This window comes from Corynebacterium accolens (assembly GCF_023520795.1).
Lineage (GTDB): Bacteria > Actinomycetota > Actinomycetes > Mycobacteriales > Mycobacteriaceae > Corynebacterium > Corynebacterium accolens.
Genome location: NZ_CP046605.1, coordinates 114,857 through 230,199, shown reverse-complemented (window position 1 = coordinate 230,199; position 115,343 = coordinate 114,857). Strand labels below are relative to the sequence as shown.

The 115,343-nt window shown below is 59.2% G+C and carries 100 protein-coding genes, 6 tRNA genes, 1 other RNA gene and 7 pseudogenes (2 of these 114 running past the window's edge); 43 read left to right on the top strand and 71 right to left on the bottom strand.

All coding sequences use genetic code 11. The features are described from left to right. Window positions 1–619 carry the 3' portion of a CRP-like cAMP-activated global transcriptional regulator GlxR gene (gene glxR, locus CACC_RS01105; protein WP_005276495.1) on the top strand. Its footprint begins 65 nt before the window's first position, so only the last 619 of its 684 coding nucleotides appear in the window; its start codon lies off the left edge, out of view; it ends in the stop codon at window positions 617–619. Between the two features lie 81 nt (window positions 620–700). Here the strand turns inward: glxR and CACC_RS01100 are convergent, their stop codons facing one another. From CACC_RS01100 to CACC_RS01085, 4 genes are all read right to left on the bottom strand, one after another. Next, window positions 701–1,534, bottom strand: a complete 834-nt coding sequence (locus CACC_RS01100; protein WP_005276494.1) for an MBL fold metallo-hydrolase — start codon at window positions 1,532–1,534, stop codon at window positions 701–703. 18 nt (window positions 1,535–1,552) lie between these two features. Continuing rightward, a complete protein-coding gene (locus tag CACC_RS01095; RefSeq protein WP_005276493.1) occupies window positions 1,553–2,011 on the bottom strand; it encodes a RidA family protein in 459 nt (152 codons plus the stop codon). After that, on the bottom strand, window positions 2,012–2,170 hold the full coding sequence (gene sp36 / locus CACC_RS01090) for a Sp36 family protein (protein WP_126318073.1): 159 nt from the start codon (window positions 2,168–2,170) through the stop codon (window positions 2,012–2,014). Between the two features lie 90 nt (window positions 2,171–2,260). Beyond that, complete coding sequence (locus CACC_RS01085) at window positions 2,261–2,584, bottom strand: WhiB family transcriptional regulator (RefSeq protein ID WP_005276491.1); 324 nt, start codon at window positions 2,582–2,584, stop codon at window positions 2,261–2,263. Window positions 2,585–2,729: 145 nt separating this feature from the next. Between CACC_RS01085 and CACC_RS01080 the strand changes: the two genes are divergently transcribed. After that, window positions 2,730–5,201, top strand: a complete 2,472-nt coding sequence (locus CACC_RS01080) for a transglycosylase domain-containing protein (protein WP_035108259.1) — start codon at window positions 2,730–2,732, stop codon at window positions 5,199–5,201. Window positions 5,202–5,204: 3 nt separating this feature from the next. Here the strand turns inward: CACC_RS01080 and CACC_RS01075 are convergent, their stop codons facing one another. Beyond that, on the bottom strand, window positions 5,205–5,669 hold the full coding sequence (locus CACC_RS01075; RefSeq protein ID WP_005276488.1) for a GatB/YqeY domain-containing protein: 465 nt from the start codon (window positions 5,667–5,669) through the stop codon (window positions 5,205–5,207). A gap of 43 nt (window positions 5,670–5,712) precedes the next feature. Here CACC_RS01075 and CACC_RS01070 point away from each other — a divergent pair, with 43 nt between their 5' ends. Then, window positions 5,713–6,600 (top strand): metallophosphoesterase, encoded by an 888-nt coding sequence (locus CACC_RS01070; protein ID WP_005276486.1) that lies wholly within the window; start codon window positions 5,713–5,715, stop codon window positions 6,598–6,600. 67 nt (window positions 6,601–6,667) lie between these two features. Next, window positions 6,668–6,741, top strand: a tRNA-Pro gene (locus tag CACC_RS01065). Window positions 6,742–6,809: 68 nt separating this feature from the next. Here the strand turns inward: CACC_RS01065 and CACC_RS01060 are convergent. Next, window positions 6,810–8,174 carry a CitMHS family transporter gene (locus CACC_RS01060; protein ID WP_005276483.1) on the bottom strand — a complete coding sequence of 455 codons (1,365 nt, stop codon included), beginning with the start codon at window positions 8,172–8,174 and terminating at the stop codon, window positions 6,810–6,812. 353 nt (window positions 8,175–8,527) lie between these two features. After that, window positions 8,528–9,991: a YhgE/Pip domain-containing protein gene (locus tag CACC_RS01055; RefSeq protein ID WP_005276482.1), complete on the bottom strand. Its 1,464-nt coding sequence runs from the start codon at window positions 9,989–9,991 to the stop codon at window positions 8,528–8,530. Window positions 9,992–10,075: 84 nt separating this feature from the next. Between CACC_RS01055 and CACC_RS01050 the strand changes: the two genes are divergently transcribed. Further along, the gene (locus tag CACC_RS01050; RefSeq protein ID WP_005276480.1) at window positions 10,076–10,633 is read left to right on the top strand and encodes a hypothetical protein; all 558 of its coding nucleotides are present in this window, start codon (window positions 10,076–10,078) and stop codon (window positions 10,631–10,633) included. 117 nt (window positions 10,634–10,750) lie between these two features. Here CACC_RS01050 and CACC_RS01045 read toward each other — a convergent pair whose 3' ends face one another. Further along, on the bottom strand, window positions 10,751–12,301 hold the full coding sequence (locus CACC_RS01045) for a catalase (protein WP_005276478.1): 1,551 nt from the start codon (window positions 12,299–12,301) through the stop codon (window positions 10,751–10,753). Window positions 12,302–12,484: 183 nt separating this feature from the next. On the opposite strand from CACC_RS01045, the gene CACC_RS01040 reads away from it, so the two are divergent. Together CACC_RS01040 and CACC_RS01035 are read left to right on the top strand one after the other, a co-directional pair. Continuing rightward, window positions 12,485–13,027, top strand: coding sequence for an RNA polymerase sigma factor (locus CACC_RS01040; protein ID WP_005276476.1), 543 nt, complete (start codon window positions 12,485–12,487; stop codon window positions 13,025–13,027). Window positions 13,028–13,287: 260 nt separating this feature from the next. After that, window positions 13,288–14,646: a YkvI family membrane protein gene (locus CACC_RS01035; RefSeq protein WP_005276474.1), complete on the top strand. Its 1,359-nt coding sequence runs from the start codon at window positions 13,288–13,290 to the stop codon at window positions 14,644–14,646. 127 nt (window positions 14,647–14,773) lie between these two features. Here CACC_RS01035 and CACC_RS01030 read toward each other — a convergent pair whose 3' ends face one another. Further along, entirely contained in the window at window positions 14,774–15,805 is a 1,032-nt protein-coding gene (locus CACC_RS01030; RefSeq protein ID WP_035108257.1) for an aspartate-semialdehyde dehydrogenase, read from the bottom strand. A gap of 34 nt (window positions 15,806–15,839) precedes the next feature. After that, entirely contained in the window at window positions 15,840–17,105 is a 1,266-nt protein-coding gene (locus CACC_RS01025) for an aspartate kinase (RefSeq protein WP_023029986.1), read from the bottom strand. Between the two features lie 240 nt (window positions 17,106–17,345). Between CACC_RS01025 and CACC_RS01020 the strand changes: the two genes are divergently transcribed. Further along, on the top strand, window positions 17,346–18,188 hold the full coding sequence (locus tag CACC_RS01020; protein WP_034653341.1) for a DMT family transporter: 843 nt from the start codon (window positions 17,346–17,348) through the stop codon (window positions 18,186–18,188). Here the strand turns inward: CACC_RS01020 and CACC_RS01015 are convergent. Further along, window positions 18,185–19,276, bottom strand: coding sequence for a hypothetical protein (locus CACC_RS01015; RefSeq protein WP_244262124.1), 1,092 nt, complete (start codon window positions 19,274–19,276; stop codon window positions 18,185–18,187). The two genes, CACC_RS01020 and CACC_RS01015, sit on opposite strands and share 4 nt — an antisense overlap. A gap of 234 nt (window positions 19,277–19,510) precedes the next feature. Here CACC_RS01015 and leuA point away from each other — a divergent pair, with 234 nt between their 5' ends. The 6 genes from leuA to CACC_RS00985 all read left to right on the top strand — a co-directional run bounded on the left by leuA (window position 19,511) and on the right by CACC_RS00985 (window position 26,965). Then, complete coding sequence (gene leuA, locus CACC_RS01010) at window positions 19,511–21,328, top strand: 2-isopropylmalate synthase (RefSeq protein WP_005276465.1); 1,818 nt, start codon at window positions 19,511–19,513, stop codon at window positions 21,326–21,328. A gap of 34 nt (window positions 21,329–21,362) precedes the next feature. Next, entirely contained in the window at window positions 21,363–22,145 is a 783-nt protein-coding gene (locus tag CACC_RS01005; RefSeq protein ID WP_005276464.1) for a hypothetical protein, read from the top strand. 375 nt (window positions 22,146–22,520) lie between these two features. Next, window positions 22,521–23,669, top strand: a complete 1,149-nt coding sequence (locus CACC_RS01000; RefSeq protein WP_341864577.1) for an exonuclease domain-containing protein — start codon at window positions 22,521–22,523, stop codon at window positions 23,667–23,669. Between the two features lie 27 nt (window positions 23,670–23,696). Beyond that, window positions 23,697–24,974, top strand: coding sequence for a Mur ligase family protein (locus CACC_RS00995; RefSeq protein ID WP_005276460.1), 1,278 nt, complete (start codon window positions 23,697–23,699; stop codon window positions 24,972–24,974). Further along, window positions 24,967–25,740 (top strand): type 1 glutamine amidotransferase, encoded by a 774-nt coding sequence (locus CACC_RS00990; protein ID WP_005276458.1) that lies wholly within the window; start codon window positions 24,967–24,969, stop codon window positions 25,738–25,740. Before CACC_RS00995 ends, CACC_RS00990 begins: the two co-directional genes overlap by 8 nt. A gap of 124 nt (window positions 25,741–25,864) precedes the next feature. Then, window positions 25,865–26,965: an HNH endonuclease signature motif containing protein gene (locus tag CACC_RS00985; protein WP_005276455.1), complete on the top strand. Its 1,101-nt coding sequence runs from the start codon at window positions 25,865–25,867 to the stop codon at window positions 26,963–26,965. 63 nt (window positions 26,966–27,028) lie between these two features. Here the strand turns inward: CACC_RS00985 and CACC_RS00980 are convergent, their stop codons facing one another. From CACC_RS00980 to ffs, 6 genes are all read right to left on the bottom strand, one after another. Beyond that, window positions 27,029–27,685 (bottom strand): recombination mediator RecR, encoded by a 657-nt coding sequence (locus CACC_RS00980; RefSeq protein ID WP_023016568.1) that lies wholly within the window; start codon window positions 27,683–27,685, stop codon window positions 27,029–27,031. A 72-nt stretch (window positions 27,686–27,757) separates the two neighbouring features. After that, entirely contained in the window at window positions 27,758–28,126 is a 369-nt protein-coding gene (locus CACC_RS00975) for a YbaB/EbfC family nucleoid-associated protein (RefSeq protein ID WP_005276451.1), read from the bottom strand. Window positions 28,127–28,182: 56 nt separating this feature from the next. Continuing rightward, a complete protein-coding gene (locus CACC_RS00970; protein ID WP_035108253.1) occupies window positions 28,183–30,942 on the bottom strand; it encodes a DNA polymerase III subunit gamma and tau in 2,760 nt (919 codons plus the stop codon). A gap of 18 nt (window positions 30,943–30,960) precedes the next feature. Further along, window positions 30,961–31,485 (bottom strand): suppressor of fused domain protein, encoded by a 525-nt coding sequence (locus CACC_RS00965; RefSeq protein WP_005276448.1) that lies wholly within the window; start codon window positions 31,483–31,485, stop codon window positions 30,961–30,963. Window positions 31,486–31,507: 22 nt separating this feature from the next. Further along, window positions 31,508–32,779, bottom strand: coding sequence for an aspartate aminotransferase type Ic (locus CACC_RS00960; protein WP_005276446.1), 1,272 nt, complete (start codon window positions 32,777–32,779; stop codon window positions 31,508–31,510). 65 nt (window positions 32,780–32,844) lie between these two features. Continuing rightward, window positions 32,845–32,941, bottom strand: an RNA gene (ffs, locus tag CACC_RS00955) — signal recognition particle sRNA small type. Window positions 32,942–33,150: 209 nt separating this feature from the next. Between ffs and CACC_RS00950 the strand changes: the two genes are divergently transcribed. From CACC_RS00950 to CACC_RS00940, 3 genes are all read left to right on the top strand, one after another. Next, window positions 33,151–33,239 (top strand) — tRNA-Ser (locus CACC_RS00950). Between the two features lie 129 nt (window positions 33,240–33,368). Beyond that, window positions 33,369–34,910 carry a molybdopterin-dependent oxidoreductase gene (locus tag CACC_RS00945; RefSeq protein ID WP_005276444.1) on the top strand — a complete coding sequence of 514 codons (1,542 nt, stop codon included), beginning with the start codon at window positions 33,369–33,371 and terminating at the stop codon, window positions 34,908–34,910. 25 nt (window positions 34,911–34,935) lie between these two features. Then, window positions 34,936–35,184 (top strand): hypothetical protein, encoded by a 249-nt coding sequence (locus tag CACC_RS00940; RefSeq protein ID WP_005276443.1) that lies wholly within the window; start codon window positions 34,936–34,938, stop codon window positions 35,182–35,184. On the opposite strand, the gene CACC_RS00935 is transcribed toward CACC_RS00940, so the two are convergent. Genes CACC_RS00935 through gluQRS form a run of 3 tightly spaced genes read right to left on the bottom strand, consistent with a single transcriptional unit; the run spans window position 35,181 to window position 38,019 of the window. Next, window positions 35,181–35,516, bottom strand: a complete 336-nt coding sequence (locus CACC_RS00935; protein WP_005276440.1) for a hypothetical protein — start codon at window positions 35,514–35,516, stop codon at window positions 35,181–35,183. The genes CACC_RS00940 and CACC_RS00935 overlap by 4 nt on opposite strands. Window positions 35,517–35,519: 3 nt before the next feature. Further along, a complete protein-coding gene (locus CACC_RS00930) occupies window positions 35,520–37,112 on the bottom strand; it encodes a cation:proton antiporter (RefSeq protein ID WP_005276438.1) in 1,593 nt (530 codons plus the stop codon). Window positions 37,113–37,125: 13 nt separating this feature from the next. Beyond that, the gene (gene gluQRS, locus CACC_RS00925; protein WP_005276435.1) at window positions 37,126–38,019 is read right to left on the bottom strand and encodes a tRNA glutamyl-Q(34) synthetase GluQRS; all 894 of its coding nucleotides are present in this window, start codon (window positions 38,017–38,019) and stop codon (window positions 37,126–37,128) included. 33 nt (window positions 38,020–38,052) lie between these two features. On the opposite strand from gluQRS, the gene CACC_RS00920 reads away from it, so the two are divergent. Further along, window positions 38,053–38,736, top strand: coding sequence for a queuosine precursor transporter (locus CACC_RS00920; RefSeq protein WP_023028148.1), 684 nt, complete (start codon window positions 38,053–38,055; stop codon window positions 38,734–38,736). On the opposite strand, the gene tgt is transcribed toward CACC_RS00920, so the two are convergent. The 9 genes from tgt to CACC_RS00875 all read right to left on the bottom strand — a co-directional run bounded on the left by tgt (window position 38,712) and on the right by CACC_RS00875 (window position 50,607). Next, a complete protein-coding gene (gene tgt / locus CACC_RS00915; RefSeq protein ID WP_005276430.1) occupies window positions 38,712–39,968 on the bottom strand; it encodes a tRNA guanosine(34) transglycosylase Tgt in 1,257 nt (418 codons plus the stop codon). The genes CACC_RS00920 and tgt overlap by 25 nt on opposite strands. Beyond that, window positions 39,965–42,619 (bottom strand): MMPL family transporter, encoded by a 2,655-nt coding sequence (locus CACC_RS00910; RefSeq protein ID WP_005276429.1) that lies wholly within the window; start codon window positions 42,617–42,619, stop codon window positions 39,965–39,967. Before CACC_RS00910 ends, tgt begins: the two co-directional genes overlap by 4 nt. A 238-nt stretch (window positions 42,620–42,857) precedes the next feature. Beyond that, the gene (locus CACC_RS00905) at window positions 42,858–43,727 is read right to left on the bottom strand and encodes an HtaA domain-containing protein (protein WP_005276427.1); all 870 of its coding nucleotides are present in this window, start codon (window positions 43,725–43,727) and stop codon (window positions 42,858–42,860) included. A gap of 87 nt (window positions 43,728–43,814) precedes the next feature. After that, window positions 43,815–44,456, bottom strand: coding sequence for a biliverdin-producing heme oxygenase (locus CACC_RS00900; protein ID WP_023028146.1), 642 nt, complete (start codon window positions 44,454–44,456; stop codon window positions 43,815–43,817). Window positions 44,457–44,674: 218 nt separating this feature from the next. Next, the gene (locus CACC_RS00895; RefSeq protein ID WP_005276424.1) at window positions 44,675–45,862 is read right to left on the bottom strand and encodes an HtaA domain-containing protein; all 1,188 of its coding nucleotides are present in this window, start codon (window positions 45,860–45,862) and stop codon (window positions 44,675–44,677) included. Then, window positions 45,855–46,649, bottom strand: a complete 795-nt coding sequence (locus tag CACC_RS00890; protein WP_005276423.1) for a heme ABC transporter ATP-binding protein — start codon at window positions 46,647–46,649, stop codon at window positions 45,855–45,857. Before CACC_RS00890 ends, CACC_RS00895 begins: the two co-directional genes overlap by 8 nt. Next, on the bottom strand, window positions 46,649–47,698 hold the full coding sequence (locus CACC_RS00885) for a FecCD family ABC transporter permease (RefSeq protein WP_023016553.1): 1,050 nt from the start codon (window positions 47,696–47,698) through the stop codon (window positions 46,649–46,651). Before CACC_RS00885 ends, CACC_RS00890 begins: the two co-directional genes overlap by 1 nt. After that, a complete protein-coding gene (locus CACC_RS00880) occupies window positions 47,679–48,725 on the bottom strand; it encodes a heme/hemin ABC transporter substrate-binding protein (RefSeq protein WP_035108251.1) in 1,047 nt (348 codons plus the stop codon). The genes CACC_RS00885 and CACC_RS00880 overlap by 20 nt, the downstream gene beginning before the upstream one ends. Before the next feature lie 10 nt (window positions 48,726–48,735). Beyond that, window positions 48,736–50,607 carry an HtaA domain-containing protein gene (locus CACC_RS00875; protein ID WP_005276420.1) on the bottom strand — a complete coding sequence of 624 codons (1,872 nt, stop codon included), beginning with the start codon at window positions 50,605–50,607 and terminating at the stop codon, window positions 48,736–48,738. 111 nt (window positions 50,608–50,718) lie between these two features. Here CACC_RS00875 and CACC_RS00870 point away from each other — a divergent pair, with 111 nt between their 5' ends. After that, window positions 50,719–51,180: a hypothetical protein gene (locus CACC_RS00870; RefSeq protein ID WP_005276419.1), complete on the top strand. Its 462-nt coding sequence runs from the start codon at window positions 50,719–50,721 to the stop codon at window positions 51,178–51,180. Window positions 51,181–51,259: 79 nt separating this feature from the next. Here the strand turns inward: CACC_RS00870 and CACC_RS00865 are convergent. From CACC_RS00865 to CACC_RS00850, 4 genes are all read right to left on the bottom strand, one after another. Further along, window positions 51,260–51,347 (bottom strand) — tRNA-Ser (locus CACC_RS00865). Window positions 51,348–51,440: 93 nt separating this feature from the next. After that, window positions 51,441–51,641 carry a CsbD family protein gene (locus tag CACC_RS00860; protein ID WP_005276418.1) on the bottom strand — a complete coding sequence of 67 codons (201 nt, stop codon included), beginning with the start codon at window positions 51,639–51,641 and terminating at the stop codon, window positions 51,441–51,443. 41 nt (window positions 51,642–51,682) lie between these two features. After that, entirely contained in the window at window positions 51,683–52,165 is a 483-nt protein-coding gene (locus CACC_RS00855) for a nucleoside deaminase (protein WP_255343669.1), read from the bottom strand. Beyond that, the gene (locus tag CACC_RS00850; protein ID WP_005276415.1) at window positions 52,152–52,631 is read right to left on the bottom strand and encodes a tRNA adenosine deaminase-associated protein; all 480 of its coding nucleotides are present in this window, start codon (window positions 52,629–52,631) and stop codon (window positions 52,152–52,154) included. The genes CACC_RS00855 and CACC_RS00850 overlap by 14 nt, the downstream gene beginning before the upstream one ends. A gap of 39 nt (window positions 52,632–52,670) precedes the next feature. Here CACC_RS00850 and CACC_RS00845 point away from each other — a divergent pair, with 39 nt between their 5' ends. Then, entirely contained in the window at window positions 52,671–53,699 is a 1,029-nt protein-coding gene (locus CACC_RS00845; protein WP_005276414.1) for a prephenate dehydrogenase, read from the top strand. Here the strand turns inward: CACC_RS00845 and CACC_RS00840 are convergent. The 4 genes from CACC_RS00840 to CACC_RS00825 form a co-directional block, all read right to left on the bottom strand. Continuing rightward, window positions 53,696–54,901: a trypsin-like serine protease gene (locus tag CACC_RS00840; protein ID WP_005276411.1), complete on the bottom strand. Its 1,206-nt coding sequence runs from the start codon at window positions 54,899–54,901 to the stop codon at window positions 53,696–53,698. The two genes, CACC_RS00845 and CACC_RS00840, sit on opposite strands and share 4 nt — an antisense overlap. Before the next feature lies 1 nt (window position 54,902). Further along, window positions 54,903–55,832: a DUF418 domain-containing protein gene (locus CACC_RS00835; protein ID WP_035108246.1), complete on the bottom strand. Its 930-nt coding sequence runs from the start codon at window positions 55,830–55,832 to the stop codon at window positions 54,903–54,905. A 428-nt stretch (window positions 55,833–56,260) separates the two neighbouring features. Then, the gene (locus CACC_RS00830; RefSeq protein WP_005276408.1) at window positions 56,261–57,535 is read right to left on the bottom strand and encodes an MFS transporter; all 1,275 of its coding nucleotides are present in this window, start codon (window positions 57,533–57,535) and stop codon (window positions 56,261–56,263) included. Between the two features lie 542 nt (window positions 57,536–58,077). Further along, window positions 58,078–59,421, bottom strand: a complete 1,344-nt coding sequence (locus CACC_RS00825) for an IS256 family transposase (protein ID WP_249852950.1) — start codon at window positions 59,419–59,421, stop codon at window positions 58,078–58,080. 72 nt (window positions 59,422–59,493) lie between these two features. Here CACC_RS00825 and CACC_RS00820 point away from each other — a divergent pair. From CACC_RS00820 to CACC_RS00810, 3 genes and pseudogenes are all read left to right on the top strand, one after another. Then, window positions 59,494–60,640, top strand: a pseudogene (locus CACC_RS00820) (IS1249 family transposase). A 121-nt stretch (window positions 60,641–60,761) separates the two neighbouring features. Further along, window positions 60,762–61,976: pseudogene (locus CACC_RS00815) on the top strand (IS3 family transposase). Window positions 61,977–62,177: 201 nt separating this feature from the next. Continuing rightward, window positions 62,178–63,068: a cation diffusion facilitator family transporter gene (locus CACC_RS00810; RefSeq protein ID WP_005276393.1), complete on the top strand. Its 891-nt coding sequence runs from the start codon at window positions 62,178–62,180 to the stop codon at window positions 63,066–63,068. Window positions 63,069–63,098: 30 nt separating this feature from the next. On the opposite strand, the pseudogene CACC_RS00805 reads toward CACC_RS00810, so the two are convergent. Together CACC_RS00805 and CACC_RS00800 are read right to left on the bottom strand one after the other, a co-directional pair. Next, window positions 63,099–63,826, bottom strand: a pseudogene (locus tag CACC_RS00805) (IS1634 family transposase); the annotation flags it as partial. A 36-nt stretch (window positions 63,827–63,862) separates the two neighbouring features. After that, a pseudogene (locus tag CACC_RS00800) lies at window positions 63,863–64,516 on the bottom strand (IS256 family transposase); the annotation flags it as partial. 370 nt (window positions 64,517–64,886) lie between these two features. Here CACC_RS00800 and CACC_RS00795 point away from each other — a divergent pair. Beyond that, on the top strand, window positions 64,887–66,380 hold the full coding sequence (locus tag CACC_RS00795; protein WP_005280351.1) for a DDE-type integrase/transposase/recombinase: 1,494 nt from the start codon (window positions 64,887–64,889) through the stop codon (window positions 66,378–66,380). Here the strand turns inward: CACC_RS00795 and CACC_RS11590 are convergent. From CACC_RS11590 to CACC_RS00785, 3 genes are all read right to left on the bottom strand, one after another. Next, window positions 66,377–66,502, bottom strand: a complete 126-nt coding sequence (locus tag CACC_RS11590) for a hypothetical protein (protein WP_005280350.1) — start codon at window positions 66,500–66,502, stop codon at window positions 66,377–66,379. The genes CACC_RS00795 and CACC_RS11590 overlap by 4 nt on opposite strands. 137 nt (window positions 66,503–66,639) lie before the next feature. Continuing rightward, window positions 66,640–66,933, bottom strand: coding sequence for an antibiotic biosynthesis monooxygenase family protein (locus tag CACC_RS00790; RefSeq protein ID WP_005276388.1), 294 nt, complete (start codon window positions 66,931–66,933; stop codon window positions 66,640–66,642). 132 nt (window positions 66,934–67,065) lie between these two features. Continuing rightward, window positions 67,066–67,875, bottom strand: a complete 810-nt coding sequence (locus CACC_RS00785; protein ID WP_005280722.1) for a class I SAM-dependent methyltransferase — start codon at window positions 67,873–67,875, stop codon at window positions 67,066–67,068. Between the two features lie 186 nt (window positions 67,876–68,061). Between CACC_RS00785 and CACC_RS11690 the strand changes: the two are divergent. Next, window positions 68,062–68,196: pseudogene (locus tag CACC_RS11690) on the top strand (IS481 family transposase); the annotation flags it as partial. Window positions 68,197–68,425: 229 nt separating this feature from the next. Further along, window positions 68,426–69,618, top strand: a pseudogene (locus CACC_RS00780) (IS481 family transposase). 98 nt (window positions 69,619–69,716) lie between these two features. Here the strand turns inward: CACC_RS00780 and CACC_RS00775 are convergent. The 6 genes from CACC_RS00775 to CACC_RS00750 form a co-directional block, all read right to left on the bottom strand. Continuing rightward, window positions 69,717–69,789: transfer RNA gene (locus CACC_RS00775), tRNA-Arg, on the bottom strand. 158 nt (window positions 69,790–69,947) lie between these two features. Then, on the bottom strand, window positions 69,948–71,015 hold the full coding sequence (locus CACC_RS00770; protein ID WP_005276381.1) for a GTP-binding protein: 1,068 nt from the start codon (window positions 71,013–71,015) through the stop codon (window positions 69,948–69,950). A 63-nt stretch (window positions 71,016–71,078) separates the two neighbouring features. Next, the gene (locus CACC_RS00765) at window positions 71,079–72,653 is read right to left on the bottom strand and encodes an SLC13 family permease (RefSeq protein ID WP_005276379.1); all 1,575 of its coding nucleotides are present in this window, start codon (window positions 72,651–72,653) and stop codon (window positions 71,079–71,081) included. Window positions 72,654–72,936: 283 nt separating this feature from the next. Then, entirely contained in the window at window positions 72,937–74,301 is a 1,365-nt protein-coding gene (gene mgtE / locus CACC_RS00760; protein WP_035108345.1) for a magnesium transporter, read from the bottom strand. 125 nt (window positions 74,302–74,426) lie between these two features. Further along, a complete protein-coding gene (locus CACC_RS00755) occupies window positions 74,427–74,750 on the bottom strand; it encodes a DUF202 domain-containing protein (RefSeq protein ID WP_005276373.1) in 324 nt (107 codons plus the stop codon). Next, window positions 74,743–75,105: a YidH family protein gene (locus CACC_RS00750; protein ID WP_005276372.1), complete on the bottom strand. Its 363-nt coding sequence runs from the start codon at window positions 75,103–75,105 to the stop codon at window positions 74,743–74,745. The genes CACC_RS00755 and CACC_RS00750 overlap by 8 nt, the downstream gene beginning before the upstream one ends. 85 nt (window positions 75,106–75,190) lie before the next feature. On the opposite strand from CACC_RS00750, the gene CACC_RS00745 reads away from it, so the two are divergent. Further along, on the top strand, window positions 75,191–75,568 hold the full coding sequence (locus CACC_RS00745; RefSeq protein ID WP_035108344.1) for an NUDIX domain-containing protein: 378 nt from the start codon (window positions 75,191–75,193) through the stop codon (window positions 75,566–75,568). Window positions 75,569–75,681: 113 nt separating this feature from the next. Here CACC_RS00745 and CACC_RS00740 read toward each other — a convergent pair whose 3' ends face one another. Both CACC_RS00740 and CACC_RS00735 read right to left on the bottom strand, forming a co-directional pair. Continuing rightward, the gene (locus tag CACC_RS00740) at window positions 75,682–75,870 is read right to left on the bottom strand and encodes a hypothetical protein (protein WP_005276368.1); all 189 of its coding nucleotides are present in this window, start codon (window positions 75,868–75,870) and stop codon (window positions 75,682–75,684) included. A 269-nt stretch (window positions 75,871–76,139) separates the two neighbouring features. Further along, window positions 76,140–76,228, bottom strand: a tRNA-Ser gene (locus CACC_RS00735). Between the two features lie 120 nt (window positions 76,229–76,348). Between CACC_RS00735 and hisC the strand changes: the two genes are divergently transcribed. Both hisC and CACC_RS00725 read left to right on the top strand, forming a co-directional pair. Then, window positions 76,349–77,401: a histidinol-phosphate transaminase gene (gene hisC, locus CACC_RS00730; RefSeq protein WP_005276366.1), complete on the top strand. Its 1,053-nt coding sequence runs from the start codon at window positions 76,349–76,351 to the stop codon at window positions 77,399–77,401. Next, window positions 77,402–77,794 (top strand): phage holin family protein, encoded by a 393-nt coding sequence (locus CACC_RS00725; protein WP_005276365.1) that lies wholly within the window; start codon window positions 77,402–77,404, stop codon window positions 77,792–77,794. A gap of 9 nt (window positions 77,795–77,803) precedes the next feature. On the opposite strand, the gene CACC_RS00720 is transcribed toward CACC_RS00725, so the two are convergent. After that, window positions 77,804–78,064 carry a MoaD/ThiS family protein gene (locus CACC_RS00720; RefSeq protein WP_005276363.1) on the bottom strand — a complete coding sequence of 87 codons (261 nt, stop codon included), beginning with the start codon at window positions 78,062–78,064 and terminating at the stop codon, window positions 77,804–77,806. Between the two features lie 58 nt (window positions 78,065–78,122). Here CACC_RS00720 and CACC_RS00715 point away from each other — a divergent pair, with 58 nt between their 5' ends. Genes CACC_RS00715 through CACC_RS00700 form a run of 4 tightly spaced genes read left to right on the top strand, consistent with a single transcriptional unit; the run spans window position 78,123 to window position 81,190 of the window. Next, window positions 78,123–79,259 carry a molybdopterin molybdotransferase MoeA gene (locus CACC_RS00715; protein ID WP_035108343.1) on the top strand — a complete coding sequence of 379 codons (1,137 nt, stop codon included), beginning with the start codon at window positions 78,123–78,125 and terminating at the stop codon, window positions 79,257–79,259. Continuing rightward, entirely contained in the window at window positions 79,256–79,735 is a 480-nt protein-coding gene (locus tag CACC_RS00710; RefSeq protein WP_005276359.1) for a MogA/MoaB family molybdenum cofactor biosynthesis protein, read from the top strand. Before CACC_RS00715 ends, CACC_RS00710 begins: the two co-directional genes overlap by 4 nt. Beyond that, window positions 79,725–80,186, top strand: a complete 462-nt coding sequence (locus CACC_RS00705) for a molybdenum cofactor biosynthesis protein MoaE (protein ID WP_005276358.1) — start codon at window positions 79,725–79,727, stop codon at window positions 80,184–80,186. The genes CACC_RS00710 and CACC_RS00705 overlap by 11 nt, the downstream gene beginning before the upstream one ends. Then, window positions 80,183–81,190 carry a ThiF family adenylyltransferase gene (locus CACC_RS00700; RefSeq protein WP_005276356.1) on the top strand — a complete coding sequence of 336 codons (1,008 nt, stop codon included), beginning with the start codon at window positions 80,183–80,185 and terminating at the stop codon, window positions 81,188–81,190. The genes CACC_RS00705 and CACC_RS00700 overlap by 4 nt, the downstream gene beginning before the upstream one ends. Before the next feature lie 21 nt (window positions 81,191–81,211). Here CACC_RS00700 and CACC_RS00695 read toward each other — a convergent pair whose 3' ends face one another. From CACC_RS00695 to CACC_RS00640, 12 genes and pseudogenes are all read right to left on the bottom strand, one after another. Then, window positions 81,212–81,463: a hypothetical protein gene (locus tag CACC_RS00695; protein ID WP_005276355.1), complete on the bottom strand. Its 252-nt coding sequence runs from the start codon at window positions 81,461–81,463 to the stop codon at window positions 81,212–81,214. A 239-nt stretch (window positions 81,464–81,702) separates the two neighbouring features. Further along, window positions 81,703–82,898 (bottom strand): annotated as a pseudogene (locus CACC_RS00690) (IS3 family transposase). A 448-nt stretch (window positions 82,899–83,346) separates the two neighbouring features. Continuing rightward, window positions 83,347–83,811 (bottom strand): hypothetical protein, encoded by a 465-nt coding sequence (locus CACC_RS00685; protein WP_035108683.1) that lies wholly within the window; start codon window positions 83,809–83,811, stop codon window positions 83,347–83,349. Between the two features lie 105 nt (window positions 83,812–83,916). Beyond that, a complete protein-coding gene (locus tag CACC_RS00680; RefSeq protein WP_249852949.1) occupies window positions 83,917–84,318 on the bottom strand; it encodes a hypothetical protein in 402 nt (133 codons plus the stop codon). Window positions 84,319–84,616: 298 nt separating this feature from the next. Next, on the bottom strand, window positions 84,617–85,510 hold the full coding sequence (locus CACC_RS00675; protein ID WP_244262123.1) for a hypothetical protein: 894 nt from the start codon (window positions 85,508–85,510) through the stop codon (window positions 84,617–84,619). 83 nt (window positions 85,511–85,593) lie between these two features. After that, window positions 85,594–86,427: a hypothetical protein gene (locus CACC_RS00670; RefSeq protein ID WP_005276341.1), complete on the bottom strand. Its 834-nt coding sequence runs from the start codon at window positions 86,425–86,427 to the stop codon at window positions 85,594–85,596. A 307-nt stretch (window positions 86,428–86,734) separates the two neighbouring features. Continuing rightward, window positions 86,735–87,199: a hypothetical protein gene (locus CACC_RS00665; RefSeq protein ID WP_035108683.1), complete on the bottom strand. Its 465-nt coding sequence runs from the start codon at window positions 87,197–87,199 to the stop codon at window positions 86,735–86,737. A gap of 105 nt (window positions 87,200–87,304) precedes the next feature. Next, a complete protein-coding gene (locus CACC_RS00660) occupies window positions 87,305–87,706 on the bottom strand; it encodes a hypothetical protein (protein WP_249852948.1) in 402 nt (133 codons plus the stop codon). A gap of 88 nt (window positions 87,707–87,794) precedes the next feature. After that, window positions 87,795–91,646, bottom strand: a complete 3,852-nt coding sequence (locus tag CACC_RS00655; RefSeq protein WP_035108241.1) for a coiled-coil domain-containing protein — start codon at window positions 91,644–91,646, stop codon at window positions 87,795–87,797. A gap of 111 nt (window positions 91,647–91,757) precedes the next feature. After that, window positions 91,758–92,651: an AbfB domain-containing protein gene (locus CACC_RS00650; RefSeq protein ID WP_081445466.1), complete on the bottom strand. Its 894-nt coding sequence runs from the start codon at window positions 92,649–92,651 to the stop codon at window positions 91,758–91,760. 41 nt (window positions 92,652–92,692) lie between these two features. Next, entirely contained in the window at window positions 92,693–93,997 is a 1,305-nt protein-coding gene (locus CACC_RS00645) for an LGFP repeat-containing protein (RefSeq protein WP_005276330.1), read from the bottom strand. 769 nt (window positions 93,998–94,766) lie between these two features. After that, window positions 94,767–94,851 (bottom strand) — tRNA-Ser (locus tag CACC_RS00640). 128 nt (window positions 94,852–94,979) lie between these two features. On the opposite strand from CACC_RS00640, the gene CACC_RS00635 reads away from it, so the two are divergent. Then, window positions 94,980–95,936: an NAD(P)H-quinone oxidoreductase gene (locus CACC_RS00635; protein WP_035108239.1), complete on the top strand. Its 957-nt coding sequence runs from the start codon at window positions 94,980–94,982 to the stop codon at window positions 95,934–95,936. Window positions 95,937–95,964: 28 nt separating this feature from the next. Here CACC_RS00635 and CACC_RS00630 read toward each other — a convergent pair whose 3' ends face one another. After that, the gene (locus tag CACC_RS00630; protein ID WP_005276322.1) at window positions 95,965–97,218 is read right to left on the bottom strand and encodes an aminotransferase class V-fold PLP-dependent enzyme; all 1,254 of its coding nucleotides are present in this window, start codon (window positions 97,216–97,218) and stop codon (window positions 95,965–95,967) included. A gap of 214 nt (window positions 97,219–97,432) precedes the next feature. Between CACC_RS00630 and wzm the strand changes: the two genes are divergently transcribed. Continuing rightward, window positions 97,433–98,284 carry a galactan export ABC transporter permease subunit Wzm/RfbD gene (wzm, locus tag CACC_RS00625; protein ID WP_042404151.1) on the top strand — a complete coding sequence of 284 codons (852 nt, stop codon included), beginning with the start codon at window positions 97,433–97,435 and terminating at the stop codon, window positions 98,282–98,284. Between the two features lie 56 nt (window positions 98,285–98,340). Further along, on the top strand, window positions 98,341–99,141 hold the full coding sequence (wzt, locus tag CACC_RS00620; RefSeq protein ID WP_005276318.1) for a galactan export ABC transporter ATP-binding subunit Wzt/RfbE: 801 nt from the start codon (window positions 98,341–98,343) through the stop codon (window positions 99,139–99,141). A 3-nt stretch (window positions 99,142–99,144) separates the two neighbouring features. On the opposite strand, the gene CACC_RS00615 is transcribed toward wzt, so the two are convergent. After that, entirely contained in the window at window positions 99,145–99,810 is a 666-nt protein-coding gene (locus tag CACC_RS00615) for a GNAT family N-acetyltransferase (RefSeq protein WP_005276316.1), read from the bottom strand. Between the two features lie 62 nt (window positions 99,811–99,872). On the opposite strand from CACC_RS00615, the gene glfT1 reads away from it, so the two are divergent. Continuing rightward, window positions 99,873–100,799 carry a galactofuranosyltransferase GlfT1 gene (gene glfT1, locus CACC_RS00610; protein WP_005276314.1) on the top strand — a complete coding sequence of 309 codons (927 nt, stop codon included), beginning with the start codon at window positions 99,873–99,875 and terminating at the stop codon, window positions 100,797–100,799. Between the two features lie 12 nt (window positions 100,800–100,811). Here the strand turns inward: glfT1 and CACC_RS00605 are convergent, their stop codons facing one another. From CACC_RS00605 to CACC_RS00595, 3 genes are read right to left on the bottom strand one after another with little or no spacing between them, the layout of a single operon-like run. After that, window positions 100,812–101,252 carry a GtrA family protein gene (locus CACC_RS00605; RefSeq protein WP_005280656.1) on the bottom strand — a complete coding sequence of 147 codons (441 nt, stop codon included), beginning with the start codon at window positions 101,250–101,252 and terminating at the stop codon, window positions 100,812–100,814. An 11-nt stretch (window positions 101,253–101,263) separates the two neighbouring features. Further along, window positions 101,264–102,172 (bottom strand): plasmid pRiA4b ORF-3 family protein, encoded by a 909-nt coding sequence (locus CACC_RS00600; RefSeq protein ID WP_005276310.1) that lies wholly within the window; start codon window positions 102,170–102,172, stop codon window positions 101,264–101,266. A 9-nt stretch (window positions 102,173–102,181) separates the two neighbouring features. Beyond that, window positions 102,182–102,646: a hypothetical protein gene (locus CACC_RS00595; protein WP_005276308.1), complete on the bottom strand. Its 465-nt coding sequence runs from the start codon at window positions 102,644–102,646 to the stop codon at window positions 102,182–102,184. A gap of 34 nt (window positions 102,647–102,680) precedes the next feature. Between CACC_RS00595 and CACC_RS00590 the strand changes: the two genes are divergently transcribed. The 5 genes from CACC_RS00590 to CACC_RS00570 all read left to right on the top strand — a co-directional run bounded on the left by CACC_RS00590 (window position 102,681) and on the right by CACC_RS00570 (window position 110,958). Further along, window positions 102,681–102,956, top strand: a complete 276-nt coding sequence (locus CACC_RS00590) for a hypothetical protein (RefSeq protein WP_005276306.1) — start codon at window positions 102,681–102,683, stop codon at window positions 102,954–102,956. Between the two features lie 127 nt (window positions 102,957–103,083). Next, on the top strand, window positions 103,084–104,499 hold the full coding sequence (dprE1, locus tag CACC_RS00585; protein WP_005276304.1) for a decaprenylphosphoryl-beta-D-ribose oxidase: 1,416 nt from the start codon (window positions 103,084–103,086) through the stop codon (window positions 104,497–104,499). 43 nt (window positions 104,500–104,542) lie between these two features. Beyond that, a complete protein-coding gene (dprE2, locus tag CACC_RS00580) occupies window positions 104,543–105,301 on the top strand; it encodes a decaprenylphospho-beta-D-erythro-pentofuranosid-2-ulose 2-reductase (protein ID WP_005276301.1) in 759 nt (252 codons plus the stop codon). A gap of 144 nt (window positions 105,302–105,445) precedes the next feature. Then, entirely contained in the window at window positions 105,446–107,422 is a 1,977-nt protein-coding gene (locus CACC_RS00575; protein WP_005276299.1) for a galactan 5-O-arabinofuranosyltransferase, read from the top strand. 74 nt (window positions 107,423–107,496) lie between these two features. Further along, a complete protein-coding gene (locus CACC_RS00570; RefSeq protein ID WP_244262122.1) occupies window positions 107,497–110,958 on the top strand; it encodes an arabinosyltransferase domain-containing protein in 3,462 nt (1,153 codons plus the stop codon). Here the strand turns inward: CACC_RS00570 and CACC_RS00565 are convergent. The 3 genes from CACC_RS00565 to CACC_RS00555 form a co-directional block, all read right to left on the bottom strand. Then, a complete protein-coding gene (locus CACC_RS00565; protein WP_005276295.1) occupies window positions 110,897–112,351 on the bottom strand; it encodes a PepSY-associated TM helix domain-containing protein in 1,455 nt (484 codons plus the stop codon). The genes CACC_RS00570 and CACC_RS00565 overlap by 62 nt on opposite strands. 65 nt (window positions 112,352–112,416) lie before the next feature. After that, window positions 112,417–113,295, bottom strand: coding sequence for an alpha/beta hydrolase (locus tag CACC_RS00560; protein ID WP_005276293.1), 879 nt, complete (start codon window positions 113,293–113,295; stop codon window positions 112,417–112,419). A 58-nt stretch (window positions 113,296–113,353) separates the two neighbouring features. Further along, on the bottom strand, window positions 113,354–115,288 hold the full coding sequence (locus tag CACC_RS00555; protein ID WP_035108341.1) for a M13 family metallopeptidase: 1,935 nt from the start codon (window positions 115,286–115,288) through the stop codon (window positions 113,354–113,356). Between the two features lie 42 nt (window positions 115,289–115,330). Here CACC_RS00555 and CACC_RS00550 point away from each other — a divergent pair, with 42 nt between their 5' ends. Continuing rightward, window positions 115,331–115,343, top strand: the 5' portion of a protein-coding gene (locus tag CACC_RS00550) for a hypothetical protein (protein WP_035108234.1). 569 nt of this gene lie beyond the right edge of the window; 13 of the gene's 582 nt are visible here — the first part of the coding sequence; its start codon is at window positions 115,331–115,333; the stop codon falls past the right edge of the window.

Below are 115,343 nucleotides of genomic sequence, written 5' to 3'. Positions count from 1 at the left end.
GCAGAATCTTCTCGAGCAGATGGAGACAGTGCGCTTCCCGCGCGGTACCACCATCTTCGATGAAGGCGAGCCCGGTGACCGTTTGTATATCATCACCTCCGGCAAGATTAAGCTCGCCCGCCACGCCCCGGATGGCCGCGAAAACCTCCTGACCGTGATGGGCCCGTCCGATATGTTCGGCGAGCTCTCCATCTTCGATCCAGGCCCACGCACCTCGTCCGCCGTCTGCGTGACTGAGGTCCAGGCCGCCACCATGAACTCCGAGCTACTGGATAAGTGGGTTAGCGATCACCCCGCCATCGCCCAGCAGCTGCTGCGCGTGCTGGCCCGCCGCCTGCGCCGCACCAACGCCAACCTGGCGGACCTCATCTTCACCGATGTGCCCGGCCGCGTTGCCAAGACCCTGCTGCAACTGGCTAACCGCTTCGGCGTCCAGGAAGGCAGCGCGCTGCGCGTCAACCACGATCTCACCCAGGAAGAGATTGCCCAGCTGGTCGGCGCTTCCCGCGAGACCGTCAACAAGGCCCTGGCTACCTTCGCCCACCGCGGCTGGATTCGCCTCGAGGGCAAGTCCGTGCTCATCGTCGATACCGAGCACCTCGCCCGCCGCGCGCGCTAAAAAATTCCCTCCGTCCCCCGTGCACAAGCACTAGGGGCGGAGGGAATAAGCGTTTTAGTCGGCTGCCTGCCGCGACGCGCGTTAGTTATCGGTACCGGAACCGGTGCCGGTGCCGTCGAGGTACTTCAACGCGGTGCGCGTGGACTGCTCTGCGGCATGGCGCAGCACCGGATCCACATCGTCATACATTTCATTGACCAGGGTGGTCAGATCCACGTCATCGCCCAGCCGGGAGCGGATTTCCCGGATCTGATCCAGGCGGTAGTGACGGCGGTCAATGTATTTGCGCGCCACCTGCGAGGTATCCTCCAAATCCGGACCATGGCCCGGGAAGAGCGGAACATCCTTGCCGCGGGATTCCAACACGTCCAGAGCATGCAGGTAATCGGCCAAATCGCCGTCGGTTTCAGAAAGCAAAACGGTGTGACGCCCCGCGATGGTATCGCCGGTGATAATGCCTTCTAGCCGGGAATTTTCCACCTCCCCGCTCCACACGAAGAAGGACGTGGAGTCCGCGGTGTGGCCCGGCGTGTGCAGGACCTCCAGCTGCGGGGTGATGCCCTCCAAAGTCAGGATCTCACCCTTCTGTAACGCCTCCGCGCCATTGCAATAGCTGGGATCGAAGGCGCGGATGGGCGCGCCAGTCATCTGCCGGAGCCGCTGCGCGCCCGAAGCGTGATCATCGTGGCGGTGGGTAAGCAGAATTAAAGCCACCTCACCAGCATGACGATGCACAACGTTGAGGTGGCCTTCATCCTCCGGCCCCGGATCTACGACGATCGACCGGGAGTCTTCAGCGGCACTAATAATCCAGGTATTCGTGCCCTCGAGGGCGGTATAGCTGGGATTATCACAAAGAACTACGCCAACGGATTGGCTTACGGGACGCAATTGACTATATGCGGGGTGCTCCATGCCTACCAGCCTATCCGATCACTCAGCGATCTCTACGATCAATTCGATCTCCACCGGGGCGTTCTTTGGCAAGGCCGCAACGCCGACTGCAGAACGAGCGTGCGTGCCAGCTTCGCCGAATACCTCCCCAATGAAATCCGATGCCCCGTTGACCACCGCTGGCTGATCCTCGTAGCCGGGATCCGACGCCACGAAGCCAACGAGCTTGATCACGCGGGAGATATTGTCCAGCCCGATCTCTGCATCGACAGCGGCCAAGGCATTGAGCACGGCGGTGCGGGCCTGTTCTTGGGCCTGTTCCGTGGTGACCTCAGCGCCCACCTTGCCGGTCACCGGCAAGGAGCCTTCCACCAGGGGAAGCTGGCCAGAAGTCCATACCTGATTGCCCACGCGCAGCGCTGGCACATAAGAAGCCAGCGGCTTAGCGACGCCCGGCAGTTCCACCCCTAGCTCTTTCAAGCGAGCGGAAAAGCTCATTTACTCTGCCACCTCGCGCTTGAAGTAGGCCACCACGTTCTCCGGGTTCGGGCCAGGGGTGATGGAGACCAATTCCCATCCGTCTTCGCCCCAAGAGTCAAGAATCTGCTTGGTGGCGTGGGTCAGTACTGGTGCGGTTGCGTATTCCCATTTAGTCATGGGTTTCATTCTAGCGATTTAATACGACTTATGCCGCCCCTATTCCGGAGCGTCACCGCTGGCGGGCGGGCAATTACCCCTCTGAACGCCTTAAATGCCGACGAGTTCGCCGCCCTTAGCCAGGTAATTGGCCCAGTCTGTGATGTGGGGGTTCTTGCGCAGCAGCGCGCGGCGCTGGCGCTCGGTCAACCCGCCCCACACGCCAAATTCCACACGGTTATCAAGGGCATCCGCCCGGCATTCCGTTAATACCGGGCAGTGGCGGCAAATGACGGCGGCTTTGCGCTGTTCAGCGCCGCGCACGAATAATGCATCCGGGTCCTCATTGCGGCACTTTGCTTGAGTGACCCACTCACCACGCTCGGGATTTCGGGCTGTATTGGACATTCCCGCAGTCTTCACTCGAACGGTCATGGGTGAGTGTTCTCCTTCCCAGACGGAATACTATGTACCGAGGCCTGAGTCTATTCACTAGAACGCGGAATTGTCTACGAGGTCACACTTTAGGGGGTGCAGGTCACCTTCCCCATTGCCAGGCAGACCACGTAGGGTATTGGGGGTGACTGTCTTCAAATCTTTGTCCAAGATAGCCCTGTCCACGGTCTTGGTAGCCGCGCTCATCGCGCTCGCGCTCGCCCCCTTTGCGGGCATTTCCGGCGTGGCGATCGCCCGCACCAACCAGACCATGCAATCGGACCTGCAAGACTTAACAGCGGGCAATATCCCCGGCGTCACCACGGTGCAAGACGCCTCGGGCAAAGATATGGCCTATGTCTATAGTCAACGCCGCCACCCCGTAAGTGGCGATGAGATTTCGGACGCGATGAAAAACGCCATCGTCTCCATTGAGGATGAGCGCTTCTACGAACACGGCGGCGTCGATCTCCAAGGCAATTTCCGCGCCCTGTGGACCAACCTCACCTCCGGCGGGGTCTCCCAGGGTGCGTCCACCATTGACCAGCAGTACGTCAAGAACTACCTCCTGCTGGTCTCCGCGCAGACCGATGAAGAACGGGCCGCGGCGACCGAGCAGTCCGCCACCCGCAAGCTGCGCGAAATGCGCATGGCAACCCAGATGAATGAGGAATTGGATAAGAAGGAAATCCTCACCAATTACCTCAACCTGGTCTCCTTTGGTAACCATGCCTACGGCGTGGAGGCCGCCGCGCGGACCTACTTTGATAGCCATGCCGCGGACCTCACGGTGCCGCAGGCGGCGATGCTCGCGGGCATGGTGCAGTCCTCGGAGCGCCTCAACCCCTTTACCAATGAGGAAGAGGTGCTTGACCGCCGCAACGTCGTGCTCCAATCCATGGTGGATAACGGCTACCTGGAGCAGGCGGAAGCGGATGAGTATAAGGGGGAAGAATTGGGCGTCGGCAAGCAGCCCAATACCCTGGACAATGGCTGCATCGGCGCAGGTGATCGCGGCTTTTTCTGCGACTTTGTGCTACAGTACCTCGAAGAAAAGGGCATCGACCAAGACCAGCTCGCCCACGGTGGATACACCGTAAAGACCACGCTGGATCCGCAGGTGCAGGATACGGCGCTATCCGCGGTGCAATCGCATACCAACCCGGATGCCCAGGGTGTGGCCGAGGTCATGGACGTTATTGAGCCGGGCACGTCGGACCGCAAGGTCTTGGCCATGGTCTCCTCCCGCGCGTACGGGCTGGACCAGGACAATAATGAGACCCTCCTGCCCCAGCCCAACTCCTTGGTGGGCAATGGTGCCGGCTCCGTCTTTAAGACCTTTACCGCCGCGGCCGCCATCGAGGCTGGCTACGGCATTAAAAATACGGTGGATGTGCCCACCCGCTACGAGGCCGAAGGCCTTGGCCACGGCGGCGCCGATAACTGCCCCGCCAACCGCTACTGCGTGGAGAACGCGGGCAATTATAAGGCCACAATGTCGCTGCAAGAGGCGCTGGCACACTCGCCCAATACGCCGTTTATCAAGCTCACCGAGCAGGTTGGCGTGGCGCCCATCGTGGATATGGCGGTGCGCCTTGGCCTGCGCTCCTACGGCGACAAGGGCACCTTTGATAAGGACACCTCCATTGCTCAGCGCACGAAGGACGCCAATTCCGGTTCCTTTACCCTGGGCCCCACCCCGGTCAATCCGCTGGAGCTATCCAATGTGGGCGCCACCATTGCCTCCAATGGCCGGTGGTGCGAGCCCAACCCCATTGACAAGGTCCTGGATAAAAACGGCAACGAGGTCTACCTCAAGGAAACCCCGTGCGAGCAGGCAGTAGACCAAGACGTGGCCCACGCCCTGTCCAATGCGCTGTCTGAAGATGCCACGCAGGGCACCGCCAAGGACGCCGCCCAGGCCGCCGGTTTTAGCTCCCCCATCGCCGCCAAGACCGGCACCACCGAGTCCAACCAGTCCTCGGCTTTTTTGGGATTCAACGACGGGCTCGCCGCCGCTCCTTATATTTATAACGACGGCACCGATACCCAGCCGCTGTGTACCTCACCCGTGCGCCAGTGCACCGGCGCCGGCAACCTCTTTGGTGGTTTGGAGCCCGCGCAGACATTTTTCACCATGGCTTCGCAGCTGCCGCGGGCTACCCAGAGCGGGCTGCCCAATTACAATAAGAAATACGATGACGGCACCACCGGGGATAAGCTGCTCGATAGCGTGCGTGGGCAAAGCGAGTCCCAGGCCCGCAGCGCCCTTGAGGCCCGCGGCTACGTGGTAAAGACCTCGCGCGTCGTCGGCGGGGACGTCCCCTACGGCCGCGTGGTGCGCGCGATTACCGGCAAGGACGGCAAGAAGGAAGGTGCGGAGATTACGCTGCAGCTTTCCGATGGCTCCCCTGCCACCCAATCCCCCTCCAGCGGCGTCGGCAGTGCGAATGCCACCGGCGCACAAAATAACACCGGCAGCGCGAACACTACCGGTGTGAGCAACGAGGGAGGACATGGTGCCGGCGATTTCAACCTCAGTCCTGAGGACTTTGGAATCCGCCAAGAAGATATCGATAACTTCCGCAACGATATCCGCAGCCTCCTCGGCCGCTAAAGCTTAATTAAGCTGGCCTTTTACCTCTGCGGAAAGGCGCTTGCCGTCGGCCTGGCCGGCGGCTTTTGCGTTGGCCACCTTCATAACCGCACCCATCTGCTTCATGGTGGGTGCTTCACCGTTTTCCTTTTCTACCTCAGCAATTGCCTCTTCTACCAAGGCCTTAAGCTCCGCGTCATCGAGCTGGCGCGGCTGGTAGGCCTCGAAAAAGGGGACATCGACAAGCTCAGCCTCTGCCAATTCCGGGCGGCCGTTTTCTTCATAGACCTCCGCGGACTCGCGGCGCTTTTTAATCTCGCGCGCGATGACCTTGAGGATGTCTTCATCCTCCAGCTCGTGGCGGGAGCCGGTAGTTTCCTCGGCCTGGATTGCCGCGAGCAGCGCGCGAATGGCGCTGGTGCGCTGCTTTTCCTTGGCCTTCATCGACGTTTTCAGATCTGCTCGGATAGTATCTTTTAGCTCGCTCATGCCTTTCAATATACGTCCATTTAAGGCAGGTAGTGTAGAAGCTGTGAAACTTCAACGGATTCTTGGCGGCGTCGCCGCCGGCCTAGGTGTTGCTGCTTGGGGCTTTAGCGAGCTCAACAAATTCGAGCTCAAGGAATATACTCTTCCGCTCCTGCCCAAAGGCACCCTGCGCGGCGAAGAAGAGTTCCGCCTGCTGCATATTTCTGACCTGCACATGATCCCGGGGCAACAGACCAAGATCGATTGGGTCTCTGCCCTCGATGCGCTGGATCCAGACCTCGTGGTCAATACCGGCGATAATCTTTCCGATAAACAGGCCGTGCCCGATACCCTGCGCGCGCTCGGCCCGCTGCTTGCCCGGCCCGGCGTCTTCGTATTCGGCACCAATGATTATTGGGCACCCCGCCCGGTCAACCCCTTCAAATACCTGCTGGGTAAAAAGCGCGAGCCTTCCTACGTTGACCTGCCCTGGCGCGGCATGCGCGCGGCCTTCGTGGAGCACGGCTGGTACGACGGCAACCAAGCCCGCCACGAGTTCAAGGTGGGCAATGTCCGCCTCGCCGTAGCTGGTGTGGATGATCCGCACCACGACTTGGACGATTATTCCGAAGTCGCCGGCCCGCCGCACGAGGATGCCGATCTCTCGCTCGCGCTCCTCCACGCCCCCGAGCCGCGAGTGCTCGAAAAATTCGCCGCCGATGGGTATCAGCTTTCCCTCTCCGGCCATACCCACGGTGGGCAGGTGTGCCTGCCTGGGTCGCGCGCCATCGTGACCAACTGTGGCATCGACCGCCCGCGCGCACAGGGCCTGCACGATTTCGGCCCGATGAAGATGCACGTCTCCAATGGCTTGGGCACGTCCAAATTCGCCCCTGTGCGTTTATTCTGCCGCCCCTCGGCCACCCTGCTGAGGATCACTGAGGTGGACTAGACCTGCCGTTTTGCCGATCTCATTCACCGTGCGTTAAAGTATCTCAGTACTGCTTTTAAGCAGTGACCGGGATATGGCGCAGGTTGGTAGCGCGCTTCGTTCGGGACGAAGAGGTCGCAGGTTCAAATCCTGTTATCCCGACAGTAGCCCGCAGGAAACTGCGGGCTTTTTCCATGCCTACAGGGCCCTTGGATTCCAGGGCCCGCTACTTAGGTCAGCATTCCGGTAAAGAATGCGATGGCAACGAGGAAGATGGAAAATACCCATGCGATGGGGAAGGCTATCTTGAGGTACTTGCCCATCTGACCGTCCGCCAGTCCCAACGCCAACCACAGCGCCGGCGAAAATGGGGAGACGAAGGTTCCCACCACGTTGCCGATGATAAGTGCGCTCGCAGCGCCCATACCGCTGACGCCGAAGGACTCCACCGTGCCCTGGACAATGGGCAGTACCGAGAAGTAGTACGCATCCGTGGAGGTCAACAGATCCAGCGGAACCCCAAAGAATCCCACGATGACGTGCAAATACGGCGCCACGCTTTCCGGCAGGATATTCACCAGGCTCAGCGCGATTTCTTCTAGCATCTTGGTCTCATTGAGCACGCCCAAGAACATCGCGGCCGCGATGATCACTCCGGCCATGGACAAGGCGTTGGGGGCGTGGCGCCGCAAGGCGTCGCCCTGCTCCATCGCGCCGTCAAAGTTGACCACCAAGGCAATGGTGGTAGCAATGAGGAATGCGGGCGCTGGTGGCAACAAGCCCGAAAGCAGGGCGGCGAGCACGGCCAAGGCGACGACGATATTCGCGATGGTCACCCACCGGGCTTTCCGGTACCTGAACCCAAGTTTCTGCTGTTCTTCGGCCTGCTTGGCGGAAAAATCATCCGCCAACGAATTCACGTCCACTGAAATGGCACCCTTAATCTCGCCGCTTTCCTGCAGCTTGGCCAAGCGGCGCTTTTCGCGCCACCCCAATAGGGCGGCGATGGCGAAGATGAGGACCACCGCCACACCCTGGATGGGCAATAGGTGCAGCCAGATATCGTTGGGGTCTTGCTCAACCACCGCACCGGCGCGCCCCAGCGGCCCGCCCCACGGGACCATATTCATCACTGAAGCGGCCAGGGCCACGATGGTAATCAGGACGTAGCGCGACATGTGCAGCGCCCGGTACAGCGGCAGCAATGCGGGAATCGTAATAAGGAAGGTCGTGGAACCCGATCCATCGAGGTGCGCCACGATGCCGATCGCTGCCGTACCTATGGTCACGGCCATGACATTGCCGCGTGTCGCCTTGATAAGGCTGCGGATTACAGGGGTAAAAAGGCCCACATCCTGCAGGATGCCGAAGAAGATAATGGCGAAGATGAACATCACCACGACGTTGATGACAGAGCTTAAGCCTTCGCCAAAGAAATCCGCGATATCTTCTATGCCGAAACCGGCTATCACAGCGCCGATGACGGGTACCAAGGTCATGGGAATGATGGGATTAACGCGGCCGCGGATGAGGATGCCCACCGTTACAAAGATGATGGCCAGTCCCATCAGGGTCAGCCCGAGGGAGGTCTGCATTGCGCTCCTTTAAATGTCACTGGCGCCCGTATGGCGCACGCCATTAGCCAAAAGACGTATGGCTAATGTTAAACATTACTGTGTGGTAGCGCACATTCCTGCCGGTGGGCGCATAAAACAACCCTCACCCACCGTGGATATATAGCTTTGGGTAAAAAACGGGAAACGACGCGGCGCCCCTACAGCACCGCGTCGTCCCTATTCCCTATCACTCACAACGGCGCAAGCCGCTCGCCTACCCCCTAAGTAGGCGGTGTGAGCACTAGTAAGAATAACACTTATCGTATTCCAGCCATAGCGCTGGCAAATATTGCCAGCTTTATACAAGCTTTTGTCTATTTAAGTATAAATTTTCATACTTTAGCGCCGGATTTTTGACTCTTTTTGACAGGAACGAGCCATTTCACTGCACTCAGGCCCACCAGAGTGATAGCGCCCAAGACGCCAAGGCCCGTCCACAGCACCACGGCCTCCCCGTCGTTGCCAGCCACGGTCACGGCGGCCGTCGTCCAGTTCAGCGGCAAAAGGTTGGCCACTACCTGCCATACCTTGTCCACCCCGGCGATGGCCGCGGATTTCCACAGCCAGCCCACCAACGCGGTCTGCCCAATGCCAAAGAGCGCAGCGAGGATGGACCCCACGGTCATGCCGCACAGTTCGAGCAGGCCGCGCACGATAAGCGCGGAGGACAGGGCACCCAGGAAGAGCGCCCCGCCGGCGGCCACGGCGGCGATGGGGGTAAGGCCGATGGATAGGACGTAAAGCAGGATCTCCCCGATGGCCACCGCTGCCAGCGATCCGCCGAGGACCATCAGCCACGGGCGGAATCCCAGTTTCCACGCCACACCGGCGGCGGATCCGGCCAGCAAGACGAGCGCGGAAATGAGCATGGCGATGACCGGGCTCAGCTGGCGCGCATCCTCGCCCGCCGCCACGTGCGCGGGAGGCAACGAGCGCTGCACCTCGCCCAGGTTCGATTGGTTTTGTTCTGCCATGCCGGTGAGCTTGCCGGCGCCATCGTCAAGCTTGCCCACCCCATCGAGTGCCTCATCCACGCGGCTATTAAGCTCCGCGATGGACTGGTTGAGCTGCTGCGCGCCAGCCACGGCCTGGTTGATGCCATCGTGGTAGGCATAGCCATTTACCGCCAGCTGATTGGAGAGATCGCGCGAGCCATCCTTGAGCTTCTTCAACTCCCCGGTCAGGGATTCATCGAGGCGGAAATTTTCCACCTGCTTGCGCAGATCCCCCAGTTGCGAGCGCACTTGCTTCGCTTCCTTGGAATCATTTCCCTCCAAATCGCGCACCGTGCCATCGATGGCCTCCAGGATTTGGCCTTGGACGGCTCCCAGGCCCACGACCTGGTCGACGGCCCCGCCAACGGTATTGGCCAGCTCCGTCGCCCCTCCGCCGAGGGTATTCGTCCCCGACTGCAGCTGGTTCAGCCCCGCCACCAGCTCTTGCGAACCGCCAGCGAGCTTTTCGACGCCCTCTCCTAGCTCGCCCGCGCCCTTATCCAGCTCGCTGGTGCCCTTGTTCAACCGGTCCGCCCCGGATTTCAAGATGCTGGCCTGCGCCTGGGCGCGGCTGGCGGCCTCGGCAGCTTCCTTGAGCTCTGGCGATGCCGAATTCGCCTGCGGTGCGCCATAAGGCTGCGCGGCGCTCGACCACGCGTGCGCCGGCTCCCACTGCGACCAGGTCGCCACTGCGGTACCAACGATAAGTGGTACGGCGAGCAATACGAGCAATAAGAGCGTGCGCCACCGCGAGGAACTCGCGGACGCAGTAGACGCGGTCGAGGCAAGGCTTTTGGTCATGCTAGTAACCTATCGCTGCAGGTCATTCCCTTTCTGCAGGCGCGCCGATCCCCGCGCATAACAAAGAGAATCTACTATTAAGACATGCCTATCCCCCGAAAATCCGTTCTCTCCCGCACGCTAGCCTGCGCGGCCGCGTTTCCGCTGAGCATGGCACTGGTGTCCCGCGCCGATGATGCCGATAACTCCGCCAACCCCAGTGAGCCCCAGTTTTCTGATGCCGTGGCGCAATCCAGCTCCAGCTCGAGCTCAAGCTCCGCGGAGGAGACGACGGCTACTACATCCGATGCCCCAGCAACCTCGCCCGCACAGACGCACGCGCAGCAGCCCACCCCGCAAGAGGTCACGGTCACCACTACTGCCAAGCAAGCAAAGGGCGATTGCTCACCAGCATCCTTTGCTCCCCTAGCCCCCGATATGAGCAATATTGTGGTGCTCGATTGCGATGGCACTTGGGCACACTTTGGTCAAAACCAAACAGATTGGCTCGTATGGGCCCACTTTGTCGATGACACATGGACGGTCATCCGCCCAATTGGCCAAGCCACCTCGGGGATGAGCGAGCCGTGCTATGACGTGGATAAATGGCTTAACCAGGGCGCGCCTCAATTCGTTGCAGACGATATGCGCCGCTGCAACTAGCCCAGCGTAGAAAAACCACAAAAGCCGCCTCCGACCAACTGCCCCAGCTCACAGCAGATGGTCGAAGGCGGCCTTGTGTTTTATGCACCTAAGAAGCAGTACAACCGCAGCGGCGGGCTACTTCTTTTCAGCGAAGACCTCGCGCACGCGCTGACCCAAGTCCGGGTGGACGTTGGTCCAGTACTGGTACACGCGCTCTTCGGTTTCTTCGGAGACGCCGGCCATCGCGTTGGTGATATTGGTGACCAGGCGCTCCTTGGCGGCGTCGTCGTAGACGTTTTCGTACAGGTCGCGAGCTTGGACGAAGTCATCGTCTTCCGCGTGGCGCACGTACGGCGCGCGGACCAAGTCCTGGCCGTGGGGGTCCGGGTTCACATAGAAGTCTGCCGCAGTGGTGGTCTCGAGGTCCTCGCGGTTGTTTACGGAGGCATCGTCAAGCACGCCCGCGCCCTTCGCATGGCGGTTGGGCGAGTACACCGGATCCTCTGGAGCATTGTAGAAATACTGCATCGGGCCCTCGTGCTCGTAGGTATTGACCTTCGCCGCATTGCGCGGCTGGTTGACCGGCAGCTGCTTGTAATTCGGCCCGATGCGGTAGCGCTGCTGATCCGCGTAGGCAAAGACGCGGGCCTGGAGCATCTTATCCGGGGACAGGCCAACGCCCGGCACGATATTGGAGGGATCGAGTGCAACCTGCTCAATCTGGGCAAAGAAATTGCGCGGGTTGCGGTTGAGCTCGAAGTAGCCCACATCGTGCAATGGGTAATCCTTCTTGGACCAGACCTTGGTCAGATCGAAGGGGTTGAAGCGGTAGTCTTCAGCCTCAGCAAGCGGCATGATCTGCACCTTGACGTCCCAGATGGGGTAGTTGCCCTCTTCGATGGCGTTGTAGAGGTCCGCGCGGTGGCTATCCGGGTTCTTACCGGCTTCCACGGTGGCCTCTTCATCGGTGAAGTTCTCTACGCCCTGGCGGGAGATGAAGTGGTACTTCACCCAGAAGGCCTCGCCGTCTTCGTTGACCCACTGGAAGGTGTGGGACCCGTAGCCGTTTTGGTGGCGGGTGGTCTTCGGGGTGCCGCGGTCACCCATCAGGTAGGTCACCTGGTGGGCGGATTCCGGGTTGCGGGTCCAGAAATCCCACTGCATATCGGCATCGCGCAGGCCATTAGCACCCAGACGCTTTTGGGAGTGGATGAAGTCCGGGAACTTCATGCCATCGCGCAGGAAGAATACCGGGGTGTTATTGCCCACGATGTCGAAGTTGCCGTCTTCGGTGTAGAAGCGCAGGGCAAAGCCGTGCACGTCGCGCCAGGTATCCGGGGAGCCCTGCTCGCCGGCGACGGTGGAAAAACGGCCCATCATCGGGGTGACGGTGCCCTTCTGGAAGACCTTGGCCTTGGTGTAGGCGGACACGTCTTCGGTGATGTGCAGCTCACCGTAGGCGCCGTGGCCCTTGGCGTGCGGGGTACGCTCGGGCACGCGCTCGCGGTTGAAGTGGGCGAGCTTTTCAATGAGGTGAATATCGTTGAGCGCAACTGGGCCCTGGGGGCCGGCGGTCACGGACGTGTTCTCGGACGGCACGGGCTGGCCGGACGGGCGGGTCGTAGTGCCCTTACCTGCGGGACGCTGTCCCTTGTTCAGGATGTCATCAGCAGTGGAATTAGTCATGGTATGTCTTTGCCTCCTGGCAATCAGTCGATAATTTGGGGTCAATTATCAATCACGGACAACCCATAGTTTACTACGTTTAACGGCGCCGCGCTACTTTGCGCGCGCATGTGTTGATTGCTCGTGCCCCAGCCACCGCAACCTTGGATAAGAAATCCAGGAGCTACTGGTAGATTCATTCAGGTGACCCACCACTCCGCAGCAGACGACGCCCGCGTCACCGAGCTCGCCCTCCGGGCTGGGCGCGGCGACCGAGCAGCGCTTACGGAGTTCATCAAGGCCACCCAGGATGACGTCTGGCGCCTGCTCGCCCACCTGGGCGGCCCCGAAATCGCCGACGACCTCACCCAAGAGACCTACCTGCGCGTCATCGGTGCCTTGCCGCGCTTTGCCGCCCGCTCTTCCGCGCGCACGTGGCTGCTCTCGCTGGCCCGGCGCGTGTGGGTGGATAATATCCGCCACGATATGGCCCGGCCCCGCAAATCCGCCACGCAATACGAGGACGCCATGAGCTCCGCCGCGGAAAATTCCGGTTCCTGGAGCGATTGGATCGATGCCCGTGCGCTTATCGATGCCCTGCCAGCCGACCGCCGCGAAGCCCTCATCCTCACCCAGGTGCTGGGCTATACCTATGAGGAAGCGGCCAAGATTGCCGGGGTGCGCGTTGGCACCATCCGCTCCCGCGTGGCGCGCGCCCGCAAGGACCTCATCGAGGGCGCAAATTAATACCCCCGAATGTTCGAGCGCCTAGACGCATACTTTCGCCGCAATACTTATCAAAGTGCAGGTACTTAGGGCAGCGCAGCGGGCGCATGCGGCCTGAGGTCGGGGTAGAAAAATACTAAAGTGACGCGATTTCAGCTGTGAAGTCACGGCTGAAATGTGATTCTATTAGATACACACACGTGATAAATCGACCGTCGATCCGGGCCCGCGCGTTCCCAAAGCCGGGCCCGGCGAGTGTGAGTAAGAGAGTTTCTCCCCTCATGATTAAACGCGCAATCGGAATTTCCATGGCGTTTATTGGCGTCGTGGTGGGCGCAGGCTTTGCCTCGGGCCAAGAAGCCATGCAGTACTTCGTAGCTTTCGGTGAATGGGGCCTGTGGGGCATCGCCCTCGCCGCCGCCCTCATGATGGTCACCGGCGTGTCCATCCTGCAGCTGGGCTCCTATTTCCAGGCGGTGGAACACACCGCTGTCTACAACAAGATCGCTTCACCAGTCACCGCCAAGATCTTGGACTGGTCCACGCTGATTACGCTGTTTTCCATCGGCTTCGTCATGTTCGCCGGTGGTGGCTCCAATATCAACCAGCAATTCCCCAGCATCCCCGTGTGGGTCGGCGGCACCGTCATGCTGATCCTCGTGCTGCTGGTGGGCCTTATGGATGTAGACCGCGTTACCCGCGTCATCGGCACCATCACCCCGTTCATCATCGTCTTCGTGGTGCTGGCCACCGGCTACACCATCCTCACGGCCGATGTGGACTTCGCGTCCCTGAATACCTGGGCCATCGATAACGTCAATACCTCGCTGCCTAACTGGTGGCTTTCCGCCCTGAACTACACCGGCCTGAACGTCATGACGGCCGTGTCCATGTCCATCGTCATCGGCGGTAACTTCCTGGATAACCGCGCCGTGGGCATCGGCGGCCTCATCGGTGGTTTCCTCTACCTCATCCTGCTGGCCCTGCTCGTCTTCGCCCTCTTCTTCGAGGCCAAGGACGTCAACGGCGAGGACATGCCGGTCCTGAAGCTGATTACCGGCATCCACCCGGTTCTCGGCATCTTGATGACCTTCGTCATCTACGGCATGGTCTTTAACACGGCCATCGGTATGTTCTACGCCCTGGGCAAGCGCCTGACCCGCAATAACCCGAAGCGCTTCTACCCCGTATACGCCGCATCCTGCATCATTGGCTTCATCCTGTCCTTCATCGGCTTCCAGTCCCTGGTCAGCAACGTCTACCCCATCCTGGGTTACCTCGGCCTACTGATGATTTTCGTGATGGTTTATAACCGCATTAAAAACCGCGGCATGCTTGCCGATGAATCCGATCGCCGCATGCGTGCCCACGATCTCGTCGCCCGCAAGCTCGACCCTCGCGAGCGCTTTACCAAGAAGAATGAGCGCGAGCTGCGCATGCTAGCCGCAGCATCCAATATGGGGACGCAGGAATTTATCGATCACCTCGCCGAGGATATCCACGAGGAGCTCGAAGAGGACGATGAGCTCGACTACGACCGTTCAGAGCCCGCACCTTCCGTCACCTACGTCCAGCACACGAAGCCGGAAGTACCTTCCGTCGACAGCGACTTGGACTTTGGCAAGAAAGACGAAGACTAAGGTTTAAGCGCCACTAAATACAATTCGGCTCCTCCTTCCCGCGGTGGGAAGCGAGGAGCCGATTTTTCATATTGCAAAGCGCCGGGCAAGGCTTCGCAGCTCTGCCCGGCGCGGTGGTACCTTGCGGCTATACCAACAGTTCTGCGATCTGAATGGTATTAAGCGCAGCGCCCTTGCGCAGGTTATCGCCGGAGACGACGAGGACGAGGCCCTTATTGTCATCTACCGTCTGATCCTGGCGGATGCGCCCGACCAAGGAATCGTCCTTGCCGGCGGCGGCGAGGGGGGTGGGGACATCGGCAAGCGTCACGCCTGGGGCATCGCTTAGAAGCTCGGTTGCTTGCCCCGGGGTGATGGGCTTGTCGAACTCCGCGTGAATGGTCAGGGTGTGGCCGGTGAAGACGGGGATGCGCACGCAGGTGCCGGCGACCTTGAGGTCCGGCAGGCCGAGAATCTTGCGGGATTCGTTGCGCAGCTTCTGCTCTTCGTTGGTCTCGTTGCTGCCGTCATCGACGAGGTTGCCGGCAAAGGGCAGCGCGTTATAAGCGATGGGCGCGACGAAAGGTCCCAGGTCCTCATCATCGAGGGCAGAACCATCGTGGACTAGGTTCACGTTGTGATCGCCCACGCTGTAGACCTGCGCGGCCAGCGTCTGCACGCCCGCCAGGCCGGAACCGGATACCGCCTGATAGGACGATACGTGCAGCTTGTTGAGGCCGGCGGCATCGTGCAGAACCTTCAGCACCGGCATGGCGGCCATGGTGGTGCAGTTCGGATTGGCGATAATGCCCTTCGGCGGGTTCTTCGCCTCCTCAGGGTTTACCTCAGATACCACGAGCGGGACCTCCGAGTCCTTGCGGTAGGCCGAAGAATTATCCACCACGGTAGCGCCCGCAGCGGCGAAGACCGGGGCCCACTTCTCAGAGGTGGAACCGCCCGCGGAAAATACCGCGATATCAACATCGGCCACGGATTCTTCGGTGACCTCGGCCAAGTCCTCCACTTCGATCTGCTCGCCGCGGAATTCCAGCTCGGTTCCTGCGGAGCGGGCGGAGGCGAAAAAGCGCACCTTATCCGCCGGGAAATTACGTTCTTCCAAAATGGAGCGCATCACGCGGCCGACCTGGCCGGTGGCGCCGACGACTGCAACGGTAGTCATTGTCTTCCTTTTTACTGCTCTGTAGTGCTCTGGTTTATCGTCCGGTTCCAGCATAGACGGTGGCTTCTTCCTCGCCGCCGAGCTGGAACTTATCGTGCAGGGCGCGCGCCGCCTTTTCCAAGTCTGCTTCGCGCGTCAGCATGGAAATGCGGATTTCGGAGGTGGAAATAAGCTCCATATTCACTCCCACATCGCGCAGGGCCTCGGTAAAGTCCGCCGTCACGCCGGGGTGGGACTTCATGCCGGCGCCGACGAGGGAGACCTTGCCCACCTGGTCATCGTAAAGCACATTGGACCAGCCGCCCTCAGACTGCAGCTTGCTCAATAGCTCCATCGCGCGGGGGCCATCGGCGCGCGGGCAGGTGAAGGTGATGTCGGTGGTGCCATCCTCCAGGGAGGAGACGTTTTGCAGCACCATATCGATATTGATCTCCGCATCGGCGATGACGCGGAAAAGCTTCGCGGCCTCGCCCGGGCGATCTGGGATGCCCAGCACGGTTACCTTCGCCTCGGATTTATCAGTTGCTACACCAGTAAGTACTGCTTCTTCCACGGGGATATCCTCCATCGAGCCGGTCACCAACGTGCCGGGGTCATTTGAATAAGACGAGCGAACTCGCAACGGAACATTGAAAGCGCGGGCGTATTCCACGCTGCGCAGGACCAGAATCTTGGATCCTACGGCGGCCATTTCCAGCATCTCTTCAAAAGAGAGCTTTTCTAGCTTTTGCGCATCCGGAACAATGCGCGGATCGGCGGTATAGACGCCATCGACATCGGAGTAGATTTCGCACACATCCGCCTTCAGCGCCGCGGCCAGGGCGACCGCAGTGGTATCGGACCCGCCGCGGCCCAGGGTGGTCACATCGCGCGAGTCCTTATTCACACCCTGGAATCCGGCGACGATGCAGATCTGTCCCTCCTCTAGGGCCTCGGTCAGGCGGCCGGGGGTGACGTCAACGATGCGCGCATTGCCGTGGCGCTCGGTCGTCAGCACGCCCGCCTGGGAGCCGGTAAAGGACTGGGCCTTCGCACCCAGGGACTCCACCGCCATGGCCACGAGCGCATTCGAGATGCGCTCGCCCGCGGTAAGGAGCATATCCATTTCGCGTTGCGGGGGAACGGGATTGACTTGCGCTGCAAGGTCAAGCAGCTCATCGGTGGTATCCCCCATAGCGGAGCACACCACGACGACATCATTGCCCTGCTTTTTAGTGGCCACAATCCGCTCCGCTACCGCGCGGATGCGATCTGCGGATTCGAGGGAGGAGCCGCCGTATTTTTGAACGATCAGGGCCACGGTGTGGTTGCCACCTTTCGTTTTAAAAGGCACTCCTGGGCGCAGGCGCGCCACAGAAATACCTGTCGGACACTAGTCAAATTCCTATGCTACCCCGCAAGGCGCTACACCTCATCATAATTCCGAAACAATACTTTTATTTTATTCACACCCACCCCCGTGCACACGCAAGGCGGTGGGCCGGGGGCGGCATCGCCAAGCAAAATGCATCTCCGTCACTTTTTTACTAGCGTTGAGCGGGTGTTAAGCAACTTCCTGGCCGTATTCTTCGCGCTCGCCTCCGCGCTTACGGTTGCTTGGGGCACGGTCGTTCGCCACCGCATCGCCCTTGAAGCAGACGATTCAGTCATGCGCTCCGCCATGACCAACCCACTGTGGTGGGTCGGCACCGGCGCGGCCATCCTCGCCTACGGCCTCCAGGTCGTCGCCCTGGGCTTTGGTACCTTGCTGGTGGTCCAGCCCATTTTGGTGCTCTCGCTCATGTTTACCCTGCCGCTTTCGGCCTGGTATGCCAAGCGCCCCATGCCCGTGCACGAGACCTTCTGGTCCATTGCACTCACGGTAGCGGTCGGCGTGATGGTGGTCTACGGCCGCCCCGTCGCCGGCAATCCCCGGCCAGAGTGGAGCCAGTGGTGGCCCGCGCTGCTATTGGGCCTGGCCACCCTGGTCGCGTTGGGCGTGGCCGGCCATAAATTCCGAGAGCAACGCCCGCTCGCCCTGGGCACCGCCTGCGGCGTCATCTACGGCTTCGTCGCCCTGCTATCGAAGGCCGTGGTGGATATCTTCACCCACGAGGGCCTGAGCGTCCTGGTGGGCAGCTGGCAGTTCTACGGCCTCATCGGCCTCGCCCTGACCGGCACCGTCGTGCAGCAATACTCCTTCAACGCCGGCCCGCTCGCACAGTCGCTGCCGGCCATGACCATCTTCGAGCCCATCGTCGCCTTCGGCTTGGGCTATATGGTCTTGGGCGAGAAATTCCTCATCGATTCCACCGCCGGCTGGCTCGTCATGATGGCCGCGCTCGGCGTCATGATCGCCGCGACCATCATTTTGTCGCGCAACCCGGTCAGCCAGCGCAGCTAGATGGCCCACTCGAATACGGCCAGCATATAGGCCGAAAACCAGGCCCCGAAGAGCACCCAGGCACCCACGCTTGCCGATGCCCCCTTCTTGCCCACCCACGGCACCAAGACCACCGCTGCGGGCAGTAAGAGGCGGGGGCGGGAGTGCATGATGCCATCGGAAAGCAGCACATTAGCCATCAGCACCGCGGCAAAGAGCCAGGCTGGCAGCGGCAGGCGCCCCCAGGCCAGCAGCAGGCAGATGGGGGCGGCGATGATCACCGCGGCGCTGAGCAGATACCCGCCGTTCGTGGCGCTAGACAGCGTCTCCGCCACCCAGGACACCGTCGCCCGGCCACCATCGAAACCGGAATTCCAGTGCTTCTCCTGCAGGCCGAAGTACCCGCCGGCGCCGGATAAATGGCGATTGGCCCACCAGATATAGCCAGCTAGGGGCAGCGCCGATACCGCGACGCTCAGCCAAGCCCACCAGGTGCGCCACGCCTTAAAGAGCACCATAAGCGCGAAAACCACGATGAGATCCACCGCTGTCAGGCGGACGAAAGAGGCAAGAAAAATCAGCGCCCCGGCCGCAATCCAGCGCTGATCGTGCAGCATCACCACTGCCCAGATCGCGAGCGCGCCGAAGAGCGCCTCCGTATAAGGCATGGCAAAAACGATGCTCATGGGCGCGCTGGTAACCACCGTCGCGCCGAGCACCTGGCCGCGCGTGCCCAGCCCCATCTGCCTAGCCAGCGCCATAACGCCCGCCGCCAAGGCGATGGTGAAAAAGAGGTTGAGGACCATCGCCGTGCCCGCAACCTCCGTGCCCAGCAGGTTGCTGACTGCCCGCACCACCAGTGGGAAGCCGGGAAAAAACGCAAGGGTCGTTTCATCAGCCGGGGCATAACCCGCCCGGGCGATGCCCACGTAGTAGTTGGCGTCCCATTTATTCAGCAGCCCCCACAGGGAATCGCCCTGCGCCGCGGCCATCGCCGCGAGCACGCTGAGGCGAATCGCCGTGCCTACAACCGCCACGAGCGTGGCATAAAACCAGCAGCGCAGCGTGGACGTCACCGTGGGGCGGCGGGTGGTAGGAGCGATAGGCACACCAGCATGGTACGCCACGGGCCCGCGCGTCCCGCTGAATGAAATATGTTGCCACACAGTGAGATTCTCTGTAGTGTGACCGGTATGACATTGCGGAACGACCTACTCCTTATCTGCCGCGGCGGGATTTCGGCCTAAACCTACGGCCAGCGCCCCGTCGCGGAGTCTGGCAATCCTTAGCCCAGCTGGCCGTCGCACTTCCCGACACCAAACACATTAAGGACACCGCACCCCATGTCTCCCAACGATTCCTTCATTAGCGCACCCCGCGAAATCACCACCCCTGCAGGCCCTCCCCGCGAGGGACAGCCCGCCTGGAATAAGCAGCGCGGCTCCTCCATGCCGTTCGACCGCTACCAGCCGTTTGCCGTAGAGGTCGAGGACATCGACTTGCCGGACCGCACGTGGCCGGGCAAGAAGATCACCCACGCCCCGCAGTGGTGCGCCGTGGACCTGCGCGATGGCAACCAGGCGCTGATCGATCCCATGAGCCCCGAGCGCAAGCACCGCATGTTCGACCTGCTGGTGCAGATGGGCTACAAGGAAATCGAGGTGGGCTTCCCGTCCGCCTCCCAGACGGACTTCAACTTCGTCCGCGAAATCATCGAGGGCGATAAGATTCCAGAAGATGTCACCATCCAGGTCCTCGTCCAGGCCCGCGAGCACCTGATCCGCCGCACTTTCGAGGCCTGCGCCGGCGCCAAGAACGTCATCGTGCACTTTTATAACTCCACCTCGAAGCTGCAGCGCCGCGTGGTCTTCCGCAAGGACAAGCCGGCCATCAAGAAACTGGCTACCGATGCCGCCGAGCTCATCAAATCCATCGCCGCCGACTACCCCGATACCAACTGGCGCTGGGAGTACTCCCCTGAGTCCTTTACCGGCACCGAGCTGGATTTCGCCCGCGAGGTCTGCGATGACGTGGTCGCCATCATGGATCCGAGCCCCGAGAACCCGATGATCATCAATCTGCCGTCCACGGTGGAGATGATTTCGCCGAATGTCTACGCCGATTCCATCGAGTGGATGGACCGCAACCTGGCCCGGCGCGATTCCATCTTGATTTCGCTGCACCCCCACAATGACCGCGGCGAGGGCGTTGCCGCCGCCGAGCTGGGCTATATGGCCGGCGCCGACCGCATCGAGGGTTGCCTGTTTGGCAATGGCGAGCGCACCGGCAACGTGGACCTGGTGACCTTGGGCCTGAACATGCTCACCCAGGGCGTTGACCCCCAGATCGACTTCACCGATCTGCCCAAGATCCGCGAGACCGTGGAGTATTGCAACCAGCTGCGCGTTCCCGAGCGCCACCCCTACGGCGGTGAACTGGTCTTTACCGCGTTCTCTGGCTCGCACCAGGATGCCATCAATAAGGGCCTGGACGCGCTGGCCGCAACGGTGCGCCCGGAGGCCAATTCCACCGACGTCAGCTGGGAAGAGCTGCGCGATGCCATCTGGGAGGTTCCCTACCTGCCCATCGACCCGAAGGACGTGGGCCGCGATTACCAGGCCGTTATCCGCGTCAACTCCCAGTCCGGCAAGGGTGGCGTCGCCTACATCATGAAGACCGACCACGGCATCAATATGCCGCGCGCCATGCAGGCGGAGTTTTCCACCGTCGTGCAGGAAATCACCGATACCGAAGGCGGCGAGGTCAATTCCAAGAATATGTGGGACATCTTCGCCACCGAATTCCTGGACCGCACCACCCCGCTGCAGCTGGAATCGTTCGAAATCGACAATATTTCCGCCGAAGATACCGATGCCACCGTCACCGCCACCGTGACCTACAACGGCAAGGAATCCGAGGTCACCGGCACCGGCAATGGTCCCATCGCCGCCTACGCCAATGCGCTGGAGTCCTTGGGCATCGATTTCGATGTCATCGATTACTCCCAGCAATCGCGCTCGGCCGGCGATGATGCCGAGGCCGCCTGCTACATTGCCGCCGACGTCAACCAGAACAAGGTCTGGGGTGCGGGCATCGCCGCTTCCACGACCCGCGCCTCCATCAACGCGATTACCTCCGCAGTAAACCGCGCGTTGGCCTAACGCGGGCGCGGGCCGGCATGGTAGAAGATCGACTATGCCTTCTTCTACCTACCTCATCCCCCACCGCGGCCTCGGCGCGGTGCAGGCCTTGCCCATTCACGGTGCATCGGTGAAGGGCACGGAGGAATTCACCGTCACTCTGGCTCCCAGCCAGGAGGGTGGTTTAAGCGTGGAAACCCACGACCAGATCGGCACCATTAGCGCCGCGGACCGCGCGGAATACCCCGAGATCGACCTGCTTTTTCGCGCCGGTCTCACCCCGGCCGCCACGGCCCAGCCGCATGCCGATGGCCACGTCACCCTCCTGCTTCCCCGCCCCGGGCTCTGCCTGCCAGCGAATAATCCGCCCGGCGGGCCCTATACGATGCTCGGCTACGCCCCGCCCATCGATATCACCGATCTCCCTGCGGATCTCGATATCCCCGCCCAGGCTCGGATGCACGTGCTGGTCAACCTCGTGCCCTCCGCCAACGCCGTCGACGTCTTCTTCGGCCCTAAATTCCTCACCACACTGTCCCCGGGTCCCTCGCTGCCCCCGCTTGCCGATGCCCCCATCCTCGCCCACGCCTACCACGCCCCGCGCGGCAACGATCGTGTGCTGAGCATCTACGCCGGCGACCCGCTTCCCGCCTCCAACGAGGACTCGGTGGCCGTGGCCACCCCGACCACGCAGGCGGCGACCGAGACCTTCGAAACCAGCAGCTTTCGCGCCGTCACCGCCACCCCGGAGCCCACGCGCCACACCGGGTGGTGGGTCACGGCCATAGCCCTAGTCGCCGTCGTGGCGCTGGTGACCGTATTCATCGTCGCGGTTTAGTGTCCACTAAACCGGATTAGGCAACGAAAAGGCCCGGCGCGCCCTGTCCCGCCACAGGAATTCCGGGATACTAGACTTAGGTTGATGAATAACACACCTGGCCCCTCCCCACGGTCGCCGCAGGCTCCCTCGCCGGCGACCATGGCGTCCCAGCATGCGGCTAGGACCCACGCCCAGGCGTCCCCTCACTCCGCAGCCGACTCCGCCAATCCTGACGCCGACCCCGCGCAGCCGGGCCCGCGCCGGTCTCGGCCGCGCCGCGCCGTCCGCCCCTCCGGCGGGCCGGCGAAGCCGAAAACTCCGGCCGATACAGCCGCTTCGGCCGCTCCAAGCCCCACAGCATCCGAGTCCTCCGCATCCAGCGCGGACAGCGCGCTGCAAAAGCAGCCGGAAAAAGCCGAGACCGTCACCAAGCACCCCTACGTAGCCCTCACGCTGCAGACCACGGGCATCCACCCCTCGACCGGGCGCATAGTCACCATCGATGCGGTGGCCTTCGATAATGCCGGCGATATTGGCCAGCGCTTCCACGCCGTGCTCAAGCCGGATATCGACGCCGGCCCGCACCACCTCCACGGGCTCACCGTCGCGGATATCGAACAGGCCCCTGCTTTTAGCAGGATCCTCAAATCGCTGGATAAGCTTATCGATGGCCGCACCCTCGTCGTCCACGATATCCCCTATACCTGGGGCTTTATCGTCGCCGAGGCCCGCCGCGCCATGATGACCGCCGCCCGCCAAAATCGCGCGCGCAACCGCGGTCGCAACAAGGGCAAGCGACGCCGCCAAAAGGTGGGCCACATGCCCGCCCCCGTGCGCATCATCGATACCTTGGCCACCTCGTATGCGCAAGGCGTGCGGTCGAATGATGTGCGGCTGAGGGGCGTCGCTAAGCAGAATGGCCTGGATGCCGATCCGAAGGCAACGGTGGAACGCGCCCGGCGCCCGGAGCAGGAAACCTCGCGGGAGGAGACGGAGCTGCTCATCCAGCTCTACCAGCACCAGCAGCGCGGCCCGGTGCGCAGCTATGCCCCGGACGATGTCCGCGCCGACCGCTTTGGCCTGCAGCGCTCGCACGTGCGCGTCGATGCGGCCGAAGCCCCCGTGCAGCACCACAACCCCGGCAAGTACGAGCCCGGCAAGGAGCTGCGCCGCGGCATGGAAATCGTCGTGGCCCCCGAAATCCTGGAGGACCCGGACACGATTATCTCCGCCCTCATGCGCGAAGAGCTGAACTATTCGGAAAAGCTCACCCGCGAGGCATCGCTTGTCGTGTGCAATGTCACCACGGATCTCGTGGGCAAAGCCATGCACGCCCAACGCAAGGGCATCCCGCTGATGTCTGATGCCGCGTTTCTCGATGCCCTCACCCGCATCGAAGAACCCACCACTGCACGGCGCCAGCCCCCGCAAAAAAGCGGTGGAAATAACCAGAGCAAGAGCCAGAAGCGGCGGCGCAGGCGCGGCGGGCGCGGCCGGGGGCGGCGAAATTCTGGCGGCTCGGCGCCCAAGAACAACGCCTAGGCCGCTTCCCCGACTACCCTAGGGGGCATGAGTTTTTCAGTCCCGGGTGCCTTGAAGAAGTTGCGCACCACCGCCGCGACATCCGCCGCGAAGCTGGCCACCACCGCTTCCCGCGCCACCGGCCGGGGCGCCGGCGGAATGATCGGCGGCCTTATCGCCAATGCCATTGACCCCTCCATCATGACCAACCTGGGCGGCGGGCGCCCGGCCGTGCTGGTCACCGGCACCAACGGCAAGTCCACCACCACCCGCATGCTCGCCGCCGCGGTCCGTGCCGAGCACCAGGTCGCCACCAATGACGGCGGCGATAACATGGACGCCGGCATCATCTCCGCGCTCATGGCGGGCAAGGACGCCTCGCACCTCGTCCTCGAGGTCGACGAGCTGCACGTGCCGCACGTCGCCGATAACCTCAACCCGCAGGCGCTCGTCCTGCTCAACCTCACCCGCGATCAGCTCGACCGCGTAGGCGAGATCAACAAGATCGAACGCGCCCTCCGCGGCGCCGTGGAGGCCCACCCGGACATGCTGGTCATCGCCAATTGCGATGACGTGCTCATGACCTCGGTGGCCTATGACGCCAAGAACGTCATTTGGGTCTCCGCCGGCGCCGGCTGGCTCGGCGATTCCGTCACCTGCCCGCGCACCGGCGGCCACGTCGTGCGCACCGAGGATGACTGGTACGCGGTCAAGCCGCTTGCCGATGGCCGCGAGTTCCGCCGCCCGCAGCCGACGTGGGGCATCGATAAGCATGGCGTCATCACCCCCACCGCAAAGCACCCGCTGAACCTCGCGTTGCCGGGCCGCGCCAATCGCGGCAACGCGGCACAGGCCATCGCCGCGGCCGTCGAGGGCTTCGGCGTGGACTTGGACCGCGCAATTGCCGCGGCAGAAAGCATCGATGACGTCGCCGGCCGGTATTCCACCATCCACTGGAAGGGCCGCGAGATTCGCCTGCTGCTGGCCAAGAACCCCGCCGGCTGGCAAGAGGCCCTGTCCATGGTGGACCGCAGCGCCGATGGGCTGGTCATCGCCACGAACGGGCAGGTTGCCGATGGTATCGACATGTCCTGGCTCTGGGACGTAAAATTCGAGGGCTTTAACGGTCTCAGCGTCAAGGCCGCCGGTGAGCGCGGCACCGACCTTGCCGTCCGCCTCGTCTACGCGGATATCACCCACGAGCTCATCCCGGACCCCATGGATGCGCTCGCCGCCTGCCCCGAGGGCCGCATCGAGGTCCTTGCCAATTACACCGCCTTCCGCGATCTGAAAAAGGCCCTGTCCAAGGAGGCTAATAATGCTTAATATCGGCCTAGTGCTTCCCGATGTCCTCGGCACCTACGGCGATGACGGCAACGCCCTCGTGCTGCGCCAACGCGCCCGCATGCGCGGCCTCGACGCCGAGATTCACCCCATCCGGCTTGGCGAACCCGTGCCCGAGACGCTGGATATTTATACCATCGGCGGCGGCGAAGACACCGCGCAGATTCTTGCCGCAGAACACCTCATTGCCGATGGCGGGCTAACCCGCGCCGCCACGTCCGGCCGCCCCATCTTGGCCATTTGCGCCGGCCTGCAGGTCCTGGGCGAGTCCTTCCGCGCCTCCGGCCGCATCATCGATGGCGTCGGGCTTATCGATGCCACCACCGCCGGCATGCAAGACCGCGCCATCGGCGAAGTGTCTTCTACCCCTACCGGCGCCGGCGTGACCGCAGATCTCACCGAGCCGCTCACCGGCTTCGAAAATCACTTGGGCGCGACCATCCTCGGTCCGTCCGCCCGCCCGCTGGGAACCCTCACCCGCGGCAACGGCAACGCCGACCAAGCCGCCACCGCGGATCTCGCCGATGGTTCCACCCAGCGCACCTACGAAGGCGCCGTGCAGGGCAGCGTCATCGCCACCTATATGCACGGCCCCGCCCTGGCCCGGAACCCGCAGCTCGCGGATCTGCTCCTCGCCCAAGCCATGGGCGTCTCGCTCGCTGATCTCGATCCGCTGGACATCCCCGCGGTCGATCGCCTGCGCACCGAGCGCTTCAACGCCGCCGAGCCGCCGCGCTCCCAGCGCTAAACCTGTGGATAACTTCGCCAATTCTCGGCCCTCACGACCCAAAAGGGCCGATTTGAGCCAAGTTATCCACAGGCCGGGCTCGGCCGCCTTGTAGCTCCCAGTCCCCAACCCTAGGCTGCGGGGCATGACGTTATTGGAGCAACTGGGGGACATCGCCAAGCACGGCGTAGACCTGATTGAAGAGGCCTACGCTGCCGCTGACCTGCCCCTGCCTGCGGACCAAGCGAGCGAGCTGCGCCGCACCGCCGAGGCTTTCCTCGCTCCCACCAGCCACTCGCGCTATCAACGCCGCGCCCTAGCCGCCGCGCGCCGCAACCAGCACAGCCTGGACACGCTCGCGCTCATCGCGCGCCGCTCCCGGCGGGTGAAGAATCCCACCGAGCGCTGGCGCTTCCGCGAAACGCTGTGCGCCACCGCCGGGACCACCGCCGAAGTATCCCGCGCCGCCACCCGCCTGCTGCGCGACATCGCCCCGCCACCCGAGCGCGAAGACGGTGGGCGCCGCATCCTGCACGGCGAGAAAACCACGCTGAGCTTTACCGGTCCCGCCGCCGAAATGGCCGATATCTGGGCCACCGCGAAGGGCGATCCCCTCGCCTGGCTCACCGGTTCCCGCGCCGTCGCGCCGGCCAGCGTGACCACCAATGTCATCATCGAGCTGCCGGATTACCTGAAGATCCTGCGCGGCGAGGGCTCCGAAGTCCGCCTCGCCATGACCAACGGCGCCACCATCACCGGCGCCGACCTTATCCGCCGCACGCTCGCCGGCGCCGGGCTTTTCACCCTCATCCACCCCGAGGAAGGCCCCGTCAACCTCTACCGCGCCCGCCACGCCTCCGCCAAACAGCGCCGCATGCTCGAGGCCGAAGGCGCGCGCTGCGCCTGGCCCTCTTGCAGGCGCCCCGCCGCCGAATGCCAAGCCCACCACATCTTCGAATACGCCCGCGGCGGCCACACCCACCCGGCGAATATGTGCCTTTTGTGCCCGTACCACAATTCGATCAACGGCCTTCCGGGGCGCGGGCGGATGGCGCGCGTCAACGGGCGCATCGCCTGGCTGCCGCCGCATCCGCGCCACGCGGGCCGACCAGCCCACCCGCCGGGGTCCGCTGCACCGTCACATTCGGACTCGCCACCTGACTCGGCCTCGCCACCGGAGCCGAATGCGCCTCCCCCAGTCTTCACCGGCCGCGCGCCACGCGGGCCCACCGCCGCCGTGCCTTAAACCGCAAGAAACCAAATGTCCCGGGCCGTTGCCGAACGGCACCGCGGTCGATGCTGCGGACGCCTAAATGGTTAAGCGCCCCGAAAGCGCACGGGACAAGGTTAGCTCGTCCACGAACTCCAAATCGCCTCCGAGCGGCATGCCGGAGGCCAATCTGGTGATCTTTAAATCGGGGAAGTCCCGCAATAACCGCACCAGGTATGCCGCGGTGGCCTCGCCCTCCGTATTTGGATCGGTGGCGAGGATGACCTCGTGGATGGTGGGGGTATCGTCGTAAAGCGGGGCTTCTGGCGTGGAATCCGCCAATTCCCTATCCGGCAGCACCCCACCCAAGCGCTGGAGGAGCGTGGAAATATTCAAATCCTTCGGCCCAACATTGGCCAGCGGGTCCAGCGCACCGCCGAGGACGTGGTAGCGGCCCTCGTACTCACCCGTGCGCTCGATGACCTGGATGTCCTTCGGCTCCTCCACAACACAAATGGTCGAGGCGTCGCGCTGCGAATTGATGCAAATCCGGCACACATCCTCGCGCGAAATATTGCAACAAATGCGGCAGAAAGTAACGCCGTCGCGCACCCCGCCTAAGGCATTTTGCAGGCGCTCGATATCCTCCGGTTCCATGTGCAATACATGAAACGCGATACGCTGCGCCGACTTCGGGCCTATGCCCGGCAAGCGCGAAAACTCATCAATGAGGTCCTGCAGAGGTCCTTCAAACACCACAACTCCCAAAATTACGTCAAGGCCGCGGCCCCACTATCGGGACAACGGCCTTTTTAGAATATCGCCCAGCTAGAAATTGCCGCCGAACATGTCATCCATCGACGGTCCACCCTGGCCGCCCATGCCCTGCGAGAGGGGACCAATCTTTTCCTGTGCCAGCTTGCCCGCAGCGGCGTGGGCATCCTTAAACGCGCCCATCACCAGGTCCTGCAGCGTATCGATGTCCTCCGGGTCAACCACGGACTTATCAATCTGCAGGTCTACTAGCTCGGCGCCGCCGGTCATGGTCACCTTAACCAGGCCATTGCCCGCGCTGCCCTCGACGTTGGTAGCCAGGATTTCTTCTTGCGCCTTCTGCAGCTCGGCCTGCACCTGCGCGGCCTGCGCGATGAGGTCATTCATGTCATTAGGTTGTGGGGTGGAATCTTGTTCAGCCATAGCTTTCGTCCTTTCTCAATAGCTTTGCTACCGCCCGAGTCTACCGTGCCACAGTCCTAGACACGGCGAGCACCTAGTTCCTTTTCCACGAGCTCCATCGCCACCTCGGTGGCGCTGCGGTGGTCCATTTCGCCTGCGGACTGCGCGGCTTCGACCATGTCGCGTTCTTCGTCATCGCGGGTATAGGCCGGCGGTTCTTCCGGCGGCGGCTCGTCCGCGGGGCCCTCCGGCTCAGGCGGCAGCGGCACCCCGTTGCTAAATTGCGGCGTGCGCGCGAATTCCTCATCGCGCTGCTTCGCCACCTCGCTTGCCTTGGCGATGCGCGAGCGCCACCCGGGCTTACTCTCCGCCTCCTTGTCATCGCTGGGCTCGCGTTCGGGCGCGTTGGGGTTCCATTCGGGTTTAGCTTGCGGGGCCCGCGGCGCATCGAAACCGGCGGTCTTCGGGTCCGTGCCCACCACGCAATTGACCTCAATATCGCGTTGGAATTCCTCCCGCAGCACGTCCACAATGACGGAATTATTCGCCGGCGCATTGATGCGTTCTGCCAGCGCACCGGTGGTATGCCCCAGCGTCAGCGTATTATCGCGGAACCCGAGCACGCGGGCTTCGGCAAGCATGATTTCAGCAACCTTATTCCGCTTGCCGACGCTCCCCCTCAGCTCCACCCATTTCCGCTTCACTGCCTCCACGAAGTCACCGTCATCGCCGCTTGCCGATGCCCCCTGGCCCTGCCCCTCCGACTGCACTGTCGCCTGCGCTGCCTGGGCTTGTTGCTGCCCCTCCGACTGTGCTGTCGCCGCTGGCACCGGTTTCTCCAATGGTTCCCCTTGGCCGTTGCCGCGGGCTGGGGCATTCTGCGGAACCTGGCGCTCCTGACCCCATGGATCCGCGCCGACGTCAGTTTTTGCGTCGCCGCTTCCCTCGGTAGCCGAAGCGTCCTTTTCAGGCACATCGCTAGACTGCGAATCCGTGGACTGCTGCTCAGGCCGCCCAGACCCATCAGCTCTTTCTGACTTCTCCACCTGGTCAGACGGCCCAGCCTGGCCAGCCCAATCAGCCTGCGCCGATTGCGCATGCTCCGCGCTCGGTTGTTCTTGGGACAACTCAGATCGTCCCTGATTCTCAGCCCCTGTCGACTCCGTTTGCGCTGGCTGTTCATGTTGCGCCGCCGGTGCTGGCTGCGCAGACTGCTCAGCCGGGGTGGCCTGCGCCGACTGCGCAGGACCCTCATGCTCGCCACGCGATTGCTGCGCCGTTGCCTCCGGTTGAGACGATGGTGACGGTGATGTTGCTTGCCCCGACTGTGCCTCGGTGCCAGCGGCCGCTTGATTTGATTGTTGTGCAGGCACCTCTGAGCCAGTAGGGCCCGTGGCGGCCTGGTTTTGTCGTTGCTGTGGCTCCGCCGGTGCGGTGGAGCCCGGAGCAGGCTGGTTTTGCTGGGCCTGGGACTTTGCGCGGCGCCGCGCGATGATGGCGGCCGCTGCCGACTGCGGGTCTTGGGCCCCCGAAAAGGCGGGGCCGTTTCCCGCAGAGGGTGCCGCCTGGCCCGATTGTCCTGGCTGCCCTGACTGCGCTGCCTGCGCCGATTGTGCCCCTTGGCCGGCCTGGTTGGGCTGGCTTGCCTGTGCGGATTGCGGGGCGCCGCTGGGTTGGGCGGCCTGAGGCAATTGGCCTGGCTGGCTCGCGGCGCCCAGAGCTGCACCCGGCGCCGCGCCGGACGAGGTACCGATGAGCAGGTGTGCGCACATGATTTCGAGCAGCAGACGCGGCGAGGTGGCCCCGGTCAGATCGCTGATGCGGTCATTGACGGTGGAGGCAAGATAAGTCAACTGCGGGCCGGAAAAACGCTGCGCTTGGGCGGTGAGCACCTCGGCGCGGTCGGTAGGCGCGGAAACCAGGCCGGCATCGATGGCGCCCGGCACTGCCTGCAGGATCATCAGGTCGCGCAAGCGGTCGAGCAGATCCACCGCAAAGCGGCGTGGGTCGTGGCCGGCCTCGATGACGTTGTCGATCTGCGCGAAGAGGCCGGCCTTGTCGTTTTCGGCGAGGGTAGCGATGGTGTCATCGAGAAGCGTGACGTCCGTAACCCCCAGCAGCGGGCGCGCGAGGTCATAGGTCAAGCCATCGGGGCCCGCACCGGCCAAAAGCTGGTCCAACAGCGACAAGGTATCGCGCGGGGAGCCACCGCCGGCCTCGATGACCATGGGATAGACGGCGTCTTCGACCTGCACGCCCTCAGAGGCGACGGTCCTTTGCAGCAGCCCCTTCATCGCGGGCGGGGTAAGCAGGCGGAAGGGATAGTGGTGCGTCCGGGAGCGAATGGTGCCGATGATTTTTTCCGGCTCCGTCGTCGCAAAGATGAAAATCACGTGCTCGGGCGGCTCTTCAACCACCTTGAGCAACGCATTGGCGCCGGACGGGGAAATCATGTGCGCCTCGTCGATGATGAAGATGCGATAGCGCGATTCCGCCGGCGCATAGTAGGCGCGGTCGCGCAGCTCGCGCATGTCCTCCACGCCATTGTGCGAGGCGGCGTCGAGCTCCGTCACGTCCAGGTTGCCCGGGCCGCCGGGCGCAAGCGACACGCACGAATCGCACTTGCCGCACGGCGTCGACGTGGGCCCGTGCTCGCAGTTGAGCGAGCGGGCCATAATCCGCGCCGAAGACGTCTTACCGCAGCCGCGCGGGCCGGAAAAGAGGTAGGCGTGGTTGATGCGCCCCGCGTCGAGGGCGGCAGATAGCGGCGTGGTGACCTGCTCTTGCCCCACGACCTCGGCAAACGTTGCTGGACGGTATTTCCGGTATAAAGCCACGGTTAGCCAGTTTACCGGCTAACCCTCGCGCGACCAGTCCAGCAGGTCAATGCCCTGCTCGGCCACTGCCTCCTGCAGCTTGCCGACGCCCTCTTCCACCCCAAACGCATATTCCGCATCCGTCAGCATGACCAGCTGCAGCACGAGCGTCAGGCGGTCATCCTCGCGGTACTGCGGCGTCTGCCCGCCCCAAAGGTACGGGGCGATGAGCAGCCCGTGGTGCACGGACGGCTCGCCGGGGAGATCCAAAAGCGACGGCAGCAAGACGCCGGGCTGCGCGGGCAAGAGGCCGCCCGCCTTCTCCAACTTCGCGGCCGCAGCCCCCACGGCGGCGGCGACTTCGGGCTGGCCCACGCGCGCCACAGTGACGAGTTCGCAGCGCACATCTAGGCCTTCGGCATCGCTGCGCAGGCCGGTATCGACGTCGTTGAAGGTGGTGGTGAGGGCGAGGGATTGGGCATCGGCAAGCCTGGCTAAACCCAGCCTGCGCCCATCAACGTACCGGAACTCCAGCGGAGCCGGGATGACCTCGCTAAGCCACACGGCGGATTCGTCGGCGTTGATTTTAGCCCTCCGCCTTTTCGATGGCTGCCAGGAGCACGCAGGTGGCAACGCCGTCGATGGCTTCCTCGATTTCCTCCTGCGGCGGCAGCGACACCGCAAGGCGGATATTGCGGTCATTCTCATCGCGGCCGTGCGGGTAGGCCGCGCCCGCCTTGGTGAGCACGATGCCGGCGTCCTTGGCCAGTTCCCACACGCGGGTAGCGGTGCCATCGACGACGTCCATGGAAATGAAGTAGCCGCCCGCTGGGTCGGTCCATTCCGCCACGCCGTACTCGCCCAGGCGCTCGTCCAAGATGCGACGCGCGGCGGCAAACTTCGGCGCCAGCAGCTCGGCGTGGCGGCGCATCAGCTCGCGCACGCCGTCCGCGGAGCCGAAGAACTCGGCGTGGGCGAACTGGTTAATCTTGTTGGGCCCAATACCGCGGATGCCCGCGTTCGCCAGGTACCAATCAAGGTTCTCCGCCGAGGACCCGAAAAAGCTCACGCCAGAGCCCGCGAAGGTGACCTTGGAGCTCGAGGACATGGCCCAGAAGCGGTTGGGGTGCCCGCCCTGCTTGGCGATGTCCAGCACCGGCAAGACTTCCGGAAACTCCTCTGTCAGCGTGTGTACTGCATAGGCGTTATCCCACACGATGCGGAAATCGGGCGCCGCGGTGTCCATTTCTGCCAGGCGGCGGGTCTTTTCCTCCGAGATGAGTACGCCGGTGGGGTTGGAGAACATGGGGATGAGCCACATGCCCTTGACCTGTGGGTCCTGGGCGAGCTTAGCGATGGCCTCGACATCTGGGCCGTCGTCTTCCATCGGCACAGTCACCAGCTCAAAGCCGAAGAGCTCCGTGATGGCAAAGTGCCGGTCATAGCCGGGAACCGGGCAGATCCACTTGACGGTTTCTTCCTCGCTCCACGGGTGCGGCGAATCATTGGTGCCGAAGATATAGGACCAAGAAATGAGGTCGAACATGATGTTGAGCGAGGAGCTATCGCCGGCCAGCAAGAGCTCTGGGTCAATATTGATTAACTCGCCCCACAGCTCACGCAGCTTCTTCACGCCCTTCAGGTTGCCGTAGTTGCGCAGGTCAGCGCCTTCAGAATCGGTGTAGTTTCCCTCACCCGGCAGCGATAACAGCGCGTTGGAGAGATCGAGCTGCGCCTTCGATGGCTTGCCACGGGTCAAATCCAGCTTGAGGCCCTTTGCTTTTAGGTCCGCATATTCTTCGCGGACTTTAGTGGCAAGTTCTGCCAAAGCGGACGATTCCAGAGTGAGAAGCGACATTAGTTATGTCTTACCTTCCGTAGTGTGGTGCGACGTTTAGCCACCAATACTAACGCACCCTGCACAAAAAAGGGACCCCGCGCACCCGTCAGAGCCTCCTGACCCTTGCTGCATTCCTGCCCTGGGGGAGTTCAGAGGATGGACGCCACGCGGAATCCTGCCTTTACCTTAACGCCCACGGCCCGCATAAGCCAAATACACCGCCGCCCGACATCGCTTGGGGCGAGGCGGAAGGCTGTGGGGGCATCGGTAAGCGGCAGCAGTTCGGTGAGCGCCGGGTCCTGCCCTACCGAAACCCAATAATTGCCCAAAAATCGGCACTGACCAGGCGATTGGCATTCTAATTGCCACGGCTGCTAATGTTTCTTCTCGGAGGATTCGACTAGCGGCCTATGTCACACGCCTGGAACGCGTGCGGGGTTCACGCCCCTCGTGGGTTCAAATCCCACATCCTCCGCCACTGGAAATCCCGGCTCGAAAGAGTCGGGATTTTCGCGTATCTACAGCCTGCTTGTTTAATCCGTGAAAACCCGTCAAAATAGAGATAGCCCCCTTTTCCCCATAAACTATCTCACTAGGACCCTCCCCCATGGACTATGTCTTGGCTCTCGGCGAAAACCCCGATTTTCCTTTGTGGCTTCGCGCGACACACCTCATCAACTTTGTACTCATCGGCATGCTCTTGCGCTCCGGGCTGGAAATGCTTTCTTCCATGCCGCGCCTGTGGTGGCGCAATGACTGCGCCCCTGGCACCGAATGGCTGCGATTTACCAAGCGCAAGCTGCCCAAGAAAGAGGGCGTATATACCTCTTTGATGGATGAGCTTTCGTGGTCGCCGCTCGTGACTCTGCCGGGCCGCGAAAACGTTGGCCTGGGCCGCCACTGGCACGGCCTATCGGTCATGTTGTGGGTCCTCAATGGCCTGGTATATGTCGTGCTGCTCTTTGCCACTGGCCTGTGGCAGCGCCTCATCCCCACGTCCTGGGATATTTTCCCGGAGGCTTGGGATACCTTCAAGGTCTATATCAGCCTCAGCGCGCCCGGCATCGAACACTTCACGCCATACGATGCCCTCCAGCAGCTCGCCTACGCCTTCGTCATCTTCATCGTCGCGCCCTTCATGATGGTGACTGGCCTGGGCATGTCGCCGGCCATCCGCGTGCGCTTCCCGTGGTTCGTGAAGATGCTGGGCGGGCACCAGGGCGCGCGGTCGCTGCACTTTATCGGCATGGTGTTGATGTCCGCATTCATCTTGGTCCACGTAGTGCTGGTATTCGTCGTACACCGCGAGCACAACATGGTCCACATCGTCTTCGGTGACGTCTCCACCGAGCGCTATATGCAGGCCTTTACCACCGTGATCATCACCATCGTGGCGGTCATCATTTTCTGGGTTGCCCTGTCTTATTGGACCTTGGCGGACCGCGCCCGGGCACATAACTTCTTGGTCTCGTTCACCGAAATTGGCCGCAAGCTTTCGCTGAACCACTTCCACCCGCGCAAGCCCAAGGAAACCAAGGACTCGCCGCTGCCCATTTCCTCCTTCCACTGGACCAACGGCCTGCCGCCAACGGAAAAGGAGTCCCCGGAGTGGACTGAGTACAAGCGCAATGGGTGGCAGAACTACGCCATTACCGTGGCTGATGATGTCAACGGCACTGAAAAGACCGTCACCCTCGAAGAATTGCGGGAGCTACCTCAGACGTCCTACATCGCCACGCATACCTGTATGCAGGGGTGGTCGGCGACCTCGAAATGGGGAGGTCCCAAGCTTGTCGATGTCCTCGAGCTACTCTGCCCCCGCCCCGAAGGCGCCAACTACGTGCTTATCGAGTCCTATGGTTTGGCGCAGAAGATGTACGATAACCGCCCGCGCGAGCCTTTCTACGCGGCCTTCGATATCGAGACCGCCATGGAGGATCAGTCGATCTTGGCAATCTCTCGCAATGACCAGGACATCGATCTGCACTTGGGCGCCCCAGTGCGCGCCCGCGTGGAGTCGAACCACGGGTATAAGGCCGTGAAGTGGGTATCGCGGATTGCCTGGATTGGTGATTACGCCGACTACGGCGATGGCCGCGGCGGCACCCGCGAGGATTCCGCGCTCCAGGCCTTCAACGGCCGCATCTAGCACCGAAGGATTAGAATCTGTTTCTATGACTGATAAATCTTCCGTCACCGAAACCCGCATCGCCATCGAAGGCGTCCGCAACGACAACGACGTGCGCAAGTGCCTGCAAAAGCTCTACGGCATCTTTGCCGATACGGGAATGGGCCAAGCCACCTTCGAGATGACCGGGGAGGCCACTGCGGATGTCGTCATCAAGCACTCCGAGTCCGTCACGGTGGATCCGGAGGTCATCGATGCGGCGGTGCGCAAGGCGGGGCCGTACCGCCTGGCCTAATCGATGCGCGGCGGCTCGTAGCCGTCCTCTTTAAGCCACGCGATATGCGGTGGGGTATTCATGCCCCACTCGCTGCGCGCCCAGGCAAAGGTCTGGCGCACCTCGGCCTCGGAATAACCGCCATCGCGCAGGTACTGCCGGAAGCCATTCGGCCCGGAATCCTTGATCCAGAGCCAGACGTAGTCGTCGAGGGAGTCATCGGCAAGCAAGCTTTCTAAGCCCGCCGGAACGAACTCGCGCTCGGCGCGCACGCGGTCCGCTAAGTCCTCATCGAGGAAATCGTAGAGGTAATCCATCGCGTCCTCGAGCTCGGCATAGTGTTGTGGGTCCATGAGCTAAATCTCCCGGTGATTGGTGCCGATGACCATGCGGTCGATCTCTTCCAGTATCTCATCCACGATGGCCGGATTGAAGGCCCGATCCTTGCGCAGGGCTAGGAGCTCGCTCTGGGCGGCGTTGAGCGCGGTGCGGCGGGCCTCCAGCGCGACGCGGCGGGCCTCCTCGGCGCGCTGCTTGCGCTCGTCGTTATTCTCGGCGGGGTTTTCGCCATCGCCCAGGCGGTCCTCGAACCACTGGATGACGTTGGCGGAAATTTCCGGATCGACCGTTTCGGCCTCGCCGGTGGCATCGTCCTCGGGGCGGAATTGCGATAGCGCATCGATGCTGGCGGCGCGCGCCCGCGAAACCACCGCGGCGCGCATCTTATCGTTGGCGGCCTGCGAGGCCTCGGTGAGATCGAGCTGCCGCATCAACCACGGCAGCAGCAGGCCGGGCAGCACCATGGTGACCAGCAGGACGGTCAGGGCGATAACGGCCAGCTCGTGGTGGAAGGCGAAGACGCCGGTGGGAATGGACAAAACCAGCGCCAAGGTCACCAGGCCGCGCATGCCGGACCAGGTCATCAGCAGCACCTCCTGCATCCGCAGCGGGGCAACGTGCGGGCGCCCGCGCGAGACGTTGAGGCGGTAGTAGAAGAACATCCACACAAAACGCACCACGAAGGCCACCAGCGAAAGGATCACGCCGACCATGACGGAGTGCCACAAATCCGAGCCGACCTCCGCGATGGCGGTATTAACCGTCAGCCCGATAAGGCCAAAGGCGACACCGGTAAACAGCAGCTCCATGGTCTCCCAGAAAGACTGGCCGGAAAGCCGGTCCTCGGCCTGGATATCAGCGCGCGAGTTGAGCTCGACGGCGGCGATGACCACGGCGATAACGCCAGAGGCCTCCAGCTCCTCGGCCACGAGGAAGGTGGCAAAAGGAACCACCCAGGTTAGGGCGTTGCGCGCGACCACATCGTGGACGTGGGTAATAAACAGCGCCGTCAGCCGCCCGATGAGCCAGCCAATGGCAAGCGCGACGACGGACGAATAAAGGAAGCTCAGCACGCCGCTGCCAAAGGAAATATCCCCGCCCTGGGTCACGGCGGCGAGCGCAAGGTGGAAGGCGACGATGGAGGCGGCATCGTTAAACAGCCCCTCCGTTTGCAGGGTGGTGATGATGCGGCGCGGGATGCCGGCGGGCTCGGCCACCGCATCCACGGCCACGGGGTCCGGCGGGGCGATGGCCGCGCCGATGAGGATGGCGGCGGCGATGCTAATTCCCGGCAGGAATGCGTAGGCGGTCGCGCCCACGGCGAGGGTGGTGGCGACGACAAGCAGCACGGACAGGCTCAGGATGGTCACCCACTGCCCGCGAATCACGCCCCAGGACGTGCGCCGCGCCAGCGCCCACAACAGCGGCGGCAAGAAGATGGGAAGGATGAGCTCGGTAGGGATGTCGAATTGCGGCAGCCCCGGTACGAAAACGGCGCAGGCGGTAATAATCGTCAGCAGCGCGGGCCACGGCAGCCCAACCCTATCGCCGATCGCAACGACGAAGACGGTCAGCAGCATGAGCCCGATGAGAACCAGTAAAACTTCCATGGGCTCGATAGTATTACGCGCGCCAAATATACGGCTCGCGGCTCAATTCCTCCGGCCGGAATTGCGCCAAGAGCTCGGCGGCGGTCTCCGCCTCATAGCCCAAAGACTGCGCCAGCTGCTTGACGATGCCCCTCTGCTCCCCCATATCCCGCATCGTCACCGCACCATCGCGCTTGGCCAAGCGCTTGCCCGCGGAATTCAGGACCAGCGGCACGTGCACGTAGGTAGGCGGCGCAATCCCCAATAAGGAAGCAAGATAAGCCTGGCGCGGGGCGGAGGATAAGAGATCGTCGCCGCGGACCACCTGGTCGATGCCCTGGTAGGCATCATCCACAACCACCGCCAGGTTATAGGCCCAACCGCCGTCCTGCCCGCCGCGGCGCAGGATGAAGTCATCGACGTCACCGGTGTAGTCGCCGTGCAGCGCGTCGTGGATGGTGAAGGTGGAGACATCGGCGCGCAGGCGCAGCGCCGGCTGGCGGTTTTGGGCGGCGAGCTGGGCGCGTTTGGTGGCACGTTGGGCATCGGAAAGCGCACGGCAGGTGCCCGGGTACTGGCCCGGAATGGCGTGCGGAGCGCGGGAGGCTTCGCGGATATCCTTGCGCGAGCAGTAGCACTCGTAGACCGGCAGCTTCTGGAGCGCCGCGGCATAAGAGGCCTCGCGATCCTGCTGGTAGATGACCTCGCCATCCCACTCCAGCCCTAGGGCCGCAAGGTCCGCGAGCTGGCGCTCGGCCGCCGCGCGGGAGGAGCGCTGCTTGTCGATGTCCTCCACCCGCACCACAAACCTGCGCCCCGTCGAGCGCGCGTAGAGCCACGCGAGAAGCGCCGTGCGGAGGTTGCCAAAGTGGAGATCGCCAGAAGGGCTCGGGGCATAGCGGCCCGCCCCGGTGGTCGCGGAATTCATAGTCCCAGCATACGGTTTGGCACAATAGTGGGCATGGAAAAATCCCCCTCCTCTCAAGTGCGCTTCATCCCTGTTCATTCCACTCTCTACCCCTGGCTCGTCACGATCTTCGTCGTGACGTTTTTGATTTCTAATATCAACGCCACCAAGGGCGTCCAGCTTGGGCCGCTCGTGACCGACGGCGCCTTCTTCCTCTTCCCGCTGGCCTATATCGTGGGCGACGTTTTATCCGAGTGCTACGGATTCAAGTCCACCCGGCGCGCCATCTACATCGGCTTTGCGATGGCCCTGCTCGCCGTGGTGTGTTTCTACATCGCCATCTGGCTGCCCGCGGCGGATTTCTATGAGGGCCAGGAGGCCTTTGCCGCCACGCTGGGCTTGGTGCCGCGCATCGTTTTGGCCTCCCTGGCCGGCTACCTGGTGGGCCAGCTGCTCAACGCATGGACGCTGACCGCGATGAAGAAGCGCACCGGCGAAAAGGGCCTTTTCTCCCGGCTGATTGCCTCCACCGTGGTGGGCGAGTTTGGCGATACTTTGCTGTTTTGCGCCATCGCCGCGCCCGTCATCGGCATCGACACCACGAGCGGTTTCATCAACTACGTGGTGGTGGGCTTTGTGTGGAAGACGCTGATTGAGGTCGTCCTCTTGCCCATTACCTCCACGGTTATCAAGCTGGTGAAAAAGCGCGAGGATTACCGCGCCTTCGACGCCGCGTAGTAGCGGCCTAGGAACTCATCGCGGTAGTCCTCGTAGTAGCCGCCGTTGATCGCTGCGCGGATATTGTCCACTAACCGCACCATGAATTCCACGTTGTGGATGGTGCACAACGTACCGGCCAAAAATTCCTTCGCCTTGAGCAGGTGGTGCAGGTAGGCGCGCGAGTAATTCTCCGTGACGTAGCCGCCGAACTCCTCGTCTACACCCTTAAAGTCCCGCTTGAACCGCGCATTGGTGAGGTTGAGGCGGCCATCGAGCGTGTAGACGCCGCCGCGGCGGGCCAAGCGAGTCGGCGCGACGCAGTCGAAGGTATCGGCGCCGGCTTCGACTGCGGTGAAGATGTCATCGGGCTCGGAGATGCCGAGAAGGTGGCGCGGTTTATCGTCCGGCAGTTCATCGCAGACCCAGCCCACGATGGTGCCGAGGTTCTGCTTTTCCAGCGCGCCGCCGATGCCGAAACCGCCGAAACCGCGCTGGCCCTTCTCCCGCGCGGCGCGGTCCAGCTCCAAGAGGCCGCGAGTGGCCTGGCGGCGCAGGTCCTCGTATTGCGCTCCCTGCACCACGCCCCACAGCGATTGCTTCGGGCGGTGGTAGCGCTCGCGGGTAAGGCGGTCGTGTTCTTCCAGGCAGCGCTGTGCCCACCGGTGCGTGCGGGCGACGGATTCCTCCTGGTAGGTGCGCGAATCAATGAGCGTGGTCAGCTCGTCGAAGGCGAACATGATATCCGCGCCCAGCCCGTGCTGAATCTGCATGGACTTTTCGGGCGTAAAGCGGTGCTTGGAGCCATCGATAATCGAGCGGAAATCCACGCCTTCCTCATCCACCTTGGCCATGCGCTCCCTTTTCGCGGCGCGAATATCCTTTTCGGTGAGATCCGCCAAGTCCATGGCGATGACCTTTTTAAAGCCCACGCCCAAAGACATCACCTGGAATCCGCCGGAATCGGTGTAGGTCGGCCCGTGCCAGTTCTCGAATTTCGCCACGCCGCCGGCCTCGTCCACGATGTCGTGGCCCGGCTGCAGGTAGAGGTGATAGGCATTGGACAAAATGGCCTGCGTTCCGGTGGCGCGAATCTGCTCCGGCGTCAGTGTCTTTACCGTGGCCTTGGTCGCCACTGGGATAAACGCCGGGGTGGCGATATCGCCGTGCGGGGTGTGGATAACACCACTGCGGCCATGCTTGCCGGGGCCTTCGGGCAGGCGCTTATCGATGTCGAAACTTAAGTCCTTCATTCCTTTTCTTCCTCTTCTTCCCTGGCTTTCTGGCCGTGTTGTGCTTCCCATTCTTCCTCAAGCGCGGTGCCTTCGATGTCTACGGTGGGCAGGATCTTATCCAGCCACTTGGGCATCCACCACGTAGCGCGGCCCATGAGGAACATGGAGGCAGGGACGAGGGTCATGCGGACAAAGAAGGCATCGAAAAGCACGCCCGCCGCCAAGGCAAAGCCAAAGATCTGGATGAACGGCAGCGGCTGGTTGATAAAGGCCACGAAGACCGAAATCATGATGATCGCCGCGGCCGTCACCACGCGCGCGCCCTGGGTAAAGCCGGTGATGGTGGCCTCGTCGACGGCATTGTAGGGCCCCGACGTGCCCTTCGGGTGCCGCGCGATGTGCTCGCGCATGCGCGTGACCAGGAAGACCTGGTAGTCCATGGCCAGGCCGAAGGTCACGCCGATAAGGAAGATCGGCATGAACGATAGCAGCGGGCCGGGGCCCGGGACGAGGCCCCACAGGCCGTCTTGCCATACCAGCACCGTCAGGCCGAACGCGCCGCCAACCGAAAGCAGGAAGCCCAAGCCCGCCACCAGCGGCACCAGGAGGGAGCGGAAGACGACGAGCAGCAGCACGATCGCAAGCCCCACCACGATGCTGAGGTACGGTGCCATCGCATCGCGCAGGCGCTCGGTGATGTCCAGCTGCACGGCGGTCAGGCCCGTCAGGCCAACTTCGGTGCCGGTGGTGCCTTCGATCTGCTTCGTGGCAGAGCGCAGGGCGTGCGCGACATCAATGGTTGCCGCTTCCGTTGGCGAGGTCTCCGGGGTCACCATGATTTGTGCCGCGCGCTGGTCATCGCTGACTGCAACGATCTGCGCGTGCTTTACCCCGCCGAGCGTCTTTAATTGATCCGCGGTGTAGAGGAAGGACGCAAGCGCCGCCTTATCCTCGGCACTCTTCGGCGCAGCAGCTGCTTCCTTGTCCTCGACCTCTGCGACGGGGGCGATTTCCGGCTCCGCTGGCTGTTCGCCGGGTTGATCTGCTGGCTGATCCGCGGGGTGTTCTGCCGGGTGCTCGGCTGGCTGGTCGGGCGCCTCGTTCGGCGCGGGCTCAGGCGCGTTGTCAGGCGCATGGTCGGCCGGGTGCTCGGCAGGGCCTTCGGCGGGTGCCTCACTGGCGCCCTCGCCGGCGTTTTCCTCGGGTTCGTCCTGTCCGCCCTGGGCTGCCACCAATGGGGCGAGCGCGGCGGAATCGGCGTTGATGGTGTGGGCATCGACAACCGCGAGGAACGGCCCGTTGATGCCGGGTCCGAAGCCCTCGGCCAGCAGGTCGGCGGCCTTGCGCTGGGTGGTATCGGGATTTGAGGTGGTATCGGCAGGCAGCGCCAAATCCATGTGGAGCACGGGGGCGGTCATGGCGCCGAGGGAGAGGACGACGAGGGCCATCGCCAAGCCGGGCACCTTTTGTACCAGCCGTACCCAGCGATTGCCCATGGTCGGGCCGCGGCGCGCCTTGCCCTTGCGGGAAGAATTGCCGGCCACGCCGGGGATGCGGCCGGCAAATGCCTTGTCCCCCAAAAGTCCGAGCATCGCGGGGATGAGCGTGAGGGAGACCAGGACGGCGATGGCCACGGTGGCCGCCGCGGAAAGCCCCATGGCGGTGAGGAATTCGATGCGCGCAATGAGCAGGGCAAAAAGCGCGGTAAAGACGGTGGTGCCGGCGAAGACCACGGAAGAGCCCGCCGTTCCTGCCGCCATACCGGCGGCCTCTGGGGCGGACATGCGGGCCCGCTCGGCGCGGTAGCGGGACAGGATAAACAGCGCATAGTCGATGCCCACCGCCAAGCCAATCATGATGGCCAGCACCGGCGTCATGTTGTTGAGCTCGATCCAGTGCGTGGTAATCATCATGCCGCATGCGCCCAGGCCAACCCCGATGACGGCCGAAATCAACGGCATTCCGGAGGCGACCAGGGAACCGAAGGTAAAGATGAGTACGAGGAAGGCCACGCCCAGGCCGATGACCTCGGAGGTGGAATTGACCCGAATCTCATCGCCAAAGCCGGCTCCGCCGGCCTCGACGGTAAGTCCCTGCTGCCTGCCGATGTCCATCGCTTCCGTCACGATGTCCTTATCGGCCTGCTCCACGCTATAGGGCGATTCGGCATCGAAATTGAAGGTGGTATAGGCAATGGTCTCGTCTTCGTTGACCATGGCGAGGTTATCGGCATCGGCACGCGCGGATGATTCCGGCAGCCCCATCTCCGTGAACTGGTGGATGACCTCGTCCTGCAGCCGCGGCGAGACCTCAAGGGGGTTGCCAAAGCGCATGGTATCGCCCATCTCCAGGTTATCCTCGAGGTGGGAAATGACCGCGTCGATGGCCTTGTCGTTGGCGGAATCCGAAAGCTTTTGGCCCTCCGGGGCCTTGAATACCAAGTTCACCGACGGCGAGTTGGCGGGATTGCCGCCCTCCGGGAAGAGGTCCATCGTCTTGTAAGTGGCATCGATGGACGGGGTGCCTTTGATAGCGAACTCGCTAGTCATCGGCTTCATTAGCATGGCGGCGGCACCACCAACGGCGGCAAGCAGCACCACCCACGCAACGATGACCTTCCATTTATTAAGGAAAGACCAGCGCCCTAGCCGGTAAAGGAGTTTAGCCACGGGAAGTTGTACCTTCGCATTCGCGTAGTCGGACTGATTGAACTTCGCCCTAGTGTAATGGCCATGTCCGGTATTCCCTATTACCTAGCCGGCTTGCAGCCAGTATTCACAGACGATGCCAAGGCGGCAGGGTGCCCCTCCCTGCGCAAAAAATTCGTGGCCCCGATATAGTCGAAGACTAGGTCGGGGGCCACGATAAGGTGCTGGGACGGTACCCAGTTATAAGATTTCTTCCTACTTAAACGTACTTTGCCAGGTTCAAGCCGGGAAGAACCAGATTAGAAAAGGCAGAACCGATTTTCTTCACTCGCTCGAGAATGGCAGCAATAGCCCCATCCAGCTTGCCGAGGGAGGAGCTTCCTAGAGAAGAACCATCGGCCGCAGGATTTTGTTCGGAGGGCTTGTTTTCTGGGGGCACCTGGCCAGACGGCTTATCGCTCGCGGAAGCACCCTCGAATGCCACGGTGAAATCCGTGTCGGCATCATCTAGTGGCTGCCCCACCGGGTACTTGCCCAAGAAGATGTCAGAGCCAGTCTGGGTAAACGAGGTCGGGGCATCGGTCGTGGCGTAGCTCTTGCCAGTCTCTGGCACCAAAGGCTCGGAGAGCTTGAAGGTAGAGATAGCAGCATCATCCCCGGATTGGTCGACAGGCTGGTCCTTAAATGGGCCGGAAGCACCGGTAAGCTTATAGTCCGCGGTAATGGTGGCATCTTGGCCTTTTACTTCCACCTTAATATCCGAAAACATCAAGTCCATACCGTAGGAACCGTTAGGCCCCAGCCCTGGATAGCCCTGAAGGTGCACAGACCCCTTGGTACCAATTGTTCCGTTGCCATCGGCGTCTAGGGTGGTCTCGGCTACATCGACGGGGAAGGTGAAATCCTTGCCCACCTTTTCTGCGCCTTCAGCCGGGGTAATGACACCTTTAGCAAACGGGGTACCCAAGTGATGAATGAAAGATTCTTTGATCGGCCAATTCAGTTGGCCGGATTCCACAGCGGCGATCTCGGTGGAACCATCAGCCGGAGCCTCAGCTGCGGTGGCCATAGGGACCGTAAAGGTGCCGAGTGCAACCGCACCGGCTGCGATAACAGATGTTGTTTTCATGAGATTCTCCTCTTGAGAGCAGTGGTGAAGCCTTACCTATCAATATTAGGCAAGGCTTACTTTAGTTAATTGATTAGAAAAAGTAAATCAGTGACGCTTATCTAGTTCTGCGAAAATTCCCGAGTTGAAAGCAAACGCCCGCTGCGCCTCAGACAGCAAGGCCTCCCGTTCCCCTGCGGTCAGCGAAAGGCCATCTAGACGCTCGCGATACCCCTTGCGATACGGGGGAATCTTGCCAATGGCAGTGAAGTCATAGAAGTTCAGCGCATCCGATTCAATGTCATAGAGTGCACCTAAGCGCGCAGCAATGACCTGCCCCCCGGAGACATCCCCGAGGTAACGGACATAGTGATGGGCCACGACCTCTACCGCGCTTCCGGACACCTCCTCCAAACGCGCAACATAGGCGGCAGTAGCTGGCAAGATTCGGATCTTTTCACGCCAATCACCACCAACCAGAGCCGCCAAATCCGCCTCCAGTGCGTAGCGCCGTTCGAGACGTGGATCGGCCACCGCGCTGCCGATCGGAGTGTGCGCCACGCTGCGGACGGCACGCTCCAACGACTCATAGACAAACCACAACTGGCCGGTCAGGTCGGCTGCAGCCGCCCTGCTCAACTGTCCCGACATGAGGCGCTGCATAAACGCAGAGCCTTCTGCATTTTCGTGAGCGTGCGCAGTTGCCTCGCGCAGCGCTGCAGACAATGGCTTATTGAGAGTAACAGTCACTGACTTCCTCCAAAGTAACGCTTACCTAAGTTCTAGATTCAATTTAAGGTTAGGCAACCCTTAATTACAAGACTGGGAAGAAAAATCAACCGAAAGGACTACCTCCCACCCACCGTCTGCGTCACGAGTGGCGCACTACCACAAAAAAGAAGCGCGACACCGGACTTACTGCCGATGCCGCGCGCATCGCTTAGGCTTTTAGCGATTGGCCGTTACTTTCATCGATGGAGAAGAGCACGGACACTATCTAGGGCTCCAGACTTTATAAAGGCCTGCCCCAAGATGGCGAACATGCTACCGATAGTCACCACACCCAAGATGTAGTTCCAGACCTTGGCGAACTTAGACCCAAAGGTAGAATCTTCACCTGCGGCCCCCTGATCTTTCCCTTTTTCGGGAGCTTCATTCGCCGGTTTATCGGATTCTGGCTTCTTAGGTTCCGGCTTCTTAGTCTCTGAAGACTCTGTATGCTTTGGGGTTTCTGGCTTCTTCGAAGGTGCTTGGCTCTGCGAGGTCGCTGGTGGCTGCGGTGCCGGCTCGTTCTGGGTCGTTTCCTCACTCTTCGATGGTGCCTGGTCCTGCGAGGTCGCCGGTGGCTGTGGAGCCGGCTCGTTCTGGGTCGTTTCCTCACTGTTCGATGGCGCCTCGCCCTGCGGAGCTTCTGGGGCCTCCGGGTTATGCTGATCCTCTGGCTCTGGACTCTTCTTCTGACCACAATCAGGGGAAACGTTGAGGGTCAGCTGAGCTTCATCAACCTTGGGGCTATATTTAGGCCCATAAATTCCCATGAAGAGTACATCTACGCCTTCGGCCTTTTTGTCTGTCGTGCCTGGTTGCCGCTCGTAGAAAGTATCAGTGGTGGAGAGGGTGAGCGTGTTACCTTCCTTCTTCCATTGTCCCTTACCGTGAGCAAATGCTCCTTCTCCAGTACGCTTATTGGCTTCGGTTTGATCGTCCTTAGTGTACTGCGTCATATGCTTGCCTTCGACGTAATAGGCTTCGTAGCCACTACCTAGACGAACCTCATCCCCAGTTGTTTTTACAAAAGGACTCTTAACATTGGAGTACAGCGCATCATGGTGGCCGGTGAAGGTAATCGAAGAGTCCTTGGTCCTGATTTCAGAAGCGGTCACGTTGCCCTGCTCATCTACCGTGACCGTCGATTTTTCAGGATCGACATCAAATCCAAAGGTGAAGTCTTTACTGTCAGGCTCGCCGTTTTCCTGAACCGAGCCAGTAGTAGTCCAGTCACCTTGGGCAATAGGGCCTTTGATGTAGCTGCGCCACGAGTGTTTGATGCCCCAATTTAAGGAGCCGGATTCGATGGTGCATGTTTCTTCCGCAGAAGCATGCGGCACGGTCAGCGCTGTCGCCGCAAGGGCGGTGACCAAGATTCTTTTAAACATGGAAGTCCTCCAAATGATGTGAGAAGAGTGGGTTGATTGCGGGCGTGGCACGTTGTGGATGTACCCGCAGCCCGTCGACGGAAATAGGCCAGTCATATACCTGAGACAAAGTGCGACCGGTAAATACCTCGTCTACGCGCCCTTGGGCTGCTAGTCCCCCGCACGACAGGCACACGACATGATCGCAATAGGCTGCCGCCGCGTTGAGGTCATGGAGCACCACAAGGACGGCAACACCGGCCTCGCGGGCAAGGGCTTTCATTGAGCCCAGCAGTTGTTCTTGGTGCCGGATATCCAGCGCGGCCGTTGGCTCATCGAGCAAGATAACCGGGGTATTTTGGGCAAGCACCCGTGCGAAGGCAGCGCGGGCGCGCTCGCCGCCGGACAGCGTGCTGATGTCTCGGCCCGCGAGGTGTGCGACGCCGGCGGTATCGAGGGCGGCGTCAATAAAAGCATCGTCAAGGTCCGCGTAGGCAGTTCCTTCCCAAGGACGACGCCCCATTGCAATGACATCGCGGACGAGGAATTCGAAAGACACCGAGACGTCCTGGAGCATTACCGCACGCGTGCGCGCGAGCTCCCGCGCTGGGGCCTTGGGTGATAGCCCACCCACGGTGATCTCGCCGGAATAATCGATGTCTCCAGCTACGGCGGCAAGTACCGTGGATTTACCGGCACCGTTCGGGCCGATAAGCCCGGTGACTTCGCCCGCTTGGGCCGTAAAGGACACCTGATCCACGAGGGTGTGCTCCCCCACGCGAACGGTTAAGTCTTTGACGTTTATCATCAGTGCACTCCTTTGCGCATCATGCGGCGCAGCAAGATGAAGAACGTTGGGCCGCCCACCAGGGCGGTGAAAATACCGATGGGAAGATCCGCAAAGGGAATCATCGTGCGCGCTGCCACGTCAGCGAAGCCAATGAGGACAGCACCACCCAGAGCAGAAGCAGGCAGCAAGATGCGATTTTCTGGGCCGACGATGCTGCGCAACAAGTGGGGAACAATTAGCCCCACAAAGCCAATGAGGCCGGCGAAGGAAACGGCCGCGGCGGTCAGCACTGCCGATGCCACGATCGCCACGATGCGCAGCCTCGGCACGTTGACACCGGTGTGCGCGGCAGCGCGCTCACCGAGAGCGAGGACGTCCAGCTGCTTACCCAACCGCAGAGCCACTGCGAGGCCTATCACTACGATGGGAAGTACCGCCCACACGTGTTTCCACTGCGAACCGTTAAGGGAACCCATCTGCCAGAAAATGATCGCCTCACGGTTGGCGGTGGGCGCCAAATACACCATGAAGGAAATGATCGCGTTGCATACCGCATTGATGGCGATGCCGGTGAGAATCAGGTGCACCACGGCCACGCGTCCGTTGTACCGCGCCAGCTGATAGATAATGAAGGTAACCAGCAGCGCGGTCAGGAAGGCTGCGGCGGGAACGGTAAAGGTACCGAAGAACTCGATATTAAAGACGATGACTACCGCAGCGCCAACGCCCGCACCGGAGGTAACGCCGATAATGGAAGGTTCTGCCAGGGGATTGGCGAATACCGCCTGCATCAGCGTGCCGGCAACGCCCAAGGCTGCGCCCACCACAAGGCCCAAGACCAAGCGCGGCAGGCGGATGTCCCACACCACGCTTGCGGTCAAGGAATCCTGCGCGTGCCCGGCTGCCAGAATGGGAAAGAGATCAGACAGCGGTACATAATATTGTCCCAGCACAACGGAGATGAGCGCCGCAAGAACGGTGAGGATCCCCAGCAGGATGAATACCCAGGTGCGCTGAGTACGTCGGCGCGCAAAGGTGTCCGTATCCTTACTCATTGTCGGGGTCATACACAGCCTTTGCTAGCTTCACCAGCGTCTGACCAGTCATGGGACCAAATGCCAACGATTGGCCGTCCGGGATAGTAACGATGCGTTTCTTTTGCCCGGCGGTGGTCTGGGCGACGCCTGGGCGTTCTAACAAGCCATCAATTCCACCGGTGGACTCAAGGCCATTGGTCATCATGATGATGACCTCTGGGTTGATGCGCGCCAGCGCCTCCGCATTGGCGGGTTCTGCATAAGAAAGATTGTTTTCCTCAGCCAGATCCACGCCACCGATGCCTTCAATAAGATCCTTGGCCCCGGTGCCGTCGCCCATAATGAAGAAGACACCGCCGTTTCCGCGTGCGTAAAGGAACGCCATACGCATCGGGGCATCAGGAACTAATTCCTTGATGGCTTCCTTTGCCTCGTCGATTTCCTTGTTGGATCGATCGGCTAGTTCGCGTGCTTCGTCGGGCAGACCGAGGGCATCGCCAAGCGTGGTGATGTCCTCACCTACGGAATCAATGGTGCGCTCAGGTTCCATGACCACAGTGGTAATGCCCGCCGCGCGGATTTGATCAATGGCATCACGCGGGCCAATGGAGTGATCCACGATAAGAAGAGTTGGATTGAGCTCCAATACCGCTTCCACGTTGATGTTGTGACCGCCTTCAGTCACCACTGGGAGATCCGCCAAGTTGGGCTCAGTGGAAGAGACTGTACGACCGACGATATTATCTGCCAAACCCAATCCGCTCAGCGTCTTGGTGTAGGTACCATAGATATCTAACGCAAGGATGCGCGAGGCATCGGTGACGGTGACGTCATAGCCATCGGCATCGGTAAGCTCTACCGGAAGCGCCGGCTGCGCCTTGCCAGTAACCGGCTCGATATCGTCAAAGTCTTTGACGTCGCTCACGCCTTCAAAAGACCTGGGATCCGAGAGATCGGCGGGATCCGGTAGCTGATCTGTGTAACTTCCCTGTACACCACACGCAGTAAGACTAAAGATGCACAGGAGTGGTACGAGGAAACGAAGAACGAGTTTCACGGCAATCCTTCTAAGAGTTGTTCATGACAAGGCGGCTGGTGGAACCACCGGCGATGATCAATCCAACGATGAACAGCAGTAGATAGGTGATCGGGTTATCCATGTTTCCGCTGGGAGACGTCGCGGATTTGACCTTGAACTTGTTCGAACCGTCCTCGTATCCCTGCGAGGAATCACCAGCAAGCGCCTGGTCCACAGCTCCCGCGTTGACACCTCCCTTGGAACCAGTGCCGCTCTTTCCGTTTCCTCCCCCGCTGGAGCCACTGGATCCAGAGCCGGAACTAGCACCGCCGCCACCGGATACGGCGCCGCAATCAGCGCTTCCGCCCAAGGTGGCGTGGAAGCTCAACGGATCCATCTGGGTGCCCGGCTCATAAAATTCGGCGAAAGCGTGAGAACCGGTCTCGGAAAGCGATACTGCAGCTTCACCAGATACAGCATCGGAGCCAATATCGAGGGAACTAAAGTCCAAGCTGCCAATGACAGTGCGTCCGAAGTCCTTCTTTTCGCCTTCCATATTGGAAGAACGCACATCACCAATAAGTTCACCAGAGTTACCGTTGAAGGTGATTTCCAGGTTGGCAATGTTCAGATCCAGCTTGCCGTGGTGGCCGGTGAACTGGATGCTTCCGCCATATTGCACGGAGCCTGCATTGTCTTTTACAGCACCGGAATTACCCGTGAATTGGAAACGACCATTTTCATATCCCACGCCAGATAGATCCCATCGGCCTTGCGCAATAGAGCCGGTGATATAGGACTGGAAGGACTTCTTTACGCCCCACTGTGCTGTAGCTTGGGTGACACCAGTAGCTTCACAGACGGCACCGTCGCCGCCGGATGCACCCGCGCCCGAATTACCTGAGCCCAAGGCGCCGGAGTTAGCGGATCCAGAGTGCGCAGGACCCGATCCCGCTGCTTTCCCAGTTCCTGAAGCACCGCCGCTTCCGCCCGAACCGGAGTTACTCGGTGACGAATTTCCCGATGCAGAGTTAGTAGAAGCCGAGTTTCCTCCAGTGGAGTTCGACGTACCCGAAGCAGAGCCACCCGAATTCGAGTTCGACTCACCACGGTTATTGAAAGACTCCAGCTCATCAAGGAATGCCTGGGTATTGCCCATAAACGTGGTAATACCGTTCATCGTGTCATTGGTCTCAGACAGGATGTCCATGGCTTCCTTATTAAAGCCCGTGAAGGAACCCGTGATAGAGGTCAATGGGCGCTTCGAACCGCCACCGGAACCAGAGCCGCCAGAGCAAGAACCATCTAGCGCAATGGTGCCGGAGGACGGATCCAGGACCTCACCCTCTTTGTAGAATCCAGTGAAAAGTTTGACGCCACCGGAGGTCAGGGATGTTGAGCCGGCCAAATCTACCTTTTCAGCTCCGTCTTTTACCGGATTATCCAGATTGATGGTGGCGATCACTTCGTCATCGCCTTTGATTTGTTTACCGCGGCTATAGTCTTGCCGGTTCAATTCGTAGGAAACATAGTCCACGGAGATCTTTGCCTGGTTACCAGACGCCTTGACCTTGAAGTCCGACATCGTCATGTCCAGGACCCCTTCATGGCCGGTAAAGCTCAGCGTGCCATTGAATGGAATCGTGACGTTTCCACCAGAGACATCAGGCTTTCCCGCGGTAAAGACGAACGCACCATCGCCCGTTTCGTCCCCCTTAAAACCAATGCCGTTGGCACCCCAGCCACCGTGGGCAATATTTCCCTTGATGTAGCTGCGGAATGACTGCTTGAGGCCCCAATTCCATGTGCAGGCCTCGTCTGCGTGGGCAACCGGAGTAGAAGATAGAAGCGGGGCGAATCCCGCCATGAGGAACGCCGCGACAATGACGCCGAACGCCGACCTCCACAGTTTACGAATCATGTTGAGAACCTTGTTTCTCGCTAAAAGAATGTATAGGCTACGCTTACTTAGGTAAGCATATCCTGACCGATTTTCTTTCAGCTGTCAATAACTACCCCCAATAAGAAAACAATGCAGAACTACCCCCACCGAGACATCTTCACCAGCATCTACCCCGATGTCGATCCCACTCAGAGCTTCCCTCTCACAATCGGCGAACGCTTCTCCTTAGCGCTTTCCGTCGGCGTATTCATGTTTGGCGGCGTGAGCGGAAGCCTGCTCATCGCTGGCATCGGCTTGGCCTTTGTGGTCGCCTGCTCCTTCGCCCTATCCCAAAAGGCCCCGCGCCGCATCCGCACAGAGGCGCGCAGCCGGTTCCCCCGGGAACCGTGGGCCGAACAGCCCAGTCTCCTCGTCCCCGCAGTGTGGGCAATCATCGCAGTAATCGCGGCCTTGGCGTGGTGGTTTACCCCCGTGAAGTACCTCATGTGGAGCGCGGGCACCATGGCTGTCATCGCAGCTACTGCAACATGGTTCCTCCCTACCGTGCAGCGCCGCCGCTCGCGGGCCGCACACGCAAAGCAGGATGCTTAAATTACCCAAAGACCCAAGCTCCCCTGCCGCAGAAAACAAAAATAGGCCCCGACCTGCATTAACAGGTCGGGGCCTTGCGCGGTGGCGGCGGGATTTGAACCCGCGGTTGGGGGTTACCCAACAATCGCTTTCGAGGCGATCACCTTCGGCCGCTCGGACACGCCACCGCGTTCCAGATTACGGGAGGACCCCCGATGCAACAAAATCGCCGCGCCGGCACTAAGCCAGCGCAGCGATTTCGCTAGGAAGGGACTATAAAATTAGTCCTTCTTCAGGCCACCGATGATGTCGTTGGCCTTGTCCTTGATGCTGTCAGCAGCATCGGACAGCTTGTCCTTAGCCTCGGAAGCGACCTGATCGGCCTTGCCCTCGTTGGCTACGTCTTCGTTACCGGTTGCCTCGCCGAAAGCTTCCTTTGCCTTGCCTGCGAGGTCGTCCTTCTTGTTTTCCAAATCGCCCATTTTCTCTCTCCTTAAATGAGTCGCTTACAGTGTGACAGCCACTATACCCACTTTTCGCGCAAAGTGGTGAAGAATTTTTCTAGCAACGCCACGCAGTCCTCTTCAAGCACGCCGCCGCGAACCTGTGGGGTAAAGGGGGCGGTGGGGGCACGCAGGACATCGACAAGCGAGCCGCACGCACCCGTCTTCGGCTCAAAGGCGCCAAACACCAGTGAGCTTATCCGCGCGGCTTGCAGGGCGCCGGCACACATGGCACAGGGCTCCAAGGTGACCACGAGCTCGCAGCCGATCAGGCGCCAACCATCGCCGTGGATGCGCACCGCCTGGCGGATGGCCTCGATCTCGGCGTGGGCGGTGGGATCGCGCAATTGCTCGCGGCGGTTGACGCCGGTGGCGAGCTCGCGGCCGGTGGCATCATAAAGCACCGCCCCAACCGGCACGTCGCCGGCGGGGGTTTGGCGCGCCACCGCGAGGGCGCGCTGCATGCGTTCCTGCGCGCGCTGCAGGGGCTTAGGCGTTATCAATGACGTCTTCTAGCTCATCCCCAAAGCCCAGGTCGCCGGCAATGCGCAGGAGCATATCGGAGGGCCAATCGTCCTCATCGTCGATGATATAGCCCACCTGATCCTCGGATAGGCCCAGGTCAGCGAAGATATCGAAGTCGCCCTCGCCGTAGGGTTCGGCCTCTTCCGGGTCCACGTCTGGAATCTCATAGTCATTGAGCTCCATGAAGTCCGCGGCAAAGTCATCGTCAACGCCGTAGGTGGCGTCCGAAATTAGCATTTTCACCCCGCCGGGCACGGGCCGCACGGCAATGAAGTAGGCGTCCTCGACGCAGAGAAGGGCGAAAGCCGCGCCTTCGGAGCGCAGGGAGCGCACCGCGGTGATGGAGGTTTGCGGGTCCTCAAAGTCATCATCGAAGCTGCGCACGGCCCATTGTCCCTCGTTGCGGGCGACGGTAACCGCGAAAGAGTAATTTTCGTTGCTCATACCTCGTGAGATTAGTCGTGTTGTGCCACAATTGTCACCGTGAGTTCTCAAGATGTTCAACGCCCCATCTGCATTATCGGCCTCGGCCTCATCGGTGGTTCCTTGCTGCGCGATCTCGCGGGCTATAACCACGACGTATTTGGATACAACCACTCGACGTCCGCCGCCCGCACCGCAGTCAAGCAGGGGTTTGACGTCAATGATGACTTGCCCGCGGTGCTTAACCGCGCCGAGGTTGAAGAGGCGCTCATTGTGATCGCCGTTCCCATGACCGCGGTGGGCAGCGTCTTGGATGCCATTCAGGAACACGCCCCTAGCTGCGGCATCACGGATGTAGTCTCCGTGAAAACCCCCGTGCGCCAGCAGGTCTGTGACCGCGGCATGGAGGATCGCTACGTGGGAGGGCACCCCATGGCGGGTACCTCGAAATCTGGGTGGGATCACTCCCAGACGGGGCTTTTCCGCCGCGCCGCGTGGGGCATTACCTACGATTACGCCGCCGAGTGTGAGGCGAGCGGGGGAAAAATCCCCAAGAAATGGATTGAGACTTTCACCGATGTCGTGCGCATGACCCAGATGGTGCATGCGGAGGCGGTCCCCATTCGCGTGGCCAACCACGATGCGGCGGTCGCCCGCATTTCGCACCTGCCGCACGTTTTTGCGGAAACGCTCGCCATGGTCGGCGATAATGGCGGCATTTTGGCGCAGTCCTTGGCCGCTGGGTCCTTTAAGGATGCGACCCGGGTGGCGGGCACCCGCCCTGACCTCGTGCAGCAAATGTGCGAGACCAATGCCCCCGCCCTCGTAGAGGCTTTGGACGAGGCGCTGGAGCTGCTTCACGATGCCCGGGAGAAACTCGCCGCCCCCGAGCCTTCCATCGCCGAGCTTACCGATGCCGGCTACCGCGCCCACACCCGCATCGATGCCAGGTCGGGCGCCCGCAAGGAATCGGTCTCCCCGGTCAAGATCTCTTCCCGCCCCGTGCTGCGCCTGCACCCCGGCGGGCCGAAGTGGGTGGCGCAGCTGCGCCAGACCGAATCCTTGGGCGGGCGCATCGAGATCTTTTAGCGGCGCTTGTTGCGGGCGGCACCGCTGCCTGCGCCGGCGGCGAAGGTGCGCGCGGCTGCCGCGGCACCGATAAGGCCGATTACGGCTACGGTGAAGTAGATCCACGGGTGATCCCCGCTGGTTTGCGGAACTTGGGCTGGCTCGGGCGTGTTCTCGGCGGTCAAGATGGCGTCTTTATCCTTGCCGCTCATTACGCCCTCTGCCCACTCCTTGGTGCCGGCGAGGGTGGTGATTGCCGCGCTTGGAGAGGGAAGTTCCGGGTCCGCATTCGAGGTACCCGCGGTAGCTAGGCCCGCGAGTTTTCCGTCCACGAAGAACGGTCCGCCAGAGTCGCCGCCCTGCATACCAGCATTACCGGTGGAGTGGACGTCGAGGATCGGGCTGCTGATCATCGGGGCCATGCCGCCTTGGCCAGGCTGCATTACTTCCCCACCGTTGCCGTCAGGCTTGACAATCTGCGGCTGCTCGGCGCCCGGCTTGGTGGCACCCGGCGAGACCACCTTGGGCTTATCCGATCCCGAACCAGATCCCGGCATCTTGAGGCCGGGCATGGCCTCTTCGGCCGGCACGGATTCGTAGCCTTCAGGGACCTTCACGTCTGCATCCGGCTTGGAGCCGCCCGGCATCTTGAGGCCCGGCATGGCTTCTTCAGCGGGCACGGACTCGTAGCCTTCCGGGGCTTCCTTGTCGGCGCCCGGCTTCTGTGCGGCGTCATCGCTTGGCCCGCCGCCCAGGATTTCGGAGACCTTCATCTCTGCCATCGGCAGCTGGCCTTTGCGCGCCATGGAGGAGCTGCTACTCCAACCATATAGGGTGCCAAGGTCGCCGGTCTCTGGAATATCGGTAGAGATCTTGGCCGGTTTGATATCGGTGACGGGCTCGGTGAGGTGGAGCAGTCCGGCATCGGAAAGCGGGGATAGCGCCCACGAATCCGCGTCATAGACCTTGCCTCCCAAGCGGGCCTGGGTGCCTTCGTTATTGACGGACTGCAGGCAGTGGCGGGCGGTAAGCACCCACTGCCTATCCACGAGCGTGCCGGTGCAGTCGCCGAAGTTGCCTATGCGGCCCATCTTGAGCGCGGCGACGGTCTGGGACTCGGCGTTATCGGGGGCGGGTTCGCCGTGCTCAAGGGCGCTGGCGGGGGCCGCCAACATCCCGATGATACCAGCGGTGGTCAAAGCGGTAGCAATTTTACGCGACATGTTAGTCCTTCTTTCCAGCAGGAACGGCGAGTTTAACGGCGGAGGAGACGGCCTTTTCAAGGGGGCCTTGGCCCAGGAATTTCCGCCAGATGGTGGCGAGTACGAGGAATAGGCCAATAAATGCCCACGCCCACGCGGTGTTGTGCAGTGAGATGTGGCTTTGCCAGTAATAAGCGGAGAGCACGTGCAAGACATAAACGGTCAGGGACATCGTGCCCATTGCGGCCAAGGGGTAGACGAGCTTGGGTACCGCGCTGCCAATGAGCAGGCACAGGTGCAGCACTACGGCGGCCACTGCAACGGAGAGCAGGATTTCGCCCGCGACGCCGGTGTGGCCGGTAAAGCGCAGCCAGCTGGGAATATCCGGCTCGAAGCGGAAGTAGGTACCGACGGCGGCAATCACGGCACTGGAGGCGGTGACGATCCACTGCAGCGCCGTGCGGTAGCTACCTGGGCGGATGTAGACCTCGAACAGCAGCATGCCGGCAAGGAAGTACGCGATCCATGCCAGCAGTGGGTAGACCTGCGGCAAGGTAAAAGGCGCGTAGTGCACGGTCGAGGCAATGGCCGCGACGAAGAACAGTGCCAGCTTCCACCACACATTCAGCGGTGGCACCCAGGACACCACCATCATGGTGATACCCATGGCAATATGCACGACCTGAATTTGCCCACCGACTGGCAATAGCGCCAATCCGATAAGCGTAATGATGGCGCCGCGAGCGATTAGCCGCAACAGCGTCTGCATGGAATAGTTCTTGCCAATGAGCATCATCGTCACTCCGGCGATAATGGCAAATAGGGCGGCCGGAAGACCCGACAAAATGACCTTGGTACTCCATACCAACGAGGCCATGTGCAAAATAATCATGCCAATAATGGCAAGTGAACGGGCCATATCCAGCCCGACGATGCGCGATGATGAGCTCACCTAGCACTCTCCTTCACAATGTGATGAGACGCAGTGTTTTCCACCACGACCCATATTTATAACGACTCTCTTTTTCTACAATAGAAGTCTGGGAGGTTGCTGTATCAACAGTTTGCATGCCCTGTGTCTTATAAATGCCGTTATTACCCCCGGCCAATATTGCCGCCCCACTCTCCCGCCGACCACAGAAGAGTGCACCCACTTTCCCGGCCTCACCGTGCGACGGAAGGAGATGCAACCGTTCCTAGGTGATCAATCAGTTTTGCGATTTCAGGGTGAGCAAGCAGCTTCTTTTCAATCGCATCGATCTTGGTCTTATGAGCTTAATTCTCGTCCTGCCACAGTAGTCATCTTGGTCCATCCCCTCAGGCAGGTTGGGAACCCACACACAAACCATCAGAGACCCTCTTGGTAGATGACCTTGAGACTTACTCGCATACGGGGAGCAAATTGAACTCGGATGCCTTAGGTAGTGTGCGCAGGACTGAAATTGCCGCTATCAAACAGGAGATAACCGAGCACAGAGCACATAGCGCCATGCTTGCCTGAAAACCCATTGCGGCGAGAATTGCACCCGCGCTGGCGGACGCGATGATTGGTAGCAACCCCATCATCAGACGCGCTCCTGCCGAGCATTTTCCTATTTTTTCGGGAGGTGCTGATAACGCAAGCACTCCCCCGGAGTATGAGTTGCAGGCAATGGAGGGAACTACGATGAAAAATGCTGCAACTGCAATAAGTGGCCAATACTGAGAAAATATAAGAAGGAACAGATACCACAGTAGCTCCCAAAACATCGTTACTCGGATGATGTTTCTTCCTGGAAATTGCTTGATGAGGCGGTCTTGAAGAAGTCCTCCAACAATCATTCCAAGGGCGAACATGGCTGAGGTGAGGCCGATTATCCAACCATCAACTTTGAGGTATGCCAGCCATAGGTCAACGGACGCGATGAGGAAAAAATTGGCGAAGTTGGAGAAAATATCGATGCTGAAGATTGTTCGGAGCATCGGATATTTCCAAATCCAAGTCAAAGAATATTTGCTATCGGACCAGAACTCTCGAAACGAATACTGTTGTTCACTACTTGACCTCCCCAGGTCCATACTGATGGTTCTTGAAGCATAAAGCGGACCCAACCCACACAAAGTTTGTACGATAAAGGGAATAACTGGGGCTAGACCGTAGAGAAAGCCGCCTAAAGGTAGTCCGACCATCCAGATAATGTTGTCTCGAGTTTGGTTACGGCCTTGCGCTTGAACAAGCAAATTCTCAGGAATGATGAATCTCAAAATGGCGTTGGTTAGGCCTCCGAAGGTGCCTGTAATCATTCCTGCAAACAGGCTAAAGAAGAACAAAAGCATGAAAGTGAATTTGCCCAAGTAAAGCAGTAACGAGAAGGTTGACCAGATGCCAATTTGGCTCAGCCCATAGAAGAAAAGTAACTTCTTCTTGTTAAAACGATCGATGATCATGCCGGCTGGGATCGTCATGATCATCGATCCCGCCGAGCTTGCGGCGCCAATCACTCCCGCTTGACTTAAGCTCCCAGTGAGGTAGTAGCTCGCAAGTGAAATAGGGATAGCTACGAGGGATGCCCCCAAGGCGCTTGCTGTATCAGCGAAGAACCACCGTAGATAGTCAGGATGGTTCTTGCGTACGATGGTCCAAAATTTTTGATCAGAAGTATTATAATCCTGCATCGTGTCTCTCAATGTTTGGCACCCGCGACTGAAAGCTCATGCGCGCAGCATGAACCCAGCGCCGGATTTCCGGAATGGGTAATTCTCACGGGTCAACCTCTTGACCCGCCGCAACTCGCGGAGTGTCAAACAGGATTTATTGATGCAGTAATGTGAACATGATGTGCTCCAGGTACTATGCCATTAATCTCGGCTCAGTGACTATATGGTCCGGGCCGGTTTTAGGACCGGGCGGTTTGAGTGCCTTCCTGGGTTTGGTACCATTGGTTAGCGTACTCAGTCGACGGGATAAACCCTAGGCTCGAATGAGGATAATAGGTATTATAGCGCTGTGACCACAGTCGCAGGCAACGCGACGCATGGGCGGGGGTAGTCGAATATCTCGTCCTCTCACAGCTCGTCACGTAGCCGGTTGTGGAAGAACTCCACAAACCCGTTATGCCAGGGCATTCCCGGTGGGATGAACGCCTCGACAGTATCGTGCTTAGCTGCCCAGTAAGTCAGCTCAGAGCGTGTCAAGTTGTTTGTGTGTGGGGCTGGGTTTATAGGTATTTGTCGAAGCTGTCGGGGTAGGCCACGACCATTTGGTTAATGGCTTGTTTCCAGCCGGAAACTCGGGCTCCTTCCATGAGTCTGCCGGCTGTCGCTGAGACTCGTTTGCCTTGCTTTGCCCTCTTTGCGGCTCGTTTGTCTTCGATGTTGCAGATCATCAACCACAGCGTCTTTATCGCTGATTCATCGTTGGTGAACTGCACCCTGTTGCGGGTAGCTTTACGCAGCTCATTGTTGAACGACTCAATGGAATTCGTCGTATAGATGACCTTCCTTGCTGCTGGCGGGAACTGCAAAAATGGCACGAATCTATCCCATGCATCCTGCCAGACCTTGACTGAGCGGGGATATTTCTCACCCAGCTCGGAGGCTTCAAATTCGTCTAAAGCAACCTGTGCTGTGGGCTCGTCCGTGGCAGTGTAAATCTTTTTCAACGCGGCTGATACGCCCCGGCGATCCCCGTAGGCTACCCACCGGTTAGCGGCGCGAATCAGGTGCACGATACAGGTTTGCACCATAGAGTTCGGCCAGGTTGCCTCAACTGCCTCTGGCAGGCCTTTCAGCCCGTCACAGCAGACGATAAAGACGTCCTTGACCCCACGGTTAGAAAAGTTGGCGCATACCTGCGCCCAGAATGAAGCGCCTTCTTCCTTGGCAATCCACAATCCTAAAATGTGCTTAATACCGTCGAGATCCACGCCGATTGCCATGTACGCAGATTTGTTGACTACTCGGCCGTCGTCGCGGACTTTAATGCGCAACGCGTCCAGGAAAACCACGGGGTAGAACTCGTCTAGCTGGCGGTTTTGCCAGACCATAACCTCATCGAGCACGGCGTCAGTAACCGCAGAAATCGTCTCATGGGAAATATCGACACGCATCGCCGTTGCCATATGATGCTGGATATCCCTAATTGTCATCCCACCGGCATACAAGCTGACGATCATGTCATCAACATCAGTCAAGCGCCTAGAACCTTTAGGGACCATAGTCGGAAAGAATGTTCCAGCCCGATCCCGAGGGACATCAACGGTGACTGGCCCGTAGTTAGAATCCACGGTCTTTGGATACGACCCGTTGCGGTAATTGTCTGTTCTAGCTGCAGCTTTAGCGCTCCTGTCGCCAGACTCGTAGCCCAGGTGGGCATCCATTTCAGCGTTGAGTCCCCTGGTAATCGAGGCTTGTAACATGCCGCGAACTAGGTCGTTGGCATCCGTTGTGGACGTGCCTAGGTCATCAATCAGTTTCGCGATGTCAGGATTAGCAAGCAGCTTCTTTTCAATCGCATCAATCTTGGCCTTATCAGCCGGATCTCGTCTCGCCACAGTAGTCATTCTGGTCCATCTCCTCATGCAGGTTAGGTACCCACACACAAACCATCAGACACTCTCTGGTGTGCTTTCCGGGTGAGTAAAAACAGACCACGATGCCCGGTATGTGCTGGGCAAATGAAGAAAAACGGAACCACATCCAAAGGCACAACCAGGTGGCGGTGCAAAGACCCGAACTGCGGCAGCTCCACGACACGAACCCGCACCGATCTCACTCAGGCCTGCGACTTTAAAGCCTTCATCTCCTATGTCACCTCCACAGTGACGTTGTCTGAACTCGCCGGGCAACAAAGGGTGAGTCGTTGGACACTTGATCGCCGATTGAACCGTTTTGGCTCATCGACGTCCCCAACGACGGTGCCCCGCAGCGCGTCTACGAGCAGATCTTCATCGACGCCACCACGTCATTGCTTGGCACTGGACCAAACACGAAACTGTCCACGCATACACGCAGCTTCTTCGCAAAATCGCCGAGCCGCTCTGCGTCGTCATCGACGTCGGACAAGGCGCACTCACCGCGATTAAAGCCTGCTGGCCAAACGCGATGATTCAGCGTTGTCTCGTCCATGCGCAACGCGTCATCCGCCGCTACACCACCTCACGGCCGCGCACCGACGCCGGCAAAACCATCTACGCACTGGCGCTGAAACTAACCCGTGTCACCACACTCGAACAGGCACGGGAGTGGACGCTACGTCTGCACGACTTCGGTCAGGTATTCAAAACATTCCTCAACGAGAAAACACCCGTGCCAAAGGAACGCCGAACACTCAATAACCAGTGGGAATGGACTCATCTGCGAATACGCAAAGCCTACAACTCACTGCTGCACCTATCGCGCAACAATTGGTTGTTTACTTACCTTAAGCCACCACCGAATGTGCCTGATCCTAAGCGCTGGGCTTCAACGACAAACAGTCTTGAAGGCGGCATAAACGCCCAGCTCAAACGCATCGCCGATGCGCACCGAGGCAGGTCAGGGGAACGCCAACGAAAAATGCTCGAGTGGTACCTCCACACCAAAAAGCAACTGCCTGACGATCCGCTAAATATCGCCAGGCAGTGCAATTATGGCCAAGATCAACTCGCCAAAGTCAACGATCTTGCCGAAGAAAACCACAACAAAGCCGACCAAGAAACAGGCCGACCAGCCTTCTACGACAACGCTATCCCAACCGAGTACGAACACTCGATAGGAATCAGAAAAGACCCCATGAAGTAACTAACCGTGTACCCGCCCCGCAACACGCCGAACGGACACACATTCTGCTACTTAACCCTACTGAGGTTACCCTCGTTTAGTGGACACCCGATTAGTGCGGATCTTGTGTCCGTAGGAGAGGATGTTCATTGTGAGTTCGTCAAGGAAGAAGTACACCCCGGAGTACCGGCAGGAGGCCGCCAGACTGGTCATTGAGTCTGGGCGCCCAATCGCTCATGTGGCTAAGGAAATTAGCGTATCAGCCACAATTTTAGGCAGGTGGGTCAAACTTGAGCGGGAACGCCAAGGCTCGGTAGATGGCCGCAGTGATGCCGATATACGAGCCGAAAACGCTCGCCTGCGTCGTGAGTTAGCTGAGGCCAAGATGGATAATGAGTTCTTGTCAAAAGCCACCGCCTTCTTCGCTGCGAAGCAACGCGATCGGAAAAATTTGAGCTAATGCAGCCAGAGCAAGGCGAACTACAGCATCAAACGAATGAGCAGGTTATTAGAGGTTTCTCGTTCTGGCTACTATAAATGGCAAAAGGCTCAAGCAGTACGGCTTCGTGGTGAAAATCAGCGTCAGAGATTCCTCGACCAGTTAGACAGGAAAATTCATGACATCTGGGAAGATTCTGACGAAGTCTACGGTGCCCCACGGATTACTGCAGAACTCGCCGAGGGTGGGGTCTATGTGAATCGCAAAACCGTGGCCAAACGCATGCGGATGATGGGTATTGAAGGCATCTCACCCAGGGCGTTTGTTCCCGTAACGACGATTCAATCCAAGCGGAAGTCAACGCTTCCAGACCTAGTGAAACGCCTATTTGATCAAGGGCAGCTTAATCGAGTGTGGATGTCGGATATTACCTATCTACGCACGAATGAGGGCTGGCTGTACCTATGCGTTATCCGCGATGGACACTCCCGCCGAGTCCTAGGCTGGTCCATGGATAGTGTGCAGGATTCTTACCTAGTTGAACGTGCACTGCGCATGGCTTACACCCTGCGTGGTGAAGTACCCGACGGCGTGGTCTTCCACGCCGATCGTGGTACCCAGTTCACCAGCGAACAGCTGTGGCAGGTCTGTCAAGAACTAGGGATTGCACAATCGGTCGGCCGTACTGGTGTCTGCTTTGACAATGCGATGGCCGAGTCGTTCTGGTCGACATTGAAGACCGAATTTTACGATCGGAAGGAATGGCGAACCCGCAACGAAGCCCGGAAGGCGGTGGCTCGCTGGATTGAGATTGTCTACAACCGGCGCCGTCGCCACTCGTCCATCGGGATGGTAAGCCCCGTCGATTTCGAAGCCCAGCTCGCTGATCAAAATGGTAATAAGAAGGCCGCTGCTTAACCCCTAAGCAGCTTAACTACGTGTCCACGATTTGCGGGCAACCCCACTACTTTTTGGTTGTTCATGTTTCAGCTTCTCTACACATTCAAAGGACAACTGCACAATGACCTAAAGCAGGCCGACTTGGCCTCAGTGGCTGCGCTTACCGCCATCCATTTCCATTTAATTGTCAATAAGCGTCGACGGGGATAGGCTGAGTGCATGGCACACGAGCACCACGACCACGATCACTCCAGCACGCCGCTGCGCGCACTCTTGATTGCGCTAGGCATTACCGGCACCGTCTTCTTCGCGGAGCTGATCGGCGGCTGGTTGGCGGGTTCGATGGCGCTGATGGCGGATGCGATGCACATGCTTTCCGACGCTGCGGGGTTGATCATCGCGGTGTTAGCGGTGTTGGTTGGGCGCCGACAAGCATCGGCTCAGGCCACGTACGGCTACCGACGAGTGGAGGTGCTTGCTGCACTGGCGAACGCAGTGATGGTGCTGGCGATCTCGGTGTGGATTGTCGTCGAGGCGGTGCGCCGCCTGCAGAGCCCGGCCGAAGTGCAGGGAAAAACGATGCTGATCATCGCGGTGATCGGCCTGGTGGCGAATGCGCTATCGGCGTGGGTTCTGCACCGGCACCGCAAATCCTCGATCAACGTGGAGGGCGCGTTCTTGCACGTGTTAGTGGATATGCTCGGCTCTGTCGCAGTAATCGTGGCCGGCATCGTGGTACTGACCACGGGGTTTGTGGCGGCGGACGTGATCGCCTCCCTAGCGATCGCGGCGATGGTGCTGCCGCGCGCCTGGCAGCTCATGCGGCTTTCGACGAGCGTGCTGCTCGAGCAAGTCCCGGCGGACTTCGACGCCAGTGCGATCGAGCCCGCGCTGCGGCAGGTCGAGGGCGTTGCTGACATCCACGACCTGCACCTGTGGAGCCTGGACGGCGTGAACGTGCTCACGACCGTGCATATCGTGCGCGACGGCACCGTCGGCACCGGCCCGCTGTTGGATGCCGCCCAGCAGGCCCTGCGCGAACACGGTATCGAGCACTCCACCATCCAGATTGAGCACCCAGAGCACGAATCCCACGAGACGGTGTGCTGATTCCCTTCTAACCTGACTTAGGCCAATTTTGTGCGGAAGTTCGCGGCCGGTGATTACTTGGATGGTGGCCGTGAGGTCGGGCGGGAATGGTACGGCGGCGTGAATGGTTTCGCCGCCAACGACGAGTTGAAAGCTGCGGTATTTCTTGAGTGTTCTCACGAGGCGTTTGATGAAGTGACCACTGCGGGTCTCCATCAGGTGGGTCACGGCTAGTGCTGCCATCACAATATTGAGATGTGCTGTGATCGAGTTTTGTTTCCTCGCATAGATTAGGCGTGCTTTCAGGTCTGATTTCGACATCCGATACGACATTTTCAATGTGGAATAGCCTGCGGTAATGCCCGATAACCTCCTGGGCGGGAAGAGCGGTCAGGTCGGTTTCATAGCCTTTAATTCCGGCTAGGGCTCGGTGTTTGGCAGCGAGAGCGTAGTTGACCTTCTTGTTCGGGGTGGAAAGATCGAAATAGCGGTTGCGCTTAATGGCGATTTCGCCGTCAACAGCGCGTTTGGCTTTTGCGACTTGCTCTTTGATTCCGCGCAGGCCGCGTCTGGCCCGATCATAGGAGTACTGGAAGTGGGTCACCGTATTCGGGGTTGTGTGTTTGCGCGCATCGCTTGCCGAGGCTTGTGTCCAGATCTGGCCGTGGGCGTAGGCTTCACCAGGGATTTCCCGCCGCCAGGTTTCAATCACCTCAGGCACGGTGGGGTTTCACCGACAAAATGTAGTGCAGACCTGCATCTATCAATGCTTGCTTGTTCGGAGGGTGTCAAGTTGTTTGTGTGTGGGGGTAGGTTTATAGGTATTTGTCGAAGCTGTCGGGGTAGGCCACGGCCATTTGGTTAATGGCTTGTTTCCAGCCGGAAACTCGGGCTCCTTCCATGAGTCTGCCGGCTGTCGCTGAGACTCGTTTGCCTTGCTTTGCCCTCTTTGCGGCTCGTTTGTCTTCGATGTTGCAGATCATCAACCACAGCGTCTTTATCGCTGATTCATCGTTGGTGAACTGCACCCTGTTGCGGGTAGCTTTACGCAGCTCATTGTTGAACGACTCAATGGAGTTCGTCGTATAGATTACCTTTCTGGCTGCTGGTGGGAACTGCAGAAACGGTACGAAACGCGCCCACGCATCACGCCAGACCTTGACTGAGCGGGGATATTTCTCACCCAGCTCGGAGGCTTCAAATTCGTCTAAAGCAACCTGTGCTGTGGGCTCGTCCGTGGCAGTGTAAATCTTTTTCAACGCGGCTGATACGCCCCGGCGATCCCCGTAGGCTACCCACCGGTTAGCGGCGCGAATCAGGTGCACGATACAGGTTTGCACCATAGAGTTCGGCCAGGTTGCCTCAACTGCCTCTGGCAGGCCTTTCAGCCCGTCACAGCAGACGATAAAGACGTCTTTGACCCCACGATTGGCCAGGTTGGCGCATACCTGCGCCCAGAATGTGGGCCCGACCCCCGGAAAGTGGACACGTCGGGGGTCGGGCCCCTCCTCATGCGGGTTAGGTTCCCACACCCACTCTCATTCGAAAGGTACTACGGTGGTCGCCTCATGCATCCATCAGACCCTCACCGTCAGTTACAGATACACCACACTAAAGGACGCAACCGACATCGCGGGTAAGCGCCCGCGCGTGTTGCCACACCGTACCCCAATTAGCGAGCTTTAAAACTAGTACTGTGATGTCTAGTGACTTTTTGGACTCGGAGTCCATTGACTTTTTGGACGCGGAGTCCAGTTAGTTTTTTGACGCGGAGTCCAGGAAGTTTATGGACAGGATGTCTAACGACTTTTTGGACTCTGGCTTCTTGACAATGTGGGGATGGCAATTCCCATTACTCTCCGCAAGAAGATAGCGGATTTCGACCCCATCCGTGAGGGCATCACGGTCCAGCAGTTCTGCAAGAACATCGGCGTATCGAAGCAGACGTACTACAACATCAAAGCACGTATCGCCGAACGCGGGCGGGCTGGCATCGTGCCCGACAGCACGGCACCGCTGAACCCGCGACGGGTCTACGATGACAAGATTCGACAACAGGTCCTGCAAGCTCGCGGTACGTTAAGAGCCCGCGGCCAAGACTGCGGCCCATGGTCAATCTTCTACTTCTTCCTCGACGAACTCGGCTACGACCAACCACCGTCACGAGCTTTAATCGCACAATGGTTGCACGAGGCTGGCGTCGCTGACATCAATGCACGTAAACGACCGCGTAAGTCCTACAGGCACTTTGCCAGGGGCGAAGTCAATGAACTGTGGCAGATCGATGCGTTTGCCTACAGACTCTTCGATGTGCCTCACACGCAAGTGACTATCTACCAAGTCGTCGACGATGCCAGCCGCTTCGACGTCGGCTCCCAAGCTTTTGGAACTCCAGAAAACGGCACCGATGCCCGCATCACGCTAAGTGGAGCCATTGATGCTTACGGACTTCCCCAAGAAGTCCTCTCTGACAACGGTGATGCCTTTGCCACCTACCATCGCGGCCGGCTGTCGCAAACCGAACGCTGGCTCGCCAGCCTGGGAGTTCAATCAAGTGCGGGCTTTGCTCCCACGACGCAAGGCAAAGACGAGCGATCGCACCAAACCATGACCAGGTTTTTGGATGCTCGTACCCCGACGACGCTGGCGCAGGTCCAACAGCTGATTGTCGACTACCGCAACTTCTACAACACACGCCGTCGCCACCAAGGACTTCTCAGGGGCAAGATGCACATCACCCCAGCCCAAGCCTGGGAGATTATCTCGCATGCCCAGCCACCGACGCAGCCGATTGACCCAGATGTTTTATGGACAAAAATCGCGAAACAATATCACCGGATTCACCCCGACAACCAGGCAGATGCTTTAGCAGCCGACACAGTGGTCGCGACAGATAATGCCCTGCCTGAAGTTGCAGCTTCAGACAGGGCACCAAGTAACGACACTCAGGCGATCCAGCAAGATACACCCCATGCCGATTCCTCAACCGTAATGCCAAGCTCTACCGGTGTAAATGCACTCTGGCCTATCCCGGACAAGCTGTGGATCAACAAAAGCGGGGTGGTACGCGTTATGGGGCACGGCCTCTACGTCGGGCTGCGCTTCAAAAATCGAGCCATCTACAGCAGCGTAGCCGATGACTATGTGGAATTTTTTACTGATCACGACGGTGAGAAACTGTTTTCATTTCCGCTACCGATCCAACTGAATCAGCGTCCACCCGGCGGTCAAATCAACATAAACCACGTTGTCGGCATGTGGCACCGACAACCCCCAGAGCTAAAACCCAACCTCTCTGGGCCACGGCCAAGCCGCCGGAAGAAGCCAAGCTAGCACCAGTACAAAAACTCCGTGGACTCCCCGTCCAAAAAGCGGGGAGACTCCGCGTCCACAAAGTCCCAAGACTCCGAGTCCACAAAGTAGCTGGACTCCAAGTCCAAAAACCTCATGGACATAACACTTTAAAACTAGTACAGGCCGCGCTGGCTGGTTCGCCAGTTAGCGCGTGCAACCGGGGGATAATGAAAACCGCGGGTTCCGGATTTCCGGGCCCGCGGTTTCGCTTGTCGTGCCTGTGAAGATTTTTGATGAGTTAGCTTTCGAGCTGAATGGATTCAAAGCCCAGCACGTCGACGGACATGCCACGCTTTTCGTCTTCGACATGGTTGCCTGCTGGCCGTGCATCAGCCCACTTTTGGTAGTTTTCCTGGCTGTCCCACCGGGTGACGACGAAGTAGCGATCCTCACCGGCGACGGGGCGCAGCAACTCAAAGCTTTCAAAGCCTTCGGCCTTGTCGACACCTTTTGCGCGTTGCGCAAAGCGCTGCTCGATTTCCGGGCCAGCACCTTCAGGGAAGGAAAGGGCAGTGATGTTAACGTAGCTCATAGATCATCCTTTCTGTGATTGGATTCATCCTTCATTTTAGCGATAGTTAATCTGGTGGGGATGTGAAGTTCAGCAGAATTACCGTGGTATTTTCTGCGAGTTGCGCGCCTTAACCTCGTCGTTTGGTTGGTTCTAGCTCGGTTTCCGGGCCACCAAAGCCACACCGCGCAAGACATCGCTGTGTTCGTTGAAAAGCTTGCGCATTGCCAACATGCGGCGCCTGGCCTCCTTATCGCGTAAGGCATTTTTGATGATGCGCAACGTACCCAGCAGTCCTTCGTCGGCAAGATTGCGGCGCATCTTTAGCAGCGCCATTGGCGCGGTATCTGTCCATTCGACGACTAAGCCAGCGTTTTCGAGAAGCTCGGTCCACTCAACCACGGTGAGCGGGCGGGCATTGACCTTAATCACCCGCGCGAGGTTTTTGCGCAGCTCTGTTTTGAATTCATCATCAAGATCGTCGGGTTGCAAGCCGAGCTCATGAATCGCATAGCGTCCACCTGGTCGCAACACCCGCACGGCCTCGTCGACGATCTTTTGTTTTCCGTTCGGCGATTGCATCGTTAGCATTGCCTCACCCAGCACGACGTCAGCGTGAGCATCGGGCAAACCGGTATCCGCGGCATCAGCATGCACCATGCGTCCGGTGTCTTTGACGATCTCACCGGTAATGCGTGCGGCATCTTCGTCTTTTTCCACACCGACATAGCTGGCAGGTTGGAAACTTAATAGTTCGGTGGCGGTGCGCCCCAAGCCCGGTGCCAACTCGACGACATCAGCACCACTAAGACCGGCATGCTTGAGCAACTTGCGGGTGAGTTCCAAACCGCCTGGCCGCAGCACTCGTTTGCCCAGCCGCGCGAGCAGCCAGTGTCCGGGTACATCTTCTGCACGACGCTGCGCATAGGGAAGTGGATTATCCTGGTGGGAGGAGTGAGTCATGGTGGATTCCTTTCTCGAAGGCCCACCTACAACGGACTAAGGCAGATGCTTGCAGGTACTTTAAGGCAGGCCTAATGTGCATCCATTTCTGAGTCTAATTCCTGGCGACTGTAAAGGATAGGCTTGCCAAAATAGTGTGACTTTTCTTGGACATAGGGCCTGACCCCCGGAAAGTAGACGCATCGGGGGTCAGGCCCCCTCCGCTGGGCCGGCAACATGCGCAAACTCTACGTCGGAAGAAAACACCGCACCAAAGAAATCATGCTCATCTGCATCAACAACGACATCGCCGCCATTAACCCCCACACAGGCGAAATCTAAAAACGAACCCCCAACACGAAGAGAGCCCCGAGACATCGAAATAGAAACAATGTCTCGAGACTTCACATTTGTGCGCCCGGAGGTGTCTGAGTTCACGACATATTTGACACCCTGTTCCTGCGAAGGCAGTCCTGATGCTTGACAGGTGAGTCGGGACAAACTTGACACTTAGCCCACCCTTACCGTGTCAGGTGATGTTTTACAGGTGAGTCGGGACATGTTTGACACTATGAACAGTCCCAACCGTAACCTCGCCATCGTCAAAGCAGTCCGCGGGCAAAAGCGCAGCCCATCACAAGTAGCCAAGCAATTCGGTATCTCTCGCCAACGCGTTTACCAAATCCTTCATGCCTTCGATGCCGGTGGCACAGACGCCATCGCGCCGAAATCCCGCGCCCCACGCACTCACCCCCAAGCCGTGCCAGACACCGTGTGCAAAGACATCATCACAATCCGTAAACAGCTCACCCGTCACGGACTCGACGCAGGTCCAGAAACCATTGCCTACCACCTACAACAAGACGGCAAACGCGTCCCTTCACCTCGACAATCCGCCGCATCCTAAGAAAAGAAGGACTCATCACCCCAGCACCAAAAAAGAAGCCCAAAAGCTCCTTCATCCGCTTCGAAGCAGCCATGCCCAACGAATGCTGGCAGGCTGACATCACCCACCTGTACCTAGCGGACACCACCCGCATCGAAGTCCTTGACTTCCTCGACGATCACTCCCGCTACCTGCTATCAATCACCGCAGCCGCAGCCTTTAGCGGCACACAAGTCGCCGAGGAACTATCACGCCTGATAGCAGAATACGGACCACCAGCATCCACACTCACCGACAACGGCCTCGTCTTCACCGCCCGCCTAGCAGGACGCAAAGGCGGACGAAACGCCTTTGAAAAAGTCCTCACCACCAACAAAATCCAACAGAAAAACGGCCGACCAGGCCATCCCCAAACCCAAGGAAAAATCGAGCGCTTCCACCAAACACTCAAAAAATGGATCAACGCCCGACCACCCGCTAAAACCGTAGCTGACCTGCAGACACTCCTTGACGAATTCCGCGACTACTACAACACCACACGCCCCCACAAAGCCCTAGGCCGACGCACCCCACACCAGGCCTACACCACCGGCACCAAAGCCAACCCAGCCCACAACCCGACACAAGAATGGCGCACAAGAAACGACGTCGTCTGGGACAACGGCAAAACCACCGTGCGCTACGCCGGCAAACTCTTCCACCTAGGCATCGGCCGCAAATGGAAAAGACAGAAAATCCTCATGGTCATCGCCGACAACCACATCATCACATCACTAGCCGAAACCGGCGAAGTCATCACCGAACACTACATCGACACCAGCCGCAACTACCAAAAGCCCTACTGGAAACAAGGAGACCCACCCCTAGGCCCAGAATAAGAAGAAACCGGCATCCCAGAACAAAAAGAAACTGAGATGCCGGTTTGTCAACGATGTCGCGACTCACCTGTCAAGCATGTCGCGACTCATGACATTTGTGCGCCCGGAGGGATTCGAACCCCCAACCTTCTGATCCGTAGTCAGATGCTCTATCCGTTGAGCTACGGGCGCAGTCCGTTGTGTAGCAGCGCGGATGCTCTGCTGTGCAACGAGAATTTACTATACCCACGGACATGCAAAGTAACAAATCACCAGTACACAACCATGATCGGCGGGATAGTCAAAGGCGTGTAGTTCACCCGCCGTTCATGCTGCGACTCGGCGCGGGGTTATACGAGGACGGAGGCTTCGGCATCGGAAAGCAGGGCGTCCTGGAAAGCCTGCAGGGTGGATTCGTGGTCGAAATCGATACCAATGAGCACGAGCTCCGTGCCAGGAGTTACGCCGTTGGCGGCCCACAGTGACGCTGGCATGATTTGCAGGTTAGGGCCGGCTTGCTGCCAGGCGTGGGCTACGCGCAGGTCGGTGTCGATCCAGCAATAACCCTTAGAACGCACGAGGCCCGTACTGGCCCGCAAGGCGGCGATGAGACGCTCACGATTAAAGGGGCGATCGGCACGGAATACGACGGAAGAAATGCCATATTCCTCGGTTTCTGGCGTGTGTGGGTTAGCCAGCTCTTCGGCATAGCCGTGGTAGGACGCGGCGGTGGCAGCATTGAACAAATGTGCATCCAGGACAAGCCCAGGCTCGATGACACCGTGGGTTACCGGCACTACGCGAGCCCGCGGGTTCATGGCGCGAACGGTGGCGACCACGCGCTCGGTCTCAGCGGCATCGACCAGGTCGGTCTTGGTAATGAGGATAAGGTCGGCGAACTCGACCTGATCCACTAAGAGATCGGAAATGGTGCGATCGTCTTGGGGCGTGGCTTCGATGCTTTCGGAGACGAGGCTGCGACCACGACGCAATTGGGTTAGGAAGGTTGAGGCATCGACGAGGGAGACCATGGTGTCGATGGGGGCGGCATCGGCAAGCGTGGTGCCATCGGAAAATTCCCACTCGAAGGTGGCTGCCACCGGCATGGGCTCGGAAATGCCGGTGGATTCGATGACGATCTGATCGAAGCGGCCGGAGCGAGCTAGCTTGCCCACAGATTCAATGAGGTCTTCGCGCAGGGTGCAGCAAATGCAGCCATTCGATAGTTCCACGAAGCGATCCTCACCGCGCTCGAGGTGCCCCTCGCCAGCGACGAGGGCGGCGTCAATGTTGACCTCGGAAAAGTCATTGACGATGACCGCGAGTTTGCGGCCCTCACGGTTTGCGAGCAGGTGGTTGAGGAGCGTGGTCTTTCCGCTGCCTAGAAATCCGGACAGCACGGTAACAGGTGTAGCCATCCTTTAATGGTAACGTTTTTCATTAAAGGATGGCTACAAGGGTCTGGCCGACCGGTGGGTGGGCTAGACCGTCAGTCCGAAGATAGGAACCGCCAGCAGGAAGACGGTGAGGGTGATGAGGAAGATACCAATGATGTTGAGGCCAACACCGCCCTTGATCATCTCGCCAATCTTGACATAGCCCGAACCGTAAGCAATGGCATTCGGCGGGGTAGCCACTGGGAGCATAAAGGCAGACGTTGCGGCCAAGGCAACCGGGATGGTGAGCAGCAAGACGTTGATATCACCTTCGCCGGTAAGACCCACACCCACGGCGACACCACCCATGATGGGGATGAAGGTCGCCGCAGTAGCGGTATTGGAGGTAATCTCCGTCAAGAAGAGCACCAAGGTGGCCACAGCTGCCACGATCAGGACGATCGGCAAGACGCTAAGCCCCTTAGCCATCTCACCAATCCACAGGGACAGACCGGAAGAGTTAAAGGCCGAGGACAGGGACAGGCCACCACCAAAGAGGAGAAGGACGTCCCACGGCATTTCATTGGCCGTCTTCCAGTCCAGCAAGCGAATACGGCGCTCCGAGTCGGCCGGCAAGATAAACAAGAGGATGCCTGCGGCAATACCGACGATGGCGTCATCGTAGTTATCAAAGTCACCAAGGATAATAGGCAGCGATACCCAAGCCAGCGCGGCCAGGACGAAAATGATGCCGGTCATGATCTGCGGGCGGGTCCATGGGCCGAGCGCTTTGATCTCTTCATTGATCAGCTCACGGCCGCCGGGAATTTCGGTCATTTCCGGCTTGAAGATGGTAATCAACAGCACCCATGCGATGAGCAGGAAGGTTAGCGCCAGCGGCACGCCGACGGCCATCCAGCGGCCAAAGCCGAGGGTAACGTCCCAGGTATCGGCCATGTACGCGTTCAAGAACGCATTCGGCGGGGTACCAATCAGGGTACCCAGCGAACCGATGGAAGCGGAGTACGCGATGCCCAGCATGAGGGCGGTGGCAAATTTCTTCTGCTTATCCCAACCGCCAACGGTCTCTGCGGTAAGCGCCAGCACGGACGTACCAATCGGCAGCATGACGACGGCCGTTGCGGTATTCGATACCCACATGGACAAAAAGCCGGTGGCCAGCATGAAGCCCAAAATGAGGCGGCGCGGCGAGGTGCCGATGAGCTTTACCACATAAAGCGCAAAGCGGCGGTGCAGGTTCCAGCGCTGCAGCGAGAGCGCGATAAGGAAGCCACCCATGAACAAGAAAATGGTGGCAGAGGCATACGGTGCGCCGACTTCCTTAATGGTTCCCACGCTAGCGAGCGGGAAGATGACCAGCGGAATCAGCGCGGTGGCAGCCAGCGGGATGGCCTCAGTCATCCACCACACGCCCATGAGGATGGTCACCGCCGCAACGGTGCGGATGGCGCTTAGCGTGTAATCGGCTTCCTCATCCACGCCGGTGGACTGCTGGACAGTATCGATGGCATTCGAGGGGAAGATGAAAAATACGAGGATGGCCAGGGCGAGGCCAATGAAAAGGCCAATGAATTGGCGGCGCCATTCATTGCGTGGGGCACCGGGATCCTCAGCGCCCTCTGATTGGGCGGTAGATTCGTGAGTATGCGGGGTGGTCATGCCGCGAACTCCTTCACTAGAGAGACTTTTAGCAGGGCGGGGGTGTGATAGCTCTGTCAATTACCAGCAATCGAGCCGGATCCTTGGTGCATCTCGAACATCATTCAGTCCGTGCAGAGCATGCTAAGACCCTACAAAACATTTGCACCAGAAACCACAAACTTTACGGAATTCACCCCCACTGCTTTTAAAATTCACATACCGCAGCTACTCATAATGTGAAATCTCCCCCACCGGTTCGCTACCCCCGCCCGGCGCGCCAGGCCTCGTGTGCCAGGGGCCTTTATAGCCCGAGCACCGACTTGGCGATGAGGAAATAAATGATCAGCCCCGTGGCATCACAGAACGTGGAGATGAACGGATTGGAAAATACGGCAGGGTCCGCGCCAATGGTCTTCGCAACGATGGGCATTAGCCCTCCCACCGTGGCGGATATGGAGCAGATTAAAAACAGCGTCGAACCAATGACTAGGCCAATATCCACGCCGTAGACCACCGTTGCCAGTCCAAGTCCGGCCAAGCCCAATACGGCACCAAGCAGCATGCCCACGCGGAGCTCGCGCCAGAGGACGGCGAGGAGGTCGCGCCCGCGGACATCGCCAAGCGCCAGCGCACGGGTCACCGTCGTTGCTGCCTGGTTTCCCGTATTGCCGCCGGTACCGGTCAGCAACGGGATAAACAGCGATAGCACCACGGCCTGCGCCAAGGTGTCCTCGAAGGCGTCTAGGACCCGCACGGTCAACAGCGCGGATACCGCCAGAACCAGCAGCCACACGATGCGGGACTTCACCAGCTTCAATAGCGGCGTGGACAGGTACGGCTGCTGCAGAGCCTCGGTACCACCGGCGCGCGCGGAGTCCTCGCTATCCTCGGCCTCGACGATGTCAATGGCATCATCCCAGGTCAAAAGCCCTACCAGGCGGTCCGAATCATCCACGATGGGCAATGCCAAAATATCGAGCGGCAGGAACCACCTGGCGGTTTCTTCCGCATCATCATTGGCATTGGCGTAGATGGGGCTTTGCATGATGTCCCCAATCGTGGTGCCCTCCTTCGCGGTAAAAATCTCCCGCAGCGTCACCACGCCCACTAGGCGGCGATCCGCGCGGGTGATGGGCACCGCATAGATGGTTTCCAGCTCATCGGCTTTCGCGCGCAGGGTCCGCAGCGCTTCCTCCACGCTCATTTCTGGATGGATGCCGGGGACCTCGGGCGACATGCGGCGGCCCACCGAGCCCTTGGTATAGCCCAGGACAACCCCGGTGACATCCCGCTTCGATTTGGTAAGCGAGCGCAGCAGCCGGTCCGCTATTTCCGCCGGCAACTCATCCAACAGGGCCACGCGGTCTTCCGGCTCGAGTTCATCGAAGAACTCATAGACATCAGCATTGCCCAGCTCATCGATGATATCGGCTTGGTGCTTGGCGTCCAAGGCATCAAATACCACGATGGATTTACGCCGCGGCAACAAGCGCAGTGCCAGCGCGGCGCGAATGGCATTTTGCCGCTCGACGATGGCGATAAGCTCCTGCAGCGGAACCTCATCCAGCAGCGCCTGCAAGCGGGGCGCTTTTTGTGGGTCAATGGCAGAATCCTGCTTCAACCATGCCTCGACCGTATCGCTGGCCTGCTCAGTAGTATCCGCCATTGCCATCACCTTGCCCTTCTCGCCCCTCATACCGCGGCACCGGTGGCCACCGTAATTGATATAGCCTCACATAGATTACGCGTATCCCCCACCAGTACACAGCGCTGCGGCGGAAAACTTTGCCTTTAGGCAAAAACACCCCACAAGGCAAAGGCCGCAAGCAGGGAGACCAGCCCCGCGCTACTGGCCAAGACGGTGGCGCCGGGGAGGTGGCGGTGGGTGCGTAGGGAGGCATCGACAAGCGATGCCCGCTTCCGCACCGCCACTATCAGCACCAGCACACCAGCCGCGAGCGCCAGCAACGGGAGAAACACGCTGACGCTGACCACCCGCATGACCCCTAGGAGTATCACCGCCAGCGCGAGGATAGTGCGCTGCCACGATAGGCGGGTGCGCTCGGGCTGCAAGCCGGGGTCAAAGAGCTCCCCATGTTGCTGCGGGCTAGGCAAGTAGCTCGCCTACCAGCAGGACAGCCGCGATAACGACGATGGTGCCCACAAGCACCGGGATGGCGATGCTGAAGGGCAACGGGCGCTGTTGCCGCAAGGCGCGCTCAGCCCGCTTCCATTGCACCCACGCGACTACCGGCAGCACAATCGCCACCACCAGCATGAATGCGGAGACCACCGCGCGCAGCGTCGCCGGCAGCGGCACGTCGAAAGCTTCCAAGGCCACTCCCCCGGCAATCAGCGCGAGCGAGGTGCGGATCCATGCGAGGAAGGTGCGCTCATTCGCCAGCGTAAAACGCGGATCAGGGTCACTTCCTACCCCAAATACCGAGCGGGGAAACCTCGAATCGCTCATGCCTTCCTACCTTATATTCAATGTCCACCCTTAGCGCGATAAGCCTGCGAGCCTGTTCGCCGGCCACCTCGCTATGATCGGGGCCATGATTGAAGTCGCAGCCATCGTTTTCCGCAATTCCTTTGGCCACGTGCTTGGCGTACGCAAGGCCTCATCCACGAAGTTCCAGCTGCCGGGCGGCAAGCTAGAAGAAGGAGAAAGCCCAGTCCAGGCCGCTGCGCGCGAGGCGGAAGAAGAAATCGGCGTGCAGGTACGCCTACCTGAACTTACCGAGCTCGGCACCTTCAGCGCCCCCGCCGCCAATGAGCCAGGCCAGACCGTCCGCGGGCATATCTTTACCTACCCGCGCCCCGTCATCGCCCACGCCGCGGCCGAAATCGCAGAAACCGCCTGGATCGATCCCGCCGCCCCGCAGTGCGAGCTTGCTGATCTCCTGCGCAGCGAGGTTTTTCCGGCGCTGTAAAGTGGTCAAGCCCGCGCATCAACAGAGAGCCACGCCTACACCCCGTCACCTGCGCCAGGGCAGAATCATGAACCAGCGAGTCACCCTGGGATCAACGGGGTGCGGTGTACTACTTATTTAGACTGACGCCCTGCATTCTCCGCCCACACGCGCACTCCCACAGAAGCAGCAGTCAGAACAACAATGAAGATGGTCACTAAGCCGATGCCTATTACATCGGTCAGCCACAAAACAAATACCACCAAAGAGGCGACTGCTAAAGCGAGCAAAATTCCGTTCTTTATCTTCTGCGTTTTATCCATAGCGCCATTATTCACGATAAAAATTCACCACGTGACGAGTTCATCCTTTTGAAAAATCTCCTTGCGCTCCAAAAGCGCCCTCGGAGAACTGCATTTCCACTTCATGCCCGTAGCGAGGGAATAGTCGTGTCCCTGCTTGCAGAATAGGGGCCTGGCTCCTGCTTGGTGGCCACCATTCTTTGTCGTTTACCCCGTTTAACCCGCCGTTTAGGACTGCCGTTTAAGCTGGCAAACGACAAAATCCCGAGCGCAATTGCCCGGGATTTGTGTGGCGGAGATGAGAGGATTCGAACCTCCGGACCCCAGAAGGGTCAACTCCTTAGCAGGGAGCCCCATTCGGCCGCTCTGGCACATCTCCAAGTTCAGAAAGAACCGTAAAAGACAATACCTGCCGCATGCGCCACGGCCAAACTAACCCCCTGGTTTTGTCCCCGGTTTTCTTCCACGCGCGCAGGAGAGACGACCTAGAGTGGTAGCCATGATTCGCTCCGACTTACGCGCCATCCCTGGCTACGTGCCCGGCGCGCGCCACGATGATGCCCTCAAGCTGTCTTCTAATGAAGCCACGCAGCCGCCGCTGCCTGAGGCCGCCGAGGCTATGGCCCGCGCCGCAGCCGAGGCCAATCGCTACCCGGATATCGCAGCCACCGAGTTGCGTGAGGATCTGGCCGAGCACTTAGGCGTGAGCTTTGACCAGGTTGCGGTGGGCACGGGTTCTTCCGCGCTGTGCCAACAATTGGTACAGATCACCACCACACCCGGTGAAGAAGTGATCTTCCCGTGGCGTTCCTTCGAGGCTTATCCCATCTTTGCCCAGGTGGTGGGCGCACGCCCCATTCCGGTTCCGCTCGATGCGGATCAGCGCGTGGATTTGGCCGCGATGGCGGAGAAGATTACCGTGGATACGCGCCTAATTTTCGTCTGCAATCCGAATAATCCTTCCGGCACTACCGTGACTAAGGCGGAGTTCGCCGAATTTATGGACGCGGTGCCAAGCGATGTCCTCGTTGCCCTCGATGAGGCCTATATCGAATACAACCGGAATGCCGATACCCCGCTGGGCACCGAGCTTTTTGGCGCTTACCCCAACGTGGTCTTCCTGCGGACCTTCTCCAAGGCCTATGGTTTGGCTGGGGTGCGCGTGGGCTATGCCTATGGCCCAGAAGACGTCATCGCGGCGCTGAATAAAGTAGCGATTCCGTTTTCCATCAATGCCGTGGCCCAAGCCGGTGCCCGCGCCGCGTTAGCAGCACAGGATTCGCTGCGCGAGCGCACCGAAGAGACTTGTGGGCAGCGCCAGCGCGTGGAAAAGGAACTGGCAGAGTGGGGCGTTCCTCACTCGGAGGCCAACCACGTATGGCTGCCGGCGGCGAATATTGAAAGGCTAGGAACGCCGCAGGAATTAGCCGCACGCCTGGCCACACGCGGCGTGCTCGTCCGCGCCTTTAGCGAAGGCATACGCATTACCATTACAACTAAGGAAGAAACTAACGCCCTGCTTCGGGCGTGGAACGATACCGTAGGAGGCTAAATGCGTTCGTTGACCAATTTTGCCCTCAACGTGGTCGCCATCGCGATTGCGTTCTGGGTCGTAGTGGGCATTATTCCCGGGATTTATATCACCCCGGATAAGCTGGGCAATTTCATTGCCGTGGCCATCGTTTTCATCATCATTAACGCGGTGGTCATGCCCGTGCTGCGTTTTATCGGCGCCCCGCTGACCTGCCTTACTCTGGGTCTATTCGCGCTCGTCATCAATGGCGCCGCCCTGCTGATCGTGGAGTGGACGCTTAATACCTTTGACTTAGGAATTGGCCACCTCGTGGTCAATTCCTGGGGCTCTGCAATCTTCGGCGCCATCATCTTGTCCCTGGTCAGCAGCCTGGTGAATTTCTTTACCAGCCCGCTGCGCAAGCCGGTTTAAAGGAACGGGTTATCCCCCGGCGAAGGGTGGCAGCACGTCAACGCGGGAAACGCCCATAAGCGGCGAGTCCGCTTGGGTGTTCCCGGCGCCATCGATAAGAAAATTACAGCGCCCCAGCACCTCTTTCATGCTCATGCCGGCCTCGGTGGTGCCGGTGTGGTCCTTACCCAGCTGCTCTATGAGCTGGCCTAAGGTGGTGGGCGCTTTTACCTGCTCCGAAGCAACGCCAGCCGCGGCACGAGCGGCGGCGAAATAGTGAACGGTCAACATGCTTTCTACTATGCCCGCAGGCTTCGAACGTGTCGAACTCGCGGGTAAACTTGGCTCTATGCGCACTCCCGAAACCCACGCACACGAGGTCGCGGCAGCCCTCGGCCCGCGCCAAGTCATCTCCCGGCCCTTAGGGCAGGCACAGGAGATGGTCCTTGCCGCCGATGTCTATGCCGCCTTCCCCTCACCGCGCTTTAGCAATTCCCAGATGGATGGCTACGCGCTGCCCGCCACCGCAGCCGGATCGTACGAGGTGGGCCCCACCATCGCCGCCGGCGCGAATCCCACCGAGCTGCTGGATGGCCCCTTGCACACCGCCTGCCCCATCATGACCGGAGCCAAGGTTCCAGAGGGCACGGCATCCATCGTGCCGATTGAAAAATGCCAGCCGCAGGAATTCCTCCAGCCAGGCGAGACCATTACAGTTCCGGCCACCGAGGAGGGCCAATTCATCCGCGGTACGGGCACGGACCTCCAGCAGGGCGTTCTCCTGGCCGCCAAGGGCGAGAAGCTCACTCCGGTGCGCCTGGCCGCGCTGGCCTCCCAGGGCATCGAGGAGGTCAGCGTTTATCGCCCCGCCCGCATCCTCGTCTGTACCGGTGGCGCGGAAATTGGTACGGGTGTTGCTGCTATTCCCGATGCCAATGCGCCGCTGATTTCCGCTATGGCCCACCGCGCCGGCATCGAGGTCGCCGGATACGTCACCACCGATGATGATCCAGAGGTGCTCACCCGCGCGCTGGAGGAGGCCACGCAGGACTACCACCCCGATGCCATCGTCACCTCCGGCGGGATTTCCGCAGGTAAATACGAGGTCATCCGGCAGGTGCTCACCGGCTGGTTTGGCCACGTGGATCAGCAGCCCGGCGGGCCGCAGGGCATCGCCAGTTTCCATGGCACCCCGGTCATCTGCTTGCCCGGCAATCCGATATCCACCATGGTGAGCTTCCGCCTCTTTGTCGCCCCCACCCTGGGCTGGGCGCCCGCGGCATATCGCGTACCAATCGCGCACGCCATCGAGGGCCTACCCCACAAGGATCAATTCCGCCGCGGGTACGCTGGTGCGCAGGCCCGGGTTACCGGCGGCGCTAGTTCCCACCTGCTGGCCCAAGCCGTCGATGCCACCCACCTCATCCGCATTCCTGCTGGTAAGAGCCTCAGCGCAGGAGAAGAAGTAAAGGTCTATCCCCTATGAGTTCTGCTCGCACCGCCATTGTTTTGGTCGCCTCCACCCGCGCCGCCGCCGGGGTCTACGAGGATCGCTCGGGCCCCATCGCGGTAGATTTCTTGCGCCGCAAGGGCTTCGACTGCCCTGATGCCCGCGTGATTCCCGATGCCGATATCGCCGCAGCGGTGGACCAGGCCTTCGCCGAAAAGCCCGCGGTCATCCTCACCTCCGGCGGAACCGGCCTGACCCCGGATGACCTCACCGTCGATGCCGTTCAGCCCCACCTCACGCGGGAGCTTCCCGGCATCGCCATGGCCTTTTGGAATAAGGGCCTGGAGAATATCCCCACCGCGGTGGCCTCGCGCGCGGTGGCAGGAGTCAATGACACCACCTTTGCCATGACCCTGCCCGGTTCTACAGGCGGGGTCAAAGATGGGTGCGCCGTGCTAGATGAATTAATCGTCCACATCGTCGATATGTTAGAAGGAAAACATGAGCACTGATCCCTCTTATGTCGCCGCGCAGACCGGGCTCACTGTCGGCACGATGCTGACCGAGCAGCCCCTCGAGCCCCTCCTTGCCACCGCCAAAGCTGAGGTCACCACCTCAGCCATGGGCGCGGTGGTCACGTTCGAGGGCATCGTGCGTGATCATGATGGCGGCCGGCCCGATGTCACCCTGCTAACTTATACCGCGCACCCCAGCGCCCCGGAAAAGCTGCGCGAGATCGTCGATGAAGTAGCAGGCCAACACCCCGTGCGCTTGTGGTCAGCCCACCGCACTGGCGATCTACAGGTGGGCGATCTGGCCTTTACCGTCGTCGCCGCCTCTGCCCACCGCGGCGATGCCTTCCGCGCCGCGGAGGCCTGCGCCGATCGCGTCAAGGCCGAGGTTCCCATCTGGAAGGAACAAAGCCACGGCGATGGCTCCGTCAACTGGGTGGGCCTCGAATGAGCATCCGCTATGCCCGCCAAGAGGCCCTGTGGGGTGAAAAGGGCCAGCAGAAATTGGCTGACTCCCACGTCGCGGTCATCGGCGCGGGCGGGCTTGGCTCACCGGCGCTGCTCTACCTAGCAGGGGCCGGGGTAGGCCGCATCTCGCTTTTCGATGACGACCTCGTCTCCCCCTCCAACCTCCACCGGCAGGTCATTCACACCACCGCCTCCATTGGCACCGCAAAAACGGAGTCCGCCGCAGCTGCGGTGCACGCTCTCAACCCTGAGGTGGAGCTCATCTGCCACGGCCGCTTGGAATCCGCCACCGCCCTCGAGCAGCTGCGCGGCTGCGACCTGATCCTCGATGGGACGGATAACTTCGACGCCCGATACCTGTGCTCATGGGCCGCCCACAGCCTGGGCATTCCCCACATTTGGGCTTCTATCCTGGGCTTTGATGCGCAGATGAGCGTCTTTTGGTCCGGCAAGGGCCCTGTGTACGAGGATGTCTTCCCCACTGCCCCTGCCCCGGGCGAGGTTCCTTCGTGTTCCCAAGCCGGCGTTCTGGGCCCTATCGTCGGCACGGTGGGCTCCGCGATGGCCTTGGAGGCTTTGAAGATCATTACCGGCGTGGGCACCCCGCTTATTGGCACGCTCGGCTACTTTGAGGCGCTATCCGGAACCTGGGAGTATATCCCCATCCGCCCCACCGGTGCGCAGCCTACCCAGCCAGCCGATGCCCCCGAGGTCCGCGAGATCCCCGCGCACGCCCCGCTTATCGATGTCCGCACCGACGCCGAACGCGCCCGCGCCGCCATTCCTAATTCAGCGCATCTGCCCCTAGACCACATCCTCGCCGGCGAAGACCCAGATATCGGCCAGAGCGATGCCGCCGTTATCTACTGCGCCAGCGGCATTCGCTCCGCGCAAGCCGTCCACGCATTGCGCGAGCGCGGATACTCACAGGTGGTTTCCCTGCGTGGCGGCATCAACGCGTGGTTGGAACAGCACGGCATGTCCTAGCCCAGCCGGGCGATGGCCCTTCTAGCGCCTTTGTTTGTCTTCCCTGCCGCGAACAAAGATGAACCAGATGAGCGGTCCCAAGAAGGGAAGGGCAAAGGTAGCGGCGATAAAGAGCACCTTGGCCGCAATCGTGTACCCAGAAGCGATAATAGAAATAACCGCCGCAATCCAGAACGCGACGAGCAAAATAATGGGCAGGAACCCAAGGAACCACCACGTGTCATTAGGGTTAGTAGATTCCGCTGCTGCTACATAAAGTTCCGAGGTATTCATGGAGTCCTTTCGTCGAGTAATTTTTATCTCTGGGACAGAGCCGGCATCACAACCACACCTGACTTGCCCCTGTACATTCCAAGATTAAGTCTGCGCCGCACTAGGCGCGTCATCCCCCGGTATGAAATGCCGCAGCAACAAGCGTGAAGCTTGTTAACTTAGGCAGCTTTCCGGTGTCCTGTTAGCTCCACATTTGCTGTAGGGCCTGACCCCCGGAAAGTGGACAGATCGGGGGCTAGCTATGCTGCTTTGGTCAGTGTAGCTGAAGTCTCGGCTTCAAAGACATCAGGCGCTACAAGATTGCACCAGGAGTGCCGCCGGCGCGTGTTATAACGCATGCACCACCGGAAGACTTCCCGGCGGCAGGCGATCGGATTGTCAAAAACTTTCCGCTCTCGCAGCACTTCCCGCTTTAAGGTGGCGTTAAACGATTCTGCTAGGGCTTCTATCAGCACTCGTTCCTACCGCTCCCATAGACTGGCGCACACCCAACGACGAGCAATAGTTTCTAAACGCTTGTGAGGTGTACACGCTGCCGTGATCGGAATGGAATACAGCCCCGTCAAGACTGCCACGCACACCATGCGCATGGGATAGAGCATCGATGACCAGTGAGACACGCATGTGGTCTGCAAGTGCATAACCTGCAAGTTTGCGTGAATACGTGTCAATGACAGTGGCCAAATACATGTTTTTCCCTCCTTTACATGGCAAGTAGGTAATATCACCGACATAAACGCGGTTCGGCTCGTTAGCTGCGAATTTGCGGCCTAGCAAATCCGGCATGACTCGGTGGCCAGGCTTGCGCCTGGTAGTGACACATCGGCGGCGCTTGGTAAAGCCTCTAAGCCCCATGGCTTTCATAATTCGTGCGACTTTCTTGTGATTTATCGGGCTGAAATCCGTATCACTGTTGAGGCTTGCAGCGATGCGTTTAGCACCATAAAGACCATGCTCATCATCAAAAGTGGCCTTGATTTTTGCACCAATAAGGGCATCAGAATACATCCTTGACCTGCGCTTTTCACGGGTGTGGACCCATTTATAAAACGAGGAGCGATTGAGCTTCAACACGTGGCACATCCGCTTAACCGAGTATTCGGTTCGGTGGTCATAGACAAACTGGAAGCAGAACTCCCGTGAGTTGCTTTAAGCAAAATATTTCGCAGCCTTACGCAGGATGTCACGTTCTTCGCGCAGTTTTGTGTTTTCTTTCTCCAGTTGGCGAATGCGTTCGGATTCATTCGCTGCCTGGGCTTTATCATGCACGGCTTTTATGCGGGCACGTTTGCCGGTGCCGTACTTTTTGACCCAAGAATGCAGCGAAGCTCGGTTGATGCCGAGTTCGGCTAATGCTGAGTTCAGCGAGAGATCCTCATTGTTCCTTATAGAGGGCCACGGCATCGCGTTTGAACTGTTCGGAATACCTGGACATGATGGTAGATTACCTTTCTTCCCAGCCCGACTGGGCTGGATATCAGGTGTCCACCAAACAGGGGTCAGGTCCATGACTTTCAATATGGAAACCGTCAGACGATAACACCACACTCACCACTTTCTGTAAACATAAGGCCTGAACCCTGATAGACACGTGTAAAACAATATTAGGAACGGCCCTATTTTACAGGAAACATTCTGCCGCACACCGGCGTAACAATAGGGTGTAGCTTATATTCCCTTCCAGCCCTACAGGGCTAGATGTTCGAGGGCTACCTAACATGGTTCAGATCCTTGCTCGCAATACGAGCGCAACGACCTTAGTCGTATACCGCAGTACAAAGCGGGAAACTGAAACTGTCACCAAGTTGGGGCTTGTCCTAATTGTTTTCCGTTAAAGCATGCTCCGGCCGCCTCGTTCGCCAACATCTAAAGTTTACTTTTCTCTAGGCAAGGAACGACGTTTCAAGAAAATCCTCAAGACTCCAATATTCAGGATCAAACCAGGCAACGCACTCGTTGGTTTCGATAGCGACTAAGTGGTCAGGCAATAAGATGAGGAAATCATTTATCTCGGTACGGATTCCTTGGCGTTGTAGCTCTTGTGCGACTCGTTCGGTTCTCGCCTGTGGGGTCTCGGCGGGGCGACGATTAAGGTCAACGCCATAGAAGGTATCCGTGATTGGCGTCTCCATGTACTTCATTTCAACGGTGACGCACTTACCGTCTTCCACGCAGCACACAATCTTGCGGCCAGGATCCCCGGGTTCTAGTGTTTCGATATCAACCCAGCCTTCAAACTGTTCCTCATACGTATCCGCACCTAATTCTGAGTCATAGCATGCTTTAGTAGCCTGGTTCACCGTCATTCCAGGTTTTACGGGCAAGGGACAGGTACCTTCAATATTCATTTTCTCGATGCACTTCCTTCTTCGTCGGTTGTTTAGTACGTCAAGGCCTTCGGTTAGGCTGTCGCGTAAGTCAGACTGCACACTCGCGTGATTGATATTGGTTAGCTACCCCCAGTAAATAGCTACAACTTTGCCGAATTGGTATGACAAAGCAATGGTCCCATTGTCGTGGGGAATGGTTATGCCGTCACGGTCGTGTTCAAATTCGATCCCCACATCTTTTAGGGCTTTAACGAACTTTCGACTCGACAATGACAGTGGGATATCAAGGAAGCTATCTGACTCCCGCGCGTCTAAGATTTCTATTGAGGTAATCAATCCGGCGTTTTCAAAGCCCTTAATGTCGTAGTCGATTCCCCCTATCTCACATTTGCCAAAAAACTGACCCGTAGTGTCCATTTTGAGAAATGAGATGTCTCGGGTTCGGTAATCAGACAGAAGATTTTCGTAATATGAAACAGGTGCAGATAGCTGCAACGGTTCAGGGACCTCAAAATTGAACTTCATTTCTACAACTCCTTGACGCAAGATGTTTATCTTCTTGACCCTGCCTTTTGGAAGATTCAACTTAGACGAGGGCTCTATTCTTTGCAGTCTAGGCCACAAGCGTGGCGTAGTTTGGCTTCATTGTTAGATTGTCTGCCGCTCGGCTGTTTCCGATACGGAGGTCAAGTCCCGTGTAGTGGTGTAGCCGTTTGTGCCTTCGGCTCGGTAAGAAGTTCGGGGCTTGTTACAGCGATGCTTCCGCGTGTTTGGAGTCTGGAGCGCCGTTTTGAGATGCCTCAGGTTGTGTTTCGTCTGACTTCTATTCTGCAATAGGTGTTGACGACCAGGAACGGAGGGGGCCGTCGTGGAGCCCTTGGAAAAACTGGTATTTTTCTAGCGGGATACGCGCAGGGGGATCGAAGTCGGGAGCTGCTGTTAACTCATTAGTGTGTGGGTCGACAACGCATGCTGGTGTTAGACGTGCCAAATAGCCGTCCGTCCCATAGAAAGCGTCATCATATGGTGATACACCTAGTGGTGCGAGGATGGCTTCTATCTGTTTTTCCCCAAACTGAGACCACATAATCTGCGCGTGTTCTTTTGTAAACGATTCTTGCGGAAACTCAGTGACCTTTGGCAGGGAGTCAAAATCAAAACCGTAATCCTTAAAAGGTTCACTTTGATCCTCGAGATATGACATGGAACGGTGCAGCGTACCATCAGCTTTTAACTGTTTGTGGCTGCTAAAAGATCTGTAGAAGCAGCAATCAAATCGGCCTAAAGGGTCATCGGGTAATTCGGAGGGAAGCGCGCACATCATAAACTCTATTTCTCCATAGCTTGCGCGATGGAAGAAGGCTACATCGTCGGTATCTACCCACGGCGTATGCATAATTTCGATGAAGTAAGGAACTTGTGACTCAATTTCTTTCTTGCGCGCCAAAAGGTAGGCAAATTCACCAATCCACGGCATCTTTGGCGCTTTGGTAAAGCAGCAGGGGCTAAACACTGCAGTCCATTCTGACTCGGTGGGGACGAATACAAACTGTGTAATGTGGTTTTGCGGTTTAAGTAGCTCTGCAAGCTGGTTCCTGCCAGCAGATACCTTGTTCGTATGAACCATACATTCGATTGTCTGGCTTTGAAGATAAAAATAAGGCTTTGTATACCGACTTTCTATTCCTGATGCCCACTGCTGAAATTCTTCAACCACGGTAGATAGTGGAAACCGAAGAAGCGCCACAGCATGGGATACCGGTGCTATGGAATGGGTGTAGAAATACTTCGTCATTGTCTTTAGTTCCCTTCGTGTTCGCGGTCCCAGGTGTGTTCACGACGTTCAAATAAAGCGCATGGCCCGTACTTTTTAGGCAAAGGGTATCCACTATTGATAAGTGTTGCACGCCCAGTGAGGAACTGTCTATTGAAGGGATCGAGACCGAAAAGCTGTGCGCACTCGAAGAGATCATCGGTAGTAAACCGCTTGCGTAGTGGACCCTTTTTGGTTTTGAGTCTTTCCAGTCCGGGAAAGGCGAAGTCTTCGCCGTCAGGCCAGTCGGTAAAAGCCTGGAACCGGGTTTCTCCTTCCCCAATACCTACAATAAAAGTGTCGTATCCTCGGATTTCAGCGGCAGGGGCGCGTTTGCCGATAGCGGCATCCATATCGTAGGTGCCGATGATGAGGCACTTGTTGCCTGAGCGGTAGTTCCATCCTGTGACGATTTTGCGTTCATCTGGCTCATCCACGATACGTAGCTGTGTCATACCGGGAACAAAAGGAATAGAACCGTTATACCTAACGGTTGCGAAAAAGTCGTGATTGTTGCTCGTATCATCGCTGATAAACCACACCCAATCGGGATTCGTGGTTTCCAAAACTGCTGCCCAACGACGAGGAAACTGCGGATCGTGCACCCCAAGGCGTAGCGCATGGGGAAGATCATCGACGGTGGTATCAATGTTCACATACTGCTGTGACCAGTAACTATTAGCAGCATCCTGAAGTGTAAAGAAAGCACGTGACTGTGCGGCAGCCTCAACCGCATAATCAAAAGGCAGCTTCAAAAATAACTGATCATAAGAATAGGGGGCCAGCAGATAATCAATATCTCGCCGCAGGTACACACTCATCTTTAAATCCCTTGGACCTGACCCGTTTCTGAATCAAGGAAGTAGTCGGCGTCACGGTTAAAATGTGTGGAGTATCCAGACATGGCAGTAGATTATCTTTCTTCTCAGCCCAACTGGTCTGGATATCAGGCACTCACCAAACAGGGGTCAGAACCTTACCCGCTTTACGAGCACAACGACCTTAGTCGTATACCGCAGTACAAAGCGGGAAACTGAAACTGTCACCAAGTTGGGGCTTGTCCTAATTGTTTTCCGTTAAAGCATGCTCCGGCCGCCTCGTTCGCCAACATCTAAAGTTTACTTTTCTCTAGGCAAGGAACGACGTTTCAAGAAAATCCTCAAGACTCCAATATTCAGGATCAAACCAGGCAACGCACTCGTTGGTTTCGATAGCGACTAAGTGGTCAGGCAATAAGATGAGGAAATCATTTATCTCGGTACGGATTCCTTGGCGTTGTAGCTCTTGTGCGACTCGTTCGGTTCTCGCCTGTGGGGTCTCGGCGGGGCGACGATTAAGGTCAACGCCATAGAAGGTATCCGTGATTGGCGTCTCCATGTACTTCATTTCAACGGTGACGCACTTACCGTCTTCCACGCAGCACACAATCTTGCGGCCAGGATCCCCGGGTTCTAGTGTTTCGATATCAACCCAGCCTTCAAACTGTTCCTCATACGTATCCGCACCTAATTCTGAGTCATAGCATGCTTTAGTAGCCTGGTTCACCGTCATTCCAGGTTTTACGGGCAAGGGACAGGTACCTTCAATATTCATTTTCTCGATGCACTTCCTTCTTCGTCGGTTGTTTAGTACGTCAAGGCCTTCGGTTAGGCTGTCGCGTAAGTCAGACTGCACACTCGCGTGATTGATATTGGTTAGCTACCCCCAGTAAATAGCTACAACTTTGCCGAATTGGTATGACAAAGCAATGGTCCCATTGTCGTGGGGAATGGTTATGCCGTCACGGTCGTGTTCAAATTCGATCCCCACATCTTTTAGGGCTTTAACGAACTTTCGACTCGACAATGACAGTGGGATATCAAGGAAGCTATCTGACTCCCGCGCGTCCAAGATTTCTACTGAGGTAATCAATCCGTCGCTCTCATAGCCATCAACGTCATAGTCGATTCCCCCTATCTCACATTTGCCAAAAAACTGACCCGTAGTGTCCATTTTGAGAAATGAGATGTCTCGGGTTCGGTAATCAGACAGAAGATTTTCGTAATATGAAACAGGTACAGACAGCTGCAACGGTTCAGGGACCTCAAAATTGAACTTCATTTCTACAACTCCTTGACGCAAGATGTTTATCTTCTTGACCCTGCCTTTTGGAAGATTCAACTTAGACGAGGGCTCTATTCTTTGCAATCTAGGCCACAAGTGTAGCGTAGTTTGGCTTCATTGTTAGATTGTCTGCCGCTCGGCTGTTTCCGATACGGAAGTCTTTACTTAGGAAACCGCGGGCTAGAGCGTCGTCAATCATTTCGTCTAGCGCCTGATCATATTTTCCATGAAAAGTACTTTTTATGTCTTCATATTCACGCTGAAATGCTTCATCAATTTTCCCTTCTCGAATTAATTGGGCCTGCTCTTCTTGGTATTTCTTTGCTGCAGGCTTGCTTCCCCAGGACAAAGTCTCCTTATGATCTGCTGGGTCCATTTGAATTGAGGGAGCATTGTTACGATTCATTCCTTTTGGAAGTGACCCCTTCTCTTTTTTGATCGCGGAAGAGGAAATGATGTGGTGCCGCTGGACTCTGAATGCTTGGAGCGGGTTGGTCCAAGCACGTGTCATAAGTTGATAGTAGTTTCCTCCTCGATAGATCCTTCCCGATATTGAACCAACAGTGCATTTCGTGCTTGCAATTTCTTCAAACCGCAGGCGTTCAAGGAAGCTCGTACTATTTAGCGCAAATTGGACTCGATTTTTGGGTGAGGTAGATGAGCTGAGGGAAACGAGTCCGCAGGATGGGATGTTGTGAAGTTCTTTAAGCTTGGTTGAACGTTCGGCGCGTCGTGCGCTGAGCAAATGGCGGATTTCGCCAGTTTTGCTTAAGAGTCTACGCAGGACAGGTATTGCTTTGCCTGCTTTTAGAAGTTTCGAAGCTGGGAGCAGGCTTACCGCTGTCCATAGGCAACCAGAAATCTCACCATGGAAGCAGTTAATAACATCGGTAACCCCAATGAAATCAAGAAGAAGATTTAATGCTTCTTTTCCAATCGCTTCCTTTATGCTTTCGAGAATTCCGGGTGAACTTGTGTTTACGCCGTCTTGAATTTTTCCAGCTTCGTAAGCGGCTTGAAGCTCTACTTGTTCGTTTTGCCATTTTTCGGTTGCTGCTTGGTATGCAGAATCTGCAGCCTGCGCAGCGGCTGCAGCATCTTTACCAGCCGCTGCAGCCGATCCTCTTGCTTGCTCTGCAGAGGATCGTGCTTGATTAGCCGATAAGTGGGCATCTAAAGCAAAGCTTTGTGCTTGATCAGAATTCGCAGACGCTTGGTTTGCAGCTTGTTCAGCTTGGTTTGCAGCTGTATGTGAACGTTGTTGCTGTTCTTTTGCAAAATTCAGTGATTCTTGCGCCGATGCCAAAGACATATGTGCTCGTTGCGCTGATTGCTGAGCACGGCCAGACCATTTCGTAGCTTCCTGTGCAAATGATGCGGCTTTCCGAGCATCACCATAGGCGGAAAAGTAGGACTCCTGTGCCTTAGCGGCTTCCTCTGCTGCTCGGTGAGCTGCAAAGAAGCCTTTCTCTAACAGCGCGTTGACCTGTTGGTCATGGGTGTTCTTTTCGGCATCATTTGCGCTTTTTCGAGCTGCTTCGATGGTGATGAACTCATTGAGCCCTTCTCGGTCTCCTAGAATTGCAGCTTCCGCAGCAGCTTTTAGTTCCGGTCCGCCTGTTCTTTCCAATTCGTAGGCTTGTTGGAGTTGATCTTCATGGAGAGCTTTGGAATAGCCGGTCCCGTTGACAAAATCATCAAGAGCATCATATGTTCCCTCGGAAATAGCTGCGTCTGCAGCTTGCTGGACTGCTTTTCCGGCGTTTTCTTTGAGGCCCCAGGCCTTTTCAAGCAGAATAGGGGTGCGAAGCCGTTTCACTTCGTCGGTTGCAAACCAATGAACGACTACACCGTCTGCATTTACCCATTCCTCGGCTCCATTGCGAACCTCCTCGTTCGGGTCGGTTGCCCACCACGTTCTGAGTTGGTTTCGCTCATCATCTATTAACGCGGCAGAATACCCGTTTGTAGCAAACTGCCGAAGATCTTGGTCTGTCCCGCTTGATAGAGCTAATTTTGCTGCTTCGGATACGGATGGACCGCCGACTATCGCTGCAGCAATCGTTGCATCGCGAAGCTCACTGATATCGCTTGGCTCAGAAAGGCTCGCCCCAAAGCCATCTGCCGACTCTTCAAGCTCAGAATACGCCCCCAACTTCCTTAGCGTTGCTTCAAATTTCTTACGCCTATCTAGTTGATCGCTTTTATATTTATCGTCACGGGCCTCATCTTCATTTGCTTGAATTGCTTGGTCTTTGAGGTATTGGGCTTCTTGTTCTTGGCGCTGGGTGGCAACTTCTTGAGAAAGTTTAGCGATGTCATTGGCAAGGTTGATGGCCTCGATAGATTTTAAGGCTGCTTCTTGGGCTGATTGAGCATTAGCACCGGCTCGTTGTGCGGCGGCAGAAGCATTGCCGGCTTCTCGTGCTGCGTCTTCAGCGGCTTGGGCGCTTTTATTTGCGTGGTCGGCGGCTTGTCGAGCAGCTGTACGGGCTTTTCGTACTAGTTCGGTAATCTGGTTGACGATTCCATCGACTTCGTTAGAGGCTGCGCGTGCTCGAGAGGCTGCTGCTCGTGCTCGTGCGGCACCTGCTCGTGCTTCTGCAGCGGCTTGGTCACCAGCTCCTGCGGCGGCTGCTGCTTCGGATGCAGCGGCTGCTGCCGCATCAGCATTGTTTGCAGCGCTGGCTGCGGCACCACTGGCGGTGCGGGCAAAACCGGCAGCAGCGTCTGCGTGGACAAAAGATTGCGCGGCTTTGTCAGCAGCCCGTGCAGCATCACGAGCTTGTTCGGCTGCTTGGCGCGCTTGAGATGCCATGGAGGCGTCATAGCCTGCCGCAGAAGCACGGGATGCTGCTTCTTGGGCTGCAATCCGTGCCCGAGAAGCAGCAGAGGCTGCACGAGCTAGAGCATCGGCAGTTTGGGCTAAGGCTTGTCGTGCTTCTGCTGCTGCAGCCACTGCGTTATCGGCTACTTGGGCAGACTGGTTAGCAAGCTTTCCTGCCGACGCTGCGGCATTGCCTGCCCTTACTTGTGCTGCATCGGCGGCTAGTGCCTCATCTTTTGCTTTTTGAGTAGCCTGTCGAGATGCCTCTGTTGCCCGTCTGGCTTGGTCAGCGTTTGTTGCAGCGAAGCTTGCGGCACGCTGGGCTTTATCGGACTCTTCGATAGCGGTATCGACCAGTTCGGTAATACTCATCTTCTCTGAGTCTTGGGCTGCATCAACAAACTGCCCATAGCGAAGATACGACTCAATTGCTGTATCTGTATCTGTCATCAGTGCTTCAGAAGCGCCTGCAGCAACTGATGGAAGTGGGGATCGGGAAAGTTCGTAGACTTCGCGTCGTTTATCATCCCAGCGAGCTTTATCTGCACCTGTAGCTGCAAACTCGCTTAGGGCTTCTTCAGTGTCTGTAGATAGTGCCTGTTCGGCTGCTGCTTTAAGGACACTTCCTTCTGGTGCTTGGGTAGCTTTCCACGCTGTGGCACGATCATCTTCGGTTTGGGCTGTTTGCCACCCAGTATCGATAAAGTTGCTGAGACTGTCGATATCACCTGCATCAAGTGCCTGTTTGGCTGCGTTTTGAACGTTTTCTTCAGATAGTGAAGAGATTGTCACCACTATTTGGCGAAGATCTTGAGTGCGGGCCTCATCCATGCCTGATTTCGTATAAGCAGATAATTCTTCTTGCCCGCCCCGAAGTACTTCTTCAGCAGCTGCCTGCGAGGCAGGGAAGTTGGTGCTCACCATTTCAATGGCATAGTTTCTCGCTTGCTGTTCATCAGCAATCTCAGCGCCCAGGTCGCGTTGATCTGCTTGGGCAAGCGCATGCGCTGACGAAAGGCTAAGCCCTACTGCAGCAGCGGTGATAACGGACATGATTTTTCGAGCGCAATGTGTCACTGTCTTCGCAGGGTGATGATGCTTGTAGCGCATGTGCGGACTTTCTTATCTATAAGGTATGGATTAATTGGGCGCTACGCGTTACGGCGAAAGCAGCCTGAAAAGGCATACACAGTGGCGGCCCTTTTATTACATGTTTTGCGTTTACTTCCCGGGTAGGGCAAGGCCCTGGTCAATAAACCACACCGATTCACTCGTGCGAGAAGTCGTGGTCGCAACCTTTTGCGTCCCACTTGCTGTGAGAACACGATTTTGATTTAGTGCCGAAGCAAGGCGAGTTCCTGTGGGAGTTTCTGCCACACTTGCAGGACACCACGTTGCACCTTTGGCGTTCGGGTTGCTTTGAACAGCTACCGATCCGTTAGAGTGCATGGTCAAGAAGACGCCTGGATATGCAGCTGCTTCCAAGGACAGGCACTGAGAACCATCGCGGGCTGGGACTACTTTAAAAGACGCATCGAGGCGATCATTAAAGCCTGAGTTCCTATCTATGCTTGATAGTTCTACTCCGGACCACGACAATCGCAGTATTTTTCCGCCGGCATATCGGCCAGCAGAACGCATACTGATCACGTGCGGGTTGGCGGTATCCACGCTAAGGTCACCAGTGCCAGCACCATTTGAGGTCGCTACCGGGGTAACCTGCATTTCAACAACAGTAGAACGATTATGTCCAACGTCGATGCTTTGGATTTTTCCTGGTTCCACTACTCGCTGCCAGTACACATCACCATCAGGCAATTTAAAGGCCACTGAAACCGGTACTTTTAAGCGATTGACAACTCCATACGATCCCGTAATGTTCACGGCCACCCAGCCTGTGGGCTTTGTAAGGAAAAAGCACGCTTTAGAATTTTCCAGCTCCGAAGAATCAATACGCACATACTCCGCCCCAGTAGCACAGTCTTTTTGAACGAGGCCACCGTCGCCTGCTGTGATGGTCACAGGCGTTTCCGCTAGTGCAGGAGATGTAGCCAGACCAGCAGAAACTAGGCAGGTAAGTACCCCGATAGATAAGCGTTGGACAAAAGAATTCACAATAGGCTCCTTGCTTTTAGGTACGTAGTTGAACACCGTGGTTACTTCGACAACGGGATATACGTCGTCGAGGAAGAGTCAATTGTTGAACGCACAGTTCCGGCAAACTTGCTCCATACCTGTGAACCAATGTGATCGGAGCTAAAAGGACCTTGAACCTTTGAGGTCTGTGTCGGACCAAAGGATTCAACTACGAGACGAACCCATGTTTTGTCAGAGCCGGTGTAGGAAGTTTCTACGCTGTCGTTGTCAAAGACAACATTGTCATCACCGGCATTGGGGGAAGTTACTTCATCGAATCGGATGTTTAGTGTTCTGCCGCCGCCTTCAGGATGATCGCTAGCAGTAACCAGTGAGAATCCCTCATCAGAGATACGTTCTACGGTTACTTTGCTTTTAGCTCCGCCCACACCGGTAAAAGTGCATACAGAGCCCTCGGTAATTTCGTCAGGACACCCGGAGAGGGGAAAGTATTTATCCATGTTTTGGATAACCTCTCGATAGACCCCGGCTGCATGCCACCGCTTGAAGTCGGTGGTGTTAAACAGTGGATAAATCTGACGGTAGCTTGAAATATTTTGATTGTCATAAGCCTCTAGGGCCTTGCCAGTAGGCTTAAAATACTGAATAGATCCGCCCTGGAAATCCTGCTTTATGCCTCCGCCTGCAGCGTATTTTTCCGATGTGGGAAACTTCAAAGAGCTACGCTCCCATCCCTGACTTCCCCAGAAATCCCGAATGGGGCCAGAAATACTGTGGCCTCCGCTAGCTTGTGACCAGTAAATAGATCCGCCTTGAAAATGGTTGTAGCGCCCAGTCTTTTCCGGGGTAAGCAACTCATCAGTGGTTGGGTACCCTAGCTCACCGGTCTCCCAGCCTTGCTGAGCCCATTTATCGCGAATGCCTCCCCACACTTGATGAGCATCAGTCTCTGGCGACCAGTAGATAGACCCGCCCTGGAAATGGTTAAACCGCCCCTTACCATCAGGGGTCTTCAACTCATCCGTAATGGGATATCCCAAGGCCGCGCCTTCCCAGCCAAGATCTCCCCACTTATTGCGAATACGCCCACCCACTTGGTGAGCAATTCCATTATCAACACCAGCATGCCAATAAATGGAGGCATCCTTAGCAAACACCTGGAACCGACCATTATTTTTAGCTACACGCTCATCAGTTGTAGCGTCGCCAAAAGTCTGCCACCCACCAAGCCGGTGATACGCCTCTTCAATACGGCCACCAATCCAATGGCCGTGAAAAACCTTGGCGCTTGAAACACCAGCACCAGCAAAAGTAACACTGGCACATACCGCAATAGTTGCAGTCAACTTCTTAGCGAATTTCATCCGTAGCCCTTTCCCGCCACCGCATTTAAAAACAGCTAAACACCAGATAATTGACAGATAAGGTTAGGGTAGCCTTACGCATACGGGTAGTCCATAGTTAAATATTTAGGAACTTTCTTAAAACCTAAATAATTCACCAAAACGCCAGGTAACACATGCACAGCCTTGATTTTCAAATCCTGGAACGACACTCGAACCAACCTATATGGGGGTATATTAGACCCTAATCTAAACATTCATGCTGCACATACAGTCTCGACAGTGTAAGAAACTGAGAGCTTCCGCCCCATTTGGGCAAGGTGGGGGTCCCGGTGTTACGCCTTGTAGTTGTCTCTGTAATCTGGTAAGAGGCAGCGAAGGTCATGTATGGGGGTATTAATTTCGTGGGGTGGGCCTAGGCAAAAGCCAGCCTCAACAATCCCACACAAGAATGGCGCACCAGAAAAGACATCGTCTGGGACAGAAGGCAAAGTCACCGTCCGCTACGACGGCAAACTCTTCCACCTAGGCATCGGGCGCGCATTCAAGAAACAAAAATCCTCATGGCCATCGCCGACAACCACATCACTAGCTGCGACCGGAGAAATCATCACCGAGCACTACATCGACACAGCCCGCGACTACCAAAAGCCCTACTGGAAAAAAGGGGACCCACCCCTAAACCCCAAATAACAAGAAAACCGGCACCCAGAACAAAAACAACTGAGATGCCGGTTTGTCAACGATGTCGCGACTGACCTGTCAAGCATGTCGCGACTCATGACACCTGCGGAGACGGCGGGATTTGAACCCGCGGAGGAATAAACCTCGCCGGTTTTCAAGACCGGTGCATTCGGCCGCTCTGCCACGTCTCCATCGTGCCGAAAAGGCAACTTGGTTAGCTTACTAAACCGGTCCGCGCGAATCACATTGCCCCACGAGGAAATGGACGTGGCGCACACCACACCTTCTCCATTAGATTGGCGGTATGAGTGCTACACAGATGAAGGCAATCGTCCAGACCGATCCTGATACCCCACGGTCGCTAGAGCTGCAGGACGTAGACGTTCCTGAGCTGCGATCCGGCGAGGTACTGGTGAAGGTGAAGGCAGCGGGCGTCAATCGCGGCGATATTCTGCAGACGATGGGCGCGTACCCGCCGCCGCCAGGGGCATCGGAAATCATTGGCCTAGAGGCCGCCGGCGTGATTGAGGATGCCGGCGATACGGATTGGGAAACCGGTACCGAGGTGGGCTGTTTGCTCGCGGGCGGCGGCTATGCGGAATACGTCGCCGTCCCGCAGGGCCAACTGCTTCCGCTGCCCAAGGGATTTAGCTTGGAAGAAACCGCGGCCGTGGTTGAGGTCGGCTGCACCGTGTGGTCCAACCTGGGCATCGAGGCGGGCCTGCACGAGGGCCAGCGCGTGCTCATCCACGGCGGTGGTGGTGGCATCGGTACCTTTGCCATCCAGGTGGCAAAGGCGCTGGGCGCTGAGGTGGCTGTTACCGCCGGCTCGCAGGAAAAGCTGGATCGCTGCCGCGAGCTCGGCGCGGATATTCTCATCAACTACAAGGAGCAGGATTTCGTCTACGAGTTCAAGGGCAGCTGCGATGTCATCCTAGATATCATCGGCGCGAAGTACCTGGAAAAGAACATGAAGTGCCTGGCCAAGGACGGCAAGCTCATCATCATTGGCATGCAGGGCGGCACCAAGGCGGATATCAACTTAGCCCCCATGCTGCCGAAGCGCCTAACCATTCAGGGCACGACGTTGCGCGCGCGTGACTTGGACGATAAGGCAGAGATCGTCGCCGGCACCATCAAGAATGTGTGGCCCATGCTGGAAGATGGCCGCGTGAAGCACGCGCTGCATGGCACGTACCCGCTTGCCGATGCCGCCCAAGCCCACACCGCCCTCGACAGCGGCGAGGTCACCGGCACGCTGGTGCTTACGGTGTAGATTCCCGGCGCGCCTTACTCAAGCGAACCTAGGCGAGCGAGGCAACGACGCGAACGAGGTGCTCGATATCGTAGTGGGTATTAAACGGGCCTAATGCCACGGTGACGGCACCGCCGATCTCTTCCACGCCCATTTCCGTAAGCAGCGGCGTTTGCGGGGCCAGGGTGGTGACGAGCCCATTATCAAAGAGGCGCTTGTACACCGTCTCCGCGGGCACGCCCTGGACCGCAAAGGTAAGGCGCGGCAAGCGATTATCGGACGCACCCGCTGCTGCCTCGCCGGTAATACCCAGGATGTGCACGGCGGGAAGCGTGCTCAAAAATGAGTACAGATCCGCGCGCAAGTCCTCGAGGTAGGCGCTCAGGGCGGTCATGGACTTATTAAGCCGCACCCGGCGCGATCCCTTATCCCCACCGGCCAGGGCCGCGAGGTGGTCCACCAGCGGCCCCACGCCGCCGGCCAAGCCGGAGGAGACGGGAGTTTCTAGCTTGCGGCCGTCTTCCTTGGAATAGATGGGATTTAGGGCATCCAGGCGGCGGAGCATGCGCGTATCGCGGAAGACCAAGGCGGCCATTTGGGGCCCGCCAAGCAGGCCGATGTCGATGCCCACGATATCCGCGCCCAGCTCATCGAAGCGGATGGGGCGGTAGGGCGCGATTGCGGAGACATCGAGAAGCGTCCAGGCACGCGAGCGCCCCCGCACCGTGTCAATGATCTCCTCGGCCGGGGATACCGTGCCCAGAAGCTCATGCGCGGCGGAAAAGGAGACGAGCCTGGTGGAGCCATCGACAAGCTCCGCGAACTGGAACCCCGGCAATTCGCCGGTGCCCAGATCCGGCTGCGCCCAGCGGATATCGGCGCGCACCTCAGAAAAAGCGGAATACAGCGTGGGCGGGTCCAGCTTGGACAGCACCACCGAGGAGTTGCTGCCCAATAGCGGGCGTGCCGCGCGCGCTAAGGATTGATACAGCACGGGCAAGGATGGGCCAAGGACCACGCGGTCCGCCTTGGAACCGGTGAGATCCGCAATGGCCATGCGCGCTGCCGCGTAGTTGCCATCGCCTGCCAACCGACCCGGCTCTGGCGCGGCCGAGTGGGCGCCGCCTGGGCCCTCTTGCGTCGCTACCGCCGTCGCCATCCGGAAGGACCGGGCAACGCCGGAGGTCACGCGCTCCGAAATTTGGGGCACCGCGTGCGCGTTGAGGTACGTCCAGCCATCAGATAGCCCGGTGTACAAACCTCGCGCACTAAAGACGTCATAGTGTGCCGAAGCTGCTGGCATTAAGTCCCCTTCTTCATCGCACTGAACAACTGCCACCACGTGGCGGTCGATTCCCTACTGTATACGCATTTGGCTTCAGTTTCCCAAATCTGAATTTTCCCTGGGCATCGCTGTTTTCGCAGGATAGCGGCGTGTAGTTCCCCGTTTGCCCAGCACGCGCGCTAGGGTGTTGGGCGTGCAAGATAACAATCAACTGCGCGCTGATATCGCCCGCATGACCTCCCAGCCAGAAGGCGAGGCCGTCCCAGCGTCCCAGTCCATGACCCTCAAGGCTGCTTTCGCGGACCTTACGCGGGGTGCACAGCAGCGTGAGCTGTGGTTCAAGCTGGGCCTGCAAGATATCAAGCAGCGCTACCGCCGCTCTGTCCTTGGCCCGTTCTGGATCACCATCGCCACCGGTGTGATGGCGCTTGCCTTGGGCCTGCTGTATTCCATGCTTTTCCAGATTCCCGTCGCGGAATTCCTTCCCCACGTCACCGTGGGCCTTATTATGTGGACCTTCATCTCGGGCTGCATCAAGGAAGGCGCCACGGTCTTTATTGAAAATGAGGGACTGATTAAGCAGCTTCCCGCCCCGCTTTCGGTGCACGTGTACCGCCTGGTGTGGCGCCAAACGCTGTTTTTGGGCCATAACCTCATCATCTGGCTCTTGCTCATTATGATCTTCCCGCGCAACCTGGGCTGGGAATTCTTCCTCTTCATCCCCGGGCTGCTCCTCCTGCTCATCAACGGTGTGTGGGTCACCATGTTCTTTGGCATCATCGCCACGCGCTTTCGCGATGTTGCCCCACTGCTAGAGGCCCTGACGCAGCTATTGTTCTACGTCACCCCGATTGTCTGGATGACCAATACGCTCAAGGACCAAGGCGGTGCGGTGGCGGACCGCGCCCGCATCGCGGAAATCAACCCGCTGTATCACTACCTGGAAATCGTGCGCGCCCCAATGATTGGTGAGCCCGTTGCCGCCTACCACTGGTGGATCGTCATCGGCTGCACCGCAATCGGCCTGTTCATCGCCGGGCTAGTCATGCGCAAGTGGCGCTTCCGCGTGAGCTACTGGGTATAGCCTCCCTTCCTTTACTCCCATCCCCACCATGAGGCTCGTTGAAAGGATAAAAACTAATGGTCTCAATCGATACGTATAACGCGTGCGTGGACTTTCCCATCTTTGATGCTAAATCCCGCTCCCTAAAAAAGGCCATGCTTTCTACTGCGGGCGGTGCCATTGGGAAAAATGCCCACAACACCGTGGTGGTTGAGGCGCTGCGGGATATTAACCTGCACCTGCGCGAAGGCGATCGCGTCGGGCTCGTTGGCCACAATGGCGCCGGCAAGTCCACGCTGCTGCGCCTGCTTTCCGGCATCTACGAGCCCACGCGCGGTACTGCCGATGTCCGCGGGCGCGTCGCCCCCGTCTTTGACTTGGGCGTGGGCATGGACCCGGAGGTATCCGGCTATGACAACATCATCATCCGCGGGCTGTTTTTGGGCCAGTCCATCAAGCAGATGAAGAAAAAGATGGATGAGATCGCGGAGTTCTCCGAGCTGGGCGATTACTTATCGATGCCCCTGCGCACCTACTCCACCGGTATGCGCGTGCGCCTAGCCCTCGGCGTGGTGACCTCCATCGAGCCGGAAATCCTGCTGCTGGATGAGGGCATCGGCGCCGTCGACGCCGCCTTCATGGCCAAGGCCCGCGTGCGCCTGCAAGAGCTGGTTAAGCGCTCCGGCATCTTGGTCTTTGCCTCTCACTCCAATGACTTTTTGGCGCAGCTGTGCAATACCGCGCTGTGGATCGATCACGGCGAAATCCGCTCCGTGGGCGAGGTCTCCGAGGTCGTGGGCCAGTACGAGGGCCCAGAAGTAGGCGAATACGTGCGCGATCTGCGCCAGCGCTTTGAGGGCGAAGAGGCAGCCGGGTAGAAGCTAGCGCAGCATCCCCAGCAGCTGCTGGCTCAGCCCGGAGACCCCCACGTGCAGGTCATCCGGGCGTTTATAGGTGTCGGCCTCCACGCGCGCAGTCACGTGCCGCTGCGAACTATTCTCTGGCCCCGCCTTTTCTTCTCCTTCAGAAACCACCTGGTAACCCAGCTTCTGGCTCACCCGCGCCGAGGCCTCATTCTGTGCCACCCAGCTCGTGGTCATCGCCTGCGCGCCCAGGTAATCGAGCCCAAAGGCCACCACCGCGTGCCGGATGAGCGTGCCCACACCCTGGCCCTGGAAGCGGTGAAAGACCCACGACCCGGTCGCGATTTCTCGCGCCGTAGCAAAATCCTCCGCCCGCGCATCGATGGTGCCCAGGATTTCCCCCGAATGCACCTCGCGCACGATGAAATCCAAGGACCATTTCTCTGGGCACAGCTGCGCGCGGTTGGTCCACCGGAACTGGGCCGCCGCTGCAGGCGTATTCATCCCGGGCTTAAAGAGCCACGGAAAGGCATAATCCGGAATGTCTGCGCCGTAGATATCCTCTGCCGCCACACCGGCGATTGCCGCAATATCCTCATCGCGCATCACGCGGAGTTCGATGCCGGGGTGGGTAGTATCGCTCGCGTATATCCTTAGCCCGAACGGTGGCCACATGCTTTCCATAGAAAGTCAGCTTAGCCCACGCGGAGTGTTTATCCGCGGCAGATCCATTCCCCGGTGGCAAGATGGAACGCATGACTGCCACCCTTGATTCCACCGGTACCACCGCTGCCGTCATTGTCACTCACCAGCGCGCGGACTTGCTGCGCGCCTCGCTCGAAAAGGTAGTCAACCAAACCCACCCCGTCGAGTGGGTCATCGTGGTGGATAATGGCGCCGAAGATGCGGTCCGTGACGCGGTGGAATCCCTGGCAGGTGATCGAGCGGTCTATGTGCCGTCCAAGACCAACCTGGGCGGTGCGGGCGGTTTCGCCCTCGGTTTCCTTACCGCGCTATCACTGGGTGCCGATGCCGTATGGTGCGCCGATGATGATGGCCGCCCCGCTGATTACGGCGTATTAGAAGAGCTATACCGCGTGGCAGGAAATAATAACCTGCACGAGGTCTCGCCCGCCGTGTGCAATATCGATGACCCCGGCCGCCTGGCCTTCCCGTTGCGCCAAGGGTTGGTGTGGCGCCGCCGCATGGAGGAACTCGAGGGAGACTTCCTGCCCGGCATCGCCTCTCTGTTTAACGGCGCCCTGATTTCCGCCGCGGCAATGCAGACCATCGGCGTGCCTGATTATCGCCTCTTCATCCGCGGCGACGAGGTGGAATACCACCGCCGCCTGGTCAATTCCGGGCTGTCCTTCGGCACCGCCTTGACCACCAGCTACCTGCACCCAGATGGCTCGGATGAATTCAAGCCCATCCTGGGCGGCAAGATGCATACCCAGTACCCGGAAGGCGAGTTCAAGCGCTTTTTCACCTACCGCAACCGCGGCTACCTGCTGTGGCAGCGCGGCATGCGCAAGCTTTTGCCCCAGGAATTTGCCCGCTTTGGCTGGTTCTTCTTGGTCCAACGCCACGATCCGGCAGGCTTCCTGGAGTGGCTCAAGCTGCACAACCGCGGGCGCCGCGAGGATTTCCGCCGCCCCGGCACTCGCTCCTAAGGCGCAGCAGACCTACTTTTCTTTAAAGATAAAGACCCGCTGGATGGCAAAGTTGGTCACCGTCGCCACGCCCTGGGCAATGACAAAGGCGATGGTGTCTTTCACCGCGCCCTCAAAGCCTAAGGAAATCAGCGGCTCATTGAGCACCCAGTACAAGAAATTCTGCACGGCAAAGGTGGATACGTATAACACGCCCACCGTCGCGGCCGTGCGTCCGGACACCTTCGTGCCAAAGGTCCAGCGCGCATTGGCCAGGTAGGCAGCGATGGTGCCAAAGACCCAACCAATCGCCTTCGCGCCAGAGCGGTGCAGACCTAGATGGGTCAATAACAGCGTCAACCCATAGTCAATGACGGCGGCAAAAACGCCCACCGCAATAAATCGCACCAGCTGCTGCTTCAAAGAGCTGGAGGGGCGCTTTACTTCTGCAGCATCTTCAAGTGGATTAGTCACAGGCAGTTAGCTTACCCGCGCAGCAGCGCGCGGTACATGTCTAGGCGGTACACCGGCGCGGCGGCGTCCTTGCCGTAGGCACCAATCTGGGATAGCTGGTGCAAGGAGGCATCGCACAGCGCGCGAATCTCCGCGCCTTTCAAGGTGTTGCCATCATCGTTGACCCAGCCCAAGGCATCCATGGTGGTTTCCACCACAGAATCGGTCAGCTCATCACCGCCCATGCAGGATAGCGCCAAAGCCATGGACCAAAAGGCATCCTTGCCCTCATTAGTAACCTCACGCGGCAGGCTAGCCAGTGCCTCGGCGGTGGCCGCGGGCAGGTCGCTTCCGCGGTTTAAGTCCATGGCCTGTAAGAGGGGAACAAAGTCATAAAGCTTGGTGCGCTCGATTAATGCCCTTACCTGGGGTTTAACCTGTGCCAAGACTTCATCGGTGATCTTTTCACCGGTTAATGCCCGGTTCACCGCGGTAAGTTCAAAGGGCGCGAAGAGGCTTCCCGAGCCGCCCACGCACAGCGCGCTGGGGGTGCCATTATCGCGGGGATAGATTTCCGCGACCACCAGCTCAAAGTCCCAGAGGCCCCACACAAAATCGATCTGGTCGCCCTCGCGCCAGAGGAATTCGGAAGCCTGGCGCTCGGGGTCAAGGCGCGGACCGCGGGCATCGGTGTGCTCATAAAAGTGCCACGGGGACTTTTCATCCGGCAGCCCAAAGCAGATGTGCAGCACTTTCTGCAGCTCATGCAGGGTAAGCGCATCGCTAAAGCCGATTTGGCGGTGGACCTCCTCATCCGCGCGGATATTGGAGGCTTGGCAGATGACGGTGAGCGGTTCCCGCTTTAATGACAGCAGCGGGTCAGCACGGCGAGCCCGCGCCTGTGCAATATCGGTGACCCCTGCATTCATGGGCCCCACCATACGCAAATTTTAAGAAGCCAGTTTTTCTATATCGCGCGCTTCGAGCTCGCTGATGATAAACGTCGTCGCCGCGCCGATTGCTCCCAACAGCGTCCACGGGCGCTTAACGCCGCGCTTGCGCAGGAAAGACACCACCTTGCGGGACACGGCTACATCGGCCCACAAAGCAAGGCCCACCAAGATGAGCACCGCGGCCAAAATGGCCCAGAGCTTTAGGCCCTTATCCGCAAATTCCTGCGGGGAGCGCGGTTCATCGCCATCCTCTTCGGCTTGGGCGTTGGTATAGGCCACCAAGGCGCCAAAACCAATCGTGGACAAAACATAGGCGGTGATAAGGCCCTTTTTGGATTTGATCCAGTCCGGGTAGGAGGTGACGATGCCTTGTGCGGCAGCTTGGGTGATGCGGCCTGCCAAGGTGTCATCGAGGGCGTAATTATCGCGGGATTTTTCTGCTGCTTCGTGGTTGTTTGTCATAGCGACCACTCTAAGCGGCGGTAAGCTATTGCGCATGTACTCGGAAAAGACAGAGCATATGACGCCGGCCCAGCAAGCCGCTCAGGATGAGCGTGCCGAGGACGATAAGCGCAACGGGCATTTTGAAGCAACAGAGCACACCAATCTGCCGCTTAGCCCCTTTATGACGCGCCTGATGGCAGAGGAAATGCCGATTTTGGATTCCACTTCGCGGCGCCGCGTGTACGAGATTTTAGGCACCTACGAAGGGCCCACCATTGAGTCCCAAGCAAGCCTGCCGGAAGAAATCCGCGAGATCATGGATCTCTGAAACACACCATTCGGGGCCGCCTGTGTGCCCCACGATGTTTTAAATATCACGAACGTCACTCCAGCCACCGCACTATGAGCTAGGTAGGCTGGTACATCGATACAATCCGTCGAGCAAAGAGTAAGAGATGGAACTACATACCACCGAAAAGTCCCTGCACGGCTGGGGCCGCACCGCCCCCACGACCGCCCATGTGCTGTCCACGGAAGACGTGGACGTCATCAAGAACGCAGTGGCACAGGTTGCGGACGATAACTCGGACAAGCCCGCCCACCTGCGCCGCGGCGTCATCGCCCGCGGCATGGGACGCTCCTATGGTGACCCCGCCCAAAATGGCGGCGGCCTGGTCATCGACATGCAAAAGCTGAACAAGATCCACTCCATTGACCCGGAGACCGCGCTTGTCGATGTCGATGGTGGCGTCACCCTTGACCAACTAATGAAGGCCGCGCTGCCCTATGGCCTGTGGGTTCCAGTCCTGCCGGGCACCCGCCAGGTCACCATCGGCGGCGCCATCGGCCCCGATATCCACGGCAAGAACCACCACTCCGCCGGTTCCTTTGGCAACCACGTGGTCTCCATCGAACTGCTGGTTGCTGATGGCCGCGTACTCCACCTCACCCCAGAGGGCAGCGAGGATGACCCGAGCGGTGAGCTCTTCTGGGCCACCATCGGCGGCATGGGCCTTACCGGCATCATCCTGCGCGCTACCATCCGCATGACCAAGACGGAGACCGCCTACTTCATCGCGGATACGGATCGCACCGATAACCTGGAAGAAACCATTGCCTTCCACTCGGATGGTTCGGAGCACAACTACACCTATTCCTCCGCCTGGTTCGATGTCATCTCCCCTGAGCCGAAGCTAGGCCGCTCCACCATTTCCCGCGGCTCGCTGGCCACCTTGGCGCAGCTCGAGGAATTGGCCCCCAAGCTGGCGAAGGATCCGCTGAAGTTCAACGCGCCGCAGCTGATGACCGTGCCGGATATCTTCCCGTCTTGGACGCTGAATAAGCTCAGCCTGTCCGCTGTGGGCTTGGCCTACTACACCATGGGCGCGCCGGCGAAGAACCAGGTCAAGAACTTGACGCAGTTCTACCAGCCGCTCGATCTCATTGGTGAGTGGAACCGCGGCTACGGTTCCAAGGGCTTTTTGCAGTACCAGTTCGTCGTTCCCACAGAGGCCGTGGAGCCATTCAAGGAGATCATTCGCGATATCCAGCGCTCCGGCCACTACTCCGCGCTCAACGTATTCAAGCTCTTCGGCGAAGGAAACCGCGCGCCGCTGTCGTACCCGATGCCGGGCTGGAACGTCTGCGTGGACTTCCCCATCCGCCCGGGCTTGGGCGAGCTTCTCGATGACCTGGATCGCCGCGTCATGGAATTTGGCGGCCGCCTGTACTTGGCAAAGGAATCGCGCACCTCCGCCGAAAACTTCCACAAGATGTACCCGGGCCTGGAAGGCTGGCTCAAGACCCGCAATGACATCGACCCCACCGGGGTCTTTGCCTCCGATATGTCCCGCCGCCTCGAGCTGCACTAATCACTGGACTCATAACCACCCTCATGAAGGAGATTTTTCAACCATGCTTAATGCAGTAGGCCAAGCCCAGCACATCCTGCTTTTGGGCGGTACCTCTGAAATCGGCCTCGGCGTTGTCGCCGAGTTCCTTGAGCGCGGACCCGCCAAGGTCACCCTGGCTGCCCGCGCCCAGTCCCCGCGCATCGAGAAGGCACAGGCTGACCTAGAAGCCCGCGGCGCGGATGTCGAGGTCGTGGACTTTGATGCCACCGACTTTGAATCGCACCCGGCGGTCATCGATAAGGCCTGGGAGCGCGGCGATGTCGATATCGCCATCGTGGCCTTTGGCACCCTGGGGGATCAGGAAGAGCTGTGGCAAAACCACGACAAGGCCGTGGCTTCTGCCCAGACCAACTACACCGCCCCCGTCTCCGTCGGCGTGCTGTTGGCCGAAAAGTTCAAGCAGCAGGGCCACGGCACCATCGTGGCGATGTCCTCGGTGGCCGGCATGCGCGTGCGCCGCTCCAACTTTGTCTACGGCGCCTCCAAGGCCGGCGTGGATGGTTTTTACATCAACTTGGATGAAGCACTGCGCGGTACCGGTGCCAACGTGCTCGTCGTTCGGCCGGGCCAGGTTCGCACCAAGATGTCGGCCGAGGCCGGCGATGCCCCGCTGACCGTCAACGTCTCTGACGTGGCCAAGGCCACCGTGCAGGCGGTACTGGATGGCAAGCAATCCATCTACGTCCACCCGCTGTTCAAGTACGTCTCGTTGGCATTCAAGTTCATCCCGCAGCCTATCTTCCGCAAGCTGCCGTTCTAACCGCGGTTCCGGCGTGCCTCGCAGCGCGCAGGGTACGCAGGGCCCCTAAAAGGCCCGCGGCCCTGCGCACTTTGCTAGTTAATAAGCCAGCTCACACCGCGCCTTATCCCAGAAGTGGGATTAAGGTATGCGAAACTAAAGGGCATGACAAGCCCAGCTACGCCTTCCCAAAAAGCTCCAGCGAGCGAGAAGAATCGCACCACCGCGTATCACGCAGATGCACTCCCCCACCGCTCTACCCTGCTGGGTATCCTTTTCGCCGCCCTCGGTGGCGGCATCGTCACCCTCCTTGGTTGGTATGCTTTCAAGGCGGTATCCCTGCCGTCCTTTAATACCTCCATGGTCACCCGCGCGCTATCTACCGTCGGCGTCGTCATCACCTTGGTTCTAGCCGGTGGATTTAGCGTGTGGTGGATTTATGACCACTACAAGGAGACTTTCTCCAGGCCGCGGTGGCGCACGTGGGTGACGTACGCGGTGACCTACCTATCGCCGGCCCTTCTCACCCTCGCGTCTATCGGCCTGCCGCTTTCTGCTTCGCGCTTGTGGCTCGATGGCGTACAGGTGGACCAAGCATTCCGCACCCAGTTCCTTACCCGCTCGGTGGATCAAATGGGCTATGCGGACATGAACTACCTGGACATGCCCACCTTCTACCCGTTGGGCTGGTTCTGGCTGGGCGGGCGCCTCGGCTCGTTGCTCGGAGTCCCAGGCTGGGAGGTCTACCAGCCCTGGTCGCTAATTTCCATCGCGGTAGCAGGCTGCATCCTCGTTCCCATCTGGCAGCACCTCACTAAGTCCCTGCCCGTGGGAACCGCAATCGCGCTGACCACCACCGCCGTCACGCTCACCATTGCGGCGGAAGAGCCATACTCTGCCGTTATCGCCATGGGCATCCCGGCCATTGCGGTCTTGAGCGCTAGGGCTTTCCAGGGATCGCGCTTATCCACCCTTGCGGTGGCGCTGTACCTGGGCATTTCCGCCACGTTCTACACGCTATTTACTGGTGCGGCCGCGCTTACCGTCGTAAGCCTCATTGCGGTATTTACCGCATTCTATGAGCGCACGTGGCGCCCTCTTATCCGCCTTATCATCATCGCGGTTATTTCTATCGCCATCGCGCTCATCGCATGGGCACCCTATCTCTGGAGCGTACTGCACTCCTCTGCCCCGCTGCAGACCACCGCGCAGCACTACCTGCCGGAAGAAGGCACGCAGATACCGGTGCCCTTCTTGTCCTTGAGCATCGTCGGATTCCTCTGCTTGGTCGGCCTGGTCTACATCGTCATGCGCCTGCAAAACACGGAGATGCGCGCGCTCGGCCTTGCCCTCATCGGCATCTACGGGTGGATCATCTTATCCATGGTGGTGACCCTGGCCGGCACCACGCTGCTGAGCTTCCGCCTCGAGGTCATCGTGGTGCTGCTCTTTGCCACCGCCGGCATCCTCGCCCTAGGGGAGGTGCGCACCGTTGGCATCCACCGCCTGTACCCCGCTAGCTTCTCCAGCGCGGGCAATAAGCGTCTGACCGCCGTCTTCGGCGTCATTTTGACGCTGGCGGGTGTGTTCTATGCCCAGCAGATCCCGGAGGAAAATGAGGATGCCATCGACTACGCCTACCGCGATACCGATGGTTACGGTGAGCGTGGGGACCGCTTTACCAGCGATTCCTCCCACCACTACCTAGATATCCACAACTTCATCCAGGACCAGGGCTATACCGCCAATGAAACCGTGGTCCTCACGGATGAAAAGACATTCATGGCCTACTACCCGTACTGGGGTTTTAACGCCTTTACCAGCCACTATGCCAATCCGCTGGGCGAGTTTACGACCCGCAATGACCAGATTGAAACCTGGGCGAATGACTCCTGGGAGCAAACCCCAGAGGAATTCAAGGAGTCGCTGGATTCCACCCCATGGCGCGGGCCAGATGTCATGATTTTCCGCGGCGATCTGGACAATAAGGACGACGGTTACAAGCTGCACTTGGCCGAGGATATTTATCCCAACCAGCCCAATATTCGCTTCCGCGCGGTCTTTTTCAACGCCGAGGTTTTTGACAAGGGCTGGGAGCTCAAACAAACCGGTCCTTTCGTAACAGCGGTACGAACCCAGTAAGTTCACCCACACTTCGCCCGTGTTATCGGGCGTGCACCCAAGAAGTAGGGCGTATCTGACGTACACTAATCGCCGTGTCAGATAGCCTAACTGTGAATTCGAATAAAGCGAGATCTTCCGGCTTGAGCTTTTCCACCGCCCCTAAGGGGTTGCGGTGGACGGCGATCATTGCCGGATTGATTGGCTTCTTGTGTTTTATAGCCACCCCGCTGCTGCCGGTGGATCAGACCCAGTCGTCTTATGATTGGCCGCAGCATGATTTGGTGCAATCCATCAACGCACCGCTTATCTCCGTGGCTCCCGAGTCGCTAGAGGCCACCATCCCCATGTCCGCGGTCAATGAGCTGCGCGATGGCCAGAACATGGTCTACGGCACCGTGCCGCCGGAGTCAAAGAAGGCCTCGAACCGCGGGCTCTTCGTCCGCGCCAACGATGACGGCTTATCCGTCGTCTCGCTCGATGAGGTGCTGCTTACCCTCAACGCCAAGGAGGTAGCGCAGCTTGACGATGCCGCCAAGCTCAAGATCTCCGCCACCGGCGACGGCACCACCGTCAGCGTGGGCAAGCATAAGAAGACCACCGACGACGATCTGCGCCCGCAGGTAACCGGCGTCTATACCGAATTGGACGATAAGGCCGACGTGCAGCGTTTGGTTGATGATGGCCTCAATGTCCACGTCGATATCAACTCGCGGTTTACCTCTTCGCCTTCGCCGATTAAAACCATCGCCATGTGGCTGGGCGCCGTCATGGTCATTGTGTCCCTCTACTGCCTCTGGCGCATCGACCGGCTTGATGGCCGCCGGTTGAAATTCATGCCGGAATCGTGGAAGAAGGTGCGCCCGCTTGATGGCGTGGTCGCCGCCATCTTGGGATTCTGGTACATCTTCGGCGCCAATACCTCGGACGATGGCTTCATCTTCTCCATGAGCCGCGTCTTCGATAACGCCACCTACATGGCCAACTATTACCGCTGGTACGGCGTGCCCGAGGCGCCTTTCGGTGCGCCGTATTACGACCTCGTCGCGCTGCTGTCCCAAATCTCCACCGCGTCCGTCTTTGTGCGCCTGCCGGGCTTGATTGCAGGTCTTATCACCTGGTTTATCCTCTCGCGCGAAATGCTGCCGCGGTTTGGGGAGGTCATCGACAAGCGCCGCGTTAGCCACTGGACGGCCGCGCTGATGTTCCTAGCCTTCTGGCTGCCGTATAACAATGGCATTCGCCCGGAGCCGATCGTGGCCTTCGGCGTCATGCTGACCTGGGCGTCGTTTGAGCGATCCATCGCCACGCGCCGCCTCTTGCCCGCCGCGGTGGGTACCATCGCCGCTACCCTGACGCTGGCCGCTGGACCAACCGGCCTATTTGCAGTCGGAGTCTTCCTCGTGAGCGTGCCCCACCTTTTCCGCGCCATGAGCGAGCGCGTTCCCGCCATGGGCGGCGGCTCCACCGGATGGCTTGCCCTCATCGCACCATTCTTGGCGTCTGGCACCGCCATCATGGTCGCAGCATTCGGGGATCAAACCTTGGCCAATGTCATGGAATCCACCCGCGTCCGCTCTGAGGTCGGCCCGTCGCTGCCGTGGTATTCGGAATACGCCCGCTACTCCACGCTCTTCCAAGAATCCGTGGACGGCTCGCTGACCCGCCGTTTCGCTGTATTTACCATGCTGTTTTGCCTGGCACTTATTGCGGCGGCGGTCATTAAGGATCGCCGGATCAGCGGCATCGCCGTTGGCCCTACCCAGCGCCTGCTCATCATCGTGGCGCTGTCCATGTTCTTCCTCATGTTCACTCCAACCAAGTGGACGCATCACTTTGGCATCTATGCCGGAGTAGCCGGTGTCATTGCCGCGCTCGCCGCCGTGGTCCTCTCCCGGTTTGCGCTGCACTCGCCGCGCGCCCGCACCTTCAGCATCGCGGCGGTCATCTTCTTGCTCGCGCTAACGTTCGCGGGCTGGAACGCATGGTGGTATGTCTCCTCCTTCGGCATCCCGTGGTGGGACCGCACGGTGCAGTTCAAGGGTGTTGAGGCCAATAAGATCCTGCTGGCCATCTCTTTAGTCGTCCTCGCGGTTGGCGTGGTGCAATCCCTGCGCCACGATCACCGCAAGCTGCAGGCGCAAGAAGACGGCACTGTGGAACAGTTCAAGGACGACGCCGCGGCCAAGGTATCGCGCTCGGCCGGCATCATGTCCGCGCCCATCGCGCTAGCCTGCGCCATTGTGGTGGCTTTTTCCATGGCCTCTTTTGCCAAGTCCACCATCGCCCAGGCGGATTCCTACTCCGTGGGCAAGGGCAACCTCGCGTCCCTGCGCGGCGATACCTGCTCGCTGGCCAACGAGACCTTGGTGGAGACCAATACCAATGACTCCTTCCTCACTCCGGTCAGCGGTAGCTTGGGCGATTCGCTCATCAATGAGGACGAGACCCACGCTGGCTTCGGGCCGAATAATATCCCCGAGTCGATCGAGCCAGAAGACCAGAACTCTGCTTCCGTTGGTGCCATCGGTGGCAGCTCGGGAGACTCCGATTCTGCCTCGCAGGACGCGACCTCGGGCTCGGATACCGAATTGGGCGGCGATGACTCCGATTCTTCTGGTTCCTCTGATTCGCAGGAGACCAAGCGCAAAAAGGATGAGCACGCCCGAGAGACCACTAATACCTCTGAGGGCGGCGTGCGCGGCACCGAAGGAGTCAATGGCTCCACCATGCATTTGCCCTTCAACTTGGACTACACCACCGTGCCGGTCTTGGGCTCGTACTCAGAGGACCAAGAGGCCACCTCGCAGGTGACCACGCAGTGGTACAACCTGCCGGAGGCAACCGAGAAGACCCCAGTGCTCGCGGTTTCTGCGGCCGGCAATATCTACCACCATGACGTCAACGGCGTGGAACAAGACGGCATGGAGCTCACCTTGGAGTACGGCACCATCGATGAGGATGGCAACGTCAGCAATAAGGGCGAAGAGGAGATGTCCGCCGTCGGTGCAACCCCCAAGTGGCGCAACCTGCGCATCCCGATGGATAAGCTGCCTGACGATGCCAACGTGGTTCGCCTCGTGGCCAAGGATGACTCCACCGACGAGGATGACTGGATTGCCTTTACCCCACCGCGCGTGCCGGAGTTGGACACCATCAATAACCAATTCCCCAAGGAAACCCCAGCCTTGCTGGACTGGGCGGTGGCCCTGCAGTTCCCCTGCCAGCGCACCTTTGACCACTACGCCGGCGTGACCGAGATTCCGGAGTACCGCATCCTGCCGGATGCCTCGGCGCAGACCTCGCTCACGGAGTTCCAATCCTTCGCCGGTGGTGGCGCCATGTCCACCGCGGAAGCGGTGAACTACTCCTACGAAATCCCGAGCTACCTCAACAACGATTGGGCGCGCGACTGGGGTGCCATTGAAAAGTACGAATTGCGTACCGATTCGCAGGGCAATACCCCGGCCGACGCGGAGATTGATTACGAGGACGTTACCCGTTCTGGACTGTGGAAGGAATCCGAGATGAAGATTCGCCCCGAGGACGAGCAGTAGGCCCACTGTCCCCGTTGCTGCGGCCCGGTCCGGACTGAGAGCCGGACCGGGACCGGGATCGGGACTGGGGCCGCAGCCGACGTACCAGCCAGTCGCCGGCGAAGAAGAGGAGCAGCGATGCTCCAAATAGCGGCGCAATGATCGAGTAGATCACAACCCCTGCCACCACGGCGGGGGTTATTTTTAGCTCGGGGAGGCGGCGGCGCGGCTTATTCCACCACATCCACAGCCCGGCGATGCTGATGACGAGAAGGCCCAACGCCAGCGCGGCCAAGGCCACCTGGCTGTAGATGCCGAAGAGGGTGCCCATGTGCAATTGGATAAGCCAGGAGGTAAGCCGGGCGGCCAGCGGCCAATCCGCCGAATTGATGCGGTCGATGACACGGCCATCTGCGGTTACCGCGACGGCATCGCTACGCAGCTTGTATGCCGCGCGCCCCTCGCGCACCGTCCAGGCATCGCCGACCTGCTCCGGCGGGGTCATCCGCAGCACCCCGGTAAGCCCCTCACTGCGAGCGGTGGACAAGGCCGTCTGCGCGCCCTCGAGCACGTCGTTGTCCGTGACCTCACCACTGCTATGCCCAGCGTGGCCCTCGTGACCCCCGTGGCCCTCGTGACCCCCGTGGCCCTCGTGGCCAGCATGCGCGCCGGAACCCTCGCCTGCCCCTGTGCCGGCACCGGCTTCTGCCACAGAAGTTGCCACGGACGGTTCCTTCCAGTTGAGCTCCTCGCGCACCTTGCCAATATTGCTGCCGGCAACCATCGACCAGGTCAAGCCGGTGATGGTGAGGAATAGGAAACCGGGCAGCAACCAGCTGCCCAAGCGGGCGTGCACCCGCAGCGCCTTATTGTTTTTCTTCTGGGTTTTCTTCCTGCGCTTGAGCCACAGATAGACACCGGCGATCGTCAGCGCACCGAGCCAGGACGCAGCGAGCTCCGCATAGATGCGGCCGGGCTCGCCCAGCCACAGGGTGCGGTGGCCGTTGGATAGCCACGTGCGCAGTGGCAGCGCCCGCGAGCCTCCGTATTGTTGTTCTTCGCCGGTAATGCGCAGGTCTACTGGATCAACGAATACCGCATGGGTGTAGCTAGGGCTCTTAGCATCTGGATCCGTGAACAGCACGCGGGTGGTCTCTTCTGGATCTTCAGACGCCTCCACCGCGGCCACCGCAGCGCCGGGGTGTTGGCGCTGCGCCGCGGCGATCTGATCGTCCAAGCTGCGCGGGCTGCCCTGCGCGGTGGCGGTGATTTCATCGTGGTACACCCACTGCTCAAGGGTGGGCGCGAGCGCGTAGAAGAAGCCGCTGAGCGCGGCAACAATGAGGAACGGCGCGACGATCACGCCGGCAAACTTATGCAGGCGCGATAGCGCACCATGAGTTGTAGTCTTCATGGCTCACTAGTCGCAGCCTTATTGGCATAAGTTCCCGATTATCGCTGAAATAATGGAGCCTTAATCTATTGCGCCAGCTCACCGCGCAAAAATTCGGCTGCATCCTGCACCCGTTGGCGCGCCACGGCCGGGGTGGATACGCGGTGGGTCGAGACATAATCGCGCTCGTGCGCCTGCGGGATGTGGACGCGATCGGCTACCTCGTCCTCGGTCGCGGTCTGCACGAAGGTCTCGGGGAATTGTTTAGGCAGCTTATAGCCCACGCGGTAGTCCTCCGGCAGGTTGGCCAGAGCGCCGAAATCGGGGAAGGTGAGCAAGAGGGCATCGGCAGGCGCGAGCGCTGCCAATGCACCGCCGGAAGAATATCCCCACGTGGTGACGTGGGAGGCGCCCTGCTCGCGGGCGTAATCAATGGCGCGGTTGACCGCCGCGACCATGTCTTTGACCGTATGCTCCGGCGCGAGCGGATAATCCACGTCAATGATCGTGGTGCCGGATAGCTGCGCGGCGGCGGCAACTTCGGGGCGCCACTGCATTTCCAGCGCCTTGCCATCGCCGCGCCACCAGCCGCCGGAGTGCAGCGATACCGCCCACCGGCCGGTGGGCTCAGAGGGGCGAAAAATGGCGCCGACCTCGGCGGATTCTACGGTAATGCCGTCCGTAAACGCCGTGCCGGGCAGCGCATGATTAACTCCGGTGCCCAGAACCATCATGGCGGCGTGGGTGATGCGGTCTGGCAACAGTGCGCAATACTGGTCCGCCTCCGGCGAGCCACCGCCGGCCCAAGGCGGGCGGAAATCCGGCGTCTCATAATGGGCGTCGATATAAGAAACCAGCTGCTCTAGCTGTTCTTCCTCGCTCATCTGGCGGTCTTGCCCGCCGATGCGCCATTCTTGGCCGGGCTCTAGCGGCCGGTGCGGATCTTTATCGTGTGCATCAGTCATATCCCCGAGCCTACGCGTGCACATGATGCGCACAAGGTGGGCTCGGGGGAGAACCGTTTTACCAGATGGTGACGCGGTCCTCAGGGGCCAGGTACATCGGGGAGTCTTTGTCCACGTCGAAAGCCTCGTAGAACTCGGCGATATTCGCGGCGATGAGGTTGCAGCGGAACTCCGCGGGCGAGTGCGGGTCAATGGCTAGGTACTGGGTCGCCATCTCCGGGCGGATGGCCGTGCGCCAAACGCGGGCCCAGGACAAGAAGAAGCGCTGCAGGCCGTTATAGGTGTGCTCGGCCAATTCCGGCTCTGCGCCGTCGACCACAAATTCTTCTTCTTGGCCCAGCAGGTCAATACCCTTATCGGCGCAGTAATTCTTGTAAGCCACCACGGAAATGCCCAGTCCGCCCAGGTCACCAATGTTTTCACCCAAGGTGAACTTGCCATTGACGCCGGAAGATTCGGTGCCGGCATCCTTTAGCACCGTGGGAACCTGGCCATCGAATTGCTCCACTAGCTTTGCCGTAAGCGCCTCAAAATCCGCGCGATCTTCATCGGACCACCAGGAGTTCAGGTTGCCCTGGCCATCGAATTGCGAGCCCTGGTCATCAAAGCCGTGGCCAATTTCGTGCCCAATGACAGAGCCAATGGCGCCGAAGTTCTCAGCGGCATCCGCATCCGGGTTATAGAACGGCGGGCGCAGGATGGCGGCCGGGAAGGTGATGTCATTGACCACCGGGTTATAGAAGGCGTTGACGGTCTGCGGGGTGGTAACCCACTCATCGCGGTTGGCGGGTTTGCCAATCTTTGTCAGCTCATAGTCGTGGGAAAAGGCGGACCCGGCGCGGGCATTAGCAATCAGATCCGCGCCTTGGTCAGAAATCTCCAGCCCGGAGTAATCGCGCCAGGTATCGGGGAAACCAATCTTGGCCTTGAATTGGGAGAGCTTTTCTAGGGCGCGCTCGCGGGTCTGCGGGGTCATCCACTCCAACTGGGAAATGCGCTCGCGGTAGGCGGCGATGAGGTAGTCCACCAGCTCATCCATCTCGCGCTTGGAGGATTCTGGAAAGTGCGCGTCCACGAACTCCTTGCCAATTTCCTCTCCTACCAGGCTTTCTGCCAGGCCCACCGCGCGCTTCCAGCGGTCGCGCTGCTGGGTGGCACCAGAAAGGCGGGTGCCGTAGAACTCGAAGTTCTTGGCGCCCACTTCCTCCGGCAAGAGGGCCGCGCGGGAGCGCAGAATGTGCCAGGTGGCCCATAGCTGCCAATCGGCCATGCGGTCAGCGGTAAAGAGCTTTTCCAAGTGCTCCAGGTAGGACGGCATCATATTGACCACGCGGTGCTCCGGCAGCTTTCCACCGGCCAGCAAAGCTTGGGTGATGGAGGGCAGCTCAGAAAACTCGCACGGGTTATTGGTCTTTACCGCATCGCGGGTAGAAACCACGTCCCAGTGACCGGCCGCCAGTTCCTTTTCCAAGCCCACGATGCGCTCGGCTGCAACCTCGGTGCCGAGGCCAAATAGGCGGGTGGGCTCGATAAAGCCCAGCATCTCGGCCACGTGCTTTTCGTAGGCGGCCAGGGTTTCCGCGTGCGCTTCTTCGCGGTAGTAGGCTTCATCCGGCAGGCCCAACCCGGATTGCACGATATAGGCCACGGCTTCTTCCGAGCCGGAGTCCTTTTCTACCCAGAACGTCGCCGGCGCTCCCACGCCCTCGCGCTCGAGCTCGCCCAGGCGGTGCGCCAATTCCGTGGGGTCGGCAGCGCTCAGGCGGTCAAGGTCCGCATCCAGCGGGGCCATGCCGGCATTGTTGACGCCTTCAGTATCCATGAAGGATGCATAGAGCTTGCCGGGGCGACCATCGTTATCTTTAACGATGTCATGAACCAGTTCTTCTGCTTCATCGCGCAGCGCGTGGAAGGTGCCATCCACACCGCGATCATCTGGGACAACGTGATTTTCTACCCAAGGTCCATTGACCAATTGATAAAGATCTTTCATGGTTGCCACTGTAGGCCAAACCTTCCAGTTAAGGTATGGACTATGGAAAAATTCC

Excerpts from the sequence above, each read along its gene's own strand:
- CACC_RS01100 (WP_005276494.1), bottom strand. The coding sequence starts at position 1,534 with ATGGAGCACCCCGCATATAGTCAATTGCGTCCCGTAAGCCAATCCGTT.
- CACC_RS01095 (WP_005276493.1), bottom strand. The coding sequence starts at position 2,011 with ATGAGCTTTTCCGCTCGCTTGAAAGAGCTAGGGGTGGAACTGCCGGGC.
- sp36 (WP_126318073.1), bottom strand. The coding sequence starts at position 2,170 with ATGACTAAATGGGAATACGCAACCGCACCAGTACTGACCCACGCCACC.
- CACC_RS01085 (WP_005276491.1), bottom strand. The coding sequence starts at position 2,584 with ATGACCGTTCGAGTGAAGACTGCGGGAATGTCCAATACAGCCCGAAAT.
- CACC_RS01075 (WP_005276488.1), bottom strand. The coding sequence starts at position 5,669 with ATGAGCGAGCTAAAAGATACTATCCGAGCAGATCTGAAAACGTCGATG.
- CACC_RS01060 (WP_005276483.1), bottom strand. The coding sequence starts at position 8,174 with ATGCAGACCTCCCTCGGGCTGACCCTGATGGGACTGGCCATCATCTTT.
- CACC_RS01055 (WP_005276482.1), bottom strand. The coding sequence starts at position 9,991 with ATGACCAAAAGCCTTGCCTCGACCGCGTCTACTGCGTCCGCGAGTTCC.
- CACC_RS01050 (WP_005276480.1), top strand. The coding sequence starts at position 10,076 with ATGCCTATCCCCCGAAAATCCGTTCTCTCCCGCACGCTAGCCTGCGCG.
- CACC_RS01045 (WP_005276478.1), bottom strand. The coding sequence starts at position 12,301 with ATGACTAATTCCACTGCTGATGACATCCTGAACAAGGGACAGCGTCCC.
- CACC_RS01035 (WP_005276474.1), top strand. The coding sequence starts at position 13,288 with ATGATTAAACGCGCAATCGGAATTTCCATGGCGTTTATTGGCGTCGTG.
- CACC_RS01030 (WP_035108257.1), bottom strand. The coding sequence starts at position 15,805 with ATGACTACCGTTGCAGTCGTCGGCGCCACCGGCCAGGTCGGCCGCGTG.
- leuA (WP_005276465.1), top strand. The coding sequence starts at position 19,511 with ATGTCTCCCAACGATTCCTTCATTAGCGCACCCCGCGAAATCACCACC.
- CACC_RS01005 (WP_005276464.1), top strand. The coding sequence starts at position 21,363 with ATGCCTTCTTCTACCTACCTCATCCCCCACCGCGGCCTCGGCGCGGTG.
- CACC_RS00995 (WP_005276460.1), top strand. The coding sequence starts at position 23,697 with ATGAGTTTTTCAGTCCCGGGTGCCTTGAAGAAGTTGCGCACCACCGCC.
- CACC_RS00990 (WP_005276458.1), top strand. The coding sequence starts at position 24,967 with ATGCTTAATATCGGCCTAGTGCTTCCCGATGTCCTCGGCACCTACGGC.
- CACC_RS00985 (WP_005276455.1), top strand. The coding sequence starts at position 25,865 with ATGACGTTATTGGAGCAACTGGGGGACATCGCCAAGCACGGCGTAGAC.
- CACC_RS00975 (WP_005276451.1), bottom strand. The coding sequence starts at position 28,126 with ATGGCTGAACAAGATTCCACCCCACAACCTAATGACATGAATGACCTC.
- CACC_RS00960 (WP_005276446.1), bottom strand. The coding sequence starts at position 32,779 with ATGTCGCTTCTCACTCTGGAATCGTCCGCTTTGGCAGAACTTGCCACT.
- CACC_RS00945 (WP_005276444.1), top strand. The coding sequence starts at position 33,369 with ATGGACTATGTCTTGGCTCTCGGCGAAAACCCCGATTTTCCTTTGTGG.
- CACC_RS00940 (WP_005276443.1), top strand. The coding sequence starts at position 34,936 with ATGACTGATAAATCTTCCGTCACCGAAACCCGCATCGCCATCGAAGGC.
- CACC_RS00935 (WP_005276440.1), bottom strand. The coding sequence starts at position 35,516 with ATGGACCCACAACACTATGCCGAGCTCGAGGACGCGATGGATTACCTC.
- CACC_RS00930 (WP_005276438.1), bottom strand. The coding sequence starts at position 37,112 with ATGGAAGTTTTACTGGTTCTCATCGGGCTCATGCTGCTGACCGTCTTC.
- gluQRS (WP_005276435.1), bottom strand. The coding sequence starts at position 38,019 with ATGAATTCCGCGACCACCGGGGCGGGCCGCTATGCCCCGAGCCCTTCT.
- CACC_RS00920 (WP_023028148.1), top strand. The coding sequence starts at position 38,053 with ATGGAAAAATCCCCCTCCTCTCAAGTGCGCTTCATCCCTGTTCATTCC.
- tgt (WP_005276430.1), bottom strand. The coding sequence starts at position 39,968 with ATGAAGGACTTAAGTTTCGACATCGATAAGCGCCTGCCCGAAGGCCCC.
- CACC_RS00905 (WP_005276427.1), bottom strand. The coding sequence starts at position 43,727 with ATGAAAACAACATCTGTTATCGCAGCCGGTGCGGTTGCACTCGGCACC.
- CACC_RS00895 (WP_005276424.1), bottom strand. The coding sequence starts at position 45,862 with ATGTTTAAAAGAATCTTGGTCACCGCCCTTGCGGCGACAGCGCTGACC.
- CACC_RS00890 (WP_005276423.1), bottom strand. The coding sequence starts at position 46,649 with ATGATAAACGTCAAAGACTTAACCGTTCGCGTGGGGGAGCACACCCTC.
- CACC_RS00885 (WP_023016553.1), bottom strand. The coding sequence starts at position 47,698 with ATGACCCCGACAATGAGTAAGGATACGGACACCTTTGCGCGCCGACGT.
- CACC_RS00875 (WP_005276420.1), bottom strand. The coding sequence starts at position 50,607 with ATGATTCGTAAACTGTGGAGGTCGGCGTTCGGCGTCATTGTCGCGGCG.
- CACC_RS00870 (WP_005276419.1), top strand. The coding sequence starts at position 50,719 with ATGCAGAACTACCCCCACCGAGACATCTTCACCAGCATCTACCCCGAT.
- CACC_RS00860 (WP_005276418.1), bottom strand. The coding sequence starts at position 51,641 with ATGGGCGATTTGGAAAACAAGAAGGACGACCTCGCAGGCAAGGCAAAG.
- CACC_RS00850 (WP_005276415.1), bottom strand. The coding sequence starts at position 52,631 with ATGAGCAACGAAAATTACTCTTTCGCGGTTACCGTCGCCCGCAACGAG.
- CACC_RS00840 (WP_005276411.1), bottom strand. The coding sequence starts at position 54,901 with ATGTCGCGTAAAATTGCTACCGCTTTGACCACCGCTGGTATCATCGGG.
- CACC_RS00830 (WP_005276408.1), bottom strand. The coding sequence starts at position 57,535 with ATGCAGGATTATAATACTTCTGATCAAAAATTTTGGACCATCGTACGC.
- CACC_RS00825 (WP_249852950.1), bottom strand. The coding sequence starts at position 59,421 with ATGACTACTGTGGCGAGACGAGATCCGGCTGATAAGGCCAAGATTGAT.
- CACC_RS00810 (WP_005276393.1), top strand. The coding sequence starts at position 62,178 with ATGGCACACGAGCACCACGACCACGATCACTCCAGCACGCCGCTGCGC.
- CACC_RS00795 (WP_005280351.1), top strand. The coding sequence starts at position 64,887 with ATGGCAATTCCCATTACTCTCCGCAAGAAGATAGCGGATTTCGACCCC.
- CACC_RS11590 (WP_005280350.1), bottom strand. The coding sequence starts at position 66,502 with ATGTCCATGAGGTTTTTGGACTTGGAGTCCAGCTACTTTGTGGACTCG.
- CACC_RS00790 (WP_005276388.1), bottom strand. The coding sequence starts at position 66,933 with ATGAGCTACGTTAACATCACTGCCCTTTCCTTCCCTGAAGGTGCTGGC.
- CACC_RS00785 (WP_005280722.1), bottom strand. The coding sequence starts at position 67,875 with ATGACTCACTCCTCCCACCAGGATAATCCACTTCCCTATGCGCAGCGT.
- CACC_RS00770 (WP_005276381.1), bottom strand. The coding sequence starts at position 71,015 with ATGGCTACACCTGTTACCGTGCTGTCCGGATTTCTAGGCAGCGGAAAG.
- CACC_RS00765 (WP_005276379.1), bottom strand. The coding sequence starts at position 72,653 with ATGACCACCCCGCATACTCACGAATCTACCGCCCAATCAGAGGGCGCT.
- mgtE (WP_035108345.1), bottom strand. The coding sequence starts at position 74,301 with ATGGCGGATACTACTGAGCAGGCCAGCGATACGGTCGAGGCATGGTTG.
- CACC_RS00750 (WP_005276372.1), bottom strand. The coding sequence starts at position 75,105 with ATGAGCGATTCGAGGTTTCCCCGCTCGGTATTTGGGGTAGGAAGTGAC.
- CACC_RS00745 (WP_035108344.1), top strand. The coding sequence starts at position 75,191 with ATGATTGAAGTCGCAGCCATCGTTTTCCGCAATTCCTTTGGCCACGTG.
- CACC_RS00740 (WP_005276368.1), bottom strand. The coding sequence starts at position 75,870 with ATGGATAAAACGCAGAAGATAAAGAACGGAATTTTGCTCGCTTTAGCA.
- hisC (WP_005276366.1), top strand. The coding sequence starts at position 76,349 with ATGATTCGCTCCGACTTACGCGCCATCCCTGGCTACGTGCCCGGCGCG.
- CACC_RS00725 (WP_005276365.1), top strand. The coding sequence starts at position 77,402 with ATGCGTTCGTTGACCAATTTTGCCCTCAACGTGGTCGCCATCGCGATT.
- CACC_RS00720 (WP_005276363.1), bottom strand. The coding sequence starts at position 78,064 with ATGTTGACCGTTCACTATTTCGCCGCCGCTCGTGCCGCGGCTGGCGTT.
- CACC_RS00715 (WP_035108343.1), top strand. The coding sequence starts at position 78,123 with ATGCGCACTCCCGAAACCCACGCACACGAGGTCGCGGCAGCCCTCGGC.
- CACC_RS00710 (WP_005276359.1), top strand. The coding sequence starts at position 79,256 with ATGAGTTCTGCTCGCACCGCCATTGTTTTGGTCGCCTCCACCCGCGCC.
- CACC_RS00705 (WP_005276358.1), top strand. The coding sequence starts at position 79,725 with ATGAGCACTGATCCCTCTTATGTCGCCGCGCAGACCGGGCTCACTGTC.
- CACC_RS00700 (WP_005276356.1), top strand. The coding sequence starts at position 80,183 with ATGAGCATCCGCTATGCCCGCCAAGAGGCCCTGTGGGGTGAAAAGGGC.
- CACC_RS00695 (WP_005276355.1), bottom strand. The coding sequence starts at position 81,463 with ATGAATACCTCGGAACTTTATGTAGCAGCAGCGGAATCTACTAACCCT.
- CACC_RS00685 (WP_035108683.1), bottom strand. The coding sequence starts at position 83,811 with ATGAATATTGAAGGTACCTGTCCCTTGCCCGTAAAACCTGGAATGACG.
- CACC_RS00680 (WP_249852949.1), bottom strand. The coding sequence starts at position 84,318 with ATGAAGTTCAATTTTGAGGTCCCTGAACCGTTGCAGCTATCTGCACCT.
- CACC_RS00670 (WP_005276341.1), bottom strand. The coding sequence starts at position 86,427 with ATGAGTGTGTACCTGCGGCGAGATATTGATTATCTGCTGGCCCCCTAT.
- CACC_RS00665 (WP_035108683.1), bottom strand. The coding sequence starts at position 87,199 with ATGAATATTGAAGGTACCTGTCCCTTGCCCGTAAAACCTGGAATGACG.
- CACC_RS00660 (WP_249852948.1), bottom strand. The coding sequence starts at position 87,706 with ATGAAGTTCAATTTTGAGGTCCCTGAACCGTTGCAGCTGTCTGTACCT.
- CACC_RS00655 (WP_035108241.1), bottom strand. The coding sequence starts at position 91,646 with ATGCGCTACAAGCATCATCACCCTGCGAAGACAGTGACACATTGCGCT.
- CACC_RS00645 (WP_005276330.1), bottom strand. The coding sequence starts at position 93,997 with ATGAAATTCGCTAAGAAGTTGACTGCAACTATTGCGGTATGTGCCAGT.
- CACC_RS00635 (WP_035108239.1), top strand. The coding sequence starts at position 94,980 with ATGAAGGCAATCGTCCAGACCGATCCTGATACCCCACGGTCGCTAGAG.
- CACC_RS00630 (WP_005276322.1), bottom strand. The coding sequence starts at position 97,218 with ATGCCAGCAGCTTCGGCACACTATGACGTCTTTAGTGCGCGAGGTTTG.
- wzm (WP_042404151.1), top strand. The coding sequence starts at position 97,433 with ATGACCTCCCAGCCAGAAGGCGAGGCCGTCCCAGCGTCCCAGTCCATG.
- wzt (WP_005276318.1), top strand. The coding sequence starts at position 98,341 with ATGGTCTCAATCGATACGTATAACGCGTGCGTGGACTTTCCCATCTTT.
- CACC_RS00615 (WP_005276316.1), bottom strand. The coding sequence starts at position 99,810 with ATGGAAAGCATGTGGCCACCGTTCGGGCTAAGGATATACGCGAGCGAT.
- glfT1 (WP_005276314.1), top strand. The coding sequence starts at position 99,873 with ATGGAACGCATGACTGCCACCCTTGATTCCACCGGTACCACCGCTGCC.
- CACC_RS00600 (WP_005276310.1), bottom strand. The coding sequence starts at position 102,172 with ATGGTGGGGCCCATGAATGCAGGGGTCACCGATATTGCACAGGCGCGG.
- CACC_RS00595 (WP_005276308.1), bottom strand. The coding sequence starts at position 102,646 with ATGACAAACAACCACGAAGCAGCAGAAAAATCCCGCGATAATTACGCC.
- CACC_RS00590 (WP_005276306.1), top strand. The coding sequence starts at position 102,681 with ATGTACTCGGAAAAGACAGAGCATATGACGCCGGCCCAGCAAGCCGCT.
- dprE1 (WP_005276304.1), top strand. The coding sequence starts at position 103,084 with ATGGAACTACATACCACCGAAAAGTCCCTGCACGGCTGGGGCCGCACC.
- dprE2 (WP_005276301.1), top strand. The coding sequence starts at position 104,543 with ATGCTTAATGCAGTAGGCCAAGCCCAGCACATCCTGCTTTTGGGCGGT.
- CACC_RS00575 (WP_005276299.1), top strand. The coding sequence starts at position 105,446 with ATGACAAGCCCAGCTACGCCTTCCCAAAAAGCTCCAGCGAGCGAGAAG.
- CACC_RS00565 (WP_005276295.1), bottom strand. The coding sequence starts at position 112,351 with ATGAAGACTACAACTCATGGTGCGCTATCGCGCCTGCATAAGTTTGCC.
- CACC_RS00560 (WP_005276293.1), bottom strand. The coding sequence starts at position 113,295 with ATGACTGATGCACACGATAAAGATCCGCACCGGCCGCTAGAGCCCGGC.
- CACC_RS00555 (WP_035108341.1), bottom strand. The coding sequence starts at position 115,288 with ATGAAAGATCTTTATCAATTGGTCAATGGACCTTGGGTAGAAAATCAC.